General features: G+C 70.8%; 106 protein-coding genes and 14 tRNA genes (2 of these 120 cut by a window edge). 56 read left to right on the top strand and 64 right to left on the bottom strand.

Annotation, left to right across the window (positions count from 1 at the left end; genetic code table 11):
* Positions 1–1515: the 5' portion of an anthranilate synthase family protein gene (locus tag ACZ3I4_RS10395; RefSeq protein ID WP_465381591.1), read on the bottom strand. Its footprint begins 555 nt before the window's first position; 1515 of the gene's 2070 nt are visible here — the first part of the coding sequence; it begins with the start codon at positions 1513–1515; its stop codon lies beyond the left edge, outside the window.
* A 268-nt stretch (positions 1516–1783) separates the two neighbouring features.
* Positions 1784–2014 (bottom strand): hypothetical protein, encoded by a 231-nt coding sequence (locus ACZ3I4_RS10390; protein ID WP_465381590.1) that lies wholly within the window; start codon positions 2012–2014, stop codon positions 1784–1786.
* A gap of 204 nt (positions 2015–2218) precedes the next feature.
* Here ACZ3I4_RS10390 and ACZ3I4_RS10385 point away from each other — a divergent pair, with 204 nt between their 5' ends.
* The 6 genes from ACZ3I4_RS10385 to ACZ3I4_RS10360 all read left to right on the top strand — a co-directional run bounded on the left by ACZ3I4_RS10385 (position 2219) and on the right by ACZ3I4_RS10360 (position 7282).
* A complete protein-coding gene (locus ACZ3I4_RS10385; RefSeq protein WP_436654460.1) occupies positions 2219–2593 on the top strand; it encodes a response regulator transcription factor in 375 nt (124 codons plus the stop codon).
* Positions 2594–2623: 30 nt separating this feature from the next.
* Positions 2624–4123, top strand: coding sequence for an ATP-binding protein (locus ACZ3I4_RS10380; protein WP_465381589.1), 1500 nt, complete (start codon positions 2624–2626; stop codon positions 4121–4123).
* Positions 4124–4227: 104 nt separating this feature from the next.
* Positions 4228–5136: a serine hydrolase gene (locus ACZ3I4_RS10375; protein WP_465381588.1), complete on the top strand. Its 909-nt coding sequence runs from the start codon at positions 4228–4230 to the stop codon at positions 5134–5136.
* Between the two features lie 86 nt (positions 5137–5222).
* Positions 5223–5717, top strand: a complete 495-nt coding sequence (locus ACZ3I4_RS10370; RefSeq protein WP_465381587.1) for a phospholipase — start codon at positions 5223–5225, stop codon at positions 5715–5717.
* 67 nt (positions 5718–5784) lie between these two features.
* Positions 5785–5964 carry a hypothetical protein gene (locus ACZ3I4_RS10365; protein WP_465381586.1) on the top strand — a complete coding sequence of 60 codons (180 nt, stop codon included), beginning with the start codon at positions 5785–5787 and terminating at the stop codon, positions 5962–5964.
* 58 nt (positions 5965–6022) lie between these two features.
* Complete coding sequence (locus ACZ3I4_RS10360; RefSeq protein ID WP_465381585.1) at positions 6023–7282, top strand: tetratricopeptide repeat protein; 1260 nt, start codon at positions 6023–6025, stop codon at positions 7280–7282.
* A gap of 6 nt (positions 7283–7288) precedes the next feature.
* Here ACZ3I4_RS10360 and ACZ3I4_RS10355 read toward each other — a convergent pair whose 3' ends face one another.
* Both ACZ3I4_RS10355 and ACZ3I4_RS10350 read right to left on the bottom strand, forming a co-directional pair.
* Positions 7289–7957, bottom strand: a complete 669-nt coding sequence (locus ACZ3I4_RS10355) for a response regulator (protein WP_465381584.1) — start codon at positions 7955–7957, stop codon at positions 7289–7291.
* Positions 7954–9177: a sensor histidine kinase gene (locus ACZ3I4_RS10350; protein ID WP_465381842.1), complete on the bottom strand. Its 1224-nt coding sequence runs from the start codon at positions 9175–9177 to the stop codon at positions 7954–7956. The genes ACZ3I4_RS10355 and ACZ3I4_RS10350 overlap by 4 nt, the downstream gene beginning before the upstream one ends.
* Before the next feature lie 220 nt (positions 9178–9397).
* Here ACZ3I4_RS10350 and ACZ3I4_RS10345 point away from each other — a divergent pair, with 220 nt between their 5' ends.
* From ACZ3I4_RS10345 to ACZ3I4_RS10335, 3 genes are read left to right on the top strand one after another with little or no spacing between them, the layout of a single operon-like run.
* Entirely contained in the window at positions 9398–10072 is a 675-nt protein-coding gene (locus ACZ3I4_RS10345; protein ID WP_465381583.1) for an ABC transporter ATP-binding protein, read from the top strand.
* On the top strand, positions 10069–12303 hold the full coding sequence (locus ACZ3I4_RS10340) for an FtsX-like permease family protein (protein WP_465381582.1): 2235 nt from the start codon (positions 10069–10071) through the stop codon (positions 12301–12303). The genes ACZ3I4_RS10345 and ACZ3I4_RS10340 overlap by 4 nt, the downstream gene beginning before the upstream one ends.
* Positions 12304–12327: 24 nt before the next feature.
* On the top strand, positions 12328–13818 hold the full coding sequence (locus ACZ3I4_RS10335; protein WP_465381581.1) for a SpoIIE family protein phosphatase: 1491 nt from the start codon (positions 12328–12330) through the stop codon (positions 13816–13818).
* A 16-nt stretch (positions 13819–13834) separates the two neighbouring features.
* Here ACZ3I4_RS10335 and ACZ3I4_RS10330 read toward each other — a convergent pair whose 3' ends face one another.
* On the bottom strand, positions 13835–16132 hold the full coding sequence (locus tag ACZ3I4_RS10330; protein ID WP_465381580.1) for a putative bifunctional diguanylate cyclase/phosphodiesterase: 2298 nt from the start codon (positions 16130–16132) through the stop codon (positions 13835–13837).
* A gap of 138 nt (positions 16133–16270) precedes the next feature.
* Here ACZ3I4_RS10330 and ACZ3I4_RS10325 point away from each other — a divergent pair, with 138 nt between their 5' ends.
* Genes ACZ3I4_RS10325 through ACZ3I4_RS10310 form a run of 4 tightly spaced genes read left to right on the top strand, consistent with a single transcriptional unit; the run spans position 16271 to position 20333 of the window.
* Entirely contained in the window at positions 16271–17296 is a 1026-nt protein-coding gene (locus ACZ3I4_RS10325) for a sensor histidine kinase (protein ID WP_465381579.1), read from the top strand.
* Positions 17293–18216 (top strand): response regulator, encoded by a 924-nt coding sequence (locus tag ACZ3I4_RS10320; protein ID WP_465381578.1) that lies wholly within the window; start codon positions 17293–17295, stop codon positions 18214–18216. The genes ACZ3I4_RS10325 and ACZ3I4_RS10320 overlap by 4 nt, the downstream gene beginning before the upstream one ends.
* A complete protein-coding gene (locus ACZ3I4_RS10315; protein ID WP_465381577.1) occupies positions 18217–18780 on the top strand; it encodes a helix-turn-helix domain-containing protein in 564 nt (187 codons plus the stop codon).
* Positions 18781–18839: 59 nt separating this feature from the next.
* Positions 18840–20333: an MFS transporter gene (locus tag ACZ3I4_RS10310; protein WP_465381576.1), complete on the top strand. Its 1494-nt coding sequence runs from the start codon at positions 18840–18842 to the stop codon at positions 20331–20333.
* On the opposite strand, the gene ACZ3I4_RS10305 is transcribed toward ACZ3I4_RS10310, so the two are convergent.
* Positions 20322–20864, bottom strand: coding sequence for a hypothetical protein (locus ACZ3I4_RS10305; RefSeq protein ID WP_465381575.1), 543 nt, complete (start codon positions 20862–20864; stop codon positions 20322–20324). The two genes, ACZ3I4_RS10310 and ACZ3I4_RS10305, sit on opposite strands and share 12 nt — an antisense overlap.
* Before the next feature lie 172 nt (positions 20865–21036).
* A complete protein-coding gene (locus ACZ3I4_RS10300) occupies positions 21037–21375 on the bottom strand; it encodes a hypothetical protein (protein ID WP_465381574.1) in 339 nt (112 codons plus the stop codon).
* Between the two features lie 183 nt (positions 21376–21558).
* On the opposite strand from ACZ3I4_RS10300, the gene ACZ3I4_RS10295 reads away from it, so the two are divergent.
* On the top strand, positions 21559–22032 hold the full coding sequence (locus ACZ3I4_RS10295) for an SRPBCC family protein (protein ID WP_465381573.1): 474 nt from the start codon (positions 21559–21561) through the stop codon (positions 22030–22032).
* Between the two features lie 256 nt (positions 22033–22288).
* Here the strand turns inward: ACZ3I4_RS10295 and ACZ3I4_RS10290 are convergent, their stop codons facing one another.
* On the bottom strand, positions 22289–22477 hold the full coding sequence (locus ACZ3I4_RS10290) for a hypothetical protein (RefSeq protein ID WP_465381572.1): 189 nt from the start codon (positions 22475–22477) through the stop codon (positions 22289–22291).
* 12 nt (positions 22478–22489) lie between these two features.
* Positions 22490–23662 (bottom strand): epoxide hydrolase family protein, encoded by a 1173-nt coding sequence (locus tag ACZ3I4_RS10285; RefSeq protein WP_465381571.1) that lies wholly within the window; start codon positions 23660–23662, stop codon positions 22490–22492.
* Between the two features lie 101 nt (positions 23663–23763).
* Between ACZ3I4_RS10285 and ACZ3I4_RS10280 the strand changes: the two genes are divergently transcribed.
* The 6 genes from ACZ3I4_RS10280 to ACZ3I4_RS10255 are packed head-to-tail and all read left to right on the top strand — an operon-like array spanning position 23764 to position 28763.
* Entirely contained in the window at positions 23764–24390 is a 627-nt protein-coding gene (locus ACZ3I4_RS10280; RefSeq protein WP_465381570.1) for a TetR/AcrR family transcriptional regulator, read from the top strand.
* 14 nt (positions 24391–24404) lie between these two features.
* On the top strand, positions 24405–24794 hold the full coding sequence (locus ACZ3I4_RS10275) for a TIGR03618 family F420-dependent PPOX class oxidoreductase (protein WP_465381569.1): 390 nt from the start codon (positions 24405–24407) through the stop codon (positions 24792–24794).
* 51 nt (positions 24795–24845) lie between these two features.
* A complete protein-coding gene (locus tag ACZ3I4_RS10270) occupies positions 24846–25727 on the top strand; it encodes a fructosamine kinase family protein (protein ID WP_465381841.1) in 882 nt (293 codons plus the stop codon).
* Between the two features lie 46 nt (positions 25728–25773).
* The gene (locus ACZ3I4_RS10265) at positions 25774–26145 is read left to right on the top strand and encodes a VOC family protein (RefSeq protein ID WP_465381568.1); all 372 of its coding nucleotides are present in this window, start codon (positions 25774–25776) and stop codon (positions 26143–26145) included.
* Between the two features lie 55 nt (positions 26146–26200).
* Positions 26201–26812, top strand: coding sequence for a LysE family translocator (locus tag ACZ3I4_RS10260; RefSeq protein ID WP_465381567.1), 612 nt, complete (start codon positions 26201–26203; stop codon positions 26810–26812).
* Positions 26813–26843: 31 nt separating this feature from the next.
* The gene (locus ACZ3I4_RS10255) at positions 26844–28763 is read left to right on the top strand and encodes a Xaa-Pro dipeptidyl-peptidase (RefSeq protein ID WP_465381566.1); all 1920 of its coding nucleotides are present in this window, start codon (positions 26844–26846) and stop codon (positions 28761–28763) included.
* Here ACZ3I4_RS10255 and ACZ3I4_RS10250 read toward each other — a convergent pair whose 3' ends face one another.
* Positions 28764–29531, bottom strand: coding sequence for an SDR family oxidoreductase (locus ACZ3I4_RS10250; protein WP_465381565.1), 768 nt, complete (start codon positions 29529–29531; stop codon positions 28764–28766).
* A gap of 41 nt (positions 29532–29572) precedes the next feature.
* Here ACZ3I4_RS10250 and ACZ3I4_RS10245 point away from each other — a divergent pair, with 41 nt between their 5' ends.
* Entirely contained in the window at positions 29573–30364 is a 792-nt protein-coding gene (locus ACZ3I4_RS10245; RefSeq protein WP_465381564.1) for a helix-turn-helix domain-containing protein, read from the top strand.
* Here the strand turns inward: ACZ3I4_RS10245 and ACZ3I4_RS10240 are convergent.
* A complete protein-coding gene (locus tag ACZ3I4_RS10240) occupies positions 30333–32351 on the bottom strand; it encodes a phosphocholine-specific phospholipase C (RefSeq protein ID WP_465381563.1) in 2019 nt (672 codons plus the stop codon). The two genes, ACZ3I4_RS10245 and ACZ3I4_RS10240, sit on opposite strands and share 32 nt — an antisense overlap.
* 91 nt (positions 32352–32442) lie before the next feature.
* Positions 32443–33264 carry an alpha/beta fold hydrolase gene (locus ACZ3I4_RS10235; protein ID WP_465381562.1) on the bottom strand — a complete coding sequence of 274 codons (822 nt, stop codon included), beginning with the start codon at positions 33262–33264 and terminating at the stop codon, positions 32443–32445.
* 127 nt (positions 33265–33391) lie between these two features.
* On the opposite strand from ACZ3I4_RS10235, the gene ACZ3I4_RS10230 reads away from it, so the two are divergent.
* Entirely contained in the window at positions 33392–34912 is a 1521-nt protein-coding gene (locus ACZ3I4_RS10230) for a copper resistance CopC family protein (RefSeq protein WP_465381561.1), read from the top strand.
* A 21-nt stretch (positions 34913–34933) separates the two neighbouring features.
* Here ACZ3I4_RS10230 and ACZ3I4_RS10225 read toward each other — a convergent pair whose 3' ends face one another.
* Positions 34934–35401, bottom strand: coding sequence for an SRPBCC domain-containing protein (locus ACZ3I4_RS10225; protein ID WP_465381560.1), 468 nt, complete (start codon positions 35399–35401; stop codon positions 34934–34936).
* A 79-nt stretch (positions 35402–35480) separates the two neighbouring features.
* On the opposite strand from ACZ3I4_RS10225, the gene ACZ3I4_RS10220 reads away from it, so the two are divergent.
* Together ACZ3I4_RS10220 and ACZ3I4_RS10215 are read left to right on the top strand one after the other, a co-directional pair.
* On the top strand, positions 35481–35981 hold the full coding sequence (locus tag ACZ3I4_RS10220) for a MarR family winged helix-turn-helix transcriptional regulator (protein ID WP_465381559.1): 501 nt from the start codon (positions 35481–35483) through the stop codon (positions 35979–35981).
* A 135-nt stretch (positions 35982–36116) separates the two neighbouring features.
* Positions 36117–37301: a hypothetical protein gene (locus ACZ3I4_RS10215; RefSeq protein WP_465381558.1), complete on the top strand. Its 1185-nt coding sequence runs from the start codon at positions 36117–36119 to the stop codon at positions 37299–37301.
* A gap of 20 nt (positions 37302–37321) precedes the next feature.
* On the opposite strand, the gene ACZ3I4_RS10210 is transcribed toward ACZ3I4_RS10215, so the two are convergent.
* From ACZ3I4_RS10210 to ACZ3I4_RS10155, 12 genes are all read right to left on the bottom strand, one after another.
* Entirely contained in the window at positions 37322–38392 is a 1071-nt protein-coding gene (locus tag ACZ3I4_RS10210; protein WP_465381557.1) for a polyprenyl synthetase family protein, read from the bottom strand.
* Positions 38389–39747, bottom strand: coding sequence for an alkaline phosphatase family protein (locus ACZ3I4_RS10205; RefSeq protein ID WP_465381556.1), 1359 nt, complete (start codon positions 39745–39747; stop codon positions 38389–38391). The genes ACZ3I4_RS10210 and ACZ3I4_RS10205 overlap by 4 nt, the downstream gene beginning before the upstream one ends.
* Positions 39744–40847 (bottom strand): metabolite traffic protein EboE, encoded by a 1104-nt coding sequence (gene eboE, locus ACZ3I4_RS10200; RefSeq protein ID WP_465381555.1) that lies wholly within the window; start codon positions 40845–40847, stop codon positions 39744–39746. The genes ACZ3I4_RS10205 and eboE overlap by 4 nt, the downstream gene beginning before the upstream one ends.
* Positions 40847–41698, bottom strand: coding sequence for a TatD family hydrolase (locus tag ACZ3I4_RS10195; protein WP_465381554.1), 852 nt, complete (start codon positions 41696–41698; stop codon positions 40847–40849). The genes eboE and ACZ3I4_RS10195 overlap by 1 nt, the downstream gene beginning before the upstream one ends.
* The gene (locus ACZ3I4_RS10190; RefSeq protein WP_465381553.1) at positions 41698–42276 is read right to left on the bottom strand and encodes an EboA domain-containing protein; all 579 of its coding nucleotides are present in this window, start codon (positions 42274–42276) and stop codon (positions 41698–41700) included. The genes ACZ3I4_RS10195 and ACZ3I4_RS10190 overlap by 1 nt, the downstream gene beginning before the upstream one ends.
* Entirely contained in the window at positions 42273–43097 is an 825-nt protein-coding gene (locus ACZ3I4_RS10185) for a sugar phosphate isomerase/epimerase family protein (RefSeq protein WP_465381552.1), read from the bottom strand. The genes ACZ3I4_RS10190 and ACZ3I4_RS10185 overlap by 4 nt, the downstream gene beginning before the upstream one ends.
* The gene (locus ACZ3I4_RS10180) at positions 43094–44002 is read right to left on the bottom strand and encodes an SCO3242 family prenyltransferase (RefSeq protein WP_465381551.1); all 909 of its coding nucleotides are present in this window, start codon (positions 44000–44002) and stop codon (positions 43094–43096) included. Before ACZ3I4_RS10180 ends, ACZ3I4_RS10185 begins: the two co-directional genes overlap by 4 nt.
* Positions 43995–45134 carry an inositol-3-phosphate synthase gene (locus ACZ3I4_RS10175; protein ID WP_465381550.1) on the bottom strand — a complete coding sequence of 380 codons (1140 nt, stop codon included), beginning with the start codon at positions 45132–45134 and terminating at the stop codon, positions 43995–43997. The genes ACZ3I4_RS10180 and ACZ3I4_RS10175 overlap by 8 nt, the downstream gene beginning before the upstream one ends.
* Positions 45135–45148: 14 nt before the next feature.
* Entirely contained in the window at positions 45149–46852 is a 1704-nt protein-coding gene (locus ACZ3I4_RS10170; RefSeq protein ID WP_465381549.1) for a ThuA domain-containing protein, read from the bottom strand.
* Positions 46853–46922: 70 nt separating this feature from the next.
* Positions 46923–49721 carry a PQQ-dependent sugar dehydrogenase gene (locus ACZ3I4_RS10165; RefSeq protein WP_465381548.1) on the bottom strand — a complete coding sequence of 933 codons (2799 nt, stop codon included), beginning with the start codon at positions 49719–49721 and terminating at the stop codon, positions 46923–46925.
* A 240-nt stretch (positions 49722–49961) separates the two neighbouring features.
* Positions 49962–51713 carry a sensor histidine kinase gene (locus tag ACZ3I4_RS10160; RefSeq protein WP_465381547.1) on the bottom strand — a complete coding sequence of 584 codons (1752 nt, stop codon included), beginning with the start codon at positions 51711–51713 and terminating at the stop codon, positions 49962–49964.
* On the bottom strand, positions 51710–52402 hold the full coding sequence (locus ACZ3I4_RS10155; protein WP_465381840.1) for a response regulator transcription factor: 693 nt from the start codon (positions 52400–52402) through the stop codon (positions 51710–51712). The genes ACZ3I4_RS10160 and ACZ3I4_RS10155 overlap by 4 nt, the downstream gene beginning before the upstream one ends.
* Positions 52403–52536: 134 nt before the next feature.
* On the opposite strand from ACZ3I4_RS10155, the gene asnB reads away from it, so the two are divergent.
* Positions 52537–54558, top strand: coding sequence for an asparagine synthase (glutamine-hydrolyzing) (gene asnB / locus ACZ3I4_RS10150; RefSeq protein ID WP_465381546.1), 2022 nt, complete (start codon positions 52537–52539; stop codon positions 54556–54558).
* Between the two features lie 54 nt (positions 54559–54612).
* Positions 54613–56013 (top strand): Dyp-type peroxidase, encoded by a 1401-nt coding sequence (locus ACZ3I4_RS10145; protein WP_465381545.1) that lies wholly within the window; start codon positions 54613–54615, stop codon positions 56011–56013.
* On the opposite strand, the gene ACZ3I4_RS10140 is transcribed toward ACZ3I4_RS10145, so the two are convergent.
* A complete protein-coding gene (locus ACZ3I4_RS10140) occupies positions 56010–59978 on the bottom strand; it encodes a tetratricopeptide repeat protein (RefSeq protein ID WP_465381544.1) in 3969 nt (1322 codons plus the stop codon). The two genes, ACZ3I4_RS10145 and ACZ3I4_RS10140, sit on opposite strands and share 4 nt — an antisense overlap.
* Positions 59979–60100: 122 nt before the next feature.
* Here ACZ3I4_RS10140 and ACZ3I4_RS10135 point away from each other — a divergent pair, with 122 nt between their 5' ends.
* Both ACZ3I4_RS10135 and ACZ3I4_RS10130 read left to right on the top strand, forming a co-directional pair.
* Entirely contained in the window at positions 60101–60712 is a 612-nt protein-coding gene (locus tag ACZ3I4_RS10135) for a hypothetical protein (RefSeq protein ID WP_465381543.1), read from the top strand.
* 729 nt (positions 60713–61441) lie between these two features.
* Positions 61442–62650 carry a cellulose-binding domain-containing protein gene (locus ACZ3I4_RS10130; protein WP_465381839.1) on the top strand — a complete coding sequence of 403 codons (1209 nt, stop codon included), beginning with the start codon at positions 61442–61444 and terminating at the stop codon, positions 62648–62650.
* A gap of 3 nt (positions 62651–62653) precedes the next feature.
* On the opposite strand, the gene ACZ3I4_RS10125 is transcribed toward ACZ3I4_RS10130, so the two are convergent.
* The 7 genes from ACZ3I4_RS10125 to ACZ3I4_RS10095 are packed head-to-tail and all read right to left on the bottom strand — an operon-like array spanning position 62654 to position 67786.
* A complete protein-coding gene (locus tag ACZ3I4_RS10125; protein ID WP_465381542.1) occupies positions 62654–63238 on the bottom strand; it encodes a hypothetical protein in 585 nt (194 codons plus the stop codon).
* Entirely contained in the window at positions 63223–63843 is a 621-nt protein-coding gene (locus ACZ3I4_RS10120; RefSeq protein WP_465381541.1) for a hypothetical protein, read from the bottom strand. The genes ACZ3I4_RS10125 and ACZ3I4_RS10120 overlap by 16 nt, the downstream gene beginning before the upstream one ends.
* A 14-nt stretch (positions 63844–63857) precedes the next feature.
* Entirely contained in the window at positions 63858–64457 is a 600-nt protein-coding gene (locus ACZ3I4_RS10115; RefSeq protein ID WP_465381540.1) for a hypothetical protein, read from the bottom strand.
* 13 nt (positions 64458–64470) lie between these two features.
* Positions 64471–65070: a hypothetical protein gene (locus ACZ3I4_RS10110; protein WP_465381539.1), complete on the bottom strand. Its 600-nt coding sequence runs from the start codon at positions 65068–65070 to the stop codon at positions 64471–64473.
* A 19-nt stretch (positions 65071–65089) separates the two neighbouring features.
* Complete coding sequence (locus ACZ3I4_RS10105; protein WP_465381538.1) at positions 65090–65689, bottom strand: hypothetical protein; 600 nt, start codon at positions 65687–65689, stop codon at positions 65090–65092.
* Positions 65686–66285 carry a hypothetical protein gene (locus ACZ3I4_RS10100; protein WP_465381537.1) on the bottom strand — a complete coding sequence of 200 codons (600 nt, stop codon included), beginning with the start codon at positions 66283–66285 and terminating at the stop codon, positions 65686–65688. The genes ACZ3I4_RS10105 and ACZ3I4_RS10100 overlap by 4 nt, the downstream gene beginning before the upstream one ends.
* Positions 66286–66292: 7 nt before the next feature.
* Positions 66293–67786, bottom strand: a complete 1494-nt coding sequence (locus tag ACZ3I4_RS10095; RefSeq protein ID WP_465381536.1) for a Dyp-type peroxidase — start codon at positions 67784–67786, stop codon at positions 66293–66295.
* A 492-nt stretch (positions 67787–68278) separates the two neighbouring features.
* On the opposite strand from ACZ3I4_RS10095, the gene ACZ3I4_RS10090 reads away from it, so the two are divergent.
* Positions 68279–69550, top strand: coding sequence for an MFS transporter (locus ACZ3I4_RS10090; RefSeq protein ID WP_465381535.1), 1272 nt, complete (start codon positions 68279–68281; stop codon positions 69548–69550).
* On the opposite strand, the gene ACZ3I4_RS10085 is transcribed toward ACZ3I4_RS10090, so the two are convergent.
* Both ACZ3I4_RS10085 and ACZ3I4_RS10080 read right to left on the bottom strand, forming a co-directional pair.
* Positions 69547–70515: a phosphotransferase family protein gene (locus ACZ3I4_RS10085; protein WP_465381534.1), complete on the bottom strand. Its 969-nt coding sequence runs from the start codon at positions 70513–70515 to the stop codon at positions 69547–69549. The two genes, ACZ3I4_RS10090 and ACZ3I4_RS10085, sit on opposite strands and share 4 nt — an antisense overlap.
* Positions 70516–70644: 129 nt before the next feature.
* Positions 70645–72996 (bottom strand): ATP-binding cassette domain-containing protein, encoded by a 2352-nt coding sequence (locus ACZ3I4_RS10080; RefSeq protein ID WP_465381533.1) that lies wholly within the window; start codon positions 72994–72996, stop codon positions 70645–70647.
* Positions 72997–73135: 139 nt separating this feature from the next.
* Here ACZ3I4_RS10080 and ACZ3I4_RS10075 point away from each other — a divergent pair, with 139 nt between their 5' ends.
* Positions 73136–73510: a DUF6582 domain-containing protein gene (locus ACZ3I4_RS10075; RefSeq protein ID WP_465381532.1), complete on the top strand. Its 375-nt coding sequence runs from the start codon at positions 73136–73138 to the stop codon at positions 73508–73510.
* Between the two features lie 70 nt (positions 73511–73580).
* Here the strand turns inward: ACZ3I4_RS10075 and ACZ3I4_RS10070 are convergent, their stop codons facing one another.
* The 15 genes from ACZ3I4_RS10070 to ACZ3I4_RS10000 all read right to left on the bottom strand — a co-directional run bounded on the left by ACZ3I4_RS10070 (position 73581) and on the right by ACZ3I4_RS10000 (position 75797).
* On the bottom strand, positions 73581–74495 hold the full coding sequence (locus ACZ3I4_RS10070) for an NAD(+)/NADH kinase (RefSeq protein ID WP_465381531.1): 915 nt from the start codon (positions 74493–74495) through the stop codon (positions 73581–73583).
* A gap of 52 nt (positions 74496–74547) precedes the next feature.
* Positions 74548–74618: transfer RNA gene (locus tag ACZ3I4_RS10065), tRNA-Cys, on the bottom strand.
* A gap of 94 nt (positions 74619–74712) precedes the next feature.
* Positions 74713–74785, bottom strand: a tRNA-His gene (locus tag ACZ3I4_RS10060).
* A gap of 2 nt (positions 74786–74787) precedes the next feature.
* Positions 74788–74859: transfer RNA gene (locus tag ACZ3I4_RS10055), tRNA-Val, on the bottom strand.
* A gap of 1 nt (position 74860) precedes the next feature.
* Positions 74861–74932: transfer RNA gene (locus tag ACZ3I4_RS10050), tRNA-Val, on the bottom strand.
* A tRNA-Met gene (locus tag ACZ3I4_RS10045) sits at positions 74932–75010 on the bottom strand. Before ACZ3I4_RS10045 ends, ACZ3I4_RS10050 begins: the two co-directional genes overlap by 1 nt.
* Before the next feature lie 2 nt (positions 75011–75012).
* Positions 75013–75085 (bottom strand) — tRNA-Lys (locus tag ACZ3I4_RS10040).
* A 41-nt stretch (positions 75086–75126) separates the two neighbouring features.
* Positions 75127–75213 (bottom strand) — tRNA-Ser (locus ACZ3I4_RS10035).
* 13 nt (positions 75214–75226) lie between these two features.
* Positions 75227–75300: transfer RNA gene (locus ACZ3I4_RS10030), tRNA-Phe, on the bottom strand.
* Between the two features lie 12 nt (positions 75301–75312).
* Positions 75313–75385 (bottom strand) — tRNA-Ala (locus ACZ3I4_RS10025).
* Between the two features lie 13 nt (positions 75386–75398).
* Positions 75399–75471 (bottom strand) — tRNA-Leu (locus ACZ3I4_RS10020).
* A 3-nt stretch (positions 75472–75474) separates the two neighbouring features.
* Positions 75475–75547: transfer RNA gene (locus tag ACZ3I4_RS10015), tRNA-Thr, on the bottom strand.
* A 22-nt stretch (positions 75548–75569) separates the two neighbouring features.
* Positions 75570–75642: transfer RNA gene (locus ACZ3I4_RS10010), tRNA-Leu, on the bottom strand.
* Positions 75643–75646: 4 nt separating this feature from the next.
* A tRNA-Gly gene (locus tag ACZ3I4_RS10005) sits at positions 75647–75721 on the bottom strand.
* Between the two features lie 3 nt (positions 75722–75724).
* A tRNA-Ala gene (locus tag ACZ3I4_RS10000) sits at positions 75725–75797 on the bottom strand.
* A gap of 754 nt (positions 75798–76551) precedes the next feature.
* On the opposite strand from ACZ3I4_RS10000, the gene ACZ3I4_RS09995 reads away from it, so the two are divergent.
* The 9 genes from ACZ3I4_RS09995 (at position 76552) to ACZ3I4_RS09955 (ending at position 84631) form a co-directional block, all read left to right on the top strand.
* Entirely contained in the window at positions 76552–76974 is a 423-nt protein-coding gene (locus tag ACZ3I4_RS09995) for a VOC family protein (RefSeq protein ID WP_465381530.1), read from the top strand.
* A gap of 76 nt (positions 76975–77050) precedes the next feature.
* Complete coding sequence (locus tag ACZ3I4_RS09990) at positions 77051–77797, top strand: SDR family NAD(P)-dependent oxidoreductase (protein WP_465381529.1); 747 nt, start codon at positions 77051–77053, stop codon at positions 77795–77797.
* 69 nt (positions 77798–77866) lie between these two features.
* Positions 77867–79276 carry an FAD-dependent oxidoreductase gene (locus ACZ3I4_RS09985; protein WP_465381528.1) on the top strand — a complete coding sequence of 470 codons (1410 nt, stop codon included), beginning with the start codon at positions 77867–77869 and terminating at the stop codon, positions 79274–79276.
* Between the two features lie 92 nt (positions 79277–79368).
* The gene (locus ACZ3I4_RS09980) at positions 79369–80082 is read left to right on the top strand and encodes an SDR family oxidoreductase (protein WP_465381527.1); all 714 of its coding nucleotides are present in this window, start codon (positions 79369–79371) and stop codon (positions 80080–80082) included.
* Complete coding sequence (locus tag ACZ3I4_RS09975; RefSeq protein ID WP_465381526.1) at positions 80079–80489, top strand: DUF4345 family protein; 411 nt, start codon at positions 80079–80081, stop codon at positions 80487–80489. Before ACZ3I4_RS09980 ends, ACZ3I4_RS09975 begins: the two co-directional genes overlap by 4 nt.
* Positions 80490–80514: 25 nt before the next feature.
* A complete protein-coding gene (locus ACZ3I4_RS09970) occupies positions 80515–81288 on the top strand; it encodes an enoyl-CoA hydratase-related protein (protein ID WP_465381525.1) in 774 nt (257 codons plus the stop codon).
* Positions 81289–81402: 114 nt separating this feature from the next.
* On the top strand, positions 81403–82782 hold the full coding sequence (locus ACZ3I4_RS09965) for a glycosyl hydrolase family 18 protein (protein ID WP_465381524.1): 1380 nt from the start codon (positions 81403–81405) through the stop codon (positions 82780–82782).
* A 222-nt stretch (positions 82783–83004) separates the two neighbouring features.
* Positions 83005–83877: an EamA family transporter gene (locus tag ACZ3I4_RS09960; protein WP_465381523.1), complete on the top strand. Its 873-nt coding sequence runs from the start codon at positions 83005–83007 to the stop codon at positions 83875–83877.
* Positions 83878–83977: 100 nt separating this feature from the next.
* Positions 83978–84631, top strand: coding sequence for a 4a-hydroxytetrahydrobiopterin dehydratase (locus ACZ3I4_RS09955; protein ID WP_465381522.1), 654 nt, complete (start codon positions 83978–83980; stop codon positions 84629–84631).
* A 359-nt stretch (positions 84632–84990) separates the two neighbouring features.
* Here the strand turns inward: ACZ3I4_RS09955 and ACZ3I4_RS09950 are convergent, their stop codons facing one another.
* On the bottom strand, positions 84991–85545 hold the full coding sequence (locus ACZ3I4_RS09950) for a hypothetical protein (RefSeq protein WP_465381521.1): 555 nt from the start codon (positions 85543–85545) through the stop codon (positions 84991–84993).
* A gap of 108 nt (positions 85546–85653) precedes the next feature.
* Here ACZ3I4_RS09950 and ACZ3I4_RS09945 point away from each other — a divergent pair, with 108 nt between their 5' ends.
* Together ACZ3I4_RS09945 and ACZ3I4_RS09940 are read left to right on the top strand one after the other, a co-directional pair.
* Positions 85654–86706 carry a sensor histidine kinase gene (locus ACZ3I4_RS09945; RefSeq protein WP_465381520.1) on the top strand — a complete coding sequence of 351 codons (1053 nt, stop codon included), beginning with the start codon at positions 85654–85656 and terminating at the stop codon, positions 86704–86706.
* Positions 86703–87353: a response regulator gene (locus ACZ3I4_RS09940; RefSeq protein ID WP_465381519.1), complete on the top strand. Its 651-nt coding sequence runs from the start codon at positions 86703–86705 to the stop codon at positions 87351–87353. Before ACZ3I4_RS09945 ends, ACZ3I4_RS09940 begins: the two co-directional genes overlap by 4 nt.
* On the opposite strand, the gene ACZ3I4_RS09935 is transcribed toward ACZ3I4_RS09940, so the two are convergent.
* Positions 87335–87628, bottom strand: a complete 294-nt coding sequence (locus tag ACZ3I4_RS09935; RefSeq protein ID WP_465381518.1) for a DUF6223 family protein — start codon at positions 87626–87628, stop codon at positions 87335–87337. The genes ACZ3I4_RS09940 and ACZ3I4_RS09935 overlap by 19 nt on opposite strands.
* Positions 87629–87775: 147 nt before the next feature.
* Here ACZ3I4_RS09935 and ACZ3I4_RS09930 point away from each other — a divergent pair, with 147 nt between their 5' ends.
* From ACZ3I4_RS09930 to ACZ3I4_RS09920, 3 genes are all read left to right on the top strand, one after another.
* The gene (locus ACZ3I4_RS09930; RefSeq protein WP_465381517.1) at positions 87776–88867 is read left to right on the top strand and encodes a sensor histidine kinase; all 1092 of its coding nucleotides are present in this window, start codon (positions 87776–87778) and stop codon (positions 88865–88867) included.
* Positions 88864–89520, top strand: coding sequence for a response regulator (locus ACZ3I4_RS09925; protein WP_465381516.1), 657 nt, complete (start codon positions 88864–88866; stop codon positions 89518–89520). The genes ACZ3I4_RS09930 and ACZ3I4_RS09925 overlap by 4 nt, the downstream gene beginning before the upstream one ends.
* Positions 89521–89749: 229 nt before the next feature.
* Positions 89750–90121 (top strand): VOC family protein, encoded by a 372-nt coding sequence (locus tag ACZ3I4_RS09920; RefSeq protein ID WP_465381515.1) that lies wholly within the window; start codon positions 89750–89752, stop codon positions 90119–90121.
* Positions 90122–90299: 178 nt separating this feature from the next.
* On the opposite strand, the gene ACZ3I4_RS09915 is transcribed toward ACZ3I4_RS09920, so the two are convergent.
* Positions 90300–90782, bottom strand: coding sequence for a GNAT family N-acetyltransferase (locus ACZ3I4_RS09915; RefSeq protein ID WP_465381514.1), 483 nt, complete (start codon positions 90780–90782; stop codon positions 90300–90302).
* Positions 90783–91337: 555 nt separating this feature from the next.
* Here ACZ3I4_RS09915 and ACZ3I4_RS09910 point away from each other — a divergent pair.
* Positions 91338–91640 (top strand): hypothetical protein, encoded by a 303-nt coding sequence (locus ACZ3I4_RS09910; protein ID WP_465381513.1) that lies wholly within the window; start codon positions 91338–91340, stop codon positions 91638–91640.
* 1 nt (position 91641) lies between these two features.
* Here ACZ3I4_RS09910 and ACZ3I4_RS09905 read toward each other — a convergent pair whose 3' ends face one another.
* Positions 91642–92139 (bottom strand): DUF4352 domain-containing protein, encoded by a 498-nt coding sequence (locus ACZ3I4_RS09905; protein WP_465381838.1) that lies wholly within the window; start codon positions 92137–92139, stop codon positions 91642–91644.
* Positions 92140–92690: 551 nt separating this feature from the next.
* Here ACZ3I4_RS09905 and ACZ3I4_RS09900 point away from each other — a divergent pair.
* Complete coding sequence (locus tag ACZ3I4_RS09900) at positions 92691–93479, top strand: maleylpyruvate isomerase N-terminal domain-containing protein (protein WP_465381512.1); 789 nt, start codon at positions 92691–92693, stop codon at positions 93477–93479.
* Between the two features lie 210 nt (positions 93480–93689).
* Here the strand turns inward: ACZ3I4_RS09900 and ACZ3I4_RS09895 are convergent, their stop codons facing one another.
* The 4 genes from ACZ3I4_RS09895 to ACZ3I4_RS09880 are packed head-to-tail and all read right to left on the bottom strand — an operon-like array spanning position 93690 to position 96882.
* Positions 93690–94298, bottom strand: a complete 609-nt coding sequence (locus tag ACZ3I4_RS09895) for an SAM-dependent methyltransferase (protein ID WP_465381511.1) — start codon at positions 94296–94298, stop codon at positions 93690–93692.
* The gene (locus ACZ3I4_RS09890; RefSeq protein WP_465381510.1) at positions 94295–95020 is read right to left on the bottom strand and encodes a PIG-L deacetylase family protein; all 726 of its coding nucleotides are present in this window, start codon (positions 95018–95020) and stop codon (positions 94295–94297) included. Before ACZ3I4_RS09890 ends, ACZ3I4_RS09895 begins: the two co-directional genes overlap by 4 nt.
* On the bottom strand, positions 95014–95892 hold the full coding sequence (locus ACZ3I4_RS09885; RefSeq protein WP_465381837.1) for an acyl-CoA dehydrogenase: 879 nt from the start codon (positions 95890–95892) through the stop codon (positions 95014–95016). The genes ACZ3I4_RS09890 and ACZ3I4_RS09885 overlap by 7 nt, the downstream gene beginning before the upstream one ends.
* 42 nt (positions 95893–95934) lie before the next feature.
* Positions 95935–96882: an SDR family NAD(P)-dependent oxidoreductase gene (locus ACZ3I4_RS09880; protein ID WP_465381509.1), complete on the bottom strand. Its 948-nt coding sequence runs from the start codon at positions 96880–96882 to the stop codon at positions 95935–95937.
* Positions 96883–96926: 44 nt separating this feature from the next.
* Here ACZ3I4_RS09880 and ACZ3I4_RS09875 point away from each other — a divergent pair, with 44 nt between their 5' ends.
* Positions 96927–98111, top strand: coding sequence for a zinc-dependent alcohol dehydrogenase (locus ACZ3I4_RS09875; RefSeq protein ID WP_465381508.1), 1185 nt, complete (start codon positions 96927–96929; stop codon positions 98109–98111).
* A 55-nt stretch (positions 98112–98166) separates the two neighbouring features.
* Here the strand turns inward: ACZ3I4_RS09875 and ACZ3I4_RS09870 are convergent, their stop codons facing one another.
* Complete coding sequence (locus ACZ3I4_RS09870; RefSeq protein WP_465381507.1) at positions 98167–98970, bottom strand: SDR family NAD(P)-dependent oxidoreductase; 804 nt, start codon at positions 98968–98970, stop codon at positions 98167–98169.
* 135 nt (positions 98971–99105) lie between these two features.
* Here ACZ3I4_RS09870 and ACZ3I4_RS09865 point away from each other — a divergent pair, with 135 nt between their 5' ends.
* Entirely contained in the window at positions 99106–99885 is a 780-nt protein-coding gene (locus ACZ3I4_RS09865; protein ID WP_465381506.1) for an SAM-dependent methyltransferase, read from the top strand.
* 7 nt (positions 99886–99892) lie between these two features.
* Here ACZ3I4_RS09865 and ACZ3I4_RS09860 read toward each other — a convergent pair whose 3' ends face one another.
* Positions 99893–100483, bottom strand: a complete 591-nt coding sequence (locus tag ACZ3I4_RS09860) for a TetR/AcrR family transcriptional regulator (RefSeq protein ID WP_465381505.1) — start codon at positions 100481–100483, stop codon at positions 99893–99895.
* A 143-nt stretch (positions 100484–100626) separates the two neighbouring features.
* On the opposite strand from ACZ3I4_RS09860, the gene ACZ3I4_RS09855 reads away from it, so the two are divergent.
* A complete protein-coding gene (locus ACZ3I4_RS09855; protein ID WP_465381504.1) occupies positions 100627–101061 on the top strand; it encodes a universal stress protein in 435 nt (144 codons plus the stop codon).
* A gap of 47 nt (positions 101062–101108) precedes the next feature.
* Here the strand turns inward: ACZ3I4_RS09855 and ACZ3I4_RS09850 are convergent, their stop codons facing one another.
* Complete coding sequence (locus tag ACZ3I4_RS09850; RefSeq protein ID WP_465381503.1) at positions 101109–103814, bottom strand: ATP-binding protein; 2706 nt, start codon at positions 103812–103814, stop codon at positions 101109–101111.
* 55 nt (positions 103815–103869) lie between these two features.
* Between ACZ3I4_RS09850 and ACZ3I4_RS09845 the strand changes: the two genes are divergently transcribed.
* From ACZ3I4_RS09845 to ACZ3I4_RS09835, 3 genes are all read left to right on the top strand, one after another.
* Positions 103870–104112, top strand: coding sequence for a hypothetical protein (locus tag ACZ3I4_RS09845; RefSeq protein WP_465381502.1), 243 nt, complete (start codon positions 103870–103872; stop codon positions 104110–104112).
* A gap of 9 nt (positions 104113–104121) precedes the next feature.
* Complete coding sequence (locus ACZ3I4_RS09840; RefSeq protein ID WP_465381501.1) at positions 104122–105261, top strand: FAD-dependent monooxygenase; 1140 nt, start codon at positions 104122–104124, stop codon at positions 105259–105261.
* A gap of 148 nt (positions 105262–105409) precedes the next feature.
* Positions 105410–106351, top strand: a complete 942-nt coding sequence (locus tag ACZ3I4_RS09835) for a hypothetical protein (RefSeq protein WP_465381500.1) — start codon at positions 105410–105412, stop codon at positions 106349–106351.
* 26 nt (positions 106352–106377) lie between these two features.
* Here ACZ3I4_RS09835 and ACZ3I4_RS09830 read toward each other — a convergent pair whose 3' ends face one another.
* Positions 106378–106971 (bottom strand): TetR/AcrR family transcriptional regulator, encoded by a 594-nt coding sequence (locus tag ACZ3I4_RS09830; RefSeq protein WP_465381499.1) that lies wholly within the window; start codon positions 106969–106971, stop codon positions 106378–106380.
* A 59-nt stretch (positions 106972–107030) separates the two neighbouring features.
* Between ACZ3I4_RS09830 and ACZ3I4_RS09825 the strand changes: the two genes are divergently transcribed.
* The 4 genes from ACZ3I4_RS09825 (at position 107031) to ACZ3I4_RS09810 (ending at position 109155) form a co-directional block, all read left to right on the top strand.
* Positions 107031–108029 (top strand): hypothetical protein, encoded by a 999-nt coding sequence (locus tag ACZ3I4_RS09825; RefSeq protein WP_465381498.1) that lies wholly within the window; start codon positions 107031–107033, stop codon positions 108027–108029.
* A gap of 37 nt (positions 108030–108066) precedes the next feature.
* The gene (locus tag ACZ3I4_RS09820; protein WP_465381497.1) at positions 108067–108378 is read left to right on the top strand and encodes an ArsR/SmtB family transcription factor; all 312 of its coding nucleotides are present in this window, start codon (positions 108067–108069) and stop codon (positions 108376–108378) included.
* Positions 108375–108809 carry an SRPBCC family protein gene (locus tag ACZ3I4_RS09815; protein ID WP_465381496.1) on the top strand — a complete coding sequence of 145 codons (435 nt, stop codon included), beginning with the start codon at positions 108375–108377 and terminating at the stop codon, positions 108807–108809. The genes ACZ3I4_RS09820 and ACZ3I4_RS09815 overlap by 4 nt, the downstream gene beginning before the upstream one ends.
* 175 nt (positions 108810–108984) lie before the next feature.
* Positions 108985–109155, top strand: coding sequence for a nuclear transport factor 2-like protein (locus tag ACZ3I4_RS09810; RefSeq protein WP_465381495.1), 171 nt, complete (start codon positions 108985–108987; stop codon positions 109153–109155).
* Here the strand turns inward: ACZ3I4_RS09810 and ACZ3I4_RS09805 are convergent, their stop codons facing one another.
* Positions 109156–109923: an enoyl-CoA hydratase/isomerase family protein gene (locus ACZ3I4_RS09805; protein WP_465381494.1), complete on the bottom strand. Its 768-nt coding sequence runs from the start codon at positions 109921–109923 to the stop codon at positions 109156–109158.
* Positions 109924–109927: 4 nt separating this feature from the next.
* A protein-coding gene (locus ACZ3I4_RS09800) for a CaiB/BaiF CoA-transferase family protein (protein WP_465381493.1) crosses the window boundary here: on the bottom strand, positions 109928–110827 show its 3' portion. The gene runs 1287 nt beyond the window's last position; 900 of the gene's 2187 nt are visible here — the last part of the coding sequence; its start codon lies beyond the right edge, outside the window; its stop codon occupies positions 109928–109930.

Here is a 110827-nt window from a genome sequence, read left to right as displayed (position 1 = left end):
GGCGGGGCTCGGGAAGTCGGCTTGCGCGTCCGCGGCCGCGCTGGGGGAGGCGGCCTGGCGGTTTGCGGCGGGGCTCGGGAAGTCGGCTTGCGCGTCCGTGGCCGCACTGGAGGAGGGAGCGGCTGCGGCCGGGTCGGGGGTGACGGGCTGGGCGGGTGCGGTCGGGTGATCGAGGTCGGGCGGGGTGGTGGTTGCGGCGTTCCAGGGGACGAGGGTGACGGTCAGACCCAGGGCCTTGAGCTGGTGGGCCAGCATGGCGGTGAACGTGTCCTCGCCGTCGACGATCACGGCGGTGCGGCCGGCCAGGGCGGGAACGGTCAGCGCGCCGGGGGCTCGGGAGTCGAGCCAGAAGCGGGCCAGGTCGTTGTTGCGGGCGGCCAGGGCCGCCTGCACCTCGGGGGACTCGGCCTCGGCGGGTGTGGGGGCGGGCCTCGGCGGTACTGCGCCCAGGGCGGCGAGGATGCCTGCGGCCTTGATGTGGGTTTCGGCGACCTCGCCGGCCGCGGTCGAGTGCCGGACGAGGGTGGCGCCGACCGGGACGCGCAGGGTGCCGTCGGGGGAGATCTCGGCCGTGCGGATCAGGATTGGCGCGTCCAGCGTCTGGCGGCCCTGGTCGTCGTGGTCGAGCAGGGCCAGCACCCCGGCGTAGTAGCCCCGGCCGCGGCGTTCGTGGCGGGCGATCACCCGGCAGGCGTTCTCGATCGGGCTGCCGGTCACGGTGGGGGCGAACATGGTTTCGCGCAGCACGTCGCGCACGTCGAGGGAACCACGTCCGGCCAGCAGATACTCGGTGTGGGTCAGGTGGGTCATCTGCTTGAGGTAGGGGCCGGCGACCTGACCGCCGTGCTCGGCGACGGTGGCCATCATCTTCAGCTCCTCGTCGAGCACCATGTAGAGCTCTTCGACCTCCTTGGGGTCGCGCAGGAAGTCGAGCAGCCGGCCGGAGCCGTTGCGGAAGGTGCCGCTGATCGGGTTCATCATCGTGATGCCGTCGGCCACGCTCACATGCCGTTCGGGGGTGGCGCCGACCAGGGTGCGGGTGCCCGTGTGCACGAGGAAGGTCCAGTAGGTGCCTCGTTCCGAGGCGAGCAACCGGCCGAAGGCGGCGCGGGCGGCGGCGACCGGGTCACCGTCGACGGTGGCGTTGAAGACGCGGTGGATCACGAAGTTGGCGCCCTCGCCGTGGCCGATCTCGTCGCGCAGCACGTCCTCGACGATCGTGCCGTATTCGTCGTCGGAGAGGTCGAAGCCGCCGTCGCGGATGGTCAGCGGGCCGGGTGGGAAGGCGTCGAGCGGCTCGCGGTGGGAGGTGCGCACGATCAGGCATTCGAGGGGGGCGCCGTCGTCGACGCAGTCGAAGCCGCGCTCGGTGATCTGGCGGTAGGGGATCACCGCCAGCGTGGGCCGGCCGCGATGCAGGGGGATGTCGTCGAGCGTGGGCACGGTGATCACGTCACCGGACAGCACCTCGACGTGGTCGGCGCCGTCGCGGTGCAGCAGGGCGAAAGGTCGCATGGTGGTCCTCCGGGTCCCGGCGGCGCCGACCGAGGACAGACCATACGAAAGCGGCCGCCTCGGGGAGGCGGCCGCGTTGTGGTTACGCGCGTTGGGGGCCGCCGGTCAGGCGGGCCACCAGTTCAGTCGCGCGTTCAGCATGCGGCCGAGACTACGGCCCGGCGCCGCTCCCGCACCAGACCCGTCCCAAAAATCCCCCGAGCGGGGAAGCGCGGGCCGAGCGATGCGGAAGCGGGAGAGAAGGGGCATGAGCGGCGCGGGTGGTGACCTACGAGAAGGCGGAACGGACCGCGTGGCGGGCCCAGAGCATGCGGCCGATGGCGCAGTCGGGGTGTTCGCCGAATTCCTGGGCGACCAGTTCGGCGCAGCGGGCCTCGCCCAGCTGGTCGACCGTGGCCGTCACGGCCTGGCGGATCAGCTCGGGTGTGGGTCGCTGGGACCGCTGGACGTGCGAGACGAAAAGGGCTTCGGACCTGATGTCCTGGAGTACTGCGCTCACGGAAACCTCCTGCCGGGCGGAGCAAGTGGGGTCGGCAACCAGAACACCGGAGCGGAGATGCAGCGCTGCTGCACGCTCGTTGCGCGTTGGTTGCAGAGGGCCTGAGCCGCGTCGGCATTCCCGGAGCGGCCTCACAACCCGGACTAACCGGATATGGTCCCGATAAGTAGCGAAAAGCGCCGCAGCCAACCGAGGGAGATTGCCGTGACGGTGGTCTTGGTCGCCGACGACGACGCGGACATCCGCGATCTGGTGGCGTTCAAGCTCGAGCAGGCGGGCTTCGAAGTGATCGCCGTCGAGGACGGGCAGACGGCGGTCGAGCAGGCCCGCAGCCGTCAGCCCACGCTGGCCGTGCTGGACGTGTCGATGCCGGGGCTGTCCGGCATCGACGTGTGCCGGATCCTGCGGTCCGAACCGGCGACGGCCGGGATCCTGATCATCATGCTGACCGCCCGCGTGCAGGAGCAGGACGTCGAGGGCGGTTTCAGCGCCGGCGCCGACGACTACGTGACCAAGCCGTTCAGTCCCCGTGAGCTGGTGTCCCGCATCCAGGCTCTGCTGAGCCGGGCCCGGGCGTGAGGCCCGGGCGGGCGGGCCCACGCCGGGCCGATGCGACGTGACGGCTCCGTCGGGAGGCTGCTGAGCAAGGCCTTCGCGGTCCTGGTCGCGATCATCATCGGGTCCGGCGTGGCCGAATTGGCCGCCGTGCTGGTGCAGCACCGGGCCGTGCAGCAGCTGACCGGCGAGGTGCAACCGGCGCAGATGGCCAACGCCGAGCTCCGCGCGGTGCTCGCCGACGCCCAGCGCGGGCTGCGCGGCTACCTGCTGACCGGCGACGAACAGATGCTCGACACGTACTTCGTGGCGCGCGGCGAATACTCCGTGGCCGCCGACGACCTGCGCCGGCTCAGCGCGGACCGGGACGAGGCTGTGGCGGTCGAACAGATCGGCAAGGCGAACATGTGGTGGGCCGTCGCCGAGCGGCAGCGTGTCGAACCGCCCCGCAGCGAGGCCGCGATACGGCTCGTGGAGCAGGGCAAACCGCTGTTCCAGGATTTCGTGGGGGCCAACGACGAGCTCCGGTCGAGGCTGGCCGGCCGCGCCGGGGACCTGAGCACCCGGGCCGGCACGTTGCAGGCCGCCGCCATCGCGGTCGTTTCCGCCCTGACCGTCGCGGCCGCGATCGGCGCCCTGATCACGGCCGTGCGTACCACCCGCCGCATCACCCGGCCCCTCGGTGCGGTCGTCGAGACGCTTGATTCCGTACGGGAAGGAAAGCTCGAAGCCCGTGCCGACGTGACGAATGGACCGGCGGAGATCCGGGCGGTCGCCGAGGCGGTGAATGCGGCGGCCGAGCAGAGCGAGCACATCCGGCGGCACGAGGAGCAGACCAGCGCGCGCCTGCAGGCCCTCGACACCGTCAAGACGGATTTCATGGCCACCGTCTCGCACGAGTTGCGCACGCCGCTGACCAGCATCTCCGGCTATCTCGAGCTGATGCGCGACGGCGATCCGGGCGACCTGAGCGACGCGCACCGCCGCATGCTCGAGGTGATCTCGCGCAACACCAAGCGGCTGCGCGACCTGATCGAGGACATCCTGACCCTGTCGAAGATCGAATCGGGCGACTACAGCAGCGACCGCACCCCGCTCGACCTGGCCAAGGTCGTCGACAAGGCGCTGATCGGGATCGGTCCGCTGGCCGCCAAGAACTCGGTCGGGCTGCACCTCGACGTCCGGGGCCCGCTGCCGGTGCGCGGCGACGGCGGCCAGCTCGACCGGGTCCTCGACAACGTGCTGTCCAACGCCGTCAAGTTCACCCCGGCCGACGGCACGGTCAAGGTGCACGCCGAACGCCGGGACGACCGGGCGGTGGTGACCGTGGCCGACACCGGCATGGGCATCCCGGCCGACGAGCAGCAGGCCTTGTTCGTCCGTTTCTTCCGCGCCACCAACGCCATCAAGCAGGCCGTTCCCGGCACCGGGCTGGGCCTGGCCATCGTGCGCACGATCATCGACAACCACGGCGGCACCATCACCGTGGACTCCACCGAGAACGTGGGAACGACGGTCACCATCACGCTTCCGGCCGAACCGGGCCAGCCCTGACGGAACGAGCCCGGCAGGGCGAAAACGATCACTCAATGTATCGATGAAAGTGCCCTGTGTGCGAGGGTTTGAGTCTTCGCGCCGAAGGCGGCACTATGCTTCGGATGCGGCGATCCCGGAACCTCATCATTGCTGTGGCGGCAGCCGTGATCCTCGGCGGCGGAGGCCTCATCGCTCTCGGCATGGGCGACGATGGTGACGGCGGTGGCGTCCTGCCGACCGCGCTCACGGGCGGCAAGGCGGCGAAACCGGCCGGCCCGAGCCCCGAGGAACTGGCCAAGATCGAGCGGGCGAAACGGGCCAAACAGCTCGACGCCGCCCTCAAGCTGGTCGCGGCCGAGACCCCCGACTTCTCGGTCGCCGTGATCGACAAGAAGACCGGTCAGGCGTACGCGTACCAGGGCGCGACGAAGTTCGACACGGCCAGCATCGTCAAGGCGCAGATCCTCGCCTGCGAGCTGCTCCAGGCGCAGGACAAGGACCGCGAGCCCACCGCGGGCGAGATGGCCCTGGCCACCCCCATGATCCAGCTCAGCGACAACAACGCGACCACCGAGCTGTTCGAGCGCCTGGGCGGCAAGAGCGCGATCACCAAGTGCAACAAGCGTCTCGGACTGACCCAGACGACCGTGAACCGGGCCTGGGGCCTGACCCGGACGACCGCGAGCGACCAGGTCAAGCTGCTGTCCCGGTTGGCCGACCCGCGCGGCCCGCTCGACGCGGACTCGCGCAAGACGGCGTTCTCCCTGATGAGCACCGTCAACGACGAGCAGGACTGGGGTGTGCCCGCGGTGGCCCGTCCGGGCGAGACCACCACGGTGAAGAACGGCTGGGACACCCGCTCGGCCGACGGCGGCCTGTGGGCGATCAACACGATCGGCCGGGTCACCTCGCCGGACGGCAAGGTCGACGTCTCGGTGGCCGTGCTGTCGCACAACAACCAGTCGATGGACAGTGGCATAGCGCTGGTCGAGAAGGTCGCCAAGCTGACGAGGGAGCACCTGAAGTACTGAAGTCAGTAGGCGGAGTTCGATAGACAGGGGTGGATCTATTCACCCCTGCGGCCGGAGTCTGGATGCATCCCATCTAGGAGGCTCCGATGATCCGCCGCATCCTCGTCGTCCTGCTGTTCGCCGTCGCCGCGCTCGTCCCGGTGAGCGCCGCCCACGCCGCGGACTCCAAGGAAACCGTCCTCTCGCGCTGGACCCAGCCGACCGCGGCCAGCACCGCGGCCTGGAACGACGCCCGCAACAACCGGCCGCCGTGGGCCTCGTACGGCTTCGACTGGTCGACCGACTACTGCTCGTCGAGCCCCGACAACCCGCTCGGCTTCAACTTCGACACGTCCTGCTGGCACCACGACTTCGGCTACCGCAACTACAAGTCGATCGGCCAGTTCCCGGCCAACAAGGCCCGCATCGACGACACCTTCTACGCCGACCTCAAGCGGGTCTGTGCCACCTACAACGCCGTCGTCCGCCCGGCCTGTAACAGCCTGGCCTGGACCTACTATCAGGCCGTCAAGCTGTTCGGCTCGCTGGCCGCGGTCAAGCAGTCGGACATCGACAAGGCCGCCGCCCTCATCGAGAAGTAGCCCGCAATTCAACGTGACGTCACCGGCCGTTGGCAGCCGCCCACGGCCGGGACGGCATCCTGCAACGATGTTCGGATTCCTGGTCGGCGGGCTCGCGGCCACCCTCGCCGCCGCGTGGGGCGTCATGGTCGCCGTCCTCGACCAGCAGCCCCTGCCGAGCCGGCGCATGCAGCAGATCTGCACGGCCCTGCTCGTCGCGCTCGGCGCCGTCGTGGTCGTAGGGGGCCTGAGCGCCGCCACCACCTGACGCATCACGATTGCGATGTGAACTGGCATCGATGGCGCCCGGCAGGCAGCATGGCGGGGTGCCTCTCGCGTTCGATCACTTGCGCCTCCTCCGCCGGCAAGCAGTCAGCCTCGCCGAGGCCGGGGATCCGGAGGCGGGGCGCGCGTTGCTCGCCGACGCGGTCGCGCAGGGCCGGGCCGGTCTGGCCGACGGTGACCCGGAGCTGCTGGAGACGATGCGGCAGCTGGCCGCGCTGCACGTCACTTTGGACGACCCGGCGGCGGCGCGACGGGTCCTCGAGGAGGCGGTGGCCGCTTCGCCCGGAGGCGCCGATCCGCTGGCGGTGATGCTCGCCTTCGAGCTGGCCGTGGTCGCCGAAGATCTGGCCAACCGGCATGTGGCCCGGTCCAACTTCGCTGCCGTCGCCAAGTTCGGGCCGGCCGCGCTGGGGGAGGACCACTGGGCGGTGGCCCGGGCCCGCGACTACCTGACCGCCGCGCAAGCCCCCGTCCCCGCCCCGTCTTTGCCATCGCCGGTCTTCGCCCCGCCGGCTCCCGCTACCGGACCCCCTTCAGCTGCGCCCGCGCCCGCGCCACCGCCGCCCGCGCCCGCGCCTCGTTTCGGGCCGGCTTCGCCTTCCCGTCCGCACCGCGCCTGGCTGCCCGCGGCCCTCGGCGGTGTCGTGGGCGGCATCATCGTGGCCGTAGTCGTAGCGGTGTTCCTGCTGCGACCCGGAGACGACAAGCCGGAATCCACCGCGGACGCGCAGCCGGCCCCCTCCCCACCCGCCGCGGCCTTACCATCCGCGGCCGGAATCTCCGCGCTCCCGCAGGCCCCGGTGGCCCCGTCCGCCGCCACCACGGCACCCCCGGCGACGCGCACCTCCAAGACGACCCCGACCAAGACGACCCCGCCCAAGGCGACCAAGACCACCCCACCCCGAGCCGCCGTACGCACGAGGATCGTCGCGCCGGGCAACAACAGCCGCGTCCCCTACCCGTTCGACGCCCGCTTCACCGTCTCAGCGGCCGACGCCAAGTCGACCGGCACGGTCGTCGCGCTGCTCCTCTGCGTGGCCGGCCGCTGCTATCTCGACGGCAAGCTCGACATCATCGACGGCGCCGCCGCCCCGTACACGATCTATCTCGGCTCCACCCGCTCCGAAGGCACCGGCGTGCCCTGGAAGCTGCGGCTCGACCGCCTCTCCCGGACGGCTTACAACGACCTGATCGCTCAACGCGACACCGCGATCGCCGACGGCAGCTGGGGCGACAAGGGCACCCCGATGAGCGCGCTCAACGCCACCCCGGTCAGCACGCTCACCGTCGTCAAGGGCTGAGAGCGGTCAGTCGGCTGGGGCGCCCGGGCTGACCAGGCCGGTCTCGTAGGCGACGACCACCGCCTGCACGCGGTCGCGCAGCTGGAGTTTGCCGAGGATCCGGGCCACGTGGGTCTTCACGGTCGCCTCGGACAGGTGCAGCGCGCCGGCCAGTTCGGCGTTGCTCAGGCCGCCCGCCAGCAGGCGCAGCACCTCGGTCTCGCGCGGGGTCAGGGTGGCCAGGTCTCGGTGCAGGGAGGCGGTCTGCGGGTCGCGGCGGGCGAACCGCTGGACGAGCCGCCGGGTGATCGCCGGGGCGAGCAGCGCGTCGCCGTCCCGCACCATCAGCACGGACGCCACCAGGTGTTCCGGCGTGACGTCCTTGAGCAGGAAACCGCTGGCCCCGGCGGCGAGCGCGGCATAGACGTACTGGTCGAGGTCGAACGTGGTCAGGATGATGATGCGCGGCGCCGCGGCGGCCCCGGTGAGGATGCGGCGGGTCGCCTCGAGCCCGTCCAGTTCCGGCATCCGTACGTCCATCAGCACCACGTCGGGGCGGGTGCGCCGGACCGCGTCGATCGCCTCCGCGCCGGTGGCCGCCTCGCCCACCACCTCGACGCCGCCGGCCGTGAGGATCATGCGGAAGCCCGTCCGGACCAGTGCCTGGTCGTCGGCCACCACCACCCGCACCGTCACGCCGCCTCCAGCGGGATCAGCGCCTCGACCCGGAAGCCCTCGCCGGGGCGGGCCTCGGCGCGCAGGGTCCCACCGTAGACGGCCAGTCGTTCCCGCAGGCCGATCAGCCCGCGCCCGCCGGTCGGGCCGGGCGCGGCGGGGGCGTCGGGCTCGGTGTTGCCGACCTCGACCCGCAGCTCCTCCGCGCGGTATTCGACCAGCACCATGGCGGTGGCCCCGGGCGCGTGCCGCACCATGTTGGTCAGGGCCTCCTGCACGACCCGGTACGCGGTGAGCCCGACGCCGGGGGCGACCGGGCGCTCGTCACCGAGGACGGTCAGCAGCACCGGCACCCCGGCTTCGCGCATGCGGCGGATCAGCGCGGGCAGTCCCTCGATCCCCGGTTGCGGCGCCTCCGGCAGCCCGGGCTCGACGGGCTCGGACAGCAGGCCCATCACGTTGCGCAGCTCGGTCAGCGCCGACCGGCCGGTCGACTCGACCGCCAGCAGCGCCTCCCGGGCCTGGCCGGGCTCGGCCGTCAGCACGGCCCGGGCCGCCCCGGCCTGGATGACCATCACGCTCACGTGGTGCGTCACGACGTCGTGCAGTTCGCGGGCGATGCGGGCGCGTTCGCCGTCGACCGCGTCGCGTAACGCTTCGGCCTGCGCGCGGGCCTCCCCGGCGATACGGTCGCGGTCCTCACCGGCGCGTCGCTTCCACACGTAGTTGCCGCCGGCCGCGGCGGTCAGCGGGGTCAGCACCAGGAACGGCAGATAGTCGCCGGGCACCTCGACCACGGTCACCCCGATCAGCGCGGTCACCGCGATGCCGGCCAGGGCGGGCACGCGGTAGGGGCTGTGCGCGGCCGCGCTGTAGACGGCGATGAGCGAGGCGATCACCACACACGGGTAGAGGTTGGGCTGCTGCTCGCCCTGGCTGAGCAGCACCAGCAGCGAGGCGAACGTCGTCGCCCAGAGCACGCCGAGCGGATAGCGCCGGCGCAGCACGAGCGGCGCGCAGAGGACGAACACCAGCAGCAGCGCACCCAGATCCGACTCGGGCGGCGCCTCGGGCACCCAGGGGTCGGGCCTCATCGGGGGCATCCCGGTCGGCAGCGGCCGGATGATCGCGGCGTCGTCGGTGGCGGCCTGGAAGCAGACCAGCCCGAGCACGAAGGCCAGGGCTGCGTCGAGCAGCAGCGCGCGCCAGCCCGGTCTCGGCAAGGGCCCGGTGGCCACCATCCACTTCACGGGCCCATTCTGGCCCGCCGCGGCCATCCCGGGCATCGGCCGCGGTGGCTACATCGCAGGGATGACCCCGGGCCATGTCCACCTTCGACGGTACGGCCGATGCGCCGCGGGACCGACGCGGGCGGCTCCAGCGCGCCCCTAACGTCACTGCGACCCGTCACCACGACGTGTCACCACGACCCGTCAGAGCGACCGACCAAGGAGCGCCCACATGACCGACCCGGTGATCGAACTGCGCGGGGTGACCCGTCGCTACGACGAGGGCCCGCCCGCGCTGCACGACGTGTCGCTGACCGTGAAGCCGGGCGAGTCCGTCGCCGTGCTCGGCCCGTCCGGCAGCGGCAAGTCGACGCTGCTCAACCTGATCGCCGGGCTGGACCGGCCGGACGAGGGCACGGTCACCGTGGCCGGCACCCGGGTCGAGACGCTCGGTGAGGCCGCCTCGGCGAAGTTCCGGCGTACCCGCATCGGGCTGGTCTTCCAGTTCTTCAACCTGCTGGATGACCTGACCGTGCTCGACAACGTGCTGCTGCCCGCGCAACTGGCCGGCGCCCCGCAGCGGGAGGCGCGCGAGCACGCGGCCGGGCTGCTGGCCTCGCTGGGCATCGCCCGGCACCGGGACGCGTATCCGGGGCGGCTCTCGGGCGGGGAACGGCAGCGCGTCGCCGTGGCCCGGGCGCTGGTCAACCGTCCGGCGTTGCTGCTGGCCGACGAGCCGACCGGCGCGCTGGACACCGCCTCCGGCGACGATGTCCGGCAGCTGCTCAACGACCTGCACGACAGCGGCCAGACGATCGTGCTCGTCACCCACGACCTGCGGCTGGCCCGGGACTGCGCCACCCGCACGATCGGCATGCGCGACGGCCGGGCCGAGGAGGAGCGATGAGCGGCCTGCGATCGGTGATCCGGTCGGGCGTGCGCCGCCGGCGGGTCCAGACCATGGTGATCGGGCTGGTGGCGGCGGCCGCCGTGACCGCGTCGGTGCTGGGCGCCGGGCTGCTGGTGGCCTCCAAGGCGCCGTTCGACGACGCGTTCGCCGCCCAGGGCGGGGCGCACCTGACCGTCCAGCTGGCCCCCGCGGCCGAGCCGGTGGCGGTGCCGGGGGTGGTCGCGGTGGCCGGCCCGTACGAGGTGCTGGATGTTCCGCTGGGAGGCCCGGGCGGCATGGGCCCGCCGCTGACCGTCGTCGCCCGCCCCGGACCCGGCGGTGACGTGGACCGGGTCGAGGTGACCGACGGGCGGTGGGCGACCGGGCCGGACGAGATTGTGGTCGGCGACGGCAGCTTCCGGCTTCCGGTCGGCGAGCACCTGACAACTCAGGACGGCGTGACGCTGACCGTGGTCGGCACGGCCCGTTCGGTCAGCGCGACGGCGACGGCCTGGGTGCTGCCCTCCGCCGTGGACGCGCTCGGCGGGTCCCAGGGCCGGCAGATGCTCTACCGGTTCGCCGCCGCGGGCACCGCCGCCGAGGTCGCGGCCGACCGCGCCGCCGTCGAAGCGACCCTGCCGGCGGGCTCGGTCACCGGCGCCCGCTCCTGGCTCGACGTGCGTCAGCAGGCCGTCGAGGAGGCCGCCGTCTTCGTGCCCTTCCTGGTCGCGTTCGCGCTGCTCGGGATCGTGATGGCGGTGCTCGTGGTGGGCACGGTGATCGCCGGTGCGGTCGGCGGGGCGACCCGGCGGATCGGCATCCTCAAGGCGCTCGGCTGCACCCCGGCCGGGATCGTCCGCGCGTTCGTCGCCCAGGCGCTGATCCCGGCGGCCGCCGGTGGTGTCGCGGGCGCGCTGGCCGGCAACCTGATCGCGCTGCCCGTCCTGGCCCAGACCGAGCAGCTGTACGGCTCGGCCAACGCGACGATCGCCTGGTGGGTGACGCTCGTGGCGGCCGGTGGGGTCCTCGCCGTGGTCGCCGCGACCGCGTGGGTGGCGGCGCTGCGGGCCGGACGGCTGCGGACCGTGGACGCGATCGCGGTGGGCCGGGCGACCGGGCCCGTCCGCGGCCGGTGGGCGGCCCGGATCGCGGCCCGGCTGCCCGTTCCCCGGCCGGTGGCGCTGGGCCTGGCCCGGCCGTTCGCGCGGCCGGTGCGCACCACGGCGATCCTGCTGGCGGTGGCGACCGGGGCGGCCGCGGTCACGTTCGCCAGCGGGCTGGCGGCGTCGCTGGTGCGCATCCAGAACGCCGTCGAGCAGAACAACGCGGACGTCGTCGTGATGGGCGGCGGGGACAGGACGGACGTGCTCCCGGTGATCACCGCCCAGGAGGGGACCCGGGCCGCGTACGGGCTGGGGGAGGCTCCGGGAACGGCGCCCGGCGTGAGCGATCCGTTCTCCGTGAACGCGATCACCGGTGACGCGACGTGGGACGGCTACGAGATGGTGTCCGGCCGGTGGTTCGCGGCGCCGGGCGAGGCGGTCGCCGGGGCCCCGTTCCTCAACGCGACCGGCACGCGGGTCGGTGACATCGTCGAGATCAAAGCCGGGGATCAGCCCGTACGCCTGCACCTCGTCGGCGAGGTCTTCGAGACCGGCGGCGGGGTCTTCACCTCCGCCGCCACGATCCCCACCCTCAAGCCGGGGGAGTGGCGGATCGCACTCACCGACGGCACCGACCAGGCCGGGTACGCCCAGGCCCTGACCGCCGCCCTGGCCGGCCGCGACCTGGTCGCCGAGCCGAACGGCGCCGAGATCGACCCGCTGCTGGTGGTCGTGCAGGGGCTGACCCTGACGTTGACCCTGCTCCTGCTGGCCGTGGCCGCGCTGGGCGTGCTCAACATGCTGGTGCTCGACCTGCGCGACCGCGTCCACGACCTGGGCGTCCACAAGGCGCTGGGCATGACCCCGCGCCAGACGATCGCGATGGTGATCGCCTCGGTCGCCGGGGTGGGCCTGCTCGGCGGCCTGCTGGGGGTTCCGGCCGGGATAGCGATGCAGCGCCTGGTGGTCCCGGCCATGGCGGCGAGCGGGGGACTGCACCTGCCGCACAGCCTGCTGGACGTCTACGGTCCGGCCCTGCTGGCGGCGCTGGCCCTGGGGGGCCCGCTGATCGCCCTGGTCGGCGCGCTGCTCCCGGCCGGCTGGGCGGCCCGGACCCGTACGGCGGTGGCCCTGCGGACCGAATAACGGCGCGTGGCCTAGATTCAGTTGGTGACCGATCCCTTCGCCGATGCCGGTGACCTGCGTCCGGCGTATCTCGGGGTCGACTGGGCCAAGACCCCGCTGGGGCCGGTCAGCGAGTGGAGCCCCACGCTGCTGACCACGGTCGACATGCTGTTGCACACCCGCAGCGCGGTCACGCTGTTCTGGGGCCCGGAGCTCGTCCTGCTCTACAACCAGGCCTACGTCCAGATGATCGGCGACAAGCACCCGGCCGCGCTGGGGGCCACAGCGCGTGACGTGTTCCCCGAGATCTGGGACGAGATCGGGCCGATGATCGACCAGGTCCGGTCGGGTGGCGCCGCGACCTGGACCGAGGACATGCGGCTGCTGATGAACCGGCACGGTTACCCCGAGGAGACGTACTTCACGTTCTCCTACTCGGCCATCCGGGGGCCCGGCGGCGAGATCGAGGGGGTCATCGACATCGCCGCCGAGACCACCGCGCTGGTCATCGGCCGCCGCCGGCTGGGGCTGCTGAGCCGGCTGACCGAGCGCCTGGCCGACGTCGAGACCGTGCCGCAGCTGCTGGACCGGGCTCTGCCGGTGCTGCGGGACGGCGCCGGCGACCTGCCGGGCGCCGAGATCCGGCCCGGCCCGGCCGATCCCGGCGACCCCCGCGTACGCCTCGAGCTGCGCGACCACCTGGGCCTGGTCACCGGCCTCAGCCCGCACCTGCCCGACGACGACGACTACCGGGGCTTCCTGCGCCTGGTCGCGGCCGCCCTCGACCAGGGTCTGAGCCGGGTCGCCGAGCGGCGGGCGGCCGAGACCGAGCGGCAGATCGCCGAGGCGCTGCAGCGCAGCCTGCTCAGCCATCCGGCCCAGCCCGACCACCTCGAGGTGGCGGTCCGCTATCAGCCGGCGGCCGAGGGGGCCAAGGTCGGCGGCGACTGGTACGACGCGTTCCCGCTGCCCGGCGGCCGGCTCGCGGTGGCGGTCGGCGACGTCACCGGCCACGACCGGGACGCCGCGGCGGCGATGAGCCAGATCCGCAACCTGCTGCGCGGCATCGCGTACGCCCTGCCGGGCCCGCCGGACCGGGTGCTGTCGGCGCTCGGCGACGCGATGGTGGGCCTGTCGGTCGACGTCTTCGCCACCGCCGTGCTCGCCTACGTGGACCTCGAGACGCACGAGCTGACCTGGTCCAACGCCGGGCACCCGCCACCGGCGGCGATCAACCCCGGTTTCCCCGTACGCCTCCTGGCCGCTCGTTCCGAGCCCCTGCTCGGCACCCGGTTCCCGGCCGCCCGGTCCACCCATGCGATGACTCTCGAGCCCGGCTCGACCGTCGTCTTCTACACCGACGGTCTGGTCGAGCGCCGCGACCGCGATCTCATCGCCGGCATGCAGGCCCTGCTCGACGCGCTGGCCGCGAGCCCGGACGACAGCGCCGAGGCCCTGTGCGACCGCCTCCCGGCCGAGCTGGCCGACCGGGCCGAGGACGACGTGGTCCTGGCCGTGATCCACCGGCGCCCCTGAGAGCCGGCCGCACACCTCAGGCGGCGATGCGGCTCCGGACCGGGGCCGGGCGGTACACGGCGATCGCGCCGGCGGGCATCGGCCGGCCGTAGTGGAAGCCCTGCGCGTAGCGGTAGCCGAGCCGCTGCAGCTCGGCCGCCTGCTCGGCGGTCTCGACGCCCTCGGCCACGGCGCGCAGGCCCATGCCCTCGCAGATGCCGATCAGCGCCGCCACCACGACCGCCTGCTGACCGCCCTCGGTGACGTCGTCGACGAACGACTTGTCGACCTTGAGAACGTCGGCCGGGCACGTACGCAGCAGGCCCAGCGACGAGTGGCCGGTGCCGAAGTCGTCCAGGGCGATCTTGACGCCGAGGTCGGCGATCGCGCGCACCTCGGCCAGCGCCGTGCCGCCGTCGAACACCGCCGTCTCGGTGACCTCGACCGTCAGCACCTCGGGGGGCAGCCCGGTGCGCCGCAGCACGGCCGCGACCTCCTCGGCGAACCCGGCCTCGCGCAGCTGGCGGGCCGACACGTTGACGGTGACCGTGTGCGGGGCGGCCTCGCCCAGCTCGTCGCGCCAGCGCACCGCCTGAAGACACGCCTCCTCCAGGATCCAGGCGCCCAGCGGCACGATGAGGCCGGTGCGCTCGGCCGCCGGGATGAAGACGTCGGGGCCGATCGGGCCGCGTTCCGGGTGGTTCCAGCGGATCAGGGTCTCGACCCCGTACAGCTCGCCGCCCGGCATCGCCACGATCGGCTGGTAGAGCAGGTGCAGCTGGTCGCTGTCGAGGGCGACGCGCAGGTCGGCCGCGAGCCGGGACTGCTCGGCGGTGCGCTGGTCCATTTCCGCGGTGTACGTGACCTGGCGGCCCTTGCCCTTGCCCTTGGCCTCGTACATCGCCACGTCGGCCCGGCGCAGCAGCTCGTCGGCGGTGTCGCCGTCGCGGGCCGGGGCCAGGCCGATGCTCGACTCGACCACCAGCTCGTGACCGCCGGCGTGCACCGACAGGCGCAGCCGGGAGGCGATCGCGGCCAGCGTGCCGGTGGCGTCCCCGCGCAGCAGCAGCGCGTACTCGTCGCCGCCCTGACGGGCCACCAGGCTGCCCGCGGGCAGCTGGGCCGCGATCGTGCCGGCCACGGCCACGAGCAGCGCGTCGCCGACCGCGTGGCCGAGGTCGTCGTTGATCGCCTTGAAGTCGTCGAGGTCGATCAGGGCCACGCTGACGTCGGACGGATCCTCGGCCAGCGCCTCGGTGATCGCGCGGGCGAGCACGGTGCGGTTGGCCAGGCCGGTCAGCGCGTCGTGCCCGGCCTGGTAGGCCAGTTCGCGCTGGCGGGCGTCGAGGTCCTCGAGGAGGCGGGCGTTGTCGCGCAGGGCGACCAGCTGGCGGGCGGCCACCAGCAGCGTGACGGTCACCGAGCCGATCGCCACCGCGAGCAGGTCGGCGGTGCCGCCGATGGCGCTGGAGAGCAGCAGAACGGCGGTGCCGAGCACGGCGGCGTACGGCATCAGGCTGAGCCGGCGCATCGCCGGGCGTGGCAGCGAGCGTCCGAGGCTGCTGGCCCGGATCTGGCGGTCGGCGGCCAGGCAGAGGCACAGGCAGGTGGCCGGCAGCAGTATGTGCGCGGTGTTCAGATAGGGCTTGTCGGCCAGCAGCGGCGCCAGCGACCCGCCGCCCGCACCGATCGCGCCGGTGAGGGCCAGCAGGTGCAGGGCGCGCCGGTCGATCGGGCCGGTGCCGGTGAAGGCCACCTTGACGAAGGCGAAGACGCAGACGAAACCGGCCGTCAGCACGATCAGCACGGAGAACGAGTCGGCGATCGTGCCGCCCAGCCAGCTCTCCCAGCGCGGGTAGGCGAAGTGCCAGGTGAAGGTGAGCACGGTGACGATCACCGTGGCGGTGTCGAGACCGAAGCGGGTCCACTCGATGCCGCTGCGTCTCGCGCCCGGAATGCGCAGCAGCCCCGCCACGAAGGCGACCAGCCCGGCGACGTAGATCCCGGCGGTGAGGCCGCTGATGTGCTGGCCGTACTGGGCGCCGCTGAAGTAGTCCCACGCGTTGGAGGCGCCGCCGAGACCGATCAGGATGATGCCGACCGAGGCGTACCGCCAATAGTTCCGGCCGCCGGCCGAGGCCCGCCACGAGATGACCGCGGCGACCGGCACCGACACGAGCAGCGCCAGCCAGCCCGCCGACGTGGGGGTCTCGTGCACGAGACCGAAGCCGAACCACAGGCAGGCCAGGGCGAGAGAGCTGGCTGCCACGGCCAGGACGCGCGTCAGCCGGAACGGGGGCACCGTCACCCCATCGGCGTCGCTCGTCCTCTCCACAGCGTTCCCATCGGCTCGACACCGCCGCGGGCTGAGGAGATCGCGGGGCTACCCGGGCCACAGGGTACCGCCGTCACCGGCGTAGGCAAGAGGCCTTTCGGTGTTGCGTTTGGTGCCCTATACGCCGAATGTGGTCCTGTGAGACGGGCCATGGCCGCGCTGACCGTCGCGGCGTTCCTGACGCTGCTGGTCGATGTCGGGGGCGGCCGCAGCGAAGGTGTCGCGCTGCTGCCCGGGTTCCTGTTCACGGTCGCGGCCACGCTCGGGTTCGCCTGGGTCGAGCGCCGCGGCCTTCGATACGCGTACGTCGCAAGTCTTGTGCTCCTGGGTCTGGCGGTCTTCATCGCCTCGGACGCGTCGGTCGGCTCGACCCTGATGCTGGTGGTGCTGGTCATCCAGGCGACTCTGCTGCTCCCGCTCGCGGCGGTGACCATGATCGTGGTGCTGCTGCCGTTCTTCCACCTCGGAATGGCGCCGGCCGAGGGTCTCCGCGAGGGGATCAGCCTGTTCGCGGTGGGCGCGTTCGCGGCCGTGGTCACCAAGTCGCTGATGTGCGAGCAGCAGGCCCGGCGGGCGCTGGCGCGGGCCCAGCTCGAAGTGGAGCGGGTGGCCGTGCTCGAGGAGCGCAACCGGGTGGCGCGCGACATCCACGACGGGCTCGGGCACGCGCTCACCGTCGTGCAGATGCAGATCAAGGCGGCCCGGGCGGCTCCCGGGCGCGCCGACGAGATGTTGGCCAAGGCCCAGGAACAGGCGGAGAAGGCCCTTCAGGAGGTACGCCGGTCGGTGGGCGCGCTGCGCGAGGAACGGCCGCCCGTGCCGCTGCCGGACGCGCTGGCCGAACTGGCCGACGTGGACGTCCGCGGAGAGCCGAGGCGGTTGCCGGTCGAGGCCGAGGAGTCCCTGTTCCGCACGGCTCAGGAAGGCCTGACCAACATCCGCAAGCACGCGCGGGCCACCAAGGTCGAGCTCCGCCTCGACTACTCCGAGGCCGGCCGGGTGAGCCTGGAGGTCCGCGACGACGGGATCGGGGTCGGGGGCTCGTCCGGCGGCGGATTCGGGCTCGTCGGGCTGCGCGAGCGCGCCGCGCAACTGGGCGGCCGGCTGACCCTCGAGTCGGCGCCCGGGGCCGGGGCCACGCTGCGGATGGAGGTGCCGGGATGAGCCCCGTACGGGTGCTGCTCGTCGACGACCAGGCCCTGTTCCGTGAGGCCCTGGCCGTGCTGCTCGGCGCGTCGGTCGATCTCGAGGTGGTGGGCGAGGCCGGGAACGGCGAGGAAGCCGTGGCCCGGGTTGCCGCCGCCCGGCCCGACGTCGTGCTGATGGACCTGCGGATGCCGGTGCTGGACGGGGTTTCGGCCACCCGCCGGATCCGCGCCGAGCACCCGGCGACCCAGGTGATCGCGCTGACCACGTTCGACGACGACGCCGACGTGTTCGCGGCGCTGCGCGCGGGCGCGGTCGGCTACCTGCTCAAGGACGTGTCGTCGGAGCGGCTGGTCGAGGCGGTCCGGGCGGCCGCGCGCGGCGAGTCGGTGCTGCAGCCGTCGGTGGCGGCCAAGGTGGTCGCGCGGTTCGCCCAGCTTCCCGACGCCGACGCTGTTCCGCCGCCGCAACCGCTGCTGGATCCGCTCTCCGGCCGGGAACTCGAGGTTCTGCGGCTGCTCGCCGAGGGCCGCAGCAACCGGGAGATCGCCACCACCCTGTTCCTGGCCGAGGGCACGGTCAAGAACCACGTCACCAGCGTGCTGGGCAAGCTCGGCGTCCGCGACCGTACGCAGGCCGCCCTGGCGCCGTTGTGGTCGATGGCGGTGCCCGGGCTGTCCGGGCATCCCGACGCGGCCGCGATGGTGATGGCCACCGACATGTCGATCGGCATGGCCCTGTGGATGCGGATCCGCAAGCACGGATGGCTGCACATCGGCGAGATGTGCGCCGCCATGGTCGCGCCGTTCGTGGTGCTGCTGGTGCCGTACTGGATGGGCCTGATCGGCGGCGGCACCCTGATGACGGCCGGGCACGTGCTGATGTTCCCGGCGATGCTGGTACCCATGTTGCGGCATCGGCAAGATAGCCTGCATTAAATGCAGGAGATCTCGGATGTGGTGCGCCAGCGGATTCGTGGCCTCCGGCAGGCCCGCGGGTGGAGCCTCGACGCGCTGGCCGCCCGCTGCCATCTCAGCCCGTCGACGCTGAGCCGGATCGAGACCGGCCACCGGCGCATCGACCTCGACCAGCTGGTCGCGCTGGCCCGGGCGCTCGACACCACGATCGACCACCTGGTCGAGCCGGTCGACGACGCCGACGTCATCATCCGGCCGATGCAGCATCAGGAGCCCGGGCTGACGACGTGGGTGCTCTCGCGCGACCCCGCCCGCAACGGCGGCAGCCACGTGGCCAAGATGCGGATCACGCCGGAGCGGCGTCCGAGCCCCGAACATCTGGCCGTCCACCCGGGCCGCGAGTGGTTCACGGTGATCAGCGGAACCGCGCTGCTGCACCTGGGTGAGCGGCAGATCCCGGTGGCGACCGGCAACGCGGCCGAGTTCTCGACGATGATCCCGCACTTCATCGGCGCGGTGGACGGACCGGTCGAGATCCTGACCATCTTCGACCAGGAGGGCGAGCGCGCCCACGCCACCTCCTAGATCTTGCCAATGCTGCAAGGTCTGATGCCGTACGCGCAAACCGGTTCTACCTTTCAGGCATGTCTCTTGCCCCCGTACGTTCGCCGCTCGTCGATGAGCCCCGGCGGCGCCGCGCGATCCTCGTCGCGGTCTGCGTCGCCCTCATGGCGGTCATCGCGTCGGTCTCCGGCCTCAACGTGGCCCAGCCACAGATCGCGCTGGCCTTCGGCGCCTCCCAGAGCACCGTCCTGTGGATCATCAACGTCTACACGCTCACCCTGGCCGCCCTGCTGCTGCCGCTGGGCGCGGCCGGCGACCGCTGGGGCCGCAAGCCCGTGCTGCTGGCCGGCCTGCTCGTCTTCGGCGTGGCGAACGCGGTCGCCGGCCTCGCCACCTCCACCGAGGTCATGATCGCCGCCCGGCTGCTCGGCGGGGCCGGCGCCGCGATGATCATGCCGGTGACGCTGGCCGTCATCACCTCGACGTTCCCCGACGAGGAGCGGTCCCGCGCGATCGGCGTCTGGACCGGTGTCGCCGGCGGCGGCGGCCTGCTCGGCATGTACCTGTCGGCGATCCTGGTCGACGTGGCCGGCTGGCGCTGGCTGTTCGTGCTGCCGGTGGCGCTCGTCGTCGCGGCCGCCGTGCTGGCGTCGCGGTCGGTGCCCAACTCGCGCGAGAACTCCGGTCACGGCTTCGACATCGCCGGCTCTCTGGCCTCCATGATCGCCGTGGTCGCGCTGATCTTCGTCCTGCACGAGGGTCCCGTACGGGGATGGACCGCTCCTCCCACCCTGATCGCTCTGACCGTCGGTGTCGCCGCCGCGATCGGATTCACCCTCTGGGAACTCCGCTCCCCGGCCCCGCTGCTCGACGTGCGCCTGTTCCGGGACCGCGGCCTGGCCGGAGGTTCGCTGTCGCTGCTGACCGTGTTCGGCGTGCAGGCCGGCATCTTCGTGGTGCTGTTCCCCTACTTGCAGGCCGTGCTCGGCTGGTCCGGCCTCCGCTCCACCGTCGCGCTGCTGCCGATGGCCCTGCTCATGATGGCCGCCTCGGGAATCGCCCCACGGCTGGCCGCACGAATCGGCGGCCGCGCGACCATGGCCACCGGCATCGCCCTGGGCGGCGCGGGCCTGGCCCTGATGGCCATGCTGGTCTCGATTGGCGGCGGCTACCTTGCGGTGCTGCCCGGCATGCTGGCGATGGGCCTGGGCATGGGCTTGTCGATGACCCCGTCCACCGAAGCCATCACCTCCGCCCTGCCCCGCGAACGCCAGGGCGTGGCCTCCGCCCTCAACGACGTCACGCGCGAGTTCGGCACCGCTCTGGGCGTGGCTTTGCTGGGCGCGATCCTGTCGGCCGGCTACCGCTCAGCCGTCGAATCCCGCCTGCCCGGCGCCCCCGAGGCCGTACGCGAAAACATAGCCAACGCCACCGGCGACGCGGCCCTCGTCCGGGCCGCCCAGGAATCCTTCGTGGACGGCTGGCAGCAGGCCATGTGGGCCGGCGTAGTCGTCATGGCCCTGCTGTTCGCCTACGTCGTGGCGCGGGGACCGAACGCTCGGTCAGCGCCCTGAAGAGGTCACGGTGGCCGGAACGTACGGGCGGGCGTCGTGCAGCGAGCCGGTGGTCGAGCGGAACAGCGCCGGGAAGTCGGCGGTGGAGGTGCCGACCCTGACGTGACCGAGGGTCGAGGCGATCTGCGCGTACGGCTGCGGGGTCGCCGACGACTGGAAGCCGATGGTGACGACCTCTGTCGCGCCGGCGGGGATGCTGAACGCGAGCCCGCAGTTGACGATCGTGCGGTTGTCGTCGGTGTAGCCGAAGATGCACCCGTCGGCGCCGTCGAAGCTGTCGAAGTTGAAGGTGTTCGCGACCGGCTCGGTGATGGAGATGCCGTTGCCCCACGACGCATCGGAGTTGTTCTTGATCGCGATGTCGATGCTGCCGGTGTGGTCGCCCTGCGCCCGCGGGTTGAAGATCAGCGGCCCGACCGTGAGGGTCGGCTGGGCGACTTCGGCCGGTGCGGCCTGGGCGGCGATCGCGCCACCGAGCAGGGCGGCGGCGGTGGCAAGCGCGACGGCGCCCGCACGCAGAGAGATACGCAAGAGTTTCTCCTCGTGTCGACTCCCGTTCGGCCGGGGCAGAAGCACTCCGGCCGATCGACTCAGCGGACAGGTTAGCAGCGATCGGCGTAAATGTTTGCCCGGCGGTCAACGGCCGGGATCGCCCTCCCCGCCACGTACGGCCGGCCTCCCTGGCTGGGATTATGTGCGTCCGTCAGACGACGGCGGTTGCCGCGGCCTTGCGGGCGGCCTCGCGACGACGGCGGATCGGCCAGCTGATGCCCCCGAGCAGCACCAGTGCTCCGCCCAGCGAACCCCAGATGTACGGCGCGCTTTCCTGGTTCGACTTGGTCTGGTCGTACGATCGGTCGGAGGAGCCGGTCGAGTCGCCCACCTTCCGGCAGGTGTCGCCCTGTTCCATCGTGGCGCCGCCGCAGGTCGGTGCGCCGTCCCAGTCGTAGGCGAGAACACCGCCGAGGATGGCCAGTCCGATCAGGATCGCCACGAGCGGTCGGCGGAACGGCAGGGCCAGAAGATGGATGAGCAGTCCCACGATGGTTCCTCACATGAGTCGATGCGCTGCCCCGTTGATCGGGGTCCCCGAAGCGCCGCCGGAAGCTATCAAATCGCGGCTTCGGCTGTTGCCCCCTCGCTCGGTGATCACGTGTTTTGCTTATGGCGGCCGACCGGGTATCCCCGCCGGTCTCGAGCCTCACCCGAGCACAGGAGTCGCCGTATGGCCCGGTTCACCGTCACCCAGCAGGTGCATGCGCCGGCCGACGCGGTGTGGGCCGCGATGGTCGACTGGCCCCGGCACGGCGACTGGGCGCCGCTGACGGTCGTCCGGGTGACGACATCCCAGCCCGGCGGCGTCGGTGTGGAGTTCGTCGCCCGTACGGGAATCGGCTGGTTGGCGTTCGACGACCCGATGACGGTGACCCTGTGGCAGCCACCGGGCGGAAACGCGCCCGACGATGGCCCGGGCCGCTGCGAGGTGGCCAAGCGGGGCCGGGTGGTGCTCGGCCGAGCCGGCTTCTCCGTGGTGCCGCTGCCTTCCGGCCGGTGCCGAGTCGATTGGGACGAGGACGTGACCGTGACTCCTCACCGGCTCACAAGACTCGCCGGGCCGTTGCTGTCTTTCGCCGGCCGTGTCGGCTTCGGCGCAACCCTGCGAGCGATGGCCCGAGACGTGGAGCACCAACGCCGCTGACGAAGATCGCGTCGTCCTCTCGGTGCTGTCGCCAGAACTTCTGACATTGCGCTAACCGGTGTGGCGGCAGGCTGTGACGTACGCCCCGTCGCCGCGTCGCGGACCTGATGATCGCCTCCGTTGCAGCCACGAATCGACTTGCCCTCTACACCACCCATCCCGACGACTTCGTCGGACTGGATCAGCTGGTCCAAGTGATAGCCGTACCGCGTCCAACCGGCGCCGGCTGACCAGGATCCACACGGGCGAGGTTGCGTCATTGTTCGAACGGCAGTTGAGCAGCATCGGACTGCAGGACCCCGCCGCACAGCGGGTTCACCAGGTGTTTCTCGGAGATGCCGTAAGGATCGCCGATTCCGTCGGCCATCCATTCGGCGTCCGAACTCTCGACCTCGTATCCTGGGCGGACCGTGGGCTTACGGTTGCGGGGATCGGAAAGCGGCATATCGCCACCCGGTCAGCAGGGTCGCGCCGCCCGGAAGGTTGTCCGGATCTGGTCGGTGAGGATGGCCGGCTGTTCGAGGGCGGCGAAGTGTCCACCGTGGTCGAGCTGAGCGTAGTGCAGCACGGTCTCGTAGCGTCGTTCGATCCAGCGACGGGAGGCCTGTACGGCTTCGCCGGGGAAGATGCTGAACCCCGCGGGTACGGGATTGGGCTTCCAGGTTTCGGTGTTCCCGGCGCGGCTCTGCCTGTCTTCCCAGTAGAGCCGGGCGGCGGACGCGCCGGCGTTGGGCAGCCAGTACAGCATGATGTCGTCGAGGATCTCGTCGCGGTCGATCACCTTTTCCGGGTTGCCGTCGCTGTCGGTCACGTCCTGGAAGAGGGTGTAGATCCAGGCGGCGAGTCCGGCCGGTGAGTCGGCGAGGGAGTAGCCGATCGTCTGCGGCCGGGTGGCCTGCTCGCGGGCGTACCCGTCCAGTTCGCTCTGGTAGTGCTGAGCGTGTGCCATCATGCGCTGTTCCTCGGCGGTGGCCTCGCTCATCTCCTGTGGGGTGGGAAAGACGAGCGGGAAGTTGAAGTGCGCGCCCCGGCACCGCTCGGGAGCCTTGCGGGTGATCTGCTCGACGACGGCCGCGCCCCAGTCGCCGCCCTGGGCGAACCAGTTGTCGTAGCCGAGGCGCTGCATGAGAGTGATCCAGGCGTCGGCTACCCGGGGGATGTTCCAGCCGGTCGTGGTGGGCTTGCCGGAGAACCCGAAGCCCGGCATGGAGGGGATCACCAAATGGAAGGCGTCCTCGGCGCTGCCGCCGTGCGCGACCGGGTCGGTCAGGGGGCCGATCAGATGCCGGAACTCCAGGATCGATCCGGGCCAGCCGTGGCAGAGCAGCAGAGGCGCCGCGCCGGGCTCGGCGGAGCGTACGTGCAGGAAGTGGACGTCGATTCCGTCGAGGACGGTGTGCGAGGAGCCGAAGCTGTTGATGTCCCGCTCGGTGCGCCGCCAGTCGTAGCCGGTGGCCCAGTGGTCGCAGAGGGCGCGGATGCGGTCCAGCTGCGGTCCCTGAGCGGCGTCCGGGACGGTTTCGCGGTCGGGCCACCGGGTGGCGGCGAGACGGCCCCGCAGATCCTGCAGTTCGTCGTCGGAGACCGCGATCGGGTACGGCTCCACGAGATCGGTATGAGGCAAGTGCATCAGGTGCTCCCAAGTTTCGGCGATCGGGCTCGTCATTCTAGGCACGAAGTGGAAGAAAAATTCAACTTGGAAAAGATCTTCCGGTTCGGTACGGTCGACACGTGACCGCCCCTCCTCTGCGTCGTGATGCCGAACGCAACCGTCAGCTCCTGCTGCGTACGGCGTACGACCTCATGGCCTCGGCCGGCCTGGACGTCCCGTACGAAGACATTGCCCGGGCCGCCGGCACGGGGATGGGCACCATGTACCGGCGTTTCCCGCAACGGCAGGACCTGCTCGACGCCCTGTTCGGCGAGCACATCGATACGGTGATCGGCTTGGCCGAGCAGGCTTCGCGGTACGACGACGCGTGGGCCGGGCTCACCTGGTTCCTCGAGCAGCAACTCGAGATCGAGGCGCAGAGCCGGGGTCTCGGGGAGTTGCTGCGCAGCCGCAACCAGGCCACCGCCCTGGTGCAGCGGGCGCACGAGCGGATGACCCCGCTCGTCACCGGCCTCATCGCCCGCGCGGTCCGGGCCGGTCAGCTGCCGGCCGGGGCGACTCCCGCCGACTTCGCCGCCGTGCACGTGATGGTGGGCAGCGTCATGGACGCCTCCCGCGCCTTCGCCCCGCAGTTGTGGCGCCGCGCTCTCGCGATCGCCCTGGCGGGCCTGCGCCATGCCGAACTGTCCGGTGACCCGCCGGACGAGAACGTCATCGACCGCCTCTACAACGACCAGAAGAAGTGAAGGTTCAGCCCAGCATGGCTCTGCCCGACGACCTGCTCGAAGTCCTCAACGCCAAGGCGATCTGCTTCGTGACCACGCTCATGCCCGACGGATCGCCGCAGATCTCGCAGACCTGGGCCTCCACCGACGGCGAACACGTGCTCATCAACACGGTCGACACCCACCAGAAGACCCGCAACATCCGCCGGGACCCGCGCATCGCCATCGGCATCGCCGACCCGGCCGCGCCGTCACGGAGCTGGGCCCTGCGCGGCAGCGTCGTGGCGGCCACGACCGACGGCGCCCGGGAGAACATCGACGAGCTGTCCCAGAAGTACATCGGCCGTCCCTACCCCGGCTTCGGCGGCGGCCCGCAGCAGCGAGTCCTCCTGACTGTCAAGGTCGACAAACTGCACAAGCCCTGACCCGAGACGGTCAGAACCGGGCGGAGAGCCGTGGGTGAAGGGGAGGTCTTGGTGGTGCGGTCGGCGGCGTTTCTTTTTGACTGCCTGCGTCGGGCCGGGATGTCGGATGTTGTGGCGGTGGAGCCGGTGACCGGTGGGCTTGCTGCCCTTGCGGGCATGGCGACCCGCCGGGATGCGCCGCCCGTGTTTGTCAAAGCGTTCGCCGACTCGCCCGACGACGATGTCTTCGCGGCCGAGGCCGAAGGGCTGGGCGCCCTGCGCGAGAGCGGCATGGCGACCCCCGATGTGATCCTGGCGAATCGGGAACTGCTCGTGTTGTCGGTGCTGCAGGCGAGACCGAGCAGTGAGACCTTCTGGGAAGACTTCGCGCACGCGCTCGCCCGCCTGCACCTGAGCACGGTTCACCCCCGGTTCGGGTGGCACGGCGACAACTGGCTGGGCCGCCGCCGGCAGGTGAACAGCTGGAACGATGACGGCTTTGCCTTCTTTGCCGAGCATCGGCTGCTTCGATGGCTGGGGGAGCCCCGCGTCGACGCCGCGCTCGACGCCGGTGATCGCGCGGCGCTGGAGCGGCTGTGTCAACGGCTGCCCGAGCTGCTGCCGGAGCGGCCGGCTTGTCTGACGCACGGCGATTTGTGGAGCCAGAATGTTCTGGCCACGCCGGACGGGCGGCCCGCGCTGATCGATCCGGCGGTCTCGTACATGTGGGCGGAGGTCGACCTGGCGCATGTTTGGACGACCGTGCCTCCGCCCGAGGCGCAGCGGTTCTTCGCGGTGTACGCGGAACTGACCTCCCTCGACAGTGGCTGGCCGGACCGCATGCCGATCCTCCAGTTGCGGCAGCATCTCGCGGTTCTGGCGCAGTTCGACAACGACTGGGGCGCGGCTGAACTGATCCGGGCCACCCTCGCGCCCTTCCGGACGTCGAGCTGATCGAAGGCCCCCCGGCCGGAGCCTTTCTCCGGCAAGCTTGGGCGGCATGACCTATCCCGTGGTGCATTTCGAGATCATCGGTACGGATCCGGCCGCCCTGCGCGGCTACTACGGTGAGCTGTTCGGCTGGCAGTTCGACACGTCCGGACCGGTCGCCGAGTCCGTCTCCGACCAGGGCGAGTACGGCTTCACCGAGGCCGGCGGCACAATCCCCGGCGGCGTGGGTGGCGGGCCGGGGCGGCGGCCGCAGACGGTCTTCTACGTGGGCGTCCCCAATGTGGAGGAGGCGCTGCGGCAGGCCGAGTCGCTGGGCGGGCGGCGGGTGATGGGTCCCGAGCGGCCGGAGGGTCGTGACCTGGTCGTGGCCCACTTCACCGACCCCGGCGGCAACCTGATCGGCCTGGCCGGCCCGGCCTGAGCGCCACGTCCGATTCCCGCCAGCGGCCGCGATCCGGCCGGGCTAGCGTCGGGCCATGGATTACCCGGCTTATCTGTTGTTCGCGCTGGTCGTGGTGCTGGTGCCGGGCCCCGACTTCGCCGTGGTGGTGGGAAACACGCTGTCCGGGGGGCGGGCCCAGGGGCGTTGGTGTGCCCTCGGCGTCGCCACGTCCAACGCTGTGCAGGGTGCTGCGGCCGTGGCGGGTCTCGGCGCGCTCGTCGTCCGGGCCCAACCGGTGTTTAACGCGATCAAATGGGCCGGGGTCGCCTATCTCGCCTATCTGGGCGTACGGCTGCTGCGGTCGGCCTGGCGGGGCGACTACCGGGCCGCCGGCGCCGAACCCGGTCCCGCGACCCGACGGGGATGGCGGCAGGGTTTCCTGTCGAACATCACGAACCCGAAGGTGCTCATCTTCTATGTGGCCGTGCTGCCGCAGTTCCTGAGCGCGGAGGCCGGTGTGCCCGCTCTGGTGCTGCTGGGCATCAGCCACGCGGTGATGTCGCTGCTCTATCTGCTGACGTTGACCGTCCTGATGCATCAGGCCCGCGCCTGGCTGGCCCGCCGCCGCGTGCGCCGGGCACTGGACGCCACGACGGGCGCGGCCATGCTCGGCTTCGGGGCGAAACTGGCTTTCGAACGCCCCTGACCGCAACGAATCGACGTAATACGATGCGTCAATGTCAGGGCTACGAACGATTGCCGTCGCCGTCCTCGCGGGGGTCGGTGCTGCGCTGGGCGTTGCGGTGGCGCCCGCCGGGGCAGCCGGGGCACCGCACATCCGCGGCGGGGAGACCGTGCCGGTCTACTCGTACGAGAATGCGGTGCGCGAGAGCGTCTGGGTGCAGACCACTCTGGACAACGACCGGGACGGCGTGCCCGACCGGGTCGCCGTCGACATCACACGGCCCCGCGAGGCGGCCGACCGGCGGGTCAAGGTGCCGGTCATCCTCGAGGCGTCGCCGTACTACTCGTGTTGCGGGCGCGGCAACGAGAGCGAGCTCAAGCGGTACGACGCGAACGGCGTCATCACCAAGCAGCCGCTGTTCTACGACAACTACTTCGTGCCGCGCGGGTACGCCTTGGTCTCGGCCGACCTGGCCGGCACCGGCCGCTCCACCGGGTGCATGGACGTCGGCGGCCGCGAGGAGGTGCTCAGCGCCAAGGCCGTCGTGGACTGGCTCAACGGGCGCGCCCGGGCCACGTACGCCGATGGCACCCCGGCCGTGGCCACGAGCTGGACCAACGGCCGGACCGGCATGATCGGCAAGTCGTGGGACGGCTCGGTGGCCAACGGGGTCGCCGCGACCGGCGTCGAGGGCCTCGAGACGATCGTGCCCATCGCGGCCATCTCCAGCTGGTACGACTATCAGCGCTACAACGGCGTGCTGCGGATCGAGGACTACCCCGAGTATCTGCATCAGGCGGTCACCGGGCGTCCGGCCGGCGCCTGCGACACGACGCTGAAGGAGCTCGACGAGGGCAGCGACGACGCGACCGGCAATTACAACGCGTACTGGGCCGAGCGGGACTTCCGGCCGGACGCCCGGCGCGTGCACGCCAGCGTGTTCCTCGTTCACGGCCTCAACGACACCAACGTGACCACCACTCAGTTCGCGCGGTGGTGGGACCGGCTGAACGTGCCCAAGAAGATCTGGCTGGCCCAGCAGGGGCACGTCGACCCGTTCGACATCCGCCGCGCCGAGTGGGTCGGCACGCTGCACCGGTGGTTCGACCGCTGGCTGCAGGGGCTGCCCAACGGCATCGAGCGGGAACCGCGGGCGACGATCGAGACCGCGCCGGGCACGTGGGCCGCCGAGCGGACCTGGCCGGCCGCCGCCGCGCGATCCACCAGGGTTGCGCTGGGTGACGGTGACGGGACGACGGGCACGCTGGGTGGCCGGTCCGGCCGCGGTTCCCGTACGTGGACCGACGACCCCGATCTCGGCGAGGCGGCCGCCGTCGCCGGCCCGAACACCGCGGTTCCCGGGCGGGTCGCGTTCCTGTCGGCCCCGCTGAACCGGGGCGTACGGGTCTCGGGCACCCCGTCGGTGACCCTGCGGGTGCAGGTCGACAAGCCGACGACCGAACTGACGGCCCGGCTCGTCGACTACGGCACCGCGGCCCGGGTCAACTATCTGGGAGCCGGCGAGGGCATCACCACGCTGGCCACGGAGTCGTGCTGGGGAGCGTCGACCACGGCCGACGACGCCTGCTACCGCGACACCGCCGAGGACGTGGTGACCAGCGACCACGCCATCGTGACCCGGGGCTGGCAGGACGCGGCCCACCACGTGTCGCTGCGATTCGTCACGCCGCTGCGGCCCGGCCGGTGGTATTCGGTGACCGTGCCGATGCAGCCCACCGACCAGCGGATCGCCGCCGGGCACGTGCTCGGCCTCATTCTGCAGGCCAGCGACGACGACTACTCGACCCCCCAGTCGACCGGCGCCACGATCCGCCTCGACCTGCGTGGCAGCTCGCTGACGCTGCCGCTCGTCGGCGCCCTGCCCGTTCCCGGCGCGACCGCCCCGACGGTGCCGGCGGCCCCCGCGCCGGCCCGCCTCGCCCCGGGGAGGTTCCAGCCACTGCTGCCCTGATCAGGCCTGGACCGACGGCCTGATCTGCAGGGAGTTGACCACGACATGGGCCGGGCGGCTCACGATGTGCAGGATGGCGGCGGCGACGTCGGCGCCGTCCAGGTTGCGCTGCCCGGCCATCACGCCCTCGAGGGTGGCCTGCCGTTCGGGGTCGCCGACGCTCGCGAACAGTTCGGTGTCGGTGTAGCCGGGTTCGACGACGCTGACCCGCACCCCGTCGGCGGTCAACTCCTTGCGCAGCGTGTCCGAGAAGCCGTACACGCCGAACTTGGTCGCGGAATAGGCCGCCGCGCCCGGATAGGTCTCGCGCCCGCCGACTGACGAGATGTTGACGATGTCGGCCGCGCCCGCCTCGATCAGATGGGGGAGGGCGGCGTGACTGACCAGCATGAGGCCGAGCAGGTTGGTGTCCAGCGCACGCCGCCACGTAATCACGTCGGCGCGGAGCACCGGGCCCAGCGGCATGATGCCGGCCGCGTTGACGACCAGATCGAGGCCTCCGAACTCGCCGGCGGCCGCGGCGACGGCGGCCCGGATCGAGGATTCGTCGGTGACGTCCAGCGCCAGGTTCAGGTCGCCGTCGAGTTGGTCGGTGCGGCGGGCGGCGGCGGCCACCCGGGTGCCCGCGTCGCGCAGAGCCCGTACGGTGGCGGCGCCGATGCCGCTGGAGGCCCCCGTGACCAGGGCGCGTCGATTCTTCATGTCCATGCGTTCCAGGCTGGGCGCGCGGGCCGGATTTCCCCAGGCCCGGTCAATCCTGGGGGTCACAGGACCAGTTTTTCGTACGCCGTGAGGCCTACCGTGGGGTGATGGCCGGAGATCTCGGGGAGTTCCTGCGGGCGCGGCGCGCTCTGATCGGTCCCGCCGCGGCCGGGCTGGTCGCGGGCGGGCGGCGGCACGTGCGCGGTTTGCGGCGTGAGGAGCTGGCGCTGCTCGCGGGCATCAGCGTCGACTACTACGTACGCCTCGAGCAGGGCCGCGACCGCAACCCGTCGCCCGAGGTGGTGGCCGCCCTGGCCCGCGCCCTGCAGCTGGACGGCGACGCCACCACCCACCTGCACCGGCTGGCCTCCCTCGCCGTCTCGGCCGCCGTGCGGGTCCCCGAGATCCGGCCCTCGGTGGCCCGGCTCGTCGACACGTCGCCGTGGCCCACGGTGCTGCTCGACCACACGTTGACCGTGCTGCGCGCCAACGAGCTCGCCGGTCTGCTCAACCCGGATCTGCGTGCCGGACGCAATCTGGTGCGCGACGCCTTCGCCGGGCCGGCGAGCGACACGGTCCGGGCCGACTGCGTGGCCGCGCTGCGCTCGTCGGCCGGAATCTATCCCGACGACGCCGGGCTGCAGCGGCTCGTCGGCGAGCTGTCCGTGCACAGCCAGGAGTTCCGCGAGCTGTGGGCCCGCGCGGACGTCACCTATTGCCGTACGGGAACAAAGGTCTTGGATCATCCCGCGGTCGGCCGGTTGTGCCTCGACTACGAGACGCTCGACGTCGGCGACGCGAGCGGGCAGCGGCTGCTGATCCACTCGGCCGAGCCGGGCAGCCCCGACGGCGACAAGCTCGCGCTGATCAGGCCAGGCCTCCCATTCCCGGATCGCTGATGCTCTCCCGGCCGTTCTCGAGGTGCCCGGCGAAGCGGCGCCCGGCGCCCTCGGCGGTGACCGTCAGGTCGTACCAGCCGCGGGTCTTGCCAGTCGGATGCCGCTCGACGTGCTTGGCGCCGGCGCGGACAGCCACGGTCTTCGTCCGGCCGGTGTAGCGGTCGGCCACCTTGACCAGGACGCGGGCCGGGCCGTGATTGCTGATCTCGAGGGTTTCCCGCTCCAGGCGCGCCTCGACCACGGGCCGCCCGGCCTTGCCGGTGAAGTGGCGGTAGAAACCGTTGGGACCGCGCACTTCCAGGTCGTACGCGGCGGTGGCCGGCCACATGCCGGTGAGGCGCTTGCCCGGCTCGACCGTGTAGGTGCGCGGCTCGTGGGCCGGGTCAGCCGAATGCGTCTGGAACACGGCGGCGGCCCGCCCGGTGTTGCGGAACTCGACGGTGATCCCGGTGGGGGACGCCTTGCCGTCGGCGTGCAGCTCGTACGGCAGGGCGCGCGCCGGCCGTACGCCCCGCTCCTGCTCGGGAAGGCTCGGATCGGCCGGCGGAACGGGAACCTCGTCGGGCTGCCGCGTCAGCACGGCCGGCTTGAACGCGGTGGTGGCGGGCAGGTCCACGGCCCGGCGGTTCGGCGTCCGGAAGTCGAACGCGCTCGTCAGGTCGCCCGCCACGGCCCGGCGCCACGGCGTGATGTTCGTTTCCCGCGGGCCGAACCGGCGTTCCAGGAACCGGATCAGCGAGGTGTGGTCGAACAGCTCCGAGTTGACCCAGCCGCCGCGCGTCCACGGCGAGACCACGATCATCGGCACGCGCACCCCGAAGCCGTACGGGCCGGTGGGGTGGGCGGCGCTGCCCGGGAAGATCTCGTTGGTGGTCGGCACGGTGGAACGGGCCGGATCGGGGGTGGGCGGCACCAGATGGTCGAAGAAGCCGCCCTCCTCGTCGTACGTGACGAAGAGGGCCATCTTGCTCCACACCTCGGGGTGGTCGGCGAGGATGTCGATGACGCGGGAGATGTACCACTCGCCGTAGTGCGGGCCCCAGTTCGGGTGCTCGGTGTAGGCCTCGGGCGCGACGATCCAGCTGACCGAGGGGAGCCGGTTGTTGCGGACGTCCTCGCGGAAGTCGGTGAGCAGCTGCTCCGGGTCGCGGCCGAGCTTGTTGATCTCGGTGCCCCGCTTGGCCCGGTCCGCCAGCGGGCTGCCCGGTTGAGCGTTCTGGTACTGGTGGAAGTAGAGCAGCGAGTTGTCGCCGTAGTTGCCGATGAACGGGTCGTTGGTCCAGCCCCACGACCCGGCGGCGGTCAGCCCGGTGCCGGCGTCCTGATAGACGCGCCACGAGACGCCGGCCTGTTCGAGCCGCTCGGGGTAGGTCGTCCAGTCGTAGCCGGCCTCGGCGTTGTCGACGACCGGGCCACCGCCCCGGCCGTCGTTGCCGGCCCAGCCCGTCCACATGTGGTAGCGGTTGGGGTCGGTCGGGCCCAGCAGCGAGCAGAAATAGTTGTCGCAGATCGTGAACGCGTCGGCCAGGGCGTACGCGTAAGGCAGGTCGGACCGGACGTGGTGGGTCATCGTCTGCACGCCCTTGTTGGGCACCCACCGGTCGTACCGGCCGCCGTTCCAGGCCGCGTGGGTGTCGTTCCAGCCGTGCGGCGGATCGGGCAGGAACATGTCGCCGACGTCCGGCACCTCGGGACGGAACGGCAGCAGTTCCCCTTCGCCGTACGGCTGATGCCAGACGCTGCGGCCGGAAGGGAGGCGTACGGGATGGGGGTCGGCGAAGCCCCGGACGCCGCGCATGGCCCCGAAGTAGTGGTCGAACGAGCGGTTCTCCTGCATCAGGATGATGACGTGCTCGACGTCGTCGATGCTCCCGGTCCGGTGGCCGGCCGGGATGGCCAGGGCCTTGTCGAGGCTCGCGGGAGTCGCCGAAGCGACCGCCGGTATGCCGAGCATCTGCAGGAAAGTTCGGCGATCCAGCTCGGCCATGTCGGAGCCACCCCTCGCGCTTGCTGACGTTCGACCGGGCGAACGCTAGCGTCGGGAGGTGGCCCCAGCATGTACAGCAGTCGATGAATGGTCAGCCCTTGAGGAACGCCAGGAGGGCCTCGTTGAACTCGGCCGGGTGCGAGGCGTTGATGCCGTGCGGGCCGTCCTCGATGACGACGACCTGCGCGCCCGGGATGGCGGCGGCGGTGAGTTTGCCGCTGTTCTCGAACGGGACGATCGCGTCGCTGTCGCCGTGGATGACCAGCGTCGGGATGGTGATCTTGGCCAGGTCGGCGCGGAAGTCGGTGCGGCCGAACGCGGCCACGCAGTCCAGCGTGCCTTTCGGCGACGCGATGTGGGCCTGCTCCTGGGCGTAGCGGACCTGGGCGTCACTGACCTTCTGCTTGCGGCCGGCCTTGAAGAAGTTCTCGGCGAAGCCGTCGACGAAGGCGATGCGGTCGGCGACGATGCCGGCCTGGAACGCCTCGATCGTGGCGTCGTCGAGGGCGCCGTCCGGGTTGTCGTCGCCTTTGTGCAGGTAGGGCGGCACCGCTCCGGCGAAGACGGCCCGCGCCACCCGCTCGGTGCCGTAGGTGCCGAGATAGCGCGCGACCTCCCCGCCGCCCATCGAGAAGCCGACCAGCGTGACGCCGCGCAGGTCGAGATGGCGCAGCAGAGCCTCCAGGTCGGCGGCGAAGGTGTCGTAGTTGTAGGAGTCCCAGGGCCGGCCGCTCTGGCCGAAACCCCGGCGGTCGTACGTGATGACACGCTTGCCGGCCCCGATCAGAGCCGGTACCTGCGCCTCCCAGCTGCGGCCCGAGAGGGGCCAGCCGTGGATGAGCACCACCGGGTCGCCGGTGCCGAAGTCCTCGTAGTAGAGCTCGACGTTGTCCTGCACGTTGACGTATGGCATGCCTCATGCCTCTCACAGCCGGCGGCCCGGCGGGAGCCGAACGACGAAATCCGACGGTTGCTTTCGTCGTATCGATAAAAAGATTTCAATGTATTGACTAAAGTGGGAGTTCTCCGAGGATGGGGAGATGCGTTTCCTCGTACGCGGTGTCCTCGCGCTCGTCGCCTCCGCCGGCGTGCTGTTCGGGTTGCCGTCCTCGCCCGCCTCGGCCCACGGCACGCTGGCGATGTCGAACCCCGTGAACGGGGCCACCGTCGACGCGCCGATGGCGAGCGTCGAGCTGTACTTCACCGAGAAGGTGCCGGACAACGCGTTCTTCACGGTCACGGCGCCCGGTGGCGGGCGGGTCGACAACGGGTGGGAGCACGCGAGCCCGCGGCCCCTCGACAAGCCGGTCACCGAATACTTCATGGAGAACGGCAAGTTCGAGCCGCGGGAGTACAAGACCGGCTTCCCGGCGCGGATCCGGGTCGCGCACCTGCCGGCCGCCGGGGAGTACAAGATCGACTATCAGTCGCGGGCCTCGGACGGGGATGCCGTGCACGGGACGGTGACCTTCAAATACACCGGGCCGGTCACTCCCGCTCCCGCCGGGTGGGCGGCGCCGACCGGCCAGGCTGATCCGGCCTTGACCGGGGCGAGCGCGGCCGCCGTTTCCGCTCCGGTTGCCGATGCGGGCGTCAACTGGCTCGCCTGGCTCGGTGGGGCGGCCGGGCTACTGGTCGTGGTGGGCGCGCTGGTGGTGTGGCGCAGGCGCGGATTCACGCTGCCGCGGGTGCCCGTCGTGCCGATCGCGGTCGGGGCCGTTGTCGTGGCGCTGATCGGCGGGTATGCGCTCGGGCGGGCCACTGCTCCGCCCCCGGCGCCGCCCGCACCGGCCGCGGCTCCCTCGGGGGCGACCGGGCATCAGCACGGTGGCGGCGACGGCGGCGCGGCCAGCGTCGACGCGCTGGGCACGGCGGTCAGCGATCAGGGTTACACGATTCAGCCCGTACGGCGGTCGCAGCCGAAGGGCAGCACGGTGGACTACGCCTTCCGGATCGTCGGGGGCGACCAGCAGCCGGCCACCCGATATGCCGTCGTGCACGACAAGCCCCTGCACCTCGTGGTCGTCGGGCGGGGCCTGGCCGGGTTCCAGCACCTGCACCCCACGATGTCGCCCGACGGTCTGTGGTCGGTGCCGCTCAAACTGCCGGAGGCGGGCGCCTACCGCGTGTTCGCCGACTTCACCCTGGCCACCGCGGACGGCGCGACCACCCCGATCGTGCTCGGCGTCGACCACGTCGTGGCCGGGGACGGGCCGCAGGCCGAACTGCCCGCCCCGCAGACGATCGTCGAAGCCAAGCCGTTCCTGGTCTCGATGGAGGGCAGTCCCAAGCCCGGCGCCACGGTGCCCGTCCTGTTCCGGGTGGCGCGCTCCTCGCCCGGCCCGGCCGCCCTGGAGCGCTACCTGGGCTCGTACGGGCATCTCGTGGTCTTGCGGGAAGGCGACCTCGGCTACGTGCACGTGCATCCCGACCCCGAACTGGTGGACGGCGCGATCCGCTTCAACGTGTCCATCCCCGGCGCGGCCCGTTACCGCGCCTTCCTGGAGTTCCAGGTCGAGGGCAAGGTGCACCGGGCCGAGTTCACGCTCGACCTGACCTGAAATCGGGAGCCGGGCACCGGTTCAGTGGGCGATCCGGGCCAGGCTGTCGACCCAACTCTGGTGTGCGCGGCGCATCCTGCGGGCATGCACCGGCCGCACCACGGCCGGCAGAAGGCCGCGCTGGGTCTCCTCCGTTCGGATGCCGGTCCCGCCGTCGGGCCGGGGCGTGAGGGTCCAGGCGTGGTGACCTCGCGCGCCCAGACCCCGGCCCGTCCAGGCCAGGCGTTCAAACGGCTCGCACTCGGTGATCTCCGTGGTCACCCGTGTTCCGAAGGTCACCCAGGAGAAGCGGGTGCCGAGTTCCACCTCCGGCCAGCTTCCGGCGAGGTGGCGCACGTCGTGAGCGTTGCCGTAGTACGACTCCCAGCGGGTGGGATCGACCAGCCAGGACCACACGGCCGAGGGCGGGGCGGTGCTGTGAGCGAGGTTGACCTCGTGAATGGCCGCGCCCCGAGGATCGTGCCCGGCCGGCCAGCGGATGTCGGTCACGATTCGCTCCGTCCGAAAACGTTCAATCATTGAATAATGTCACCGCTAACGTATACCCGGCTCCGATATCGTGCAATGCATGAACGATGCCAACGCAGTCGGACCACAGGACGCCCCGGGCGGCCTGACCGTCGCCGAGGGGGTGGCCGCCCGGCCCGCGCTGCTTCTCGCGCACGTGGGCAGCGCCCTCGAAGCCGCCGCCGACGACTGGCTGGCCCCGAGCGGACTCAGCGGCCGTGACTACGCGGTGCTCGCCATCCTCACCACTGATGCCCCCGACACCCAGCACGAACTGGCCCGCCTGCTCGGAAAGGCCCCGGGCATCGCCGTCATCGCGGTCGACCGCCTCGAGGCGGCCGGTCTGGTCGAACGGCGTCGTGATCCGGCCGACCGCCGCCGGAGCCGGGTCGAGGCCACGCCGGCCGGCCGCAAGGCCCTGCGAAAAGCGGATCAACTGTCGGCCGACGGTCTGGCCCGCCTGTTCCCCGGACTCGACACCAGTCACCGCGACATGCTCTGGCAACTACTCGCCGGCGGCATGGCTCGCCCGCCCCGGCCGGGAGGGCGCCTGGAAGGCTGATTCCGACGTGGCGGACGAGTGTCTCGCAGCTCAGGCGGTTGCTCTCGCCGTGCTGCCCCAGGCCGGAACGACGCGCACGGGCAGACGCGCTGCGGAACCGCGTATCGATCATGGCGGCCGGGTACTGCGTCGGCCATGACAGCGGGTCCACAAAGCACGACCACCCGGAGCAAGACCGCCCCGGTGCTGCTGTGGTGCTGGGGCCTCCTTGCCGTTCTGCTGCTCGTCGCCCGGGTCCGGCTGGTGCACCAGGGTGTGCTGTTCGGAGCCTCGCGCGTCCTGTCGGTCGACGTGGTGATCACAGTGATCCTGCTGGCGTTCGCCGCGGTGCTGTACCGCAAGCGGGTGCGAACGGCCGGCAGCGCTGACGAGTCGCTGCCGTCAGTGCTGGTGGGCACGGTGGCCGGTGTTCTCGGGCTGCCCGCCCTGGTCGCCGCCCTGCTCAACCTGATAGCGCCGGCAACGCCGGGCGAGTTGGCCGCACCTGCTTGTTCGACCGCGCAGACCTACAACACGCCGTTCCGGGCGTTGACCGCCGGACCGGACGGCAACTTCGCCCGCTCGGGGCCGGGTCTCGGCTTCGCTCAGACGGACCGGTTCAGCAAGGGCTGCGTCATCGGGTTCAGCGGTTACTGCATCGGCGACCCGGTGCCCGACCCGATCCTTGAGGGCTGGACCGACACCCGGTGGCTGCTCGCCTCCGCGCATCGCGAGGGCTGGCAACGCGTGGCGGCGGACTGGTTGTCGCGGGAGCCGCAGCATCCTCGGTTCGTGTCGACGTCTTATCTGCGGGCGCAGAGCCCGGAGCGGGCCGACTTCGACCACCTTGGTGACCAGCGGTGCGAGGGTGGGCTGCCGATGCCCGAGGCGCCGACGATCGCGGTCAAGCCGACCGGCGAGCCGGGAGTCTTGGCCATGACCGCGCAGGCCCGGCACGCCTTCAACATGGGCGTGGCACTGGTGGTGGATCCGGCGAAGCTGCGGACGGGCACGCCGATGCGCCAGATCCCGGGCAGCGGCCAGGTGGACGCCGACGGCGGTGTCACGGTGCAGTGGGACAGCCGGGTGCTCCGCGGCCATCTGAAGGTGCCCGAGGTCAAGGTGGCCACGGTGACCGTGCTGGCCGTGCCCTGCCTCGACCCGCAGGCCCCGGCGGAGGCGTCGGCCACGATCGCCTTCGCCGTTCCGGCCGACGCGGCCAAGCCGGTGCGGCGGGTCGAGGCGACACCCCTGGCCGCCGGGGTGAAGAGCCGGCTTCGCGCGATCGCCTGCGATCCCGAGCAGGCTTCGACGAGGGCGCCCGCGGTGCGGGGCTCCTGAGCCGGTCCGCGAAATGCCTCTTAGGTGGTCCGGTTCACGGCGGCCGCGGCCAGGTCGGTCAGGGCGTCCCGCACGGTGGGGGTCAGGGGAGCGGCGGCCAGGGCGGTCCCGGCGGCCTCGGCCCGTACGCGGATCATCTGCTCGATCTGGTCCAGGGCTCCCGTCTCGACGATGATGGCCCGCAACTCCTCGGCCCCGGCGGCGTCCAGGTCGGGGTTGCCGAACAGCACCGCCAGCTGTGCGGCCTGTGGGCGGGTGGCGGCGTCGCGGGCCAGGGCCATCATCACCGTGGGCTTGCCCTCGCGCAGGTCGTCCAGGGTGGACTTGCCGGTCACCGTCGGGTCGCCGAAGACGCCCAGCACGTCGTCGCGCAACTGGAACGCGTCGCCCAGCGGGTCGCCGAAGTCGGTGAACGCGGCGTACAGGGCCCGTGGCGCGCCGGCCAGCCAGGCGCCGATCTGCAGGGGGCGGGTGACCGTGTACCGCGCGGCCTTCATGCGGATCACCGTGAGGGCGCTGGCCACCGACCCGTCGCCCACGCCGGAGACCAGGTCGAGGTACTGGCCGGCGATCACCTCCGTACGCATCAGCGCGAACGCCCCGTAGCCCTGGTGGATCTGCTTGGGCGGCAGCCCGCACTCGTGGAACATCTGCTCGGCCCACGCGGCGCACAGGTCGCCGCACAGCAGGGCGGTGTTGCGGCCGAAGGCCAGCGAGTCGCCGCGCCACGAATGACGGTCGTGCACGGTCGCGAAGAAGCGGTGCATGGACGGCTGGCCGCGCCGCCGGTCGCTGCCGTCGATGATGTCGTCGTGGATGAGCGCGAACGCGTGGAACAGCTCCAGCGCGGCCGCCGCGTTGATCACCTCGGCGCAGTCGTCGCCTCCGCCGCCGCGCCAGCCCCAATAGCAGAATGTCGGCCGGATCCGTTTGCCCCCGGCCAGTATGAAGCGCCGCAACGAGTCGAGGGCGCCGCGCGGGGCGCCGTCGGGCCACGACGGATCCTGACGGTCGATGAAGGACGCGAGGGCCGTGTCGAAGCGCTGCCGCAGTTCGGCGGCGGCCGGCGCTCGCGTCGCCTCCAGCGTCATGACAGCCCCGCCAGTCCGAGCAGCAGACCTTTGACCTCGGTGGCCGACACGTTTTCCCGTACGGCGGAAGGGTCCGAACACAACAGCACCGGAGCGTCCTCGGGATTCGTGGGCAGCCGCCCGTGCGACCCGCGGACCGCCCGCGCGCCCGCGTCGAGCCCGATCGGGTTCATCAGATAGCGCAGGCCCAGTTTCTTGCGGGCCACCGCGGTGATCGCCCGCCGTTTCGCCGCGGACGGATCGGCCGGATCGAAGAACAGTTCGGCCGGGTCGTATCCGGGTTTGCGGTGAATCTCCACGCACCGCGCGAAGTCCGGCGCCCGCGCGTCATCCAGCCAGTAGTAGTAGGTGAACCAGGCGTCCGGGTCGGCCACCAGAACCAGTTCCCCGGACCGCTCGTGGTCGAGGCCGGAGGACGCCTTCTCCGATTCGTCGAGCACCGACGCGACGCCGGGAACCGCGGCGCACAGTTTGGCGACGGCGGCGACGTCAGCGGGATCGCGGACATAGACGTGCGCCACCTGGTGGTCGGCCACGGCGAAGGCCCGCGACACCCACGGGTCCAGATATTCCATGCCGTCCTGGGTGTGCACCGACAGCAGCCCCTCGGCCCGGAGCATCCGGTTGATGTCGACGGGCTTGCTCACGTCGGTGATGCCGTATTCGGACAGCGCCACCACGGTGGTGTCCGGCACGGACAGCAGCGGCGCCAGCACCTCGTCGAGCGCGGCGGCGGCCGCGGCGGCCTGCGGCGAGGACGGCCCGAACCGCTGCAGGTCGTAATCCAGGTGCGGCACATAGACCAGGGTGAGATCCGGGTTGCGGGTCTCGAGGAGGTGCAACGCCGCATTGACGATCCATTGCGACGACGGCATTCCCGCCCCGGGTCCCCAATAAGTGAACAGCGGGAACGGCGGCAGCTCGTCGTGCAGCGAAGGCGGATACGTGTAGCAGTCCGGCTCTTTGCGCCCGTCGGCCCGATAGATCGGCCGCGGCGTGATGGTCCAGTCGACCTGCGCGCCCATCGCGTACCACCAGCAGACGTTGGCGACGGTGTAGTCCGGCCGCTGTTTGCGCGCGGCGTCCCAGATCTTCTCGCCCTGGACGAGCGCGTTGTGCTGACGCCAGAGGAAAACCTCGCCCAGGTCCCGGAAATACCAGCCGTTCCCGACGATTCCGTGGTCGGAGGGCATGGTTCCGGTCAGGAACGTCGACTGCACGGAACACGTGACGGCCGGGAGCACCGTGCCGAGCGGGGCCTGGAACCCGCGGCCGGCCAGGGCTTGCAGCCGGGGCATGTGGGCCAGCAGGCGCGGCGTCAGCCCCACCACGTCGAGCACCAGCAGCTTGGTCATCGAGCCACCCCTTCCACAGCCAGCAGATCCCGCGCGAAGGCCAGTTCGGCCGCGATCCCGTCGGCCAGGCCGGCCGCGTCCCGGGGTCGCTGTTCGAGAGGCAGAACCCCCCAGGTGTACGTCTCCACGTCGTAGTGCGCGCAGTCGGACGAGACGAGCAGCTCGTGCAGGGCCGTCCGCAGCACCGGCACGGTCGACGTCAGCGGCGCGGCCGGTTCGGCGTGCAGCGGCACGTGGTAGTGGATGCGCCACGGTCCCGGCAGCTTCTCGTCGAGGGCGGCATCGAGATCGTCGGTCGCCATCCCTTGCGAGGAGCGCGTCTGATGCAGGAAACGCGGTTCCACGTACGCCTGCAGCACGTCGGCCGCGGCCGACGGATCGTCCGCCTGCAGCGCCGCCGACACCTGCACCTTGACGATCGGCACCCCGGCCGCGCGAAGCCGTCCGATCGCCTCCGCCGGCTCTTCCCACGCCACCGCGAGATGGGCCAGGTCGAGGCACACGCCCAGCCGGGTGGTGTCCACGCCGGCCAGCAGTTCGGCCGCCTGGGTGGTGTTCTCGATCAAACAGCCCGGCTCGGGTTCGAAACCCACCCGCACGGTTCGCCCGGTGTCGGCCTCGATCCGGGCCAGTCCCCGGGCCAGCTCGTCGAGGTGCCCGAAGGCGGCCGACGCGCGCGAGGCGTCCCACGGCGTGCGCCACGCGATCGGCAGCGACGACACCGACCCGTACGCCGCCGAGTCCGGCATCAGGTCGACCAGCACCCGCGCGAGCTGGAGCGTGTATTCCAGGCGCTCCCGGGAGGTCCAGTCGGGGTAGTAGACGCCCAGCTTGACCACGGGGGCCTGGAACGCCTCGTACGGGAAGCCGTTGAGGGTGACCACCTCGAGACCGCGGGCGTCGAGCTCACGCCGCAGCCGCCGCCTGTCCTCGGGGGAGCCGGCCAGCCCGGCCGCCGCGGGGGCGGCCAGCCACAGGCCCAGACCCAGCACGTCGGCGTCGAGGCGTTGCCGGATCGGCAAGGCGTACGTGTCGAGCTGGTCGATGATGCCGGCGAGGTCCTCGGCCGGGTGCACGTTGGTGCAGTAGCTCAGATGCATCAGCTGCCTCCGCGCAGGATCGAGTTGCCCGCGAACGTCGGCGAGACCTCCGGCTGGTCCGAGATGTCGAGGCGGCCGGACTGCGAATAGAACTCGACCGGGTTGCGCCAGAGCACCCGGTCGACGTCGTCGTCGGAGAACCCGGCCTTCAGCATCGCCTCGCCGGTGCGCAGGGTGAGCAGCGGATCCGACTTGCCCCAGTCCGCCGCCGAGTTCACCAGCACCCGCTCCAGCCCGTACTCCTGCAGGATCGTCACCATCCGGTCCGGCGACATCTTCGTGTCGGGATAGATGGAGAATCCGGTCCACACGCCCGCGTCCCGGGCCGCCGCGACCGTCACCTCGTTCAGGTGGTCGAGCGCCACGCGGGCCGGGTCGATCCCCGACTCCTTGATGACGTCGAGGCTGCGCTGCGTGCCCCGGGCCTTGTCCCGGTGCGGGGTGTGCACCAGCGCGGGCAGGTCGTGGTCGAGCGCCAGCGCCAGCTGCGCCGAGAACGCCTCGTCCTCGGCCGGGGTCATCGAGTCGTATCCGATCTCGCCCACCGCGACCACGCCGTCCTTGGCCAGATAGCGCGGCAGCAGGTCGAGCACCGGCCGGCAGCGCGGATCGTTGGCCTCCTTGGGGTTGAGCGCGATCGTGGCGTGGTGCCGGATGCCGAACTGGCTCGCCCGGAACGGCTCCCACCCGATGATCGAGTCGAAGTAGTCGGTGAACGATCCCGGGCTGGTGCGGGGCTGGCCGAGCCAGAACGCGGGCTCGACCACGGCCCGGACGCCCGCCTCGGCCATCCGCGCGTAGTCGTCGGTGGTGCGCGACGTCATGTGGATGTGCGGGTCGAAGATGCGCATCAGACCTCCTGGCGGGAAAGGGATTCGAGCAGGGCGAGCGCGTCGGGTGGCATGTCCCGGCCGGCGGCCGAGCGTTCCTGGGCGAAGGCGCGCAGCATCGAACCCAGGGACGCGTCGGCCCTCTCGTGCAGCCGGTGCACCTTCTCGAGCGGCACGCCCATGAACACGCACTTGAGCACGGCCTGGCGCCACGCTTCGGGGCCGAGATGGTCCGCGTACGGGCCGAGGGCCGCCGCCACGAGCCGGGTGTCGTTGGTGCGCAGCGCGTCCTCGAGCAGCGGGACGGCGCTGTCACCGATCGGCAGCAGGGGCAGCGCTTTCAGCACGGCCAGCTTCTCGGCCGTGTCCCCGTAGCGGTAGATCTCGTGGATCTCGGCGGGGGGCACGGCCGCGAGCAGCAGGGCCCGGGCCGCCTCGTCGGTCGTCCATCCGTCGCCCAGTGGTTCCCGGCCGTAACGCCGGCCCGCGGCGGGAAACAGCCCGGCCACGGCTTGCGGCTGGTCGGTCGCCCGGCGAAGGTCATCGGTCAGCCGGTCATGGCCGGCCAGCCCGGTCCGCAGCGATTCCAAGGTGGTCATGCGTGGTCTCCTGCCTCTTTCAGCGCGTTGCGCAGGAAGTCCAGTGATTGTGCGGCGATCGTCGGCGCCGCATGCGAATGCCGCGGCAACTCCACCGACACGAGCCCGTCGTACGAGGCCGACAGCGCCGCCAGCACCGGCGGGAAATCGATCTCACCGGTCCCGAACTCGAGATGCTCGTGGGTGCCGCGCCGCATGTCGTCGATCTGCACGTTGACGAGGTTTTCGGCCACCGCGGTCACGCATTCGGCCACCGGCAGGGGTTCCAGGCACCGGCAGTGTCCGATGTCGAGGGTGATGCCGAAGCCGGCCGGTCGTCCGAGGTCGTCGTGCAGCCGCCGCCAGTCCGCGATGTCGTTGACCAGCATGCCCGGTTCGGGTTCGAATCCGAGCGTCACGCCCGCCTCGGCGGCGAAGTCGACGATTTGCCGCGTGCCGTCGACCATCCGGTCCCAGTGGCCGGCGGATCCGATGCCGGCCCAGAACGAGACCGCCTCCGCGCCCAGATCGGCCCCCACCCGTACGGCCCGGCGCAGATATTCGAGGCGCAGCGCGGGATCGTCGTCCATCAGCGTGGGCGAGTGCTTGCGCCACGGGTCGAGCAGATAACGCGCCCCGGTCTCGATCACCACCGCCAGCCCGAGCCGTTGCAGATCGGCGGCGACAGCGGCCGTCCGCCGGGCCAGGTCCGGCTCGAACGGATCCAGGTGGTTGGTGTCCAGGGTGAGCGCGACCCCGTCGTATCCGAGGTCGGCGATCACCCGCAGAGCCTCGGGCAGCCGGTGATTACCGAACCCGTTGGTTCCGTAGCCGAATCTCATGTCGGTGACACCTTCTTCGCCAGCCGCCGGGCAAGCGGTGCGAGCAGGGCCAGCCCGATCCCGTACGCCGGGGAACCCGCCTTCGCCGTCAGCGCGCCCTGCAGCCGCGGCAGATCGGTGATGCCGGCGCCCACGGCCGCGCGCACGTTCCCGGCGGTCGGCTCGGCCGCGGCCCGGGCCTGAGCGATGCCGTATCCGGCCGCGTACCACGCCGCGAGCAGTTGGGCCGGCCCCCGTTTCCGTCCGGCGGTCGCGGCCGCCAGCGCCACCGTTCCGGCGAGAGTCGTCAGGGGAAGCGCGGGTGTCGCGCCCTCGACCTCGCGGCGGGAGAGGGCGGTGACGGTGTAGGTGTGGGCGGCCACGGTCAGCGCGGCCGGCACGGCGTCCCGCATCCGGCCGCCGCTCGCCCCCAGCAGCACGTCGAGTCCCCGGCAGGCCGCCATGAAGGCCGGGCCGGCCGGGGTGTTCTTGGCCCACAGGTCGTAGGCCCAGACCGCCCCGGCCAGCGGCACGGCGACCGCGGCGGCCCGCCGCCCACCGGTCAGCGCGGCCAGGCCGACCCCGGCCGCGGTCAGCCCGGCGGCGGTGAGGAAGGCGTGCTCGGGCCGGACCCGGCCGGACGGGATGGGTCGCTGCGGTCGCTCCCGCGCGTCGATGTCACGGTCGGCCCAGTCGTTGGCGGCCATCCCGCCCCAGTAGAGGCAGACCGAAGCCGCCGCCAGGGCCGGGGTGGACGGGCGCATGCCGCCGGATGCGGCCGCTCCAGCCACGGTGTCGCCCGGAACGGACAGCGCGGCCGGAGCCCGGACGAGCTCGGCCAGGTCGCGCCAGCGCGACGCGCCCGGCGCGGTCGCGGGCGGCGAGACACCGGTCAGGGAAGCGGGAAGGGCGTCGGTCTCAGGCATGGGCGAGACCCCGTACGAAGGCGACCAGCCGTCCCCACTGTTCGGCCAGGCCGTGCGGCACCTCGCCGATCGGGTCCTTGAAGAAGAACGCCAGGTCGGTCAGCGGGCCGCTGCGCCCGGCGGCGTGGGCGGCCGCGGTCAGCCGGGCCAGGTCGAGCACGAGCGGCGCGGCCAGGGCCGAGTCGCAGCCGTGCCAGGAGAACTCCATCCGCATCTGGGTGCCGAGGAAGCCGCTGAACGTGATCAGATCCCAGGCCGTCTTGAAGTCGCCGATGTCGTCGACGTACTCGATGTGGCTGCTGCCCTGCGGCTGGTAGCCCAGGGTCTCGGCCAGCACCCGCTGCTTGCTGCCCGACTTGGCGGCCCGGGCGGCCGGGTCGGCCAGGTTGGCGCCGTCGCCGCCGCCCAGCAGGTTGGTGCCGGCCCAGGTGCGTACGCGCAGGTTCCGCATCGCGAACATGGGCGCCAGCACCGACTTGACCAGCGTCTCGCCGGTCTTGCCGTCGTGCCCGGCGTACGGCAGCCCGGCCCGGTCGGCCATCTCGACCAGCGCGGGCAGTCTGGTGCCGGTCGACGGCGTGAAGTCGATGAAGGCGCAGCCGGCGCTGAACGCGGCGTAGGCGTACAGGGAACTCGGCGGCAGCACGGCCCCGGGCCTGGCCAGGGCGGCGGTCAGAGCCTCCAGGCTCTGATGCGCGGGTCCCGCGGTGAACAGCGGCTCGGTCGACGAGACGTTGACGACCACGACCCGTTCGAGGCCGCGCCGCCGCCGGAAGTCGTCGATGTCCTGGGCCAGCAACCCGGCCACCTCGAGCTGGGTCTCGGCCGACGGCACGGGCCGCAGCTCACGTTGCAGGCCGTCCAGCTTGTCGGCCACGGCCGCCGCCGGGCGTGCGGGCAGCACACCGGCGGCGACCAGGCTCTCGACCTTCTTGTCCAGGGTGATGTCGCTGATGTCGTGGCCGCCGAAGACCAGGTCGCCCAGCCCGGGAAGGGCCGGCGACGCCAGCTCCGGTAGTTCCGTGACGCACCCCAGGGGCTCGGCGAGCCCGGCGCGTAGTGCGGTGGCCCCGACCATGCTGGTCACTGCCACAGATCCTCGTGCTCCGATCAACCACACGCCGGTCGTCATCCGAAACCTCCTACTTAGTTGCCGTAGACCTCGAAGTTGTAAAGCGAGTAACCCCAGGCCGTCGCCCGTTGGGTGCCATTGATGCGGACGTACCGGGCCTGGGCATTCAGGCCGGTGTGGTCGTCCTCGCCGCCGTTGGCGCCGGTGATCGACCGCGTGGTGGTCCAGGTGGTGCCGTCGAGAGAAATCTGGATCTGGTAGCCCGACCCGTACGCCGCCTCCCACTGCAGCCGCACCCGGTTGACGGTGCGCACCGAGCCCAGGTCGACGCGGATCCACTGCGGGTCGCTGAACGCGCTCGACCAGCGGGTCGTGGTCGAAGCGTCCACCGCGTTGGTGGCCGGGTAACTGCTGTTCTCGACGCTGGACGCGGTGGCCGGCTTGTTCAGGGCCAGGTTCGTCACGGGCGGCTGCCCGGTCAGTTCCTTGACCCGGATGTTGCGGAACGAGGCCACGTCACCGTCGCCGTGGTTCTGGATGCCGATGTAGCCGTCCAGGTTGCGGGCCGGGTCGGTGTTGGTGAAGTCGTTGACGAGCTTGCCGTTGAGATAGACGCGGATGCGCTGGCCCTCGACGAGCAGCTCGTACGCGTTCCACTCGCCGGGCGGGTTGAGCGCGGCGTCGCGGGCGGCCAGGTCGGCCGACTTGAACGTGTAGATCGCGCCGGTGGTGCGGTCGGCCGCGTCGGTGGCGTCGATCTGCACCTCGTAGCCCTGGTTGACCGCCACCCACGGGTCGTTGCCCGGGTTGGGGAAGCCGACGAAGATGCCCGAGTTGCTGTCGCCGGTCAGCCGCCAGTCGGCCTTGAGCGAGTACGACGTGAACTGCTTGGCCGAATACCAGTACAGGCCCATGCCGCCGGTCGAGGTCAGGGTGGCGTCGCTGTTGGTGAAGCTGCCCGGCCCGGACTGCGACCAGCCGGTGGTGCTGCCGTTGTAGAGCGCGGTGTAGCCGGTCTCGGGGCGGCAGTCGGCCTTGGCCCGGTTCGCCGTGTAGCGCAGCCCGCCCAGCAGGTGGTTGCGGAAGTTGGCTTCCGAGTACGAGGCCTGGGTGTGCCCGAAGCCGGTGTACCAGGAGCGTCCGCTCTCGACCGTCTTGCACCAGGCGATCGGGTGGTCCGCGCCCATGTTGCCGCCCGAGTACGTCGACTCGTCCAGCGTGGCCAGCACGTGCGCGCTGCTGCGCGGGTTGCTCTGGTAGTTGTAGAGCTCGTCCGTGCGCGTCCAGGTCTGCGGCAGGTGGGCGCTGCTCGGGTGACCGCGGTCCTCGACCCGCGAGGTGACCTGCTGGATCGCCGGGTGCGAGTGGAAGTACGCCCCGACCAGCTGGCCGTAGAAGGGCCAGCTGTATTCGGTGTCGGCCGCCGCGTGCACGCCGACGTATCCGCCGCCGCCCCGGACGTACGACTCGAAGGCGGTCTGCTGGGTGTCGTTGAGGACGTCGCCGGTCGTGTTGAGGAAGACGACCGACTCGTATTGGGCCAGGTTGGCGGTGGTGAACGCGTTCGCGTCCTCGGTGGCGGTGACCGTGAAGTTGTTGGCCGCCCCCAGGTCGCGGATCGTCTGGATGCCGACCGGGATGGCGTCGTGCCGGAAGCCGGCGGTTTTGGAGAAGACCAGGACGTCGTACGGGGCGTCGGCCGCGGACGCGGGCGACGCCGTGAATGTGCACGCGGTCAGGGCGATCAGGGTCGCCGCACCGGCTATGAGCTTGCGCATAGAGCCTCCAATTGCGGGGGAGGTGGGCGCCCGCTTGGGGGAGCGGGCGCCCACACTCGACGGGGAAGGATCAGCTGCCGTACACCTCGAAGTTGAAGAGGGAGTAGCCCCAGGCGGTGGCCCGGGCCGTGCCGTTGATGCGGACGTAACGGGCCTGCGCGCTCAGCCCGGTGTTGTCGTCCTCGCCGCCGTTGCCCCCGGTCACCGACCGGGCGGTGGTCCAGGTGGTTCCGTCGGTGGAGGTCTGGATCCCGTACGCCGATCCGTAGGCCGACTCCCATTGCAGCCGTACGCGGGAGACGGTGCGGGTCGCGCCCAGGTCGACCTGGATCCACTGCGGGTCGCTGAACGCGCTCGACCAGCGGGTGGTGGCCGACGCGTCCACCGCGGCCGAGGCCGGATAGGTGGCGCTCTCGCTGCTGGAGGCGGTGGCCGGCTTGTTGAGCGAGAGCAGGCTCGCCGCCGTGCCGGTGGTGAACGAGAAGCTGTCCACATCGAACAGCGCCCCGGTCGTGCCGCCCGCGAAGGTCAGGTAGAGCGACGTGGTGCCGGCCGGCGCCCCTGCGATCGCGCCGGTGACGTTGACGAACGTGTCCCAGGAGCCGGTCGGGGCCACCGCGGCCGAGCCGATGACCGTTCCGGTCGGTGATCCCGTACGCACCTGGAACGTGCCGCCGATGCCGGCCGAGGAGACCCGGGCCGTGAACGACGTGGCGTTGTTCAGCTTGTACGGGTCGAACTCGATCCAGTCGCCGTTGTTGATGTCGCCGACGGTCTGACCGCCCTCGGCCGACGTCTTACTCATCTTGGCCACGCCCGACGAGGTCTTGTAGTGCTCGGCCTGCCGCTTGCGGGGGGCCAGGATGTTCTGGGCGTGCGTGGTCAGCCCGCCCTTGTCGGTGTAGGACGCGTCGAAGATCGGGAAGATGTTCGCGGCGTCGTCGTGCTCCCCGTCGGTGGGGATGGTGATCGTGCCGGAACAGCCGGTCTGCGACGTGATCTGGTGCGCGTGCTGGTCGTGCCCGAGCACGTAGGCCATCGTCACCTTGGTGCAGTCGATCGTCCCGTCCTCGGGGTCGGTGACGGTGACGCTCCACGGGACGCTGTCGCCGAACGACACCAGCTGGCCCGCGGCGGGGGAGTTGATGGTGACCGTGGGCGCGGTGTTGCCCACGCTGATGCTCACGCTCGACGTGCCGGTCGCGCCCTGCGGGTCCCGCACGGTCAGCGTCGCGGTGTAGGTGCCGTTGGTGGCGTACGTCTTGGCCGGGTTGGCCGCCGTCGACGTGGTGCCGTCGCCGAACGCCCACGAGTAGGTGAGCGCCCCGCCCTCGGGGTCGCTGCTGCCGGTCGACGAGAACGTGACGGTCAGCGGGGCGGCCCCGGAGGTCGGACTGGCCGCGGCCACCGCGGTCGGCGCCCGGTTGCCGCCGGCCACGTAGTCGTAGCGGTAGAGCGCCGAGTTGGCGTCGCCGTTGAAGTAGCCGGTGCCGTAGTCGAGGACATAGAGCGCGCCGTCCGGGCCGAACGCGGAGTCCATCACCTGCTTGCCGTTCCACGGGAAGGTGTCGATCGTCCCCGGCGTGCCGTTGGCGTTGACCACGATCGGCTTGATCCAGCCCCGGCCGAACTCGGCGGCGAAGAACTGCCCGTCGAAGACCTGCGGGAACTTGGTGGTGGACGGGTTGCTCGCGCTGTACCGGTAGACCGGGCCGCCCATCGGCGACTCGGAGCCGCCGCCGAACTCGGGCGGCGAGCCGGCGTCACCGGCGTACCGGATCCAGGCCGGTTTGGCGGCGGGCAGCGTGGCCTGACCGGTGTTGCGGAACGAGTTGTTGGCCGGTCCGCCGGTGCAGTTGTACTTGGCTCCGCCGGTGCCGGCCGCGAAGTCCCATTCGTTGTACGTCTCGGCGCTGGTGTTCGTGCCGGTGCAGTACGGCCAGCCGTAGTTGCCGGGCGCGGTGACCCGGTTGAACTCGACCTGCCCGGACGGGCCGCGGGTGGCCGACGACGTGCCCGCGTCGGGACCGTAGTCACCGACGTAGACCGCGCCGGTGGCCTTGTCGACGCTGATCCGGAACGGGTTGCGGAACCCCATCGCGTAGATCTCGGGCCGGGTATTGGCCGTGCCCGGCGCGAACAGGTTGCCCGAGGGGATCGCGTACGAGCCGTCCGCGTTGGGCTTGATTCGCAGGATCTTGCCGCGCAGGTCGTTGGTGTTGGCCGCGCTGCGCTGCGCGTCGTAGACCGGGTTGCGGTTGGTGCGCTCGTCGATCGGCGAGTAGCCGGCCGAGTCGAACGGGTTGGAGTCGTCGCCGGTCGAGATGTAGAGGTTGCCGGCCGCGTCCCAGTCCATGTCGCCGCCGACGTGGCAGCACATGCCCCGGTCGGTCGCCACGTCGAGCACATTGACCTGGCTGGCCGTGTTGACGGTGAAGTCGGCGTTCAGCGTGAACCGGGACAGCCGGTTGACGCCCTGCCAGGTGGCCCAGGTCGCGGCGGTTCCGGTGGCCGGGGCATCGCCCGCGGGCGTGTTCAGCGGGGGCGCGTAGAACAGGTAGATGTGCCGGTTGGTGGCGAAGCCGGGGTCGACCGCCACGCCCTGCAGACCCTCCTCGTCGTGGGTGTAGACGGGCAGGGTCGCGATCACGGCGGTGTTGCCGGCCGCGTCCGTACGCCGGAGGGTTCCGTTACGCGCCGTGTGCAGCACCGAGCGGTCGGGGAGCACCGCGAGGCTCATCGGCTCGCCGGTCTCGGCGACGCCCTTGGCCAGCGTGACCTGCTGGAAGTCGGCCGGATTGATCACCGCGGTGGCCGGGCTCGCCGCGACGGTGAGGACGGAGGAGAGCAGGAGCGATGCCGTACCCATCGTTACTAATCGATGTGAGCGGGTTCGTCTTTTCACGTGGTCCCTTCCTGACTGGGGATGGCCAGGTGGGTGCCTCCGGCATCAGCGGGGATCTGATACGCGCCGGAAACATTCCTGTAGTGGGGCTCACGTTAGGAACTTCGCGACGGTCCTGTCCAGACTTTCGGATCGACCGGCATAACTTTTGCAGTATTAGTCGAAAGCAGCCCCCGGCTCTTCCTCACTGCTTCACAACTTGATTTAAGCGGGCTCGGTGAGCGGTAGCCGCACGGTGAAGGTCGTGCCGACGTGCTGGCGGCTCTCGACGACGATGCGGCCACCGTGGTCGGTCACGATGCGGTGGGCGATCGTCAGTCCCAGGCCGGTGCCGCCGGTGGCGCGCTGCCGGGCCGGGTCGGCGCGCCAGAAACGGTCGAACACGTGCGGCAGGTCGCTAGCCGCGATGCCGACACCGGTGTCCTGCACCGTGACCACCGCCTCGCCGTTCTCGGCCCGCACGCGTACGAGAACCTGGCCGTCCCGGTCGGTGTAGCGGATCGCATTGGTCAGCAGGTTGCCGAGCACCTGCCGGATCCGGTCCTGGTCGGCCTCGGCCCAGACCGGCGCCGAGGCGTCCACGGTCAGCGCCACCCCCGCCTCGGCGGCCACCGCCCGGTGCGCCGTCACCGTGCCCGAGGCCAGGTCGGCCAGTTCGATCGGCATCCGCGTGTACCCCAGGTCGCCCGCCTCGGCCAGGGCCAGCACCTGCAGGTCGTCCAGGATGCGGCCCTGCAGCATGGTCTCCTCGTGCAGCGACACGAACAGCTCCCGGCTCGGCTCGATCACCCCGTCCGACAGGCCCTCGAGATAGCCGCGCAGGTTCGACAACGGCGTACGCATCTCGTGCGCGACGTCCGCGATGAGCCGGCGCTGCCGCTCCTCGCTCTGCTGCACCGCCTCGGCCATCGAGTTGAACGAGGTGCCCAGCCGGGCCAGCTCACCCCGCCCCTGGATCCGCACCCGGGCGTCGAGCTGACCGGCCGCGAGCATCTGGGAGGCGCCGGTGAGCCGCCGCACCGGGCTGCTGACCTGCCGGGCGATCAGGAACGTGCCGATCAGCGCGACCAGGATCAGCCCGGCCGCGCCGGCCAGACCGCGCCGGCCGAAGTCCTTGATGCCGACCTCGCCCCGGCCGCCCAGATAGAGCTCGAGCGGGACGGCCGAGCTGGTCACCACGGTGTCGGAGTAGGCCTGGGCCAGGCAGAACGACGTCTGCTTGACACTCGTCGCGACCGGCAGTTCTCTCCGGAGGCCGGCGCACTGGCCGTAGTACTCCCAGAAGTTGGTGATCCAGCCCTTGTCCCGGAGCACCTTGGTGAGGGCGCTGCGGGTGCAGGCGGGCGACAGCTTGAGCTGCGCGCTGCTGACGTACGGCGCGACGTCCGAGGCCAGCGCGGGCTCCTCGCCCAGCGTCTCGTTCAGGCAGCGCACGAGCACGATACCGGCCCGGAACTGGGCCGCTTGCCGCAGCACGAGCGCCGGCGTGCTGCCGTAGAGAGGATCGGCCGGGGCCGGGCCGAAGATGTCCCGCGGCACCAGATCGATCTTCCGGTACGTCTCGGTGGCCTGCGGCCGCTGGGTCACGGCCGTCGGCACCGTCAACGGCGGGTACGCGTCGATGTCGTACGCGATCGGTTGCACCGGCCCGGACGCCCGCTTGGCCTCGATGTCCGAGTCGACCAGCACCACGCCCTCGTCGCGGGTCTGCACGCGCAGGTGCAGGCCGGTCCGGTCGGACAGGTCGGTGACCAGGCGGTCGAGACCGGGCCACTGGCCGCGCGTGCGCCCGTACCGCTGGATCGTGTCGACGATCTCCGCCCGGTACCGGTTCTGCGACTCGACCGCCTGCGACACCTCGCGCCGGGTCAGCTGCAGGGTGAGGATCGCGGTGGCGCCGATCGCGGTCACCGCCACCAGCATGACCAGTGCGAAGATGCGGATCCGGAAACTCAATGCTCGGCCATCCGATAGCCCCGGCCGTAGACGGTCTGCACGTAGCGGGGCTCGGCCGGGTCCTCCTCGACCTTGCGGCGCAGGTTCACGATGTGCGCGTCGACCGTACGGGCCGAGACGTCGTGCTCGAAGCCGAACGTCTTGTCGATGATCTGCGCGCGGGTGAACACCCGGCCCGGCTCGCGCGCCAGCAGCTCGAGGATGCCGAACTCCTTGGCGGTCAGGGTGACGGTGACGCCGCGTACGCGAACCTCGAACCGGCCCGCGTCCACCTCGAGCTGGCCCACCCGGATCACCGACGACGGACCGTCGGCCGCGCCCGTCCGCCGCAGCAGCGCCCGCACCCGGGCCGTCAGCTCCCGCGGGCTCACCGGCTTGGGCATGTAGTCGTCGGCCCCGATGTCCAGCCCCAGCAGCATGTCGTTCTCCGACGAGCGGGCGGTGACCATCAGGATCGCGATGTTCGACTCGGCCCGCAGGATCCGGCACACGTCCAGCCCGTCGACCAGCGGCATCATCACGTCCAGCACGACCAGATCGGGCTTGCGGGCCCGAGCCACGTCGAGAGCCGACCGGCCATCACCCACGGTGATCACCTGGTGGCCCTCGCGCTCCAGGTAGAGCCGGATGAGCTGGGCGTGCTTCGGGTCGTCGTCGGCCACCAGGATACGTGCGGTCACGCTGGCGATTCTGGCTTCTCCATGCCACCCCGGCCAAGAAATGTTGGATTCCGGTGAAGATCCCGGCCAATTGCCGTGCGGCCACAAGTTCTTCACAGGTTGCCCCGCACGCTTCCTCCGCCAAGCCAGTGGGAGGAGCCGACATGTGTGGGTTGAACGTCTTCGTGAGCAGCCGGCCGGCCGCCGGAGCGCCGGACCCGGCGTCCCAGGCGGCCTTCGCCGCCGCGCTCGAGACGATGCACCACCGCGGCCCGGACGACACCCGGGTGGAATTCGCCGACGGGGCCGCCTTCGGCTTCAAGCGGCTCGCGATCATCGACCGGGCCGAGGCCGCGCAGCCGGTGCATTACAAGGACCGCTGGACCGTCGTCTTCAACGGCGAGATCTACAACTACCGGGAGTTGCGGGCCGAGCTGATCCGCGACTACGGCGCCACGTTCGCTACCGAGGGTGACAGCGAGGTGCTGGCCGCGGCCTTCCACTTCTGGGGCCCGGCGGCCCTGCCCCGGCTGCGCGGCATGTTCGCCTTCGCCGCGTACGACCACTGGACCGGGACCCTGCACGCCGCCCGCGACCAGTTCGGCATCAAGCCGCTCTACCTGCTCGAAACCGTGGACGGGCTGTTCCTGGCCAGCGAGCGCAAGGCCCTGCTGCCGTTCGCCGGCGACCCGGCCGCGTCGCTCGACACCGACGCGCTCGCCCACTACTTCACCTTCCAGTTCGTGCCCGACCCGCAGACCCTGCACCGCCAGATCCGCCGGCTCCCGCCCGGTCACCACCTGACCTGGACGCCGGGCGGCGGGGTGCGGCTCTCCCGATACTTCCGGCCCTCGTTGCGGCCGCTGACCCGCAAACCCGAGGACGCGTACGAGGGCATCCGGGACGCGCTGCGGGACAGCGTCCGCAAGCACCTGCACGCCGAGGTGCCGGTCGGGGCGTTCCTGTCCAGCGGCGTCGACTCGTCGGCGATCGTCGCGCTGGCCCGCGAGCACAAGCCCGACCTGCACGTGTTCACGGCCGGGTTCGCCCACGACGGCTACTCCGAGATCGAGATCGCCGAGGACACAGCCAGGCAACTCGGCGTACGGATCACCCCGACCGTGGTCACCGAGGACGACGTGATCCGCGAGCTTCCCCGGATCGTGCACCTGCTCGACGACCCGGTGGCCGACCCCTCGCTGATCCCGCTGTACTTCCTGGCCCAGACCGCGTCGCGCTACGTCACCGTGGTGCTGTCCGGCGAGGGCTCCGACGAGCTGTTCGGCGGCTACACGATCTATCGCGAGCCGGCGTCGCTGGCCGGCATCGAACGGCTCCCGGCCGGGATGAAGCGCGGCCTGCGCGGCCTGGCCCACGCCATCCCCGAGGGGGTGCGCGGCCGCAGCTTCCTCGAACGCGGCACCACCCCGATCGAGGAGCGCTACTACGGCAACGCCCGCATCTTCAGCCCCGACGAGAAGGCCGAGCTGCTGCGTTTCACGGCCGAACCCCACACGGCGATCACTTCCCACCTGTACGCCGAGACCGCCGACGTCGACGCGGTCGCCTCCATGCAGTACGTGGACCTGCACACCTGGCTGCCCGGGGACATCCTGGCCAAGGCCGACCGGATGTCGATGGCGCACTCGCTGGAGCTGCGCGTGCCGTTCCTCGACCAGGCCGTCTACGCCGCCGCGGCCGGCCTGCCGACCGAGCTCAAGCTGCCCGCGCACAACCGCAACACCACCAAGCACGCGCTGCGCGAGGCCATGCGCGGCATCGTCCCCGAGTCGGTGCGCGAACGCCGCAAGCTCGGCTTCCCCACCCCGACCCGGCTGTGGCTCAAGGGCGGCATCGGCGACTGGGTGGGCGGCCTGATCGCCGGCTCGGCGCCCCGCCACCTGATCGATGTGGACTACGCGCTCCGGTTGCTCACCGAACACCGCGCGGGCACGGCCGACCACTCCCGCAAGATCTGGGCGGTGGCCATGTTCTGCCTGTGGTGGGCCATCTTCGTCGACGGCACGATCCGGCCGGAGCCGGCCTTCACCGCCCGGTCCACTTCGGCCCTCCCGCCTTCGTCGTTCCCGTCCTCGTCGTTCCCGTCCTCCTCGGCCACCTCTTCCTCGGCCACGTCCTCTTCGGTGCCGAACGACCGATGGGCGACAGTTATGACTGGCCAGTAGGTTTCGTGGCTACCATCGGTCGGGCTTGATCCCGACCGAAGGGTGCCCCGAGCCATGCCTTCCGAGCTCGCCGTGCAGCACATCCAGGGCAACATCGTGCGTCCGTTCGGCGGCACGCATCAGGCCTTCGTGGCCTTGTCGTTCCGCAACAACCGGTCCGCGGCGCGCCGCTGGCTGGCCGGGGCGGCGTCCCGGGTGACCGCCACCGAGGCCGTGCCGCCCCGGGGCGATTCCCGGCTGGCGCCCGGCCAGACCCTGCTCAACGTCGGCCTCACCGCGACCGGTTTCGTGCTGCTGCACCCCGAGACGGCCGGGCCACTGGCCGCCTACGGCGCGTTCTGGCAGGGGCCGCTGGGCGCCCGCTTCGACGACAACAACCGGCTCACCACCGCCCCCGCCCTGCTCGGCGACGTCGGGCCCAGCGACCCGGCGGAATGGGTGGTCGGCGGGCTCGGCCGGCCGGTCGACGCGCTGCTCACGATCGCCGCCGGCGACCAGGATTCCCTCGATCAGGCGGTCGCGCACGAGAGGACCGCCGCCGCGGGTCTCGAAATCCTGTACGTCCAGCACTGCGAGGTGCTGCGCGACGGTCCCGGCGGGCGCCGCATCGAGCACTTCGGCTTCACCGACGGCATCTCGCAGCCCGGCGTGAAAGGCTTCCCGGACGCCGAGGCCCGCCCCGGCTCGCCCGAGATCGCCGCCGGCGAGTTCGTCCTCGGCTACCCCGGCGAGCGTCGCCCGCAGTCGTGGGCGCCCCGGCCCGTCCCGGCGCGGTGGATGCACGGCGGTTCGTTCCAGGTCTTCCGGCGCCTGCGCCAGAATCCGAAGGCCTTCTGGGAGCGCATGACCGAGCTGGCCCGCGACCAGCAGACCACCCCCGAGCTGGCCGCGGCCCAAGCCCTCGGCCGCCACCTCGACGGCACCCCGCTGGCCAAGCCGGGCGCGAGCCGCGAGAACGAGAACGCCTTCACCTACGACGAGGACCGCGACGGCGAACGGACCCCGCTGTTCGCCCACATCCGCAAGGTCAACCCACGCGAGGACACCGTCTTCCGCGACCGCGGCCACAAGATGCTGCGCCGCGGCATGACCTACGGTCCCCGCTTCCACCGCGAGACCCCCGACGACGCCGAGCGGGGCATAGTCTTCAACTCGTACCTGACAAGCATCGAAGACCAGTTCGAGTTCATCCAGCGCCGCTGGGCCAACGACCCGGGCTTCCCGTCGACGACGCTGGCCAAATACGGCCGGGTCACCGTCGAAGAGGTGGACGGCCTCGACCCGGTGCTCGGTGACAGCCGGGAATCGGCCGAGAGGCGCCTGCCCGAAGAAGTCTTCAAGCAGATCAAACCGTCCGCGTTCGGCGGCTTCGTCACCACGACCGGCGCGGTCTATGCCTTCGCCCCGTCGGTGTCCAGCTTGCACAGGCTGGCCGGCGAGGAACCGCTCGACTAGCCTTTGTTCTGACGTCGTGCCTGTTCGATGCGCTCGAGCAGCGCCGGCAGGCCCGGGCCGCTGTCCGCGACTATCCACTGGGGAAGGGCGGGCAAGGGCGGTCCCGGCGGGAGACGCACGCCCGTGAGCCGCCGATAGGCGTGCCGGTATTCGAGGCTCGCTGCTCGCGCATACAGCTTCTCGTAGATGCCGGCCGCCGTGGTGCGGGAGTCGTCGTCGGTCGGGTCGGCCTGCCAGGCCGCGTCCAGCAGCGCGGCAACCTCCCGCGGCTCGGTCCATCGCACGGCCGCCTTCCGTAGCGACTCCGCGGCACTGGCCGGGTCCGCTTCGCCACGGTCGATCCGCAGCCGGACGGCCACGATGTAGGCGCTGACTTGGATGTCGCGCTCGCCGTGTTCCTCGGCGACACGCAGCGCCTCGGAGTTGAGGCGTTCGGCCGTGGCGACGCTGCCGGTGCTCAGGTGCAGCCGGGCCAGCCGGTTCAGCCAATCGCAGAGGAAGGCGGGCGCGTCGAGCTCGCGGGCCAGCCGGATCGCCTGCTCGAAGAGGTGCCGCGCCTCGTCGGTGCGCCCCTCGGCGGCCGCGATCGCGCCCAGATTGGCCACCTGGTCGGCGCCGGTCGTCCAGTCCCGCAGCTCGACCGCCACCCGCAGGCAGTGAAGGGCGCAGGCACGCGCCCTGGTGAAGTCCCCCTCCTTGCGGTAGACCTCGCCCATGTTGCCCACAGTGACGTTGGCGGTGTGCCGGGCGCCGATGTCCTGGGCCACGTCGAGAGCGCGCCGGTACGAAGCGATCGCCTGGACGTGGTCGGGGATGCCCGAGAACGCCCAGCCCAGGTTGTTGGCGCCGTGCAGCATCCCGGGCCGGTAGCCGGCCTGCTCCGCGGTGTCGACCGCGCGGCGCAGGTTGTCGAGCGCCTCCTGGGACCGCCCGGTCATGAACAGGCACAGGCCGATGTGGTTGAGGGCGCCGCTCATCGCGGGCAGGTCGCTCGTCTCGGCCCCCATGCCGAGGTGACGGCGGGCCAAGGCGAGCGCCTCGCCGTACGACCCCTGAAGGAACAGCGCGAACGACATTCGTTCCATCGTGCGGGAGAGGCCCGGCCGGTCACCGAGGCGCTCGAACTCGGCCAGGGCGCGTTCCAGCCAGCTCACCGACTCGGCGTACGAGTGCGTATACATGAGCAGGTCACCGAGTTGTCGCTGACCGGCGGCGACGATGTCTCGGCGTCCGGTGGCCTCCGCGGCCCGCATGGCCAGGCGGTAGTGCCTCTCGGCCTCGGCCCACTGCCCGATGTGGTGGTGCACCGCGCCGATCTCGATGTGCAGGGCGGCCTGCTCGTCCTGCGGCAGTAGTGGGAGCAGACGCCCGTAGTACTGGGTTGCGGCTTCGTTCGCGAAAATCGCCTTGGCCCGGTCGCCCGCGGCCCGGAACCAGATCAGCTGCTTGTCGACGCGTTCGGTGCGCGCGTAGTGGTGGGCGAGCAGATCGACGTACTGAGTGAGGCGATCGGCGAACGTTTCCTCGATGAACAGCCCGGCCCGCTCGTGCAAGGTGGCTCGAGTGTCGTACGCGATGCTCTGGTACGCCGTCTCCTGAGTAATCGGGTGCTTGAACTCGTACTCCGGCTCCGGTAGCAGCGCGACCCGTGGGGTGAGCGCCAGCGTGTGCAGACGGATGAGATGCTCGGCCACCTCGGCCGGCGATCCGGCCTTGGGATAGACCGAGGCGATCCACGGCGGCTGGAAGCGGCGGCCGATCACGCTCGCCACCTTGATGGCGGCCTTCTCGTCATCGGTGAGTTGGTCGATGCGGGCCATCACGAGACGCTGAAGGCTATCGGGCAGCTGCAGGGCGGCCAGTCCGGCCGGGCTCGCGGTGTCGAACCGGTTGCCGTGCAGATATGCGACCAGTTCCTCGATGTAGAACGCGTTCCCGCCGGCCTGCTCGTCGATCTGCTCGACCAGCCTCGAGGCGATCGTGACGGTCGGACCGTATCGCTCCCGCAGGCGCAGCCGGGCCAGCCGGCGGGCGTCCGCGGTGGTCATCTGGGTCAGCGGCACCTCGATGACGTGCTCGGCCCCCGAGAGTGTGCCGGGGGTCAGTTCACGTGAGGTGGCCAGTAGCAGCACCGGCATGTCCCCGAGATGCCCGGCGATCAGGTCGAGCAGGCTCAGCGACGCTGGATCGATCCAGTGGCAGTCCTCGAGCAGCAGAACCAATGGCGCGGCCGCGGCCCGCTCCCGCAGGCAGGCCAGCAGGATCGAGCGCAGCAGCACGTCACGACCGGCCTGGTCGAGCTGAGCGGTGAGGCCGGTCTCGGGCATCGGCACGTCGATGACGGCGGCCACCAGCGGCGCCCGTTCGCCGGTGCCGTCGTAGCGGGCGACCCGCTCGGTCAGTACGGCCCGCTGCTCGTCGACGGGCCACGACGGATCGATCTCGAGCAACTCCCGCCAGATCGAGCGCCACACCAGATAGCTGGAGTTGGTGCCCTGCGAGCGACAGCTGTCGCCGTAGCCGGTGAAGCCCAGCGTCCCGGTGATGCGACAGGCCTCGGCAGCCAGCCGCGACTTACCGATTCCGGCCTCGCCGTGCAGCCAGACGACTCGGCCGTGGCCCGAGCGAACCTCGCGGACGATCTGCTTGAACTGAGCCGTCTCGGCTGTGCGGCCGACCAGCTCGCCGGGCGAAGGAGAAGGGAGAATGCTCGCCGCGGCGACCTCGTGCACCGCGACGACCGCCCACGCCGAGACCGGCTCGGTCTTGCCTTTGGCGGTGAGCACTCTCGGGCCTTCGGCGACGACAATGTCCCGTACCCGATCAAAGGTGGACCGGTCGACCAGGAGCTGGCCGGATGGCGCCGCCTCCATGAGGCGCGCGGCCAGGTTCACCGCGTCACCGACGACCGCGTATTCCCGGCGGACGTCCGAACCGACCTCGCCGCAGAAGACCGGTCCCGTCGTCACTCCGCCCCGGCCGGCGCCGCCCGGAAGCGCCAGAAGCTCGAGGCAACAGCGCAGTGCGCGCTCCTCGTCGTCCTCATGGCTGACCGGGGTGCCGAAGACCGCGACCAGCACCGTGCCCTTGTCATCGGCCATCAGGTGCCGCAGGTGCCCGCCGTAGCGGTCGATGATGGCCACACCAGCGGCCAGGTAACGCTGGAGCCCGTCCACGGTCGCGGGGTCGTCGACGGACAGGTCGGGCAGCCGGACGAAAGCCGTAGTGACCTTGCGATGCTCGTTGACCAGCTCGTGCCGCCCGGAGCGCAGCCTGGTGCGGATCGCGGGGTGCAGGAACGGTTCCAGCAGCCGCTCCAGCTCGGCTGTCGGAGGCGCCGCGGCCGTGTAGGGAGGGTCGACCGTCGCGAGCGGACCCGCGGCCTCCTTCAGCGCCGACTGGACCACTATCTCTCCGCGGTCGGCCCGGTGGAGCGCGTCGATCGCCTCGTCGAGCGCCGGGCCGGCGATCAGGTGCTGCAGCCGGGTCTCCGGGTCACCCAGCAGCATCAGCAACAGGGGACCGGCCGCCAGGCCGATCCGGATTGTCAGCGAACGGGTGCCGTCCGGAGTGGAGACCGGGATGACCGACGCGGTCGCCTCCCGGATCTGCTCGGCGCAGCGGACGGCCCGCCGGGCCACCGCGCCGACCGTCGCGGGCGTGTAGTCGAACATGCCGACCAGGGCGTCACCGGCAAAGTCGACGACACTGCCGCCGGCCCCCACGATGGCATCGGCGGTCACTTCGAACCACCGGTTGATGATGCGCGTCAACTGCTCGGTGCCGTAGCTGCCGGATCCGGCGAAGCTCTCCGTCAGCGCGGTGAAGCCGACGACGTCGGCATAGAGAACGACCGCTTCGACACGCTGCGTAACTGGCGGGTTGCTGACATTGTCGGTTGTCAGCAAAAGTCTGAGAACGTGTTCGGGCAGGTAGGAACGCCAGGTCGCAGCTAGTTCGCTCACTTTGTGCGACGAGGGGGTAACCGCCTGCTTCTCGGTCACGCCTTGTGGGCCCACCCTTCGGATTCTACTGTCGGGGATCAATCGTCACTCTCAGAACGTCTGCCGCCAATGGGGATGGGGACATGAGTCGGCCCACAAGCGACGCCGCGTTCGAACTGATCGGCGCTTGCGTTCACTCTCTGCGTTTCTCTTTCGGAGCTCCACTCGAATATCCGCACGCGCCGGCCCTGCCGGACGAGCGGGATCTGCCGCCGGCGCTGTTCCGGCGCATCCAGGCCGCTTCGCCGCCGCCGCGCCGCGACGGTGAACCCTGGTATACCGGTATGACGCTTGCGGGCGAGCCGTTCCGGCCGGACGCGATCTCCGGCGCCGATCGGCTGGCCGCCGTCGAGTGCGAGACGGGAATTGCCGGGCTCGACGTAGCGGACCACGAAACTGTGGTGCTCGACGAATGGATCCGGGTGGAGAGGCTCGAGGCGCCCAAGGCGGTGTCGTTCCCGGGGGCGGATCGGGGCCGCTACCTGGTTTCGATCGACTACTGGAGCCCGATCCCGGACGGTCAGACGAGTGCGGAGAAAGCCGTCCGCTACTACGGCGAGTACCGGATGGATTGGACCCAGGTGCCGGAGGGCCGATGGGTGGCGGTCTCTTTCGACGCCTTCTGGCCTCCCGACCGGGACAGCGCGGATTTGATCATCCCGGTCGGCGCTTGCGACTCACACTGCCCGGCCTGACTGAACTTCCCGCCGCTTGGAGCCACGATCATCGACTTGGGCTGCGACGCGCGACGTCGACGGCCAGCTTGGCCGGTGCATATGGATAATCGAGCGGGGCCGGCGAATGAGAAGCGCAGGGAATGCTTGCAGGCCCCGTGCAGCTCGAAGAATGCGTCGCTGGTCCCTTGACCCATGTCTGTCTCCTGTTCCTGGCGGGGGCAGAGTTCGTCGCCGGCGCCGAGCGGGATGGGCGGTCGGCGCTGTCGCGCTCTTTCAGGAAGAAGTCGTCGAAGGAGACGGCAACTCGCTCATCTTCGTGCTGCCTTGGTAATCCCGGAAATACCAGTATGTCCGGAGTGGAGTAGAATTGTTCCCTGCTTCAGCGGAAGGCTCTTCTGTGCCGATCCTGGGAGGGTGGGTCAAGGCCCCGCCGCGCTCCCTCTGCGCTGCCTGGTTATGGGGGCCGGCCTGACTCCTCCGTGTTCCCGCGGTGCTCGGCGTTGACCATGGCCCGGTCCTGATCCGCTTCGGCGGGTGAACTGGGCCAGGATGCCCGCGGCTGATGGGGTGGGTGGCCTCTCCGGCGTGTTCTGCCCGCTGGAACAGGACTGCGCCGACCTGATCATCCGAGTCAGCGCCTGTGACTCGCGCTGACCGATGTGACTTCACTTTTAACGTGGTCGTAACTACAGTCATCGATATATGGGAGCGCTCCCAAGACTGTAGGAGGCGGCTGTGCGGCATCGGATGTGGGCGGTAGCGGGGGCTGCGGCGCTGGTCGCGGCCGGTTTGGCGGTGGCTGCGGCGCCACCCGCGTCGGCGGCGGCCGCGTGCACCGTGGAGTGGACGGCCAACCAGTGGTCGAACGGGTTCACGGCCGAAGTGCAGGTGACCAACGGGGGAGCGGCGGTCACGTCGTGGACTCTGGGATGGACGTTCGGCGGGGATCAGCGGATCACCAACGGCTGGAACGCCACCGTGACCCAGACCGGAAGCGCCGTCACGGCGGCCAGTGTGGGCTGGAACGGGGCACTCGCCACCGGAGCCTCGGCGCGGTTCGGATTCCAGGGGACGTATTCGGGGACGAACGCCAAGCCGGCTGAGTTCACCTTCAACGGGGTCTCGTGCAGCGGCTCGGTGACGCCCACGCCCACGCCGACCACCCCCACGCCCACAACCCCGACCCCGACCACTCCTACGCCGACCACTCCTACGCCGACGACTCCGGCGCCGACTACTCCCACGCCTACTCCGACCACGCCGAGCCCGGGGTGCGTGCCGACGGCGATCTGTGACGGGTTCGAGAACCAGACCGGCGCCGTCCCGGGCGGCAACTGGGCGATCTCGACCCCGGACTGCTCGGGTGCGGGGACCGCGGTCATTGACCGTACGGTGGCCCGCAGTGGATCTGTGTCTTTGCGGATCAACGGGGCCGCGGGCTACTGCAACCACGTCTTCGCCGGGAACACGCAGATTCTCGGCACGGCCGGGCCGGTCTGGTACGTCCGCTACTGGGTGCGGCACACCACCGCGCTGCCCGCGTCGCACATCACCACGGTGGCCATGCGCGACTCGGCCGACGGCAACCGTGACCTGCGCTTCGGTGGTCAGAACGGGGCACTGCAGTTCAACCGCGCCTCCGACGACGCCACCCTGCCCGAGCAGAGCCCGGCCGGTGTCGCCCTCTCCACGCCGCTGCCCACCGGCACGTGGAACTGTGTCGAGTTCAAGGTCAACGGCAGCAACGGCACCATGGAGACCTGGCTGAACAACACCTCGGTGCCCGGGCTGCTCAACGACGGCGTCCCGACGCACGACGTCGACGGCCAGTGGCTCAACCGCACGTGGCGGCCCGCGCTGACTGATCTGCGGCTGGGCTGGGAGAGCTACGGCGAAGGCGCCGACACCCTCTGGTACGACGACGTCGCCGTGAGCTCCCAGCGCAACGGCTGCTGAACCTTAGGAGGCCGGGCAGAAGTCGTCGCAGTCACCGAGCGGGATGAGCACGTCGGCGCTGTCCCGCTCCTTGGGGAAGAACCCGTCGAAGCTGACGGCCACCCAGTCGTCGGACGGCCGCTTCGCCCACTCGACGCGGTGAGTGGCGAAGTAGTCGACGGACCGTTCGGCGGCCGGGCTCCAATAGGGGATCGAGAGCAGGAACTTGCCCTCGTCCTCACCGGGCATGGTGACCGTGTGTTGCCGGCGGGGCACGTCGAACGTCCAGTCGAGCACGACCGTGCCGGGCGTGGGCTGGTCGAGGTTCCGGGCGCCTTCCGGATGCTGCACCTCGGCCAGCCGGTCCCGGGAGCCGTCCGGGTCGAAGGGCTGACCATCGAGGGTGAGCCCGTTCGGCCAGGGCGCACCCTGGCGGTGCGGTGGCGGTGACGCGGCTTGCATCCGCCGGAACAGGGCCGGCGGCGGGTCGTCGCCGGCGATCCGGGCCGGCGAGTACGGGTAGTCGACGGGCGCGGCAAACGAGAACCGCAGGGAGTGCTCACACGCCCCGTGCAGTTCGAAGACGGCGTCGCTCAGCGGTTGTCCCACGTGCTGTCTCCTTCGCAGAGTTGGTCGCAGGCGCCGAGGGGGATGAGGATGTCGGCGCTGTCGCGTTCTTTGGGGAAGAACCCGTCGAAGCTGACGGCCACCCAGTCGTCCGCGGGCGGTCTGGTCCATTCGACGCGGTGGGTGGCGTAGTAGTCGACGGTCTTGGTGACGTCTCCGTCGGTGGTGTCGGCCGGGTTCCAGTAGGGGATCGACAGCAGCAAACGGCCCTTGTCATTGCCCGGCGTGGTGACGGTGTGTTGCTCGCGGGGAACTTCGAACATCCAGTCGAGCACGACCGTCTCGGGGGTCGGCTGATCGAGGTTGGTGGCGCCTTCGGGATGCTTGACGTCGGCCAGGTGGTCGAGGTGGCCGACGGGGTCGAAGGGCCGACCGTCGAGGGTGAGTCCCGTCTGCCATGGGGCGCCGTTTCGGCTGGGCGGCGGCGAGGCGACCTGTATCCGGCGGAAAAGGACCGGGGCCGGATTCTCTTCGGCCACTTTTGCGGGTGCGTAGGGATAGTCCACAGGTGCGGCGAACGAGAAACGCAGGGAATGAGCGCAGACGCCGTGGACTTCGAAACCCGCGTCGCTGGAGAAGACAGTCACAAGGCGCTCCTCGTTCAGTTCGGGCAGAGTTGGTCGCAGGCGCCGAGCGGAATCAGGATGTCGGCGCTGTCGCGTTCCTTCGGGAAGAAACCGTCGAAGCTGACGGCGACCCAGTCGGCTTCGGGTTGTTTGGTCCATTCGACGCGGTGGGTGGCGTAGTAGTCGACTTCCTTCGTGAGTGACTGCCCGAACTCGGAAGCCGGGTTCCAGTACGGGATCGAGAGCAGGAACTTGCCCTCGTCATCGCCCGGCGTGGTGACGGTGTGCTGTTCACGGGGAACTTCGAACATCCAGTCGAGTACGACTGTTTCGGGCGTGGGCGGGTCGAGGTTGGTGGCGCCGGACGGGTGTTCGACCTCGGCGAGCCGGTCGAGGGCGCCGGCGGGGTCGAAGGGCCGGCCGTCCAGGGTGAGCCCGGTCGGCCACGGCATGCCCGCACGGCCGGGTGGCGGCGATGCGGCCTGCAGACGCCGGAAGAGCACCGGGGCCGGGTTGTCGTCGGCCAGCTTGGCCGGCGCGTACGGGTAATTTGCGGGTGCGGCGAACGAGAAACGCAGCGAGTGCACGCAAGCGCCGTGCAACTCGAATCCGGCGTCACTGGTCCAGACGCTCATAACAGCTCCTCGATTAGCTGGGGCAGAGTTGGTCGCAGGCACCGAGGGGGATCAGGATGTCGGCGCTGTCGCGTTCCTTGGGGAAGAAGTTGTCGAAGCTGACGGCGACCCAGTCGGCTTCCGGCGTTTTGGACCACTCCACGCGGTGAGTGGCGTAGTAGTCGACGTCCTTCGTGATCGATCTGCCAGCTTCCGTGGCGGGATTCCAGTAGGGAATCGACAGCAGGAACCTGCCTTCGTCGTCACCCGGCGTGGTGACGGTGTGTTGTTCGCGGGGAACTTCGAACATCCAGTCGAGTACGACTGTTTCGGGCATGGGCTGGTCGAGGTTGGTGGCGCCGGATGGGTGTTCGACCTCGGCGAGCCGGTCGATCGGGCCGGCGGGGTCGAACGGTGCGCCGTCGAGGGTCAGGCCGTTCTGCCACGGGGCACCGCTGCGGTTGGGCGGCGGCGAGGCGGCCTGCATCCGGCGGAAGAGGGCCGGAGCCGGGTTCTCCTCGGCCACCTTCGCCGGTGCGTACGGATAGTCCGCGGGCGCGGCGAAGGAGAAACGCAACGAGTGGGCGCAGGCTCCGTGCAGTTCGAAACCGGCGTCACTGGTCCAGACAGTCACAAAGGTTCTCCTCGTTTTTTCAGGAAGGGCAGAGTTGGTCGCAGGCGCCGAGGGGGATCAGGATGTCGGCGCTGTCGCGTTCTTTGGGGAAGAAGCCGTCGAAGCTGACGGCGACCCAGTCGGCTCGGGGTTGTTTGGTCCATTCGACGCGGTGGGTGGCGTAGTAGTCGACGGTTTTGGTGACCTCTCCGTCGGTGGCGTCGGCCGGGTTCCAGTAGGGGATCGAGAGCAGGAACTTGCCCTTGTCGTCGCCGGGAATGGTGACGGTGTGTCGCTCGCGGGGGACTTCGAACATCCAGTCGAGGACAACGGTGTCGGCTGCGGGAGGGTCGAGGTTGACGGCACCTTCAGGGTGGTTGACCTCGGACAGGCGGTCGACGGGGCCGTTCGGGTCGAAGGGACGGCTGTCGAGCGTGAGCCCGGTCTGCCACGGAATGCCTTGGCGGTTGGGCGGCGGCGAGGCTGCTTGCATCCTGCGGAAGAGCGAGGGGGCGGGGTTCTCGTCGGCCACCTTCGCCGGCGCGTACGGATAGTCCACAGGTGCGGCAAAGGAGAAACGCACCGAGTGCACGCAAGCGCCGTGCAGTTCAAAACCGGCGTCACTGGTAATAACGCTCATGACATCTCCTCATCGTGGTTGGGGCAGAGCTGGTCGCAGGCGCCGAGGGGGATCAAGAGGTCGGCGCTGTCGCGTTCTTTGGGGAAGAAACCGTCGAAGCTGACCGCGACCCACTTGTCCGAGGGTGGCTCGGTCCAGTCGACGCGGTGGGTGGCGAAGTAGTCGACGGGCTGTTCGGCGACCGGGCTCCAGTAGGGGATCGAGAGCAGGTAACGACCGGCATCGTCGCCGGGCATGGAGACGGTGTGCCGGTCGCGGGGGATCTCGAACGTCCAGTCGAGAATGACGGTGTCCGGCGCGGGTTCGTCGAGGTTGGTGGCGCCGGAAGGGTGTTCGACGTCGGCGAGCCGGTCGAGGGGGCCGTACGGGTTGAAAGGTTGGTCGTCGAGGGTCAGTCCGGCCGGCCACGGCGAACCCTGACGGCGGGGCGGGGGCGAGGCGACCTGCATGCGGCGGAAAAGGGCCGGCGGCGGGTTGTCGTCGGTCACCTTTGCCGGTGCGTATGGATAGTCGACCGGACCGGCGAAGGAGAAACGCAACGAGTGCCGGCATGCTCCGTGCAGTTCGAAAACGGCGTCGCTGGTTGGTTGGCCCATGGTTGTTTCACCTCGTGGGGTCGAGTGGTTGATCGGTGGCCAGCAGGTGCAGGGCCGCGCGGGAAGGGGCGAAGGCGTAGACCGAGCCGGTGGTGGTGACGAAACCGCCGAAGGCCAGTGGTGGTACGCCTTTGACGTTGTCGCCGTGGCGGCGGTGGGCGGCCTCGGCGCTGTAGCCGATGACCGGGTCCATGCCGTCGACGCGGCCTTCGGCGGCGCCCGGTTCGAGGTCGAACTTGGCGATCGTGCGCGACGGGAACTCGGGATCGTTGGCCCAGCAGCGTTGCAGGAACTCGAACTGGTCCTCGATGCTGGCCATATAGGCGTTGAACAACATGCCCCGCTCGATGGTGTCGGGCACACGGCGGTCCATCGCAGGCCCGTACGGGATGCCCCGGCGCAACAGCTTGTGGCTGCGTTCGCGGAACATCTCGTCGTGGCGCGGGTTCATTTTGCGGATGTGGGCGTACAGAGGGGTTTTCCGGCCGTGCGGGTCGTCGGCGTAGCTGAAGTCGTTGTCGCCGGAGCCGGAGCCGGAGCCGGAGCCGGAGCCGGAGCCGGAGCCGGGGGTGGCCAGTGGGGTGCCGTCGAGGCGGCGGCCCACGGCACGGGCGGCGAGCTCCTCGGGGGAGGTGTTGTCGTCGCTCAGCTTCTCCATCTTGTCCCACCAGCCGGCCACGTCCTGGCGTAGCCGGCGGAACACGTGAAAGGAGCCGCCACGCATCCAGGTTGCCGGTGCGGGGCGGTGCCCGAGGGTCAGCGGCCGGCGTTCCCCGGTCAGGCCGAGCACGAATTCGCCGGCGGCGACGGCGGGGGTTCCGGTCGCGGCGTCGGGTACGCCGCGTATGCCGGGGTTGGAGATGCCCTCGACGAACCCGAAGTGCTCGATCGGTTTGTCGTCGCCGTTGCGGACGACGCTGCCGTACTGCTCGCGGGGGCCGTCCTCGCTGCCGGTGGAGATCGGCATCACGACCAGCCCCGCCTCGACCGCAAGAGCCTGCTCCTCCCGTACGCGGGAGCGCAGTGTCTCTTGATCGTCGGCGGCCAGAGTCAGCATCGCGTCGACCGGCGCTCGCCGGACCCCGCCGACCACCCACGTCGTGGGGTCGCTGTCGCCGATGTCGCCCAGTAACGCCGGTGTGCTGGTGATCTGGCCCTTCTCGTCGAGGCGGTTGCCCAGCGGGCCTTTCCAGAACGCTTCGAAGGGCACCAGGTCGGTCGCCACCTCGGGATGCAGCATGGTCAGCCCGGTGGCCGTCAGGCTCAGGCTCATCAGCGACCGGCCGGCCGGGATGTGGGTGCCGTCGCGGGCCTCGAGAACGTCGGCCGTGCAGTCGACCCGGCAGGCCGCGGCGCCGAGCCAGGCCCGGGCCCCCGTCCGGTTGCTGCTGAACGACAGGAACAGGAACGCCTGGTGACGACCCTCGAAGGGTTGCAGGATGTTGCCCTGAATCTGCCGCGGATCCGCGAGCAAGGCCTCGAGATCGTGCCGGTCGGACATAAAGTCTCCATAGCGGACGTACGGGCATAGATGCCTGCGCCGGTTCGACCCGCCGCCGTCACGGCATGCGGGTATTACGGAAGGAGGAGGGCTGTCGTCAGTCGCCGTGCGGGATGGGCACCGTGGCGGTGAGGTGATGCAGCTCGAAGAAGGCAGCGTCAGCCGCTTGACCCATTTCAGTCTCCCATCGTGATGAGCGATGTGTTGCTGAAGGGTTTCGCAGCGGCCCCAGTCGCTGATTGCCCGTGTGCGCCCCGGATTGCGAGGCGCGGACATCACTCGGAGCCCCTAGAGGCCCCTGCGACATCCAACTGGAGCATAGGTCTTTCCGGCTTCAACTCAAGACCCCGTCTCGTATCGCGGTGTGCCAAAAATGCGGGGTGGACCGGAGCGGGCTCGGGCCATACGATCGGCGTTCCTCACTGGAATCCTCCGGAGGTCCGCGGCTTGCGGGCTCGCGGCCCGGCTGGTCCCACGGACCTGGGGTGTGGATTGACCACGGAACTCGACAGTCCCGGCAAGGCCCAACTTCGATTCCCGGCCGCGGTGTGGTTTCTGCTCAGCGGCGAGCTGATCATGGCATTGGGCGTCGGCCTCACCCAGCCGTACGCGGTAGTGCTGCTGCACGACGTGCGCGGCTACTCCCTGGCCGTGGCCACCGGCATCTGGGCGCTGGGCCCGGTCGTCACCATCGCCGGTAACGCCGTCGCCGGCCCGCTGATCGATCGCCGCGGCGGGCGGTTCGTCATGGTGGCCGGCCTGAGCCTGGTCACGGTGAGTCTGCTGACCATCGCGTACGGGCCGGGTCTGGTCTCGGCGATGGCCGGAGTCATGATCGGTGGCCTCGGCTGGTCGTTCGCCATTCCGGCGCTGGGCACACGGCTGGCGATCCTGGCGCCGGAAAGCCGGCGGTCGCGCGTCTACACCCTCCAGTACGTGATCATGAATCTCGGCATGGCGGTCGGCGCCGCCCTGGGCGGGGTCGCGTTCGCTCTCACCCCGCCGGACACGGAGGAAGGCCGATCCGTGCTTCCGTTGCTCTGGGTCGCCGGGGCGACCGTGTGCCTGGTCAACATCGGGCTGACGATGCTTGCCGGCCGGCAGATGGCCCCGCCCTCGGCGGACGGCGAGGTCCCGCGGAAGGGCGGATATCGGCGGGCCCTCGGCGACGGCGCGCTGGTGCGCATCCTGGTCGCCTCGGCGCTGCTGTCCACCCTCGGTTACGGCATCTACAACGCGGCCCCTTCGGTGATGGCGCTCGCCGCGGACGATCCGGCCGCGCTGGGCTGGGCCGGCGTCGCCAACTCGGTGGCCATCGTGGTCGGGTCACCGGTCGCCCTGCGCATCGCCGGTCGCATCACGGCCCGCACCGCCCTGCTCTGCACAGCTGGGTTGTGGGGGCTGGCCTGGGCGATCTGCGTGCCTACGGTGCTCGGCGGCGGCCTGGGCGTCCGAGCGGTGCTGACCATCGCCTCGGTCCTGATCGGTTTCGGCGAGCTGCTGATCGCCGGCGCCCTGCCGACGCTGATCAACGGGCTGGCCCCGGACGACCTGCGCGGGCGCTACAACGCGCTGTCGAACCTGGCGCTGACTGTCGGCATGGCCGCCGGTCCGCTGCTCACCTCGGCCTCCGCCGCGATCGACTCGACCGTTTCGCTGCTCTACGTGGCGGTCGGCCTGGCCGGCGTGGCCACCTTGCTGCTTCTGCGGCGAACACCCGAGGTACCCACGGCGAAGCCGGAGGCGGAGCTGCTCGAGCGTTAGCGGAACAGGGCCACGGCCTCGGCGAGCCGGGCCCGGGTCCAGTCGAGATGGCGGGGGGTGGTGACGCCCCGGAAGGCGGTTTCGACGACCATGACCAAGGTCAGGTACAGGTTGTAGAGGCGGCGGCGGTCGTGTTCGGCCGGGGTCAGGGCGGTCTTGCCGTAGCCGCGGAGGAAGGCGGTCGGGTCGCCGAACGACCCGAGCTGGGTGGCGGCGAAGCCGGCCTCGATGAGCGGGTCGCCGTAGAAGGCGCGCTCGTGATCGATGACGCAGACGATGCGCCGGTCACGGACCAGAACGTTGCTGCCCCACAGGTCCCACTCGACGAACCGGGGCTCGGTCACCGCGTCCAGGCAGTCGGCGTGGTCGGTGAAAAGGGAGCGCAGCGCGGCGTAATCCAGGTCCACGTCGCGCCGTGAGCCGTCGTGCAGAACTTCCTCGGCCATGGTCAGGAAGTGGGCGCGCCAGGTCGGGACGCCGGGGCCGCCGAGGGGGCCGAACGCCGCGCCGGTGAGGGTGTTGAGCTCGCGGGTGGCGGCGCCCAGCGCCTCGTCGTACTCGTCCTGTTCGTGCGGTGACAGCGTCGAGCGGATCAGGCCGTAGTTGTCGGCGTCCACATACGGCATGAAGAACCAGTCGGCGCCGGCCAGCTCGCGGGTCGTGTCGGCGAACTCGACGGCCGGCACGGGCACGCTCGTCCGCGACCGGATCAGGTCGAGCGCGGCCAGCTCGGTCGCCATCGCCCCGCGCTCGTAGGTCATCACCTCGACCCCGGGCGGCGGAGCGATCTTGAGTACGACCTCGCGGCCGTCGCGCAGGCGGATCCGGTACGCCACGTTGAACCAGCCGTGCCCCAGCTCGTGCACCCAGCGCGTACCGGACGGAACCTGATCTTCGGAGTAGGCGCGCGCCACCATCGCCCGCAGCGTCTCGAGGGGCTGCCGGTTCTTGGTGATGCTCTCCATGCTTGCTGGCCTCGCTCCGCTCGGCGGCATTGCGCCCCTGGAGGTCGGTGTCGAGGGCGCCAAAAACGCCCTCGGCTTCGCCTAGCCGTTTTCGGCGCCCTCGACACCGACGGGCGCAATGCGGGTGAGTCAGGATCCCACGTACGCCGCCAGGTGCTCGCCGGTCAGGGTGGAGCGCGCGGCCACCAGGTCGGCCGGGGTGCCCTCGAAGACGATCGTGCCGCCGTCGTGGCCGGCGCCCGGGCCCAGGTCGATGATCCAGTCGGCGTGCGCCATCACGGCCTGGTGATGCTCGATGACGATCACCGACTTGCCCGACTCGACGAGCCGGTCGAGCAGCCCGAGCAGGTTTTCCACATCGGCCAGGTGCAGGCCGGTGGTCGGCTCGTCGAGGACGTAGACGCCGCCCTTTTCCCCCATCCGGGTGGCCAGCTTGAGCCGCTGCCGCTCGCCGCCGGACAGGGTGGTCAGCGGCTGGCCGAGCTTGAGATAGCCGAGCCCGACGTCGGCCAGCCGCACCAGGATCGTGTGCGCGGCCGCCACCTTGCCCTCGCCCTCGCGGAAGAACTCCTCGGCCTCGACCACCGGCATCGCCAGCACCTCGCTGATGTCCTTGCCGCCCAGCTTGTACTCCAGCACGGACGCGTCGAACCGCCGGCCCTCGCACACCTCGCAGGTGGTGGCCATGCCGGCCATCACGCCGAGATCGGTGTAGATGACACCGGCGCCGTTGCAGTTGGGGCACGCGCCCTCGGAGTTGGCGCTGAACAGGGCCGGCTTGACCCCGTTGACCTTGGCGAACGCCTTCCGGATCGGTTCGAGCAGGCCCGTGTACGTGGCCGGGCTGCTGCGCCGCGAACCCCGGATCGCGCCCTGGTCGACCGCCACCACCCCGTCGCGCGGCGCCACCGACCCGTGGATCAGCGAACTCTTGCCCGAGCCGGCCACGCCCGTGACCACGACCAGCACCCCCATCGGGATGTCCACGTCGACGTCGCGCAGGTTGTGCGAGCCGGCGCCGCGCACCTCGAGTGTGCCCGACGGCTGGCGCACCTTGTCCTTCAGCGTCGCCCGGTATTCCAGGTGGCGGCCGGTGAGCGTCCCGCCGGCGCGCAACCCGTCGAGGCTGCCCTCGTAGACCACCTCGCCGCCCCCGCTGCCGGCGGCCGGCCCGAGGTCGATGATGTGGTCGGCAATCGCGATCGCCTCCGGCTTGTGCTCCACCACCAGCACGGTGTTGCCCTTGTCGCGCAGCTGCCGCAGCAGGTCGTTCATGCGCTGGATGTCGTGCGGGTGCAGGCCGATCGTCGGCTCGTCGAAGACGTACGTGACGTCGGTCAGAGCCGAGCCCAGGTGCCGGATCATTTTCGTACGCTGGGCCTCGCCGCCGGACAGCGTGCCCGAGGGCCGGTCGAGCGACAGATAGCCCAGACCGATCTGGACGAACGAGTCGAGCGTCTCGCCCAGCGCGGTCAGCAGCGGCGCCACCGACGGCTCCTCGAGCTCGCGCACCCACTCGGCCAGGTCGCTGATCTGCATCCGGCAGGCGTCGGCGATGCTGATGCCCTTGATCTTCGACGACCGCGCGGGCTCGCTGAGCCGGGTGCCGTCGCAGTCCGGGCAGGTTTTGAAGATGGCGACCCGCTCGATGAAGGCCCGCACGTGGGGTTGCACGGCGTCGATGTCCTTGGACAGGAACGACTTCTGGATCGAGGGGATCAGGCCCGCGTACGTCAGATTGATGCCCTCGATCTTGACCTTGGTGGCCTCGCGGTAGAGCAGGTCGTCGAGTTCCTTCTTGGTGAACTTCTTGATCGGCTTGTCCGGGTCGAAGTAGCCGACACCCCGGAAGATCCGCCCGTACCAGCCCTCCATGCTGTACCCGGGGATCGTGATCGCGCCCTCGTTGAGCGACTTGTTCTCGTCGTACAGCTGGGAAAGGTCGATGTCGTTGACCGAGCCGCGCCCCTCACAGCGCGGGCACATGCCGCCGAGCAGGCTGAAGGTCCGCTTCTCCTTGACCTCGCGCCCGCCCTTCTGCAGCGTCACGGCGCCGGCCCCGCTGACCGAGGCGATGTTGAAGGAGAAGGCCTGCGGCGAGCCGATGTACGGCTTCCCGAGCCGGCTGAACAGGATCCGCAGCATGGCGTTGGCGTCGGTGGCCGTGCCGACCGTCGACCGGACGTCGCCGCCCATCCGCTCCTGGTCGACGAGGATCGCCGTGGTCAGGCCGTCGAGCACGTCGACGTCGGGCCGAGCCATCGAGGGCATGAAGTTCTGCAGGAAAGCCGAATAAGTCTCGTTGATCAGCCGCTGCGACTCGGCCGCGATCGTGCCGAAGACCAGCGAGCTCTTGCCCGAACCGGAGACCCCGGTGAACACCGTGAGGCGGCGCTTCGGAATCTCGACGCTGACGTCCTTGAGGTTGTTCACGCGTGCCCCGTGCACGCGGATCATGTCGTGGCTGTCGGCCTCGTGCATTCCCCGGCTCCCTCGTTCGACGGCTTCCCCCCGCAGAACTCTAAGTGCGGCGCGGGCCGCGCTGCTTCTTCATTCCTGATCAGGGGTCGGGCAAGTCTGCCAGGGGCGTACCTGCAGGCGCGCGGGGTAAGCGGTAGGCATGGCAATTAAGAAACAGACCCGCGACGCGTTGCCGGACAGCACGTTCGCGTTTCCCCGCGTACGCAAGGAGCCGTTGAACGACGCCCGGCATGTGCGCAACGCCATCGCCCGGTTCGACCAGGTGCGCGACGTGACCGACGAGGAACGCGACGAGGCCTTCCGGCGCATCAAGAAGGCCGCCGCCGAGTTCGGCGTCGACATGACCGAGAACTCCTGGCACGAGCTGGGCAAGCCGTCGGCCGGTCGCCGTTCGTCCGACAAGCCACGCACTCAGGCGCCGAAAAAGGATCTCTACGCCGAGGCTCAGCGGCAGGGCATCCGCGGCCGCTCGTCGATGACGAAGGAGCAGCTCGTCGAGGCCCTCCGCGAGTGATCCGAGAAGGAAGCCGGCCGGGCAGATCATCTTCGAAGCGCGGATGTCGACCTGGCATGAGCCCTGGTTCTCACAGCCGGGGGAGGTGGGCCCGGTCGCGGAGGTGTTCGGGGACCAGCTCGACCAGTTGGTCGGGGCGCAGGGGCAGGTCGAGCAGGCTCAGCTTGATGCGCGTACGGGTGCCGTGGGTGCCCTGGTCGAAGCGGACCACGTTGGTGGCGTGGGGGCGCATGCGCAGGACCATGTCGGTGCCCTCGGCGACGGTGATCGTCGTCGCGCCGTCGAGCGACAGGCGGGTCTCGTGCGAAGGGGCGCGCAGCCGGATGGTCTCCTCGCCGCCCAGCACGATCGAGCGGTTGATGCCGGCCATCGGCGCGACGGGGGTGAGGCCGATCAGCGGGGCCGACGGCGAGATGACCGGGCCGCCCGCCGCGTAGTTGTAGGCGGTCGAACCCGTCGGCGTGCACACGACGACCGCGTCGCTGCGGAAATAGCCGTGGCGGACGCCGTTGATTTCCAGGTCGAGCGAGACGGCGGTCCACGGCTGGGCGGCCGTGAGCACCACGTCGTTGAAGGCCAGGGCCGGGCCGTCGTGGCCGGTCAGCTCGAGGCAGCTGTGCGGTTCCAGGCTGAAGTCGCCGGCGATCAGGCGGTCGAGCGCCTGGTGCAGGCCGTCGGGGGACACCTCGATCAGGAAGCCGATGTTGCCGTGGTTGACGCCCAGCACCGGCGTCGGGCGACCCGCGACCAGCCGCATCGCCCCCAGCATGGTGCCGTCGCCGCCCAGGCTGAACACGAAGTCGGCCCGCTCGGCGATCGCATCCTCGTCCATCGGCTCGACATCCTGGAGGCGTACGGCGTCGGAAGGTTTGGCCACGAGCCGGACGCCGTGCTCCTTGGCCAGCTTGACCACCGTGGCGACCGACTCGCTGACATCGTTGCGGGGATGCACGACGAGGCCGAGGATGTGGTTCTTCATGCCCATGCCCCGACCATGCCACGAATCCGATCAACCCCCCAGCGGATGGCACTTCTCGAAGCCGCAGCCGGATTCGAACCGGCGTGATCCGCTTTGCAGGCGGCTCCCTGACCACTCGGGCATGCGACTGTGCTGACGTGCGCGTCCCTGGTGCCGACCCAGGTCTGCCATAAGGCGACGGTTTTACGGACCGCTGGACGTGCCGCCGTCCACGACGCGCGTAGGTGACTGACCGGATTCGAACCGGCGACCTCCGGGGCCACGACCCGGCGCTCGGCCATCTGAGCTTCAGCCACAGTGCCCGCACCAGGGATCGAACCTGGGACCTTCCCCGTGTGAAGGGGACGCTCTTCCGCTGAGCCATACGGACGTATCCCGGGCTGGGGTCGAACCAGCGGCTTCCGCCCTGTCACGGCGGCGCTCTTCCGCTGAGCTACCGGGATGGGAGCAGGGGCGGGATTTGAACCCGCGATATCCGGCTTATGGGACCGGCGAGGACGACCGAACTCCTCCACCCTGCAAGTGCGCCGCCGGGGAATCGAACCCCGAACCCACGGATTAAGAGTCCGTTGCTCTACCAATTGAGCTAGCGGCACTTGGTGCGTGCGTGCGTGCGTGCTTGCTTGCTTTGCGTTCGCGGAGACGGGGCGAGTTGAACGCCCACGGGGTTTCATCCCCCAACCGCTTTCGAGGCGGTGGCCGGCGCCCATCGGCTGGCGTCTCCGTGTGTGGTGCCGTGTCGCCGGGTGGGTTCGAACCACCGGCCTCCGCTTTTTCAGAGCAGCGCTCGTACCGGCTGAGCTACGGCGACAAATTTCTTGCGTGGACCCGGCCGGGGTCGAACCGGCCACCTCCGCTGTGCGAGAGCGGCGCTCTACCTGATGAGCTACGAGCCCCTGTAATGCTGCGTACCCGGAGCGCGATTCGAACGCGCACTGGCGCCGTCCTGAGCGGCGTGCCTCTGCCATTGGGCTACCCGGGTGTGGGCCGGAGGCGGGACTCGAACCCGCTGCCTGCCGATTACGAGTCGGCTGCACGACCTGTCGTGCTGCACCGGCCTGGTGTCGTGCTGATCGTGCGTGCCCTCGGCGCGATTCGAACGCGCACTACCGACGTCCTCAACGTCGGGCCTCTGCCGTTGGGCTACGAGGGCGAAAAGCGGCAGGCCGGATTCGAACCGGCGGCCTCCACCGTGGCGGGGTGGCGCTCTGGCCTGACTGAGCTACAACCGCATGTGGACCTGGGCGGATTCGAACCGCCGACCCCCGGTCTGCCGAACCGGTGCGCTACCGACTGCGCCACAAGCCCATGGGTCCGCGACCGCCGTCGCGAACCGGAAAAGTCCGGAGCCCCCGAGTCGAACGGGGTGTCTCACACTCCCAAGGTGCGCGGGTTGCCGTCTCCCTCGCTCCGGATAAATGTGCCATCCGCTGTGGAGTTGTCAATTAACGAATCGAATAAGGGCAGCGTGGAATGGCCCACGGCGCCGGATGGAAAATGCGATCGGAAAACAAAAAAGCCGCCGTCCCGGGGAGGGGTCGGCGGCGTCGTGCCAGCGTGCGCTAGCTGTGCCACCGCCCCCGATAGGGCTTGCCAAGGAGCGTAAAGAAGCAGGTCAGGGCGATGCCCGAGCCGCACGGTGCTAGCTGGTGAGCTGCGGTCGTGACGTGCTGCGACATCTGCCTCTCCTCTCCTGTGGTTCCCGGTGGTGAAAACAAAGGTAGCCGCCGGCGCGCCGTCTTGGCAACGCTATTTACGGGTTGGATTGAATTGCTTTCTGTCAACCGGGCCTGTGGACAACTGGGCATTGTGGATAACCCGGCTGGGCCGTCCGCCGCCGCGTAGGGTCGGGCCCGCGTCTTCCTCTTACCCGGGGTGGGCGGGGGAGGCGGTGGCTGAACACATGATCAAGCAACACTTGACCAAGCGACACACATGATCAGGCAGCGCGTGATCAAGCAGCACACGACCGAGCAGCGGATCGTCGAGCAGTACCCGACCGAGCAGCACATGATCAAACGACACATGATCGAGTACGGATACGTGATCAAGGGAGCGGCGCATGAGTGGCAGGCCGGCGGTTCACCTGGCGATCCCGGTGGACGATCTGGAGGCGGCCCGCGAGTTCTACGGCGGGGTGCTCGGGCTCGGTCAGGGTCGGTCCAGCGACCACTGGATCGACTGGGATCTGCACGGGCATCAGCTCGTGACGCACGTCGTCGACCGGCCCGTGACGGCCGCGGGCGACAGTGAAGTGGACGGTCATGAGGTGCCGATCCCGCACTATGGGCTGCTGCTGACGATTGAGGAGTTCCACGCCCTGGCCGAGCGGCTGCGGGAGGCCGGCACGACCTTCCTGATCGAGCCCTACCTGCGGTTCCCGGGCCGGCCGGGTGAGCAGTGGACGATGTTCTTCCGCGACCCGGCCGGCAACGCGCTGGAGTTCAAGGCCTTCCGCGACGAGAGCCAGGTGTTCGCGCAATGAGAGACGAAGCGCGATGAGAGACGAAGCGCAATGAGAGACGAAGCGCGATGAGAGACGAGAGCCGGGTGTTGGCGCAATGAGAAGAGTGCTGGTCACGGGAGCGTCGCGGGGGATCGGGCGGGCCATCGCGGTCGCGTTCGCCGCGAAGGGTGACCGCGTCGCGGTGCACTACGGGAGCGACCGGCAGGAGGCCGAGGTCACCCTGCGTACGCTGGAAGGGGTTGATCATGCCCTGGTCGGCGGGGACCTGGCCGATCCCGAGGCGGCGCGCACCGTGGTCGACGCGGCCGCGGCGGGGCTGGGCGGGATCGACGTGCTGGTCAACAACGCTGCCATCGCGCCCGGCGAGGCCAACCGCCACGAGATCACTTCCATCCCGTACGAGGAATGGCAGCGGATCTGGCGCACCATGATCGATGTCGACCTGCTCGGGGCGGCCAACGTGACCTATCTCGTGGCCCGCCACCTGATCGAGCGGGAGGCCGGCGGCAGCATCGTCAACGTGGGCTCCCGAGGGGCGTATCGCGGCGAACCCGACTTCCCCGCCTACGGCGCCGCCAAGGCCGCCCTGCACGCGTTCGGCCAGTCGATGGCGGTCGCGCTGGCCCCGTACGGGATCGCCGTCGCCTCGGTGGCGCCCGGCTTCATCGGCACGGAGAGGCAGCAGGGCAACATCGACGACCGTGTACGCGCCCAGAGCCCGTTCGGCCGGGTCGGCACCCCGGAGGAGGTCGCGGCGGCCGTGCTGCACCTGAGCTCACCCGAGGCGGTCTGGTCGTCGGGCGCCGTCCTCGATCTCAACGGCGCTTCCCACCTGCGGTAACGACACCTCTCGATGGCTCGGGTATCTTGAGGGTCGAGGAAACAAACTTAAACATTCATGGGGGCTCGGGTGTCTTCTGCGGATCGGTTCGCCCTGTTGTCGACGTCCGAGCCACCGGCCGGGCAGCGCGTGCTGTTCCGGCAGGCTGTCGTGCTGGGCGGGAGCATCGCGGGCCTGATGGCCGCGCGGGTGCTCAGCAACCACGCCGACCAGGTGCTGATCATCGAGCGCGACGATCTGGCCGAGCTCGACGTGCCCGCCGACCGGATCGCCGCCGACCCGGCCGGAGCCGTCGCGCCGCGCCCGGGTGTGCCGCAGGGCAGCCAGGTCCACGCGCTGCTGCCCTCGGGGCTCAACCAGCTCGAACGGTTCTTCCCCGGCTTCATCGAGGAGGCGCTGGCCGCGGGCGCGGTGAACCCGCCGCCCGAGACGAACCGCTTCTACATGGACGGCAAGCTGCGCGACGAGGCGCCGGCCGGTCCCGCCGCGCAGGCCCTGATCTCGAGCCGCCCGTTCCTCGAGGCGCTGATTCGTCATCGGGTGCTGAGCCTGGCCAACGTGCGTACGGTGACGGGCCGGGCCGAGGGTTTGATCTTGCGCGACGATGCCGTGACCGGCGTGCGCTACGGCGACGGGCAGGAGGAGGCGGCCGACTTCGTGGTCGACGCCACCGGACGCTCCAGCCGGCTCGGCGACTGGCTCGAGGGGCACGGGTTCGCGAAACCGCCGATGCAGCGCATGGGCATCAAGCTCAACTACGCGACCGCCCTGTTCCGCCGCCCGGCCGACGCCCAGGTGTGGACGTGCATCTCGATCGCCAACCCCGGCCCGGGCAAGGTCGCGCGGATCGGCGGCTTCACCCCGATCGAGGGCGACCGGTGGACGGTGCTCGTCTCCGGCTATGCCGACGACCGGCCCGGACGCGACGCGGGCGAGTTCCGGCAGCGCTGCGTCGACAACTTCCCGCCCGAGTTCGGCGAGGTGGCGACCACGGCCGTGCAGGTCGGTGACGTCGTCACCTATCACCAGGCGGACAGCCGGCGCCGCGACTTCCACCGGCTGACCCGGTTCCCGGCCCGCCTGGTCGCGGCCGGTGACGCCGTGGCCTCGTTCAATCCCGTGTACGGCCAGGGGATGACCTCGGCCACGCTGCACGCCTCGGCGCTCTCCGAATATCTGCGCGGCCGGCCTGACCTGGACAAGCCCGCCCTGTCCTACTTCCAGGACGTCAAGGTCGTGGTGGACGCGGCCTGGCAGGTCTCGACCATGGCCGACCTGGCGCTGCCGCACGTCGACGGGCCTTACCCCAAGGGTTACAAGGCCATCCAGTGGATCACCGGCCTGATCTTCAAGGCGTCGATGCGCGACCAGTCGATCAACCAGCGGCTCGGCCAGGTCACCACGATGCTCGAGCACCCGAGCGCGCTGGCCCAGCCGAAGTTCCTGCTGCGGGCGCTGGCGATCGGGGCCCGCACCTGACCGGGCCATGACCCGCGCCACACACCGTCACGTCGGCTTCCGCTCCCTCGTCCCTGGCCCGAACGCACAGGACGAGCGAAGGGGTGGACACGATGAGGATGGCAGTGGCCGGGGGAACCGGCTGGGCCGGCAAGCTGGTGGTCGAACGGGCGCGGGCGGCCGGGCACGACGTCGTGGTGATCTCCCGGTCGAACGGGATCGACCTGACCACCGGCGCCGGGATCGACGAGGCGTTGCGGGGCGTCGACGCGGTGATCGACGTGACCAACATCGAGACGCTGAACCGCAGGACGGCGACCGCGTTCTTCGAGACGACCACACGCACCCTTCTGGCGGCGGAGGAGCGTTCCCGCGTACGCCACCACGTGGTGCTGTCGATCGTCGGAGTCGACCGGGTCGACTCGGGCTACTACGCGGGCAAGCGCCGCCAGGAAGAGCTCGCGCTGACCGGCCCGATCCCGGCGACCGTGCTGCGGGCGACCCAGTTCCACGAGTTCGCCGCCCAGATGATCGACCGCGTGCCCGGACCGGTGAAGCTGGTGCCGTCGATGCTGACCCGGCCGGTCGCCGCGGCCGAGGTCGCGGCCGAGCTCGTACGGCTGGCCGAAGGACCCGCCCAGGGCCTGGCGACCGACCTGGCCGGCCCCGAGGTGCTCAAGATGTCGTCGATGGTGCGGCGCCTGGCCCGGGGCAGACTGGTGCTGACGGTGCCGGCCGGCCGGGCGATGTCGGGCGGTGGTCTGCTGCCGACCGGCGATTTCCAGCGCGGCGAAATCACGTTCGCCGAATGGGTGGCCGGACGGTGAAGCGCTGGGCCGTGCTGATCCTGGCCGTCTCGGCCGCCGTCGTCGGCGTGTGGGCCGCCGCGTTCCCGCTGTCGTTCTACCACGACTTCCCGTCCCCGGGCCGCAACTGGGTCTCGACGCTGGGCCCCTACAGCGAGCATCTCGTACGCGATGTCGGCGCCCTCTATCTGGCCCTGCTCGTGCTCAGCGTCTGGGCGTGGCGGCGCCCCACCCCGGAGGCCCTGCGCGTCACCGGCGGCGCCTGGCTGGTCTTCAACGCGATCCACTTCCTGTGGCACATGCTCCACCTCGACATGTTCCCCACCATCGACAAGGTCGGGAACGCCGTCTCGCTCGGCGGGCTGCTGGTTCTGTCGATCGTGCTGCTCCTGCCCGACCGCGCGCGTACGCGTACCCGACCGGCTTGATCACGCCGGAGTAAGGTCACTCGACGTGCTGGGGGAGATCGTCAACGAGGTGCGCGACGGCGTCGGCTGGGTCACGATGAGCAACCCGGCCCGGCGTAATGCCCTGTCCACGGCCATGCTCGGTGCGCTGGCCGACGTCGTCCGCCGCTTCGACGACGCGCCCGACGTACGCACGATCGTGCTGCGCGGCGCGGGCGAGACGTTCACCGCGGGGGCCGACATCTCCGAGTTCGCCGCCCACCACGACTCGGCCGGGGCCCGCGAGACGTGGGAGCAGACGCTCACCGGCCTGTTCGAAACGCTCAGCGGGCTGACCACCCCGCTGATCGCGATGATCCAGGGGCCGTGCTTCGGGGCCGGGATGGCGCTGGCGCTGAGCGCCGACATCCGGATCGCCGCCGAGGGCAGCCGCTTCGCGATCCCGGCGGCCCGGCTCGGCATCGGCTATCCGTTCGCCCTCGCGCAGACCCTCGTCCACGTGGTCGGCCCGGCCAACGCGGGCGACATGCTGTTCACCGCCCGTGCCTACGCGGACACCGAGGCCCTGACCGTCGGGCTGATCAACCGCCTGGTGCCGGCCGCGGAACTCGAGGCGGACGTGCTGGGCACCGCGTCGGCGATCGCCGCCAACGCGCCGCTGGCCGTGCGCGCGGCCAAGGCCTCGATCAAGGCGGCCGCCCACCCGGCGCTGGCCGAGCGGGCCCGGCAGCTGATCGCCGAGACCACCGGCTCGTACGACGAATTCGAGGGTCAGCGGGCGTTCATGGAGCGGAGATCACCGTCCTTCGAGGGTCGTTGACACTTTTATCACGGCCTATATTGACGACTGTTAGTAAATCTTCCTAATCTTTGGTGGCCCGATAGTCATCCCCACGGCGCACCCCCGCGCCGGACACGAAGGGTCACCATCCCCATGGCCATCCGAAAGAGCCGCTGGACAGCGGCGGCCGCCGCATGCGCGGTTGCCGCGGTCGGCACCGTCACCGCCCTCGCCATGCAGGGCACCTCGCAGGCTGCCGTCCTGCCCAACGGCTTCAAGAGCGTCGGCTACATGCCGTCCTGGGCCGGCAGCGTCACGAGCGTCCAATACTCGAAGCTGACCCACATCAACTACTCGTTCGCGCTTCCCAACGCCAACGGCACCCTCCAGCCGATCGAGAACACGTCGAAGCTCCAACAGCTCGTCACCCTCGGTCACCAGAACAACGTCAAGGTGTCGCTGGCCATCGGCGGCTGGAACGACGGCAACGACTCCGCCTTCGAGTCGCTCGCCGCCAGTTCCGGCACCCGCACCTCGTTCGTCACCAACGTCATGAACACCGTGCGCCAGTACGGGCTCGACGGCATCGACATCGACTGGGAGTACCCGGACCCGGGCCAGAGCGGCAACAACTACACGGCGCTCATGCAGCAGCTCAGCACCGCCCTGCACAACGAGGGCAAGCTGCTCACGGCCGCGGTCGTCAGCGAGGGCGGCACGGCCAACGGCGTCCAGCCGGCCGTGTTCGGCTACGTCGACTGGCTCAACATCATGGCGTACGACGGTGGATCGCCGCACGCGAACTACGACTGGTCGATCGCCTCGGCGAACTTCTGGAAGAACCGGGGCCTGCCGAAGGCCAAGACCGTGCTCGGTGTGCCGTTCTACAGCCGGCCCGGCTATTTGACGTACGCGCAGCTGGTCGCCCAGGACCCGGCCAACGCCAACCGGGACTGCACGCCGTCGGGCGAGTGCTACAACGGCCTGCCCACGATCCGCCGCAAGACCCAGTGGGCGATGGCCAACGCCGGCGGCATCATGAACTGGGAGCTCTCGCAGGACGTGACCGGCGCCAACTCGCTGGTCAGCGCCATCTACGAGACGGTGATGAACGGCGGCGGCGGGGGCCCCACGACCCCGCCGCCGTCCGGCCGCACCGGCCGCATCACCGGCGTCGCCGGCAAGTGCGTCGACATCGCCGCCGCGTCCAGCGCCAACGGCACGGCCGTGCAGCTCTACGACTGCAACGGCACAACCGCGCAGAACTGGACGGTCGGCACCGACGGCACGATCCGCGGCCTCGGCAAGTGCCTGGACATCGCCGCGGCCGGAACCGCCAACGGCACGCTGGTGCAGATCTACGACTGCAACGGCACCGGCGCGCAGCAGTGGCAGGCCCAGTCCAACGGCACCCTGCGCAACCCGGTCAGCAACCGCTGCCTCGACGCGTCGAACAACAGCTCGGCCAACGGCACCCGCCTGCAGATCTGGGACTGCTCCACCACCGCCAACCAGCGGTGGACCCTCCCCTGACCGTTCCTGCCGACGCGGCCCGTCCCTCATGGGGCGGGCCGCGCCTTTTCGTCCTCCGCCGCGGTTCACCCGCCGTTCGGGTTAAGCCGCTCGGTGGTCCACCGGCGGGCGACTGACCAGCGGCTTTGCGGTCGGCATCATCGCTCGCATGCCCTATCGCGTATCCGACCCCGGCGTATCTGCCCGCCCCGACAAACACCCTTGCCCCGCGTGGCTTGGGTAATGACTTCCGCGGCGTGCGCCGCCGCGGCCTGGGGAATCTCCGACTTCCTGGCCGGCCTCCTGGCCCGCCGGCTACCGATCCTGACCATCCTCGTGTGGTCCAAGGTCGCCGCCATGCTGCTGGCCCTCGTCGCCGCCGCGGTCTGGGGCACCCCACCGCCCACCGACGTACGCCTGTGGCTGGGAGTCCTGGCCGGACTCGTGGGCCTACCGGCAATGGGCCTGCTCTACCGGGCCATGCGCGACGGCTCCCTGGCCGTGGTCGCGCCGGTCGCTGCGGTAGCCGCCCTGGTCCCCGTCGTCTGGGGCCTCCTCCATGGCGACCGGCTGGGTCTCTTCGCCGCCGTCGGCATAGCAACCGGCTTGGCCGGTGCCACCCTGGCCAGCTGGCCCGTACCCGGCGCCGGACATCGCCGCACCCGACGCTCGGCCAACCTGTGCGCCCTCGGAGCAGCGCTCGGCTTCGGCATCTATTTCGTGCTCCTGCACGAGGCAGCCGCCGCCGACCAATTCTGGTCAGTGGCCTACGCCCGCATAGCCGAAGGCCTGGCCGCCCTGCTTCTCGTTGTCGCCATGCGCCACCGCTGGGGCAAAGGACGCAGAACCACCGCCGGGGTCACCCGACCGGCCGGCCTCGGTCTTCGGGCAGGCGACGCCCTGCCGATCTTCGTCGTGGGCGCCACCGACGCCGTAGCCGACGCGGCCTTCATCGTCGCCGCGGCGGCCGCGCTGGCCCCCGCCGCTGTCGTGGCGTCGCTCTACCCGGCCGTGACGCTCTTGCTCAACCGCTCACTGCTCCGCGAACGCCTGCACACCGTTCACCTCTGCGGCGTCCTGGCCGCCCTGTTCGCCGTGGCCTGCCTGGCCCGCTAGTTCTCGATGATGCCCATCTGTACGAACAACCAGGCGACGCCGAACGCGGCCGCACCACCCGGGAAGGCAGTGCGAGGCCCGCATCGGCCAGGATGGGCGGATGACCAGTCTGACCGGACAGCAGATCGCGGGCGAGGGCCTCACCGGCTGGGCCTACTTCTACGACAGCCTGGAAACCCGGATCGGCACGCCCGACTTCGCGGCCGGGCTGGCGCTGGTCGCCGCCATCGGTGCCGCCGCCGAGCAGGCCGGCCACCACCCCGACGTCAACCTGCGCTACACGCACGTCGACGTCCGGCTGACCAGCCACGACGTGCAGGGCGTGACCACCCGCGACGTGCAGCTGGCCCGAGCCATCAGCGCCCTGGCCGCGGACGCCGGCCTGCGCCCGGCGAGCGGCCCGATATCCCGGCTCGACATCGCCCTGGACACACCGGACCGCAAACAGGTGTTGCCGTTCTGGGAAGCCGTGTTCGGCCTGGTCCGCGACCACAACGCCGACCCCGGCATCGACCTGACCGACCCGGCCGACAAACTGCCCACCCTGTGGTTCCAGCAGTCCGGCGACGAAGAACCCCGCCAGCGCTGGCACCACGACTTGTGGATCGATCCCGCCGAGGTGCAGCCCCGCATCAAAGCCGCGCTCGCGGCGGGCGGCCGCCTGGTCAGCGACGAGCGCTCTCCCGCGTACTGGATCCTGGCCGACCCGGAAGGCAACAAGATCTGCCTCTGCACCTGGCAATCCCGCGACTAGCTTCCGTCCGTCGGTTTTGGGCTGATGCCGACGCCGATCGTGTCCGCCGGATACGGCACGCGACCAGTCGGTCAGCCCCATTCAGCGACTCCGGCGGCGTGCTGGTGGGTGCGCGCGCTGGTGCCGTCGACCTGGGCGCCCCAGTCGATGTCGTCGTCGAGTCCGGCTGGCGCTGTCACCAGATGCCCGCACCGCTTCAACGACCGTCAGCCGTACGACGAGGCAAACCGGCGCTGTCACCACGTGCCCGCACCGCTTCAACATCCGTCAGCCGTACGACGACGCAGACCGGCGCTGTCACCACGTGCCCGCACCGCTTCAACGACCGTCAGCCGTACGACGACGCAGACCGGCGCTGGTCAAGGTGTCCTGGCGGGGGATCGTCGCGGGTTGGTGGTCCGGTTTGTGGCTTGGACGGTTGCCGGACGCGAACGCCGGACACGGCCCCAAGGCTTGTAGACCGAGAGCACCGTGGCCAGGCTCAACAGGGTGAGTGACACGATCGGGGGCATGATCAGGCTGCTGACGTCGTAGGAGATCGACTCGCCGGCGGACACCCGGACGCCGTACGCGGCGACGTCGGGCATTCCGGGCCGCAGCAGGACCAGGATCAGCGTGCACAACAGGACGTTCAGAACGAGCTTGACGCCGACCCACCAGTAACGAACCAGGCCCCACTTGGTGCCCAGGCCCAGAACCAGCCCGGTGATCAAGCAGACCAGCCCCGACGTCAGCATCGGCCACACGACGAACGTGCCCAGCGCCTGATAGGCCAGGCCACGCCGAGCCGGATCGTCGCTCAGCCCGCCGACGCCGACCAGCACGGCCACAAGCACGTCGATACCGATCCACGCCCCCGCCGACACGATGTGCAGCACGAGCCAGAACTTGCGGTGGGCGGGTCTGAAAGCCATGAGCCCAGCCTGCCCGGCAAACGGCGCTCGCTCGTCGGTCTCGGGGCGGTCCCGCACGTACGCCCTCCGACGTACACAAGCACCGGCCGCGCATGGCACGGTGAAACCATGCGCCCACGTGACCTGGCCGCGCCCGCCGCCCTGGCCGTGGTCGGCCTGGGCACCCTGCCGGTGCTCGACCGGTTTTCGGCGACCGACCACCCCGTCGACGCGACAGCCGTGGCGCTGGTGCTCGCCACCGCCGCGACCACGGCACTGTGCCACCGCTGGCCCGGCCCCGCCCTGCTGACGGCGGCATCGTTCACCTCCCTGTATCTGGTCCTCGGATATCCGTACGGGCCGATCCTGTTGTCCTTCGCCGTCTGCGTCTATGCCGTGGCTCGCCACCGGACCCTCCGGCAGGCGGCCCTCTGGTCGGCGCCGGCGCTGCTCGTTCTGCTGATCCACCTCGTGTTCGACGAGCCGCTGATCGGTCTGGCCCCCGGCACGGCCTGGGTGGTCGTGCCGTTCACCCTCGGCGCGGCCCGTCGCCAGGTCGTCGAGGCGCAGGCCCGCGAGCGTGCCGAGTCGGAGCGGCGGATCGCCGACGCCGAACGCCTGCGCGTCGCCCACGAGGTGCACGACGTGGTCGGCCACGGCCTCGCTGCCATCCAGATGCAGGCCGACATCGCGCTGCACCTGCGCGACGCGCGGCCCGAGATGGCACTCGAGGCCCTCGAAGCGATCAGCAAGGCGAGCTCCGAAGCCCTGGACGAGTTGCGCGCCACCCTCGCCGGCCTCTCCTCGCCGGGGCTGTCCGGTCTCGAGGACCTGTGCACCCGCCTCCGCACGGCCGGCGTTGCTGTCGACCTGACCGTCGACGGAACGCCGCGCCCGCTGCCCACCGCGGTCGACGTGGCCGCGTACCGCGTGCTGCAGGAGGCGCTCACGAACGTCGTGAAGCACGCCGACCAGCCACGAGCGCGGGTGACGATCCAGCACCGTCCAGACCGGCTCGACCTGGGCGTCTTCAACTCCGTCGCCACGGCCGGCCACGCCGAGGGGTTCGGCATCACCGGGATGCGCCGCCGCGTCGAGCAGCTCGGCGGCGACCTGACCGCCTCGGCCCACTCCGGCACGTTCGCCCTCCACGCCGTCATCCCCCGGGAGCGCCATCCGTGATCACCGTGATGCTCGCCGACGACCAGGACCTCGTACGCCTCGGCCTGCGTGCGCTGTTCGACGCCTCCGACGGGTTCACGGTTGTGGCCGAGGCGGCCGACGGGCTCGCCGCCCTGGCCGAGGCCCGTCGCACCCATCCCGATCTGGTGCTCATGGACATCCGCATGCCCGGGATCGACGGCCTCGAGGCCACCCGCCGGATCGTGGCCGATCCGGCCATGTCGACGACCAGAGTCATCGTTCTCACCACCTTCGAACACGACGAATACGTCTTCACCGCCCTGCGCGCCGGCGCGAGCGGCTTCCTGCTGAAGAACACCAAGCCACCTGCTCTGCTGGACGCGGTGCGCACGGTCACCGACGGTGGTGCCCTGCTGGCGCCCTCGGTCACCCGCACCCTGATTCGCGAATTCACCGACCTGTCTCCGCACTCACGCACCCCGCATCCCGGCCTGGACCGCCTGACCGATCGTGAGCGCGAGATCGTCGTGCTGGTCGCGCAGGGACTGAGCAACCACGAGATCGCCGAACACCTCGTCGTCAGCCCGGCCACGGCCCGCACCCACGTGAGCCGGTCGATGACCAAGCTGGGCGCCCGGGACCGCGCCCAGCTGGTCGTCTTCGCCTATCAATCCGGCCTCGCCTGAACGCGGCCGCGCGCCAGGGCCAGCCCGCCGAGCGTCATGGAGATCGGGCCCAGCACGACGGCCGCCCAGCCGCCCACCACGCCGTTTCCTGTGCCGGGACCGCCGTCGGCCGTGGCTATCACCAGGATGCCCACGAGCGTGCCGACCGCACCGGCGAGCACGGCGGCGACGGAGCCGTTCCTTCTCGTGCGGGCCAAGGCCCACGACGCGGTGAAGACGCCTGCCAGTGCCAGCAGCGAGGCCACCGTTGCTATCAATCGATCCATGGTGAACATGGGTCCTCCTTTCGCCTCTGCATCGTGGTCGGGCGGAGGCTGGAGGGCATCGTGCCGATGTGGACACCTGACTACTGCGTTCGCAGCAGCCGACATCGCCTGCGTTCGCACGACGCGCGCCGGTTGGCCGGCGGCTACTGTGCCCGCATGGACAGGGCATGGGATTGGGTGATAGCGGTCGGGGTGGCCGTCATCATGCTGATCACCGGGCTGTCCACCACCGGGCTGGAGGCGATCGGTTATCCGCTTCTGGTCATCGGCGGCCTCTCGCTGGGCGAGCGCCGGCGGGCACCGGTTGCCGTTGTGATCATCACGGGAGCCTGCGCGGTCGGCTACCAGGCGGCCGGCTTCGAGGCGTTCGCCGTGGCCTACCTCATCGCGGTCTATTCGGCGATGCGGGACGGGCGGTGGGTCGCCACCGTGGCGACCAGCGTGATCGTGCTGGTCACGCTGCCGGTGGCGGCCGTGGCCTCGGGGGCCTCCGGCCTGGGTGAGGCGTTCGCCCGGTCCCGCGGCGTTCTCGAGCTGGCCTGGCTGCTCGCGGCGGGGGCAGCGGGGGTGGCCCTGCGGGAGGCCGAGCAGCGGGCCGACGAGGCCGTGCGCACCCGCGAGGCGATCGCGCGGCGGCGGGCCGACGAGGAGAGGCTGCACATCGCCCGGGAGCTGCACGACTCGCTCACGCACCAGATCTCGGTGATCAAGGTGCAGTCCGAGGCGGCGGTCCATGTGGCCGAGCGGCGGGGCGAGCCGGTGCCCGAGGCGCTGCTGGCCATTCGCGAGGCGGGGCGCGCGGCCTCTCGTGATCTGCGCGCGACTCTCGAGGCGCTGCGCGACGACTCCCACGTGCCACCGCACGGGATCGACCAGATCCCGGCGCTTGTCGAACGGGCCGCGAACGCGGGGATCGGGACCACGCTGACGATCGAGGGAGAGCGGGCCGATGTGCCGTTCGCCGTCGACCGCACGGCTTACCGGATCGTTCAGGAGTCGCTGACCAATGTCGTCCGGCATGCCGCGGGCGCGAACGCCACGGTGCACCTCGACTACCGTCCCGATGCTCTGGCGGTCCGTGTGGACGACGACGGCCCTGGAGTTCCGGGCTCCGCACCCGAGCCGGGGATCGGGCTGCTCGGCATGCGGGAAAGGGTTGCCGCGCTCGGGGGCAGTCTCCGGGCCGAACCGCGGACGGGCGGGGGCTTCACGGTCGACGTCGAGCTGCCATGGGAACGTACGGGATGATCAGGGTCCTGCTCGTCGACGACCAGCCGCTGATTCGCAGCGGTTTCCGGGCGCTGCTCGATCTCGAGGACGACATCGAGGTGGTGGCCGAGGGCAGCGACGGTGAACAGGCGCTGGCCCTCGCCCGGCAGCACGCGCCCGACGTCGCGTTGATCGACGTTCGGATGCCCACCCTGGACGGCATTCAGGCAACCGAGCGCATCGCCGCGGATCCGGCGTTGAGCGGCGTGCACGTGGTGATTCTGACCAACTACGGGTTGGATGAGTATGTCTTTCAGGCGCTTCGTGCGGGGGCCGGGGGATTTCTCGTCAAGGACATTCAGCCGGAGGATTTCGTGCATGCGGTCCGGGTCGCGGCGCGCGGGGAGGCGCTGCTCGCCCCGGCGATCACTCGCAAGCTGATCGACCGCTACGTCACGCGCCCGCCCCGGCCCGCGGCAAACCTGGACGAGCTGACAAACCGCGAGCGTGAGGCTGTGGCCCTGGTCGCGCAGGGATTGTCGAACAACGAGGTGGCCGTCCAGATGGCGATCACCCCGATAACCGCGAAGACTCACATCAACCGGGCCATGACCAAGCTGCGGGCCCGCGACCGCGCGCAACTGGTGGTGATCGCCTACGAGTCCGGCCTCGTGAAACCGACACCAGCCTGAGCGCCGAGGCTGCCTTGTGACGGCCTGGAAGCCACTGCGGACGCCGAACGCCGGACCGGGACGCCGGGCCCGGGACGCCGGGCCCGGGACGCCCGGGCCCGCGACGCCCGGGCCCGCGACGCCCGAACCCGCGACGCCCGAACCCGCGACGCCTGGGCCCGGGACGCCCGGATCCAGGACGTAAACCCCGGCCGCCCGTCCTCGGACGCCGGATGTCGATTGGAGTGCGATGGCCGTTGGACGACTGCACCACCTGATCATTGACTGCCCGGAGCCTGCGGTCGAGGGGCGTTTCTGGAGTGCTGTGCTCGGTCAGCCGATCACCTACGACGACGGCGACTTCGTGGTCGTTTCGGCCGACACGACCACGTCCGGGATGGCCTTTCAGCGCGCACCCGATCACGTGGCGCCGACCTGGCCGGACCCGGCGATCCCGCAACAGATGCACCTCGACGTCATGGTTGACGACCCGGCGGCCGCGGCGGAGTCGGTGATCGCGCTCGGGGCGACGCCCCTGCCCGGCAACAACGTCTTCGCCGATCCGGCCGGCCACCCGTTCTGCCTGATCCCACGTCCGAGCTGGGCACCCGTGGTGGGGTGAGGCCGGCCGTCATTGTGGGGCGTCCGGGCTTGAGCCAGTGGTGGCCCCGAAGCGCCGGCGTCGGGTTCAGCGACGGCGGAATTGAGGGCGGCCGTTACAGGGCGGTGGGGCTGCCCTTGGTGGGTGAGGGCGGCCGTTACAGGGCGGTGGGGCTGCCCTTGGTGGGTGAGGGCGGCCTTTACTGAGGGGCGTCGAGGCGCAGGATGGTCTCCTCGATTGTGGTGTTGCGGGCCTGGGCGAAGCCGGTTTCGGTGCCGATGTCGGTGAAGCCGGCTCGACGCAGCACTCGGAGCGATGCGTGGTTGTCGCTTGCGGCTCGGCCGAACAGGGGGCGTACGGGGACTTCCTGCAGCAGCAGGGCGAGCGCGCGGCCGGCTATGCCCTGGCCCCAGAAGCGGCGGTCGATCCAGTAGGTGACCTCGGTGTCGCCCTCGATGACGAAAGCAGCGACGCTGCCGACCAAATGGCCGTCCAGGGTGATGGCGCGGTTCGTTACGTCGGGCCTTGCGCGGATGCGGGCCATGTGGGCGTCGAAGGCGGCGCGATCGTTGGGGTCCCGGCTCACGAAAGCGGCCATGTGCACCGACTCGGGATCCCGCATCTGTTCGAACAGCGCGTCGAGGTCGGAGTCCTCGATCGGTCGCAGCGCTACCTCAGCCATGTCACAGCCCCCCATCGTCACGGCGATTCTGCCTCCTCGGCCGGGATCGCGTTGGCCCGCGGAGGACGGCGTTCGCCGACAGGCGAGCGTGGATTCCTGATGGCCAGCCGCCGAAGCAACAGGGTCTCGATCGGGTGGGCCGCGTGCCGACGGCCGCCGGTCGACCGAGGGGGACGGGACCGAGTGGGTGAGCCGGGCGGTGAGTGGCGGGCCGTAGCCTCTCGGGGGTCGACCCGTACGCGAAAGGCTTTCATGGCTGCGAAGTATCGCCCGGCGAGGCTCGCCGTGGTGAGTGCTGTCGGGCTTGCTCTGGGTGCGTCCGTCTATGCCGGCGTCTGGATCGGGCAGGACCGCCGGCCTCCGGCCGAGATCGCTGTTCCCCCGGAGCGGCAGATCGAGCCCGTCGAGGAGCCGACGACGTTTGCTCCGTCGACCCGGCCCCCATCGGCTCCGGCTTCAGAGCCGACGACAGCTTCGGCTACGGCTACGGCTACGGCTACGGCTACGGCTTCCAGCAAACCGACCCGGACGCCCACGCCGGTCTGGCAGGACAAAGTGATCGCGAGCACCAGCGTTCTGAACGCGGGGCAGAGCTGGTCGAGCAACCGGCTCCGGCTCACGGTGACCGGCGAGGGTGATCTCGTGTTGCGGGATCAAGGGCGGGTCGTCTGGCGGACCGGCACGACCACCGGCGTCAAACTCGTTATGCAGAACGACGGCCATCTCGTCCTGTACGACGCGGGCAACGGCACGGCCTGGAGCAGCCGCACCCAGGGCAACCCAGGTGCGGTGCTGATCCTGCGGGCCGGCGGCGAGATGGTGATCTCGCTGAACGGGCGCGTCCTGTTCCAGGTCTAAGCTACTTGAGCGGGATCTTCACGCCGCCCGAGAACACCGAGTCGTGCAGCTCGATCGACGTGAGCTTGGTGCCCTTGGGCACGTCGTAGACGAGCTTGCCGGTCACCTGGTTGCCCGGGTTGATCTGCTGCAGGAACGTCGAACTGTTGCCGTTGACCGCGACCTCGGCCTCGACGTTGTCGGAGAACTGCGTGCCCTTGGCGTCGTACGCCTTCTGGCTCGAACCGTCGAAGTACTGGGCCTCGTCGCCGATGTTCTTGACGGTCAGCGTGACGACGCAGAACGTGCCCTGGGCCTTGGCCGGCAGGACGGAAGGGCCGACGGTGCTCTTGGTGCAGTCCATGTTCTTGACCGTGAACTCGAACTTGCCGTCGCGCGCGGCCTTGTTCATCTCGCCGGCCACCGCGTTCTTGCCGGCGGCGTTGTCGTCGAGCGTCTGCACGGCGTCCTTGGCCCCGCCGAGGACGAGGGTGAAGATGCCGACGCAGCCGAGAATCATCACAACCACGACACCGAGCAGAATCCACGGCCACTTGCGCTTCTTCTTGGGCGGCGGCGCAGGCGTCCCATAGGAAGGCGGCGGCGTTCCGTACGAAGGCGGCGGCGTGCCATAGGAAGACGGCGGCCCGTCGTTGGAAGAGGCCGGCGTGCCATAAGTGCCCGCACTGCCGTAATTGCCGGCATTGCCGTACGAAGGCTGACCGTAAGAACCCTGCGGCGAGCCGTACGTGTTGTCGGGCGGGCCGTAAGAACCCGGCTGAGGCTCACCGGGAGGCTGGTATGTCACAGTTTCGGAGCTCCACGGACTGGTGTCAGGGATTGGTGTGCGCCCGGGCGCCAGTCCAGGCTCGGTCGCCTTCCCATGCAACAGGGCTGCCCCGACAAGATCATCAGCCGTCCTGTCAGGCCTCACCGGCACACTGCGGCCTATCGGTCAGACCTTTGGGTGATCTTTCATGGCCGAGAGTTCCAGCAGCGTACGGACCCGGAGCCGGGCGTACGGGATGAGCGCTGAGCGGCCTTGGCCGGCGCCGATCTAGGCTTCACGCTATGACAACCCTTGCGGCCCGTACGATCGCGGCCCTGCGCTCCGAGCACGAAGCGCTCGCCGCGGCGGCCGGCACCCTCACGCCCGAGCAGCTCAAGTCGCCGTCCGGCGCGTCGGAATGGACCGTCGCGCAGGTCTTCTCGCACCTGGGCAGCGGCGCCGAGATCGCGCTGGCGAACTTCCGCGCCGAGATGGGTCAGGCCGAGAAGCCGGGACCGGACTTCAACCAGGGCGTCTGGGACCGGTGGAACGCCCTCGCCCCCGAGGCGCAGGCGGCCGGCTGGCTCGAGTCGGACGAGGCGTTCGTGGCCGCCCTGGAGGCCCTGACGCCCGAGCAGCTCGAGTCGGTCTCGATCAACCCGGGCTTCCTGCCGCAGCCGATCCCGGTGGCGTCGTTCGCCGGCCTGCGGCTCAACGAGGTGGCCAGCCACACCTGGGACATCCGGGTGGCCGGCGACCCGGCGGCGGGCCTGCGACCGGAGTCGGCCGACCTGCTGGCCGAGCACCTCAGCGGCGGCCTGAGCTTCCTGATCGGCTTCATCGCCAAGCCCGACGCGGTGAGCGGGCCGGTCGTCGCCGCGATCAGCGGAACGCCGTACCGCATCGTGGTGGGCGACGAGTCCCGCCTCACCACCGACACGCTCGACGCGACCGCGACCTTCGACGGCCCGCTCGAGGCGGCGCTGCGGCTGCTCGCCGGCCGCCTGGGCCCGCAGTACACCCCGGCCGGGGTCACGGTGACCGGCAACGCCGGCCTGGACGACCTGCGGGCGGCCTTCCCCGGCTTCTGAAGCCGGACACTGCTGAAGCCGGACACTGCTGAAGCCGGATACGAAGCACCGGCCCGATCCCGGCCGCTCCGCAGCCGCCGCACGCGGCCGGGGCGGCCGGAGTCGTGCGTGAGCGGGTCCGAAGCGGCCGCGGCCGGCGTCGTGCGTGAACGCGTCCGGGGTCAGGCCGACGGCAGCCCGCGGCCGGCGTCGTCCGTGAGCGGGTCCGGGTCAGGCCAGCCCTTCGGCCTGGGCCACGGATAGCGCGTCCGGAGGCGTCCGGGTGAACACCTCGAGCAGGAAGTCGGCCTCCTCGTGCCGGGCCTGACGGGCCAGCCCAGGTGTGGCGCCGAGCCTTTCGTGCACGTCGTCGCCCGGGCGGGCGTGCTCTTCGACCGGGTGCCGCCAGTGCACGGCGATCAGGTCGCCGCCGGGCTCGAGGGAGGCGACCGCGCGGTCGATCAGCGTGGTCAGGTCGTGGTCGTCGAAGTAGTAGCCGATCTCGGACAGCACGATCAGGTCGAACGTGGCGTCCGGCCAGTCCGCGGGCATCCGGGCGGTGCCCACGGTGACGTGCGGGAACGCGGCGAGGTGGCCGGCCGCCGTGGCCACCGCGGCCGGGACCGCGTCGACCGACAGCAGGCGTTCGCAGCGCCCGGCCAGGCGTGCGGTGAGCCGGCCGGTCGAGCAGCCGGGCTCGAATCCCGAGCGGTAGTGGCGGCGCGGCAGTGAATCCACGGTCAGTGCGTGCTTGCGGGCGTCGTACCAGCGGGTCTCGAAGCTCCACGGGTCGCTGCTGCGGGCGTACAGGTCCTCGAAATAGCTTGTCGGCGTGGTCATCGGAAGACCACCTCGAACGGGCGGGCGAACCGGGCCAGGACGTGCGGCGGCAGGATGGCGGCGTCGGCCGGGCCGGGGCCCAGGGGAGCGATCTGGCTCGGGAACGCCTCGATGGCCTGCTGCTTCGTGGCCATGGCGGCTTCGTCCAGGTTGACCCGGCACGCGCGGTCCCACGGCACCCGCGCGTCGTCCGGCGAGGACCAGTGCCACGTCCAGATCGGATATTCGAGCAGCACCGCCCCGGTGGCCTCGCAGGCGCGCGCGGCGGCCCGGCCCACCGCCTCGTGATCCGGGTGGCCGTCCTCCCGCCACGTCGCCAGGCACCAGCGGCCCGGCGAGAGCAAGCCGGTGAGGACCTCGGTCAGCGGATCCTCCTCGATCTTGCCGTCGGGGTGGCCCAGCCGGTGCACGACGGCGTCGCCCACGCCCAGGCGGCGCAGGGCCTCGTCGGTTTCGGCGCGCCGGATCGCGGCCAGTTCCCCTTGCGTGTGCACCGTCGAGCCGGGATGGGAGGCCTCGCCGTCGGTCACCGCGACCAGCTCGGCCGCGCCCAGCGTGGCCATCAGCCCGGCCACGCCGAGGATCTCGTCGTCGGGGTGCGGGGCGACGATCAGCGGCGTGCCCGCGCCGGCCAGCGGCAGCCGGGGCCATCCGGCGGTCGCGGGCCAGGAGAGCCAACTCTGTTCGGGCGTGCCTTCGGCGATGACGATCGGTTTCACCACGGTGACTCCTCCTGCACGAGACGGCCCAGCTGCTCGAGGTCGGCCTCGGCGTGGCTCTGCCGCAGATAGACGGTCAGGTCGGCGACCCGGCGGGCGTGGCGCTCGTCGCGGCACAGCGGTCCGGCTCCGAGGGCGCGGCCGACCCGGTCGATGACCTCGGTGGCGGCGGCCTCGACCGTCGCCCGTACGCGCAGGGCCAGCCGCTGCTGGAGGGCGTCCGGATCGGCGTCGATCGCGGCGGCCGCCTCGGCCAGCACCGCGCGGGCCGCGCCCAGGGCCACGTCGACCGCGCCCAGGTGGGCCAGCGCGTGCGGGCCGTCGGCCTTCTCGCGCAGCAGGTCGGCGATGCCCAGCGTGCCGCCGTACCAGCAGGCCGCGACGCCGATGCCGCCGTGCCAGAAGCCGGGCCGGTTGACGTAGTCGCCGGGGCCGCCGACCGGGCGCGCGGGCGCGTCGGTGAACCGGATGGTGCGGCTGTCGCTGGCCGCCATGCCCACCGCCGGCCAGGTGCCGTCGAGCGGGACGGCGTGCGGCGCCTCGTTGGTGACCGCGAAGAGCCGGATGCCGTCCGGGGCCTCGGCGGTGACCAGCGCGTGGGTGCACCAGCCGGCCCCGGAGCACCACGGCCGCTCCCCGCCGAGCCGCCACCCCTCGGCCGTTTTCACGGCTTGCAGCGAACGGGGCACGGCCGCCCACACGCCCCACCGTTCGTCGGCGGACGCCGGGCCGTCGTCGCCGAGTTCGGCCCGGATCGCGGCGGCGTCCGCGTGGCCCTCGCCCAGCCGGGCGGCGACCGGGTCGGCCCGGCCCAGCTCGGCGAGTTTCCTGAGGCGCCCGGCGGTGTCGCCCTGGCCGGGCCGGGAATGGATCATGAGCACCAGGCCGCGATACCCGGGCGGCGGGCGCCCAACCAATTATTTTGAGCGCTGCTTGCGAACGAGTTGTCCGGCCGCGATCGCCAGCGCGGCCACGGGAATGGCGGCCACCGCACCCACGGTGGCCCGGCCCCACCGTCCCGGCCCGCCCTCCTGGCGCGGCTGGGAGGCGTACACGTTGCCGTCGTGCGCCTCGATCGGCCGGCGTCCCAGGCCGCCGCGCCGCATCAGGGTCCCGACCAGCGCGTCGTACAGGGGTGGGAAGGCGACGAAGCCGAACTCGATGAGCCGGTTGGTCGCGCCGACGGAGACCTCGGCCCGCGGTTTGTCGGCCTGCCGGACGACGCGTGCGGCGACCCGTTCGGCCGAGTCCACCGGCGGCGGCGGACGGCCGACGAACCCGGCGTAGTTGGCCGCGCTGGCGTAGATCGGCGTGTCGACGCTGCCCGGCGCCACCGCGCAGACGTGGATGTCCTTGGCGTCCCGCGTCTCCTGCCGCAGGATGCGGGCCAGGCCGCGGGCGCCCCACTTCGCGGTCACGTAGGCCGACACATAGGGCACCGCGACGTGGGCCAGCAGCGAGCCGACCAGGATCAGCGTGCCGTGGCCCTGGGCTCGGAACTGCCTCAGCGCCGTACGGGCAACGTTCGCCGGGCCGAGCAGGTCGGTGGTGACCACCCGGTCGAACACCTCGGGCGGCAGATCCTCGAATTTCCCGTACGCCATCACGGCGGCCGTGTCGACCCACACGTCGATCCGCCCGTGCCGCTCCACCGTGGCCTTCGCCAGCGCCTCCAGGTCCTCGCGGTGGGTCACGTCGGCGGTGACGACCATGGCGTCGCCCCCGCATTCCGCGGCCACCCGGGCCAGATCGGCGGCGCCGCGCGCGGCCAGCACGACGTGGTCCCCTCGCCGGGCGAACGCCACGGCCGAAGCCCGGCCGATGCCGCTGGACGCCCCGGTCAATACCACCACGCGTGAGCTCATGAACGCATCGCATACCCGGGTAAAGCCCGGGTACTCGAACATATATGCGAGCACTCACTTGGCAAGGAACCGGCAAAGTCGCGGTGGAGAACGTTCCCGACCCTGTCATCCAGGAGCCGACGGACGCCATCGTCCGTATGACATCGACCGCGATCTGCGGCTCCGATCTGCACCTGTACGACGTGCTCGGGATGTATCTCGACAAGGGCGACATCCTCGGGCACGAGCCGATGGGCATCGTCGAGGAGGTGGGCGCCGAGGTCACGCACATCAAGCCGGGCGACCGGGTGGTGATCCCCTTCAACATCTCCTGCGGCCACTGCTTCTTCTGCCGGAAGGGCTACTACGCGCAGTGCGAGACCACCCAGGTCAAGGAGCAAGGCAAGGGCGCGTCGCTGTTCGGCTACACCAAGCTGTACGGCCAGGTGCCCGGCGGTCAGGCCGAATACCTGCGCGTGCCGCAGGCGCACTTCGGGCCGATCAAGGTGCCGGAGGGCCACCCTGACGAGCGCTTCCTGTTCCTCTCGGACGTGCTGACCACCTCGTGGCAGGCCGCGAAGTGGGCCGACATCGAGCCCGGCGGCACGGTGCTGGTCACCGGTCTCGGCCCGATCGGCCAGATGTCGGCCCGGATCGCCCGCCACCTGGGCGCCGGCCGGGTCCTCGCGGTCGACAACGTGCCCGAGCGGATCGCCATGGCCGAGCGCAACGGCATCGAGGTGCTGAACTTCGACAAGATCGACGACATCGGCGAGGCCGTACGCGACGCGACCGCCGGACGCGGCGCCGACTCGGTGATCGAGGCCGTCGGCATGGAGGCGCACGGCACCCCGTTCCAGTCGGCCGCGATGAAGGCGGCCGGTATGCTGCCCGACGCCCTCGCGCGCAAGGCCACCGAGACGTTCGGCGTCGACCGGATGGCCGCGCTGCGCACCGCCTTCGACTCCGTCCGGCGGGCCGGCACCATCTCGATCATCGGGGTCTACGGCGGCGAGGCCGACCCGTTCCCGATGATGGACCTGTTCGACAAGGGCGTCACCATGCGGATGGGCCAGGCCCACGTGAAGCACTGGGTCGACGAGATCATGCCGCTGCTCACCGGTGACGGCGACCCGCTGGGCGTGGACGACCTGACCACCCACCGCCTGCCGCTGGAGGAAGCACCGCACGGCTACGAGATCTTCAAGAAGAAGGAGGACGGCTGCATCAAGGTCGTTCTCAAGCCGTAACCGACGGCCGTAACGAAGGCCGGGCCCGCTCCGATCGAGCGGGCCCGGCCTTGTCTCACTTGTCGCCCGAACCGGGCTCGGCCATCTTGCGGTGCATCTCGCCCTTGAGCTTGTCCGGCATCACCTTGGACGCCGCGCCCTGCACCTTGGTCTTCAGCGAACCGGCGACGATCTTCTCCTTGTCCTTCTGCATGGCCTCGAAGCCCTGCTTGGCCACCACGGCCGGGTCGTCCTTCTTGCTCGAGCCGACCTTCGTGTCGTCCATGTCGGCGCGGTGGAAGAAGTTGGTGTCGGTCGGGCCGGGCATCAGCGACGTCACCGTCACTTCGGTGTCCTTCAGCTCGGCCCGCAGGGCCTCGGCGAACGACTGCACGAACGACTTCGACGCGTTGTAGACGGCCTGGTAGGTGCCCGGCATCATCGACGCGATCGAGGATGTGAACAAGACCTGGCCGGCGTTGCGGGCCACCATGTCCGGCAGCACCCGCTTGGCCAGGTGCACGGTCGACGTCACGTTCACGTCGATGACGTTGAGCTCCTCGCGCAGGTCGGTCTCCGTCGTGAAGTCGCCACCGATGCCGCGGCCGGCGTTGAGGGCGATCGCGTCCACCGGGCGCCCGGTCTCGAGGATCGCCGCGTACAGGTGCTCGACGCCCTCGTAGTGCGCGAGGTCCGCGCGTACGGCGGTCACCTGGTTCTGGCCGTCGCGGCGCAGCGCGGTGGCCGCCTCCTCGATGCCGTCGTCCTCGGCGCACACCAGCAGGTCGTACCCGTGCTGGGCGAACTGCTTGGCCAGCTCGAACCCGATTCCGCTGGAGGCGCCGGTCACCACTGCAAATGCATTCGTCGACGTTGTCATGCTCGTCGCATGCCCCGCACCGGGCCACCTAATCACGCCTCCAACAGGGCCGGGGCGCATCCGGGACGGGTCCATGGTGGTCGATGTCTTGCACTACCCTGACCCCTCGACGCGGATTCCGGGAGGACACCTGTCATGACCACCACCCCGCCAGAGAAGCTGGACACGACCACGCCACACAGCGCCCGCGTCTGGAACTACTGGCTCGGCGGCAAGGACAACTACGCCGTCGACCGGGAGGTCGGGGACAGCGTGCTCGAGGTGTTCCCGGCCATCGCCGAGAATGCCCGGGCCTGCCGCGCCTTCCTGGCCCGCGTCGTGACCTATCTGGCCGGCGAGGCCGGGATCCGCCAGTTCCTCGACATCGGCACCGGCTTGCCCACGGCCAACAACACGCACGAGGTGGCCCAGCGCGTGGCCCCGGCGTCCCGCATCGTCTACGTCGACAACGACCCGCTCGTCCTGGTGCACGCCCGCGCCCTGCTCAGCAGTGGTCCGGAGGGTGTCACCGACTACATCGACGCCGATCTGCGCGACACCGCGACGATCCGGCGCGAGGCGGCCCGCACCCTCGACTTCGACCAGCCGATCGCCCTGATGCTGATGGGCATCCTGGGCCACGTGGAGGATGACGACGAGGCCCGGGCCATCGTGCGGCGGCTGGTCGACCTGCTCCCGTCCGGCAGTTACCTCGCCTTCTACGACGGCACCGACACCAGCGCGAAGATCGTCGAGGGTGCCAAGGTGTCCAGCGACGGCGGCCACACCTATCACCTGCGCAGTCCGGAACGCATCGCCCGGTTCTTCGACGGCCTCGAACTGGTCGAGCCCGGTGTGGTGTCCGTCTCCGACTGGCGCCCGGAGACCGGGACTGCCCACCAGGACTCGTACGGCGGGATCGGGCGTAAGCCGTAGCCCCGGCTCAGTGGGCGGCCACCGTGGTCAGCAGGAAGTCGACCAGGCGGCGGGCCTGGGCCGGCGTGTCGGCGGCCAGGGCCGGGCGCTTGTCGGGCGGGGTGGTCAGGGCGTGCATCATGGCGCCGCCGATCACCGTGTTGAGCAGCAGGGTCACCGAGGTGGCGGCGGGCAGCTCGCCCCGGGCTATGCCGCGCCGGACGATGCCGCGGGCGGCCTGGATCTGGGCCTGGCGGGTCGCGCCGTAGTGCTCGGCGATGCCCGGGATCTTGGCGGCCTCGAGCGTCAGGCGTAGCGCGGCGCGGCTCGACGGGCCGGCGTACACGTCGAGGATCTGGGTGGCCAGTTCGACCAGGTCGCCGTGCAGCGTGCCGGTGTCGACGTCGCTGACGTGCGGCAGGCTGGCCGTGAGCGCGTCGGTCAGCAGCGCCTCCTTGCTGTTCCAGCGCAGATAGAGCGACGCCTTGCCGACCCCGGCCCGCCGGGCCACCGTCTCCATCGCGAACCCGGCCCACCCGGCGTCGCCGAACAGGTCGAGGGCGGCCCGGGCGATGCGGCGGTCGACCTCGGGATCGCGGGGGCGTCCGCTGCTCACCATGTGCGGACCCCTTCCTCACACATTGCTGAACGGTTACCGTCACGATACACTTTGGATAAGTGAACACCTAGCGTTCAGTAAAGCGTTGGTCAGTAATAGGGCTTTGGTCAGTAATAGGGCGTTGAGTAAAAGGGCGTGTGGTCATGAAGGACGGGCCGGGCACGATCCTGGTGGGCATCGACGGCTCCACGTCCTCGCTGCGCGCCGCCGCCTATGCCGCGGGTCTGGCCCGCCGCCAGGGCAGCAAGCTGGTCGCGCTCTACGTGCGTACGCACCCTTCGGGTCTTCTGCCCCTGGCCGACACCGGCGGCGCGGTGGCCACGGTGATCGAGACGCAGGACGCGGTCGAGCGTGAGCTGCGCACCATGTTCACCGAGCGGCTGGCCGAGATCGACGTCGACGCCCGCCTGGTCGTCCGCACCGGCGAGCCCTACACCGAGATCGTCGACGCCGCCCACGAGCTGCGGGCCGACGCCGTCATCGTGGGCCGCTCGACCCAGGCGCTGCACCGGATAGCGGGCTCCCTGAGCTCCAAGCTCGTCCGCTGCGGCCGCTGGCCGGTCACCGTCGTGCCCTGACCGCGATCCTCGCCCCGGCGACATCGGGGTCGGACCCCGAGACGGCATCAGGCGCGATCGTGGCGTTCGACGGCCCGGGCGATCTCGACCCGTGAGGTCACCGACAGCTTGTGGAAGACGTTGCGGATGTGGGTCTCCACCGTCTTCGTGCTCAGGTAGAGCTCCTCGGCGATCTCGGCGTTGGTCCGGCGCTCGGTGATCAGACGGGCGATCTGCAGCTCCCGCCCGGTCAGGCCGGTCAGGGCGCCGGGTGCGCTGCGGTGGTGGACGCGCCGGTGGCCGAGCCGCCGCAGCAACCGTTCCGCCTCGGCCCGCCGCCGGGGCGCCCCGCAGCGCTCGTAGATCTCACAGACCAACTGCAGATTTCGTACGGCGGCCCCGGTGTCGCCCGCCTCGGCCAGCGCTCGCGCCGCCAGGAACCGGGACGCGGCCTCCTCGAGCACGAAGCCGGTCGCCGCGGCGGCCAGGGCCAGCTCGGCCGCTTCCCGGGCCCGGCCCTGAGCGAGGGCGACGGCCGCGGCGGCCCGGCCGGTGAGGCCGGTCAGCGCGGCTGCTTCGCCGACTTGGCCGGCGGCCAGACGGCAGCGGACGAGCAGTTCCTGGGCGGCCGGGCGCAGCGGGGCGGGGAGCGCGTCGAGGTCGGGGACGAGCAGGCGTTCGGCCCCGGCCGGCTCGCCCGCATCGGCCAGCGCCGTCGCCAGGGTCAGCCGCGACCACACGCCGGGCAGCGTTCTCCCGGTACGCCCCAGGGCCTCCACGCTCTCCTCGGCCAGGGTTCGCGCCACGGCCGGTTCGCCGCTGCTCGTGGCCGCCGACGCCCGCGCCAGCAGGGTCCAGCCCAGCAGGGACGGGCTGCCCGACGTGCGGGCCACGTCGATGGCGTCGTCGAGCAGGGCCGCCGCGTCGGGCAGCCGGCCCTGCGCGACCCGCACCAGGCCGCCCCAGAACATCACCGGGATGTGATGGTGCACCAGCCCGAGCGCGCGGTCGGCGTGCCGGGCCGCGTCGGTGAGCCGGCCGGCCAGCAGCTCGGCCGCGGCGAGCTGGGCGACGATGGGATCGGGGGAGTGCCCGATCCGCTCGTCGGTCTCGGCGTCCAGCAGCGCCGCCGCCTCGGCGCAGGCGTCGACCGCGTCGTCGGCGCCCGCGAACGCGGCGCTGAACCCGAGCCGCATGGCGGTCTCCGCGACGACCAGGGGATCGCCCAGCCGCCCGGCCGTGGCGCGGGCCCGGCGGGCCCAGTCGACGGCCGGCCCGAATTCGAGGCGGAACAGATGGTCCTGCGCGATGGCGCTCATGAGCAGGGCGGTTTCGGCCGAGTCGATTTCCCGTACGGTCTCGAACGCCGCCGTGAGCCGCCGGTGCGCCGCGTCGTGGTGGCCCAGCGTCTGCTCGATGCCGGCACAGTCGGCGATCAGCGACACCCGGGCCGTGGGCTCGTCGTCCGGCATCAGGGCCAGGGCCCGTACGAGGGAATCCCGGGCTTGATCGAGACGGCCGGCCGCACCCAGCGCCCGGCCCAATGCGGCCCACAACCCCGGGTCGCCGGGCTGCAGGTCGAGAGCGTGCCGATACCAGCGGGCGGCGTCCCCGGGCGCGCGCAGCACCACGTCGTCACCCGCCGCCCGCAGCAGCTCGACCGCGGCCCGATCACCCGGACGCGCGGCCTGCACGACGTGGTGGGCCCGCGCCGCCGGCGGCACCCCACGCTCGGCCAGCGCGCGGGCCAGCCGCTCGTGCGCGCCCACCCGCCAGGCTCGCGGCGCGGTGTCGTAGACGGCCCGGCGCAGGAGCGGATGCCGGAACCGGAACCTTCGCGGCGCCTCGGTCGGCCGGACGAGATCGCGATCGAGCAACGCGTCGAGGGCCTCGGCCACCTGCGGCTCGGTGCGTTCGGCGGCGGTGGCGACCAGTTCGAGCAGGAACGGGTCACCGGCCACGGCCGCGCCCTCCAGCACCCGGCGCACGTCGCGGTCGAGCGAGGCCAGCTCGTCGGAGATGGCCGTCGACACCGCGTCCTCGGCGGATCGGCCGGCGCTCCGGTTCCGCCCGGCCCGCGCCAGCTGCGTCAGATAGAACGGGTTGCCGCCGCTCTCGGCGTGCAGCCGGGCGGCGTTCTCGTTCTCCGGGCCCAGCAGCATCCGTACGTCGGCCGGGGTGAGCGGCGTCAGGTCGAGGCGCGTGTGCGCGGCCCGTTCGAGGGCGGCGGTCAGGCGCCCGGCCGTCTGACGCGGCCGCATGGCCAGGGCGAGCAGCACGGGCGCGGCCGGGGGCCGCCGCAGCAGCGCGCAGATCAGCTCCACCGATCCCTCGTCGGCCCAGTGCAGATCGTCGAGCAGCAGCACGAGCGGGGCCGGGCCGGCCAGCGCCTCCAGCAGCCGGCGCATGGCCCGGTGGGCCCGGTAGCGCGGGTCGCCGCGGCCCTCGTACGCGGGGGCGGGCCACGACGGCAGCAGATGCCCCAGTTCGGCCCGGGTCTCGTCGTCGACCTCCGGCCCGGTCGCCCGCAGATATTCGTCGAGCGCGTCGACGAACAGCCAGAACGGCAGGTCCCGCTCGAACTCGGAGGCGCTGCCGTTGAGCACCAGCATGCCGCGCTCGTCGGCCATCCGGCCCAGTTCGGCCAGCATGCGGCTCTTGCCGATGCCCGGCTCGCCCGCGATCACCAGCGTTGCGGCCTCGGTTCCGGTCAGCGCCGCGCCGAACGCCGCCAGTTCGGCCTCGCGCCCGACCAGGCCGTGCCTCTGCTTCACCGGATCAGGGTCGCACCCCGATGTCGATCCGCGCGACGGCCACGACGCTCGATCTGTGCCGCGATTCCTTCTTCACAACCGACACGACGCCGGCGACTGCGGGGTCGTGTTCGCCGCGTTCCGCGGTTTCGCCAGCCCGCTGCGGCACGCGAACGCCCTGGCCTCGTGCCGCACCGGCGGTCACGAGGTGTGGTGGCAGGCCACCGCGGACGACGAAACCGCCGCGCTGAGCCAGCTGCCCCGTTACGTGGCCGCGGCCACCACCGTGACCCGCATCGAGCGGGTCGACACGCCCTGAGGAGTCCTGATGTCCGAAACAACCCGAGTTCTCGTCTCCGGCGCCGGACCGACCGGGCTTGCCCTGGCCTGCGCGCTGACCGCCCGCGGCATCGATCACGTGCTGCTCGACCAGACCGAGCGCGGCGCCAACACCTCGCGGGCGGCGGTCATTCACGCCCGTACGCTGGAAGTTCTCGACGAATTGGGAATCAGTGACGAGCTGTGCCGGCGGGGCATCGTGGTGCCCTCCTTCGCCGTCCGCGATCGTGACCGGGTGCTGCTGCGGGTGCCGTTCGGCGGGTTGCCGACCAAATTCCCGTACACGTTGATGCTCCCGCAGAACATCACCGAGGAGGTCCTGGCCGGGCACCTGGCCGCGAGCGGCGGAACGGTCCGCTGGGGACATAGGGTGACCAGCCTCGCGCACGACGCCGACGGGGTCACCGCCAAGGTCACCGGGCCCGGCGGCGACACCTACGAGATCCGCTCGCGCTACCTGGCCGGGTGCGACGGCATGCACAGCGCCGTCCGCGAGCAGTCCGGCATCGCCTTCACCGGCGACCGCTACGCCGAGTCGTTCGTGCTGGCCGACGTGACGATGGACTGGCCGTACCCGCGCGACGAGGTCAGCCTGTTCTTCTCGCCCACCGGCCTGGTGGTCGTCGCGCCCCTGCCGGGCGACCGTTACCGCATCGTGGCGACCCTCGACGACGCCCCCGAGCATCCGGTCGCGGCCGACGTGCAGCGGCTGCTCGACGCGCGGGGCCCGGCCACCGCGCCCGGCCGGGTGACCGGGTTCGGCTGGAGCTCGCGCTTCCGCGTGCACCACCGTCTGGCCGGCGCCTACCGCAGCGGTCCGGTCTTCCTGGCCGGGGACGCCGCCCACGTGCACAGCCCGGCCGGCGGCCAGGGCATGAACACCGGCATCCAGGACGCGATCGCCCTGGCCCGGGTGCTCGCGGGCGATCCGGCGGACTTCGACGCCTACGAGGCCGAGCGACGCCCGGTCGCGGCCGGCGTCGTGGCCACGACGCACCGCATGACCAGGGCGGCCACCGTACGCAACCCGCTGCTGCGCGCCGGCCGCAACGCCGTCCTCGGTCTCGTCGGCCGTTCCCCGTCGGTCCAGCGCCGCCTGGCCATGAACCTGGCCGAACTGTCCCGCTGAAACCGTCCCGGTCCAGTCATGAAACGCCATCTTCGGCGAAGGCCCGGCCGGCCGCCGCGCCGGCATCTTGACCGGGTGATTCGAGCGATCCTGGAGAAACGGACACTCAGTCGAATCGACGCTTCTCGAACTTGCCTAGAGTGAGGTGGTGACGGAGGCCATGATCGCGGCGGCCGCGGCGCTCTTCGCGGCGCTGATCGGGGGCGCCGCGGTGTTGCGGGCGCGCCGAGCGCCGCGATCTCGCCTGGAGGTTCTGGAGGTCTCCGTCGGCCCGTCGGATTCCGAGGCGAGCGGATCCGTCAGTGTGCTGAACATCGTCGTCCGTAACGCCGGCAACCAGCCGTCGATCGTGACACGCGCCACGGTGCTGGCCGAGCACGCCGCGCTGATCAACCGGCCGGTTCTGCCCAACATCGAGCCTGTGCTCGCCGGGTACCTGCCGTCGTCGCGAACCTACGATGGGGGGCTACCGCCGGCGGATGAGGCACAAGGACAGGCGACCGAGCTCGAACTGATGCAGCGAATACCGCCGCTGGAGGTCGAGCGTTTCGACATTCGCCTGCGGGCTCGCTCCGTTCCCCCGGACGCGGTCTCCGTCTACGTCGTCGCGCTGTGGCTCGTGCATGACGGCAATCTGGTCGCGGCACCGAGAGAGCGACTGGCGGTCTGCTTCTGGACGGACGCGCTCGAAGGTTTGCTGCCAGGGCCCGATCTGGCCGCCTGGGAGATGCAGAGGTTCATCGACGAGGTCGACGCCGCAGGGGAGCGGTTCCGCAGGTCCCTGGAAAATCGCGAAGCGCGCTCCGCCCAGGACCGTAGGGAGATCGTCGAGCGCCTGCGCGGGCCGCAGCGCCCCGGCGGCACGAACTACCCGGCCTGCTTGGCCGCGCGCGACTTGCTGGACGGATATCTCGACGGCCTGGAGTTGGCGTGCCGGGACCTCGTCGAAACGACGGCCTCGGCGAATGTGCGCAGTGCGGATACAGAAAGCGCCCGGCACAGGTGCGCAGCGCTGCAAAACGAGATGGGGCACCTTCGTGCGAGGTTCCGAGATTGGCAACCGCACGCCTTCCGGATCCAGGACAACTGACCGAGACCGCCGGGGCGAACACGGTCTCAGCTCGCGCCGGCGGCGTCGAGGGCCGGGCGCAAGGGCAGCAGGGCGGCCCGCACCAGCTCAGGCAGCGAGCCGGAAGGGATGACGAAGCCGGGCATGGACGCCGGGACGTGGGCCGACCGCAGCCACTGGTCGAGCGCGACCCGGGCGGCCGCGCTGACCGCCGCGGCCAGCACCCGGGCGGTCAGCGCGCCGGCCTCGGGATGGCGTTCGAGGATGGCCTCGCTCAGCGGGACCTCGAGCGTGGTCACGGTGTCGACGTAGCGGGACCGCAACGAGGCGCTGGCCGTGAGCATCGCGAGGGCTTCGGGCGGGCCGCCGCCGGTGTAGAGGCCCGTGACGGCGTCCGTGACGGCGTCGCTCAGCGGGGTCCCGGGCGGGCCGAGGCGGGTCACGTGATCGGCGGTCAGCGCGGCCACGATGGCCTGCTCCCGGCTCGAGAAGTAGTTGTTGTAGGTGCGCGGGGAGACGCCGGCGGCGTCGGCGATGTCGTCCACCCGGACGTTGTCGGGGCCGTGCTCCAGCGCGAGCCGCAGCGCCGCCGCGGTCAGCGCCTGCCGGGTGGCCTGTTTCTTCCGCTCGCGAAGCGTCACGGGAGTCAGTCTCGCAGAAAGTTGCGTGCACGCAAAATTCTGCCTAGGGTCCCGGAGGCATGAGAGCCCGAGGCATCACCTACGACACCGGCTTCGTCCAAAATGGACGCAGTTCGGTCGAGCACTTCGACCCCGCCCTCGTCCGCCGTGATCTCGCCGTCCTCCGCGACGAACTGCACTGCAACGCCGTCCACCTCGTCGGCGGTGACCCGGCCCGCCTCGAGTCGGCCGCCGGGGCCGCGGCCGCCCTGGGCTTGGAGATCTGGTTCTCGCCGTACCCTCTGGATCTGACCCCCGACGAGGTTCTCGAGCTGTTCGCGGACTGTGCCGTGCGGGCCGAGCGGATCCGGGCCGCCGGGGCCGAGGTCGTCTTCGTGGCCGGCGTCGAACTGACCCTCATGAACCGCGGCTTCCTCGACGGCGACCGCCTGCCCGACCGTCTCGCGTCTCTTCTGGCCGACCCGCAGCGTCGTATGCCCGAGGCCCGCGAGCGGCTGGACCGCTTCCTGCGCACCGCCGTGCCCCGGATCCGGGAGCATTTCCGCGGCAAGGTGACCTACGCGGCCATCCCGTTCGAGGCCGGCGACTGGGAGCTCTTCGACTTCGTGACCCTGGAACTCATCCGCTCGGCCGAGGTGGCCGCGCAGTTCCCCGAGGCCGTACGGGATCTGGTCGCCCAGCCCAAGCCGGTGGCCATCTCCGGCTTCGGCAGCGCGACGTGGCGGGGCGCCGGCGACGTCGCCCCGCGCAGTGGCGAGATCGTCGAGCACGACCCGGTGACCGGCCGGCCCGTGCGGCTCGACGGCTCCTACGAGCGCGACGAGGCGGACCAGGCGCGATACCTGGCCGAGTTGCTCGACGTCTTCGGCCGCGCGGGCGTCGACAGCACGTTCGTCCACCTGTTCTCCCTGGCCAGCCATCCGCACCGTCCGGACGGCGACCCGCGCGACGACCTCGACCGGGCGAGCTTCGGCATCGTCAAGGTCTTCGACGACGGCCATTGGGAGCCCAAGGCCGCCTTCGCCGCCGTGGCGGACGCCTACCAATCCACAAACTAGTGCTTTCACAAACATGTGTTTGTGCTACCGTGCCGGCATGACTGTGACCGACCTGGATACGGCGTTCGCCGCGCTCGGGGATCCCGTGCGCCGGGCGCTGGTCAGCCGGCTCGCCCGCGGTGACGCCACCGTGAGCGAGCTGGCCGAGCCGTTCGAGCTGACGCAGCAGGCGATCTCGCACCACGTCGGGGTGCTGCGCCGGTGCGGCCTGGTCGAGCAGCGGCGCGAGGGCACGCGGCGGCCCTGCCGGCTCCGGACCGACCAGCTGGCGCGGCTCGGGTCGTGGATCGACGAGCAGCGGCACACCTGGAACGACCGCCTCGACGTCCTCGAGAAGCATCTCTCATGAGACCGGCGCTTTCCGGTGACGAGCTCATCGCCGTCCGGAAGCTAGCCGCCCCGCTGTCGCGAGTCTGGACGGCCTTCACCACCACGGCCGGCATCGCCGCGTTCTGGGGCGGCTCGCACGCCACCGTGCCGCCGGAATCGGTCACCGTCGACCTGCGGCCGGGCGGCGGGTTCGCGCTCGACACGCTCGGCCCGGACGGCTCCGCGCGACGGCTCCGGTTCGTCTACGCCGGCGTCGCCGAGCCGCACGAGCTGGTGTTCGACGAGCCCGTCACCGGCCTGCGCACCACCGTCACCCTGCGGCCGGACGGCGACGGCACCGCCCTCACGGTCCACCAGCGCAAGCTTCCGCCCGAGCTGCGGACGGCCCAGGCCGCCGACGGGCTCGCGTCCATCCTCGAAGCCCTCGCCGTCCACGTGGAGAAACCATGACAGTGCAGCGCGACCTCGTCACCGAATACTTCGCCGGCTTCCGGGCGAGCGACCACCCGCGCATCCTCGCCACCCTCACCGACGACGTCGAAGGGTCATCCACGGTCACCGCACCACGCGCGGCAAGGCCGAGTTCGACGGCGAGATCGAGAACCCCGCGTTCGAGGGCAGCCCGGTGCTCGACGTGCAGCGGGTCTTCGAGGACGGCCCGGTCGTCGTCACCGCCGGCGAGGGCCGCGGCGTCAGTGTCGGCCACGGCCCCTTCCGGTTCGCGTTCAACGACCTGTTCACGTTCCGGGACGGCCGGATCGCCCGGGTCGACTCGTACGTGGTTCCGCTGCCGTAGTCACTTGCCGCGGAACACGGGCTTGCGCTTGTCGAGGAACGACTGCAGGCCCTCGGCGGCGTCCTCGCTCGCGATCACCCGCTGCACCGCGGACCACTCCACCGCCATCGCGCCGTCCATGTCGAGCGACGCGCCCTCTTGGATCGACGTCTTGAGCAGGCCGATCGTGGCGGTGGGCTTGGCCGCCCAGACGCGGGCCCGGTCGGCGACGGCCCAGGCGAACTCGTCGTCCGGCACCACCTCGTCGACCAGTCCCAGCTGGAGGGCGGCGGCCGCGGACAGGCGGCGGCCCTCGATCATCAGCAGCTTGGCCCGGTGCGCGCCGAGCAGGCGGGGGAGCCGCTGACTGCCGCCCGCACCGGGAAACAGGCCCAGCTGCATCTCGGGGAAGCCGATGGTGGCCGACTCGGCGGCCAGGCGCAGGTCGCACGCGAGCGACAACTCGGCCCCGCCGCCCAGGGCGTGGCCGTTGAGGGCGGCGATCACCGGCTTGGGGGCCAGTTCGAGCAGGCGCTGCACCTCGATCCAGCGGCGCATCTCGACGTGATTGGCCAGCGACAGGTCCCGCATCACCGCGATGTCGGCGCCGGCGATGAAGAAGCGGCCGACGCCGGTGAGCACGATGACGCGTACGGCCGGATCGCTCGACAGGCCCGGAACGACGCTCAGGAACTCCTCGATCAGCTCCGGGTTGACGGCGTTGGCGGGCGGGCGATCGATCACCACGGTGGCGACCCCGTCCGCCACGCCGACGGTGAGGAAGGTCACGGCATCACTCCAGGACATCGGGCCCGGCGGCGACGCCACCGAGCAGTTCGGTCAGGACCACATCGGTGTGCTCGCCCAGCAGCGGCGCGGGACGCTCGACGCGGGCAGGCGTACGGGAAAGCCTCAGAACGCTGCCCTCGTGCCGGACCTCGCCGGCCAGCGGGTGACGCAGCACGGGATAGAAGCCGCGCGCGGCCAGCTGCGGATCGAGATCGGTGAGATCCTCGCCGGTGTTCACCACGGCGGCCGGGATTCCGTGCGCCTGCAGCAGCTCGGCCACCTCGGAGGCGCCCCGCGTGCGGGTCCAGGCGGCGAGCTCGTTGTCGATGCGCTCCTCGTCGGCCTTGCGTTCGGCCAGCGAAAACCCGGTTTCCCGTACGCCGGTCAGCCCGGCCAGCGTCCGCCACTGCGCGTCGTCGAGGACCGCGATCGCGACCCACCGGTCCTCGCCGAGCGCCGGGTAGACGCCGTGCGGCGAACGGTGGGCCAGCCGGTGCGGCCAGGCCGGCGTGGCCCCGGTCGCGGGCGTGCCCAGCTGCTGCTCGAGCAGGGCCGGGCCCATCGACGCGGCCATGGCCTCGAGCTGCGACAGGTCGACGAACCCGCCGCGCTCCTCCTTCAGCAGCGCCACGATGGCCAGCACGGCGGCGTTGGCGGCCACCATGTCGCCCAGCCCGAACGTCAGCCCCTGCGGGTCGCCGCCCGGGTCGGCCGTCTCGTGCGTGAGCCCGGACATCGCGGCCAGGGTGTCGGCGAACGTGACCGCGTTGCGCCACGGCCCGTCCTGCCCGACCCCGGACATCGAGACCGCGATGATGCCGGGGTTCGCGGCGGCCAGCGAGTCGTGGTCGAGGCCCCACTTGGCCATCGTGCCGGGGCTGTAGTTGTCGATGACCACGTCGCA

Source organism: Actinoplanes sp. NPDC021490, from assembly GCF_055562135.1.
Note: the sequence above shows the minus strand (reverse complement) of the source record. Positions and strands in the feature narration are given on the sequence as shown.

What these genes read in the sequence shown, in the direction of transcription:
- ACZ3I4_RS10340 (WP_465381582.1), top strand. Translation starts at nt 10,069, where the DNA reads ATGAGCGGCCTGCGATCGGTGATCCGGTCGGGCGTGCGCCGCCGGCGG.
- ACZ3I4_RS10190 (WP_465381553.1), bottom strand. Translation starts at nt 42,276, where the DNA reads ATGACCACCTTGGAATCGCTGCGGACCGGGCTGGCCGGCCATGACCGG.
- ACZ3I4_RS09990 (WP_465381529.1), top strand. Translation starts at nt 77,051, where the DNA reads ATGAGAAGAGTGCTGGTCACGGGAGCGTCGCGGGGGATCGGGCGGGCC.
- ACZ3I4_RS09955 (WP_465381522.1), top strand. Translation starts at nt 83,978, where the DNA reads ATGACCAGTCTGACCGGACAGCAGATCGCGGGCGAGGGCCTCACCGGC.
- ACZ3I4_RS10130 (WP_465381839.1), top strand. Translation starts at nt 61,442, where the DNA reads ATGTGGGCGGTAGCGGGGGCTGCGGCGCTGGTCGCGGCCGGTTTGGCG.
- ACZ3I4_RS10230 (WP_465381561.1), top strand. Translation starts at nt 33,392, where the DNA reads ATGCGTTTCCTCGTACGCGGTGTCCTCGCGCTCGTCGCCTCCGCCGGC.
- ACZ3I4_RS10380 (WP_465381589.1), top strand. Translation starts at nt 2,624, where the DNA reads ATGCGACGTGACGGCTCCGTCGGGAGGCTGCTGAGCAAGGCCTTCGCG.
- ACZ3I4_RS10135 (WP_465381543.1), top strand. Translation starts at nt 60,101, where the DNA reads ATGAGTCGGCCCACAAGCGACGCCGCGTTCGAACTGATCGGCGCTTGC.
- ACZ3I4_RS10345 (WP_465381583.1), top strand. Translation starts at nt 9,398, where the DNA reads ATGACCGACCCGGTGATCGAACTGCGCGGGGTGACCCGTCGCTACGAC.
- ACZ3I4_RS10235 (WP_465381562.1), bottom strand. Translation starts at nt 33,264, where the DNA reads ATGCCATACGTCAACGTGCAGGACAACGTCGAGCTCTACTACGAGGAC.
- ACZ3I4_RS10285 (WP_465381571.1), bottom strand. Translation starts at nt 23,662, where the DNA reads ATGCACTTGCCTCATACCGATCTCGTGGAGCCGTACCCGATCGCGGTC.
- eboE (WP_465381555.1), bottom strand. Translation starts at nt 40,847, where the DNA reads ATGCATCTGAGCTACTGCACCAACGTGCACCCGGCCGAGGACCTCGCC.
- ACZ3I4_RS10180 (WP_465381551.1), bottom strand. Translation starts at nt 44,002, where the DNA reads ATGCCTGAGACCGACGCCCTTCCCGCTTCCCTGACCGGTGTCTCGCCG.
- ACZ3I4_RS09900 (WP_465381512.1), top strand. Translation starts at nt 92,691, where the DNA reads ATGACAACCCTTGCGGCCCGTACGATCGCGGCCCTGCGCTCCGAGCAC.
- ACZ3I4_RS09820 (WP_465381497.1), top strand. Translation starts at nt 108,067, where the DNA reads ATGACTGTGACCGACCTGGATACGGCGTTCGCCGCGCTCGGGGATCCC.
- ACZ3I4_RS10255 (WP_465381566.1), top strand. Translation starts at nt 26,844, where the DNA reads ATGTCAGGGCTACGAACGATTGCCGTCGCCGTCCTCGCGGGGGTCGGT.
- ACZ3I4_RS09885 (WP_465381837.1), bottom strand. Translation starts at nt 95,892, where the DNA reads ATGATCCATTCCCGGCCCGGCCAGGGCGACACCGCCGGGCGCCTCAGG.
- ACZ3I4_RS09925 (WP_465381516.1), top strand. Translation starts at nt 88,864, where the DNA reads ATGATCAGGGTCCTGCTCGTCGACGACCAGCCGCTGATTCGCAGCGGT.
- ACZ3I4_RS09930 (WP_465381517.1), top strand. Translation starts at nt 87,776, where the DNA reads ATGGACAGGGCATGGGATTGGGTGATAGCGGTCGGGGTGGCCGTCATC.
- ACZ3I4_RS09950 (WP_465381521.1), bottom strand. Translation starts at nt 85,545, where the DNA reads ATGGCTTTCAGACCCGCCCACCGCAAGTTCTGGCTCGTGCTGCACATC.
- ACZ3I4_RS10175 (WP_465381550.1), bottom strand. Translation starts at nt 45,134, where the DNA reads ATGACGACCGGCGTGTGGTTGATCGGAGCACGAGGATCTGTGGCAGTG.
- ACZ3I4_RS09855 (WP_465381504.1), top strand. Translation starts at nt 100,627, where the DNA reads ATGAAGGACGGGCCGGGCACGATCCTGGTGGGCATCGACGGCTCCACG.
- ACZ3I4_RS09895 (WP_465381511.1), bottom strand. Translation starts at nt 94,298, where the DNA reads ATGACCACGCCGACAAGCTATTTCGAGGACCTGTACGCCCGCAGCAGC.
- ACZ3I4_RS09965 (WP_465381524.1), top strand. Translation starts at nt 81,403, where the DNA reads ATGGCCATCCGAAAGAGCCGCTGGACAGCGGCGGCCGCCGCATGCGCG.
- ACZ3I4_RS09935 (WP_465381518.1), bottom strand. Translation starts at nt 87,628, where the DNA reads ATGTTCACCATGGATCGATTGATAGCAACGGTGGCCTCGCTGCTGGCA.
- ACZ3I4_RS09840 (WP_465381501.1), top strand. Translation starts at nt 104,122, where the DNA reads ATGTCCGAAACAACCCGAGTTCTCGTCTCCGGCGCCGGACCGACCGGG.
- ACZ3I4_RS09880 (WP_465381509.1), bottom strand. Translation starts at nt 96,882, where the DNA reads ATGAGCTCACGCGTGGTGGTATTGACCGGGGCGTCCAGCGGCATCGGC.
- ACZ3I4_RS09915 (WP_465381514.1), bottom strand. Translation starts at nt 90,782, where the DNA reads ATGGCTGAGGTAGCGCTGCGACCGATCGAGGACTCCGACCTCGACGCG.
- ACZ3I4_RS09905 (WP_465381838.1), bottom strand. Translation starts at nt 92,139, where the DNA reads ATGATTCTCGGCTGCGTCGGCATCTTCACCCTCGTCCTCGGCGGGGCC.
- ACZ3I4_RS10105 (WP_465381538.1), bottom strand. Translation starts at nt 65,689, where the DNA reads ATGAGCGTTATTACCAGTGACGCCGGTTTTGAACTGCACGGCGCTTGC.
- ACZ3I4_RS10295 (WP_465381573.1), top strand. Translation starts at nt 21,559, where the DNA reads ATGGCCCGGTTCACCGTCACCCAGCAGGTGCATGCGCCGGCCGACGCG.
- asnB (WP_465381546.1), top strand. Translation starts at nt 52,537, where the DNA reads ATGTGTGGGTTGAACGTCTTCGTGAGCAGCCGGCCGGCCGCCGGAGCG.
- ACZ3I4_RS09980 (WP_465381527.1), top strand. Translation starts at nt 79,369, where the DNA reads ATGAGGATGGCAGTGGCCGGGGGAACCGGCTGGGCCGGCAAGCTGGTG.
- ACZ3I4_RS10245 (WP_465381564.1), top strand. Translation starts at nt 29,573, where the DNA reads ATGGCCGGAGATCTCGGGGAGTTCCTGCGGGCGCGGCGCGCTCTGATC.
- ACZ3I4_RS09815 (WP_465381496.1), top strand. Translation starts at nt 108,375, where the DNA reads ATGAGACCGGCGCTTTCCGGTGACGAGCTCATCGCCGTCCGGAAGCTA.
- ACZ3I4_RS09960 (WP_465381523.1), top strand. Translation starts at nt 83,005, where the DNA reads ATGACTTCCGCGGCGTGCGCCGCCGCGGCCTGGGGAATCTCCGACTTC.
- ACZ3I4_RS10115 (WP_465381540.1), bottom strand. Translation starts at nt 64,457, where the DNA reads ATGAGCGTCTGGACCAGTGACGCCGGATTCGAGTTGCACGGCGCTTGC.
- ACZ3I4_RS10165 (WP_465381548.1), bottom strand. Translation starts at nt 49,721, where the DNA reads ATGGGTACGGCATCGCTCCTGCTCTCCTCCGTCCTCACCGTCGCGGCG.
- ACZ3I4_RS10185 (WP_465381552.1), bottom strand. Translation starts at nt 43,097, where the DNA reads ATGAGATTCGGCTACGGAACCAACGGGTTCGGTAATCACCGGCTGCCC.
- ACZ3I4_RS09860 (WP_465381505.1), bottom strand. Translation starts at nt 100,483, where the DNA reads ATGGTGAGCAGCGGACGCCCCCGCGATCCCGAGGTCGACCGCCGCATC.
- ACZ3I4_RS10240 (WP_465381563.1), bottom strand. Translation starts at nt 32,351, where the DNA reads ATGGCCGAGCTGGATCGCCGAACTTTCCTGCAGATGCTCGGCATACCG.
- ACZ3I4_RS10320 (WP_465381578.1), top strand. Translation starts at nt 17,293, where the DNA reads ATGAGCCCCGTACGGGTGCTGCTCGTCGACGACCAGGCCCTGTTCCGT.
- ACZ3I4_RS10075 (WP_465381532.1), top strand. Translation starts at nt 73,136, where the DNA reads ATGGCAATTAAGAAACAGACCCGCGACGCGTTGCCGGACAGCACGTTC.
- ACZ3I4_RS10210 (WP_465381557.1), bottom strand. Translation starts at nt 38,392, where the DNA reads ATGACGCTGGAGGCGACGCGAGCGCCGGCCGCCGCCGAACTGCGGCAG.
- ACZ3I4_RS10275 (WP_465381569.1), top strand. Translation starts at nt 24,405, where the DNA reads ATGGCTCTGCCCGACGACCTGCTCGAAGTCCTCAACGCCAAGGCGATC.
- ACZ3I4_RS09995 (WP_465381530.1), top strand. Translation starts at nt 76,552, where the DNA reads ATGAGTGGCAGGCCGGCGGTTCACCTGGCGATCCCGGTGGACGATCTG.
- ACZ3I4_RS10375 (WP_465381588.1), top strand. Translation starts at nt 4,228, where the DNA reads ATGCGGCGATCCCGGAACCTCATCATTGCTGTGGCGGCAGCCGTGATC.
- ACZ3I4_RS10215 (WP_465381558.1), top strand. Translation starts at nt 36,117, where the DNA reads ATGACAGCGGGTCCACAAAGCACGACCACCCGGAGCAAGACCGCCCCG.
- ACZ3I4_RS10080 (WP_465381533.1), bottom strand. Translation starts at nt 72,996, where the DNA reads ATGCACGAGGCCGACAGCCACGACATGATCCGCGTGCACGGGGCACGC.
- ACZ3I4_RS10170 (WP_465381549.1), bottom strand. Translation starts at nt 46,852, where the DNA reads ATGCGCAAGCTCATAGCCGGTGCGGCGACCCTGATCGCCCTGACCGCG.
- ACZ3I4_RS10085 (WP_465381534.1), bottom strand. Translation starts at nt 70,515, where the DNA reads ATGGAGAGCATCACCAAGAACCGGCAGCCCCTCGAGACGCTGCGGGCG.
- ACZ3I4_RS10265 (WP_465381568.1), top strand. Translation starts at nt 25,774, where the DNA reads ATGACCTATCCCGTGGTGCATTTCGAGATCATCGGTACGGATCCGGCC.
- ACZ3I4_RS10350 (WP_465381842.1), bottom strand. Translation starts at nt 9,177, where the DNA reads ATGGTGGCCACCGGGCCCTTGCCGAGACCGGGCTGGCGCGCGCTGCTG.
- ACZ3I4_RS10100 (WP_465381537.1), bottom strand. Translation starts at nt 66,285, where the DNA reads ATGGGCCAACCAACCAGCGACGCCGTTTTCGAACTGCACGGAGCATGC.
- ACZ3I4_RS10370 (WP_465381587.1), top strand. Translation starts at nt 5,223, where the DNA reads ATGATCCGCCGCATCCTCGTCGTCCTGCTGTTCGCCGTCGCCGCGCTC.
- ACZ3I4_RS10195 (WP_465381554.1), bottom strand. Translation starts at nt 41,698, where the DNA reads ATGCGCATCTTCGACCCGCACATCCACATGACGTCGCGCACCACCGAC.
- ACZ3I4_RS09870 (WP_465381507.1), bottom strand. Translation starts at nt 98,970, where the DNA reads ATGACAACGTCGACGAATGCATTTGCAGTGGTGACCGGCGCCTCCAGC.
- ACZ3I4_RS10205 (WP_465381556.1), bottom strand. Translation starts at nt 39,747, where the DNA reads ATGACCAAGCTGCTGGTGCTCGACGTGGTGGGGCTGACGCCGCGCCTG.
- ACZ3I4_RS09945 (WP_465381520.1), top strand. Translation starts at nt 85,654, where the DNA reads ATGCGCCCACGTGACCTGGCCGCGCCCGCCGCCCTGGCCGTGGTCGGC.
- ACZ3I4_RS09875 (WP_465381508.1), top strand. Translation starts at nt 96,927, where the DNA reads ATGCGAGCACTCACTTGGCAAGGAACCGGCAAAGTCGCGGTGGAGAAC.
- ACZ3I4_RS10145 (WP_465381545.1), top strand. Translation starts at nt 54,613, where the DNA reads ATGCCTTCCGAGCTCGCCGTGCAGCACATCCAGGGCAACATCGTGCGT.
- ACZ3I4_RS10315 (WP_465381577.1), top strand. Translation starts at nt 18,217, where the DNA reads ATGCAGGAGATCTCGGATGTGGTGCGCCAGCGGATTCGTGGCCTCCGG.
- ACZ3I4_RS10310 (WP_465381576.1), top strand. Translation starts at nt 18,840, where the DNA reads ATGTCTCTTGCCCCCGTACGTTCGCCGCTCGTCGATGAGCCCCGGCGG.
- ACZ3I4_RS09920 (WP_465381515.1), top strand. Translation starts at nt 89,750, where the DNA reads ATGGCCGTTGGACGACTGCACCACCTGATCATTGACTGCCCGGAGCCT.
- ACZ3I4_RS10260 (WP_465381567.1), top strand. Translation starts at nt 26,201, where the DNA reads ATGGATTACCCGGCTTATCTGTTGTTCGCGCTGGTCGTGGTGCTGGTG.
- ACZ3I4_RS10365 (WP_465381586.1), top strand. Translation starts at nt 5,785, where the DNA reads ATGTTCGGATTCCTGGTCGGCGGGCTCGCGGCCACCCTCGCCGCCGCG.
- ACZ3I4_RS10095 (WP_465381536.1), bottom strand. Translation starts at nt 67,786, where the DNA reads ATGTCCGACCGGCACGATCTCGAGGCCTTGCTCGCGGATCCGCGGCAG.
- ACZ3I4_RS10290 (WP_465381572.1), bottom strand. Translation starts at nt 22,477, where the DNA reads ATGCCGCTTTCCGATCCCCGCAACCGTAAGCCCACGGTCCGCCCAGGA.
- ACZ3I4_RS10220 (WP_465381559.1), top strand. Translation starts at nt 35,481, where the DNA reads ATGAACGATGCCAACGCAGTCGGACCACAGGACGCCCCGGGCGGCCTG.
- ACZ3I4_RS10070 (WP_465381531.1), bottom strand. Translation starts at nt 74,495, where the DNA reads ATGGGCATGAAGAACCACATCCTCGGCCTCGTCGTGCATCCCCGCAAC.
- ACZ3I4_RS09825 (WP_465381498.1), top strand. Translation starts at nt 107,031, where the DNA reads ATGAGAGCCCGAGGCATCACCTACGACACCGGCTTCGTCCAAAATGGA.
- ACZ3I4_RS09865 (WP_465381506.1), top strand. Translation starts at nt 99,106, where the DNA reads ATGACCACCACCCCGCCAGAGAAGCTGGACACGACCACGCCACACAGC.